The sequence below is a fragment of the Colwellia sp. Bg11-28 genome, from assembly GCF_002836245.1.
Taxonomy (GTDB): domain Bacteria; phylum Pseudomonadota; class Gammaproteobacteria; order Enterobacterales; family Alteromonadaceae; genus Colwellia; species Colwellia psychrerythraea_A.
In genome coordinates this window covers 230,687-344,472 of sequence record NZ_PJBA01000005.1, presented here as the reverse complement: position 1 = coordinate 344,472, position 113,786 = coordinate 230,687, and the positions used below count along the sequence as shown (strand labels likewise).

The 113,786-nt window shown below is 38.2% G+C and carries 94 protein-coding genes and 1 riboswitch (1 of these 95 cut by a window edge); of the genes, 37 read left to right on the top strand and 57 right to left on the bottom strand.

Going from position 1 to position 113,786, the window contains the following annotated elements; genetic code table 11:
• The first annotated feature begins 264 nt into the window (after positions 1 to 264).
• Complete coding sequence (locus tag CXF79_RS07000) at positions 265 to 747, top strand: RNA recognition motif domain-containing protein (protein ID WP_011041211.1); 483 nt, start codon at positions 265 to 267, stop codon at positions 745 to 747.
• Between the two features lie 412 nt (positions 748 to 1,159).
• Positions 1,160 to 2,254, top strand: a complete 1,095-nt coding sequence (trmA, locus tag CXF79_RS06995) for a tRNA (uridine(54)-C5)-methyltransferase TrmA (RefSeq protein ID WP_011041209.1) — start codon at positions 1,160 to 1,162, stop codon at positions 2,252 to 2,254.
• Position 2,255: 1 nt separating this feature from the next.
• Here the strand turns inward: trmA and fabR are convergent, their stop codons facing one another.
• The gene (fabR, locus tag CXF79_RS06990; protein WP_011041208.1) at positions 2,256 to 2,888 is read right to left on the bottom strand and encodes an HTH-type transcriptional repressor FabR; all 633 of its coding nucleotides are present in this window, start codon (positions 2,886 to 2,888) and stop codon (positions 2,256 to 2,258) included.
• Between the two features lie 127 nt (positions 2,889 to 3,015).
• On the opposite strand from fabR, the gene sthA reads away from it, so the two are divergent.
• Entirely contained in the window at positions 3,016 to 4,443 is a 1,428-nt protein-coding gene (gene sthA / locus CXF79_RS06985) for a Si-specific NAD(P)(+) transhydrogenase (RefSeq protein WP_269801450.1), read from the top strand.
• 84 nt (positions 4,444 to 4,527) lie between these two features.
• Entirely contained in the window at positions 4,528 to 5,022 is a 495-nt protein-coding gene (locus CXF79_RS06980) for a SixA phosphatase family protein (protein ID WP_011041206.1), read from the top strand.
• 428 nt (positions 5,023 to 5,450) lie between these two features.
• On the opposite strand, the gene CXF79_RS06970 is transcribed toward CXF79_RS06980, so the two are convergent.
• The 13 genes from CXF79_RS06970 to CXF79_RS06905 all read right to left on the bottom strand — a co-directional run bounded on the left by CXF79_RS06970 (position 5,451) and on the right by CXF79_RS06905 (position 20,418).
• Positions 5,451 to 5,855, bottom strand: a complete 405-nt coding sequence (locus CXF79_RS06970) for a hypothetical protein (protein ID WP_101154450.1) — start codon at positions 5,853 to 5,855, stop codon at positions 5,451 to 5,453.
• 130 nt (positions 5,856 to 5,985) lie between these two features.
• Entirely contained in the window at positions 5,986 to 7,227 is a 1,242-nt protein-coding gene (locus CXF79_RS06965) for a malic enzyme-like NAD(P)-binding protein (protein WP_101154449.1), read from the bottom strand.
• An 830-nt stretch (positions 7,228 to 8,057) separates the two neighbouring features.
• Entirely contained in the window at positions 8,058 to 9,353 is a 1,296-nt protein-coding gene (locus CXF79_RS06955; protein ID WP_011041203.1) for an adenylosuccinate synthase, read from the bottom strand.
• A 138-nt stretch (positions 9,354 to 9,491) separates the two neighbouring features.
• Complete coding sequence (locus CXF79_RS06950; protein WP_085961199.1) at positions 9,492 to 10,046, bottom strand: hypothetical protein; 555 nt, start codon at positions 10,044 to 10,046, stop codon at positions 9,492 to 9,494.
• A gap of 118 nt (positions 10,047 to 10,164) precedes the next feature.
• A complete protein-coding gene (gene hflC, locus CXF79_RS06945; RefSeq protein ID WP_011041201.1) occupies positions 10,165 to 11,052 on the bottom strand; it encodes a protease modulator HflC in 888 nt (295 codons plus the stop codon).
• 3 nt (positions 11,053 to 11,055) lie between these two features.
• Positions 11,056 to 12,204: an FtsH protease activity modulator HflK gene (hflK, locus tag CXF79_RS06940; RefSeq protein WP_101154447.1), complete on the bottom strand. Its 1,149-nt coding sequence runs from the start codon at positions 12,202 to 12,204 to the stop codon at positions 11,056 to 11,058.
• A gap of 63 nt (positions 12,205 to 12,267) precedes the next feature.
• On the bottom strand, positions 12,268 to 13,554 hold the full coding sequence (gene hflX / locus CXF79_RS06935; RefSeq protein ID WP_101154446.1) for a ribosome rescue GTPase HflX: 1,287 nt from the start codon (positions 13,552 to 13,554) through the stop codon (positions 12,268 to 12,270).
• Positions 13,555 to 13,606: 52 nt separating this feature from the next.
• Complete coding sequence (hfq, locus tag CXF79_RS06930; RefSeq protein WP_011041198.1) at positions 13,607 to 13,858, bottom strand: RNA chaperone Hfq; 252 nt, start codon at positions 13,856 to 13,858, stop codon at positions 13,607 to 13,609.
• Between the two features lie 167 nt (positions 13,859 to 14,025).
• Positions 14,026 to 14,925, bottom strand: coding sequence for a tRNA (adenosine(37)-N6)-dimethylallyltransferase MiaA (gene miaA, locus CXF79_RS06925; RefSeq protein ID WP_420794793.1), 900 nt, complete (start codon positions 14,923 to 14,925; stop codon positions 14,026 to 14,028).
• A gap of 77 nt (positions 14,926 to 15,002) precedes the next feature.
• Positions 15,003 to 16,961 carry a DNA mismatch repair endonuclease MutL gene (gene mutL / locus CXF79_RS06920; protein WP_101154445.1) on the bottom strand — a complete coding sequence of 653 codons (1,959 nt, stop codon included), beginning with the start codon at positions 16,959 to 16,961 and terminating at the stop codon, positions 15,003 to 15,005.
• Between the two features lie 6 nt (positions 16,962 to 16,967).
• Positions 16,968 to 18,299: an N-acetylmuramoyl-L-alanine amidase gene (locus CXF79_RS06915; RefSeq protein ID WP_101154444.1), complete on the bottom strand. Its 1,332-nt coding sequence runs from the start codon at positions 18,297 to 18,299 to the stop codon at positions 16,968 to 16,970.
• Between the two features lie 17 nt (positions 18,300 to 18,316).
• Positions 18,317 to 18,805 carry a tRNA (adenosine(37)-N6)-threonylcarbamoyltransferase complex ATPase subunit type 1 TsaE gene (gene tsaE / locus CXF79_RS06910; protein ID WP_011041194.1) on the bottom strand — a complete coding sequence of 163 codons (489 nt, stop codon included), beginning with the start codon at positions 18,803 to 18,805 and terminating at the stop codon, positions 18,317 to 18,319.
• A gap of 38 nt (positions 18,806 to 18,843) precedes the next feature.
• Positions 18,844 to 20,418: an NAD(P)H-hydrate dehydratase gene (locus CXF79_RS06905; protein ID WP_101154443.1), complete on the bottom strand. Its 1,575-nt coding sequence runs from the start codon at positions 20,416 to 20,418 to the stop codon at positions 18,844 to 18,846.
• Positions 20,419 to 20,740: 322 nt separating this feature from the next.
• Here CXF79_RS06905 and queG point away from each other — a divergent pair, with 322 nt between their 5' ends.
• Complete coding sequence (gene queG, locus CXF79_RS06900; protein WP_442871892.1) at positions 20,741 to 21,943, top strand: tRNA epoxyqueuosine(34) reductase QueG; 1,203 nt, start codon at positions 20,741 to 20,743, stop codon at positions 21,941 to 21,943.
• Between the two features lie 21 nt (positions 21,944 to 21,964).
• Here the strand turns inward: queG and CXF79_RS06895 are convergent, their stop codons facing one another.
• The 5 genes from CXF79_RS06895 to CXF79_RS06875 all read right to left on the bottom strand — a co-directional run bounded on the left by CXF79_RS06895 (position 21,965) and on the right by CXF79_RS06875 (position 26,681).
• Positions 21,965 to 22,486: a hypothetical protein gene (locus CXF79_RS06895; RefSeq protein WP_232769101.1), complete on the bottom strand. Its 522-nt coding sequence runs from the start codon at positions 22,484 to 22,486 to the stop codon at positions 21,965 to 21,967.
• 87 nt (positions 22,487 to 22,573) lie between these two features.
• Positions 22,574 to 22,786 (bottom strand): DUF1289 domain-containing protein, encoded by a 213-nt coding sequence (locus CXF79_RS06890; RefSeq protein WP_011041190.1) that lies wholly within the window; start codon positions 22,784 to 22,786, stop codon positions 22,574 to 22,576.
• A 49-nt stretch (positions 22,787 to 22,835) separates the two neighbouring features.
• Positions 22,836 to 25,745: a hypothetical protein gene (locus CXF79_RS06885; protein ID WP_101154442.1), complete on the bottom strand. Its 2,910-nt coding sequence runs from the start codon at positions 25,743 to 25,745 to the stop codon at positions 22,836 to 22,838.
• A gap of 145 nt (positions 25,746 to 25,890) precedes the next feature.
• Positions 25,891 to 26,370: a DUF523 domain-containing protein gene (locus tag CXF79_RS06880; protein WP_011041188.1), complete on the bottom strand. Its 480-nt coding sequence runs from the start codon at positions 26,368 to 26,370 to the stop codon at positions 25,891 to 25,893.
• Positions 26,370 to 26,681 (bottom strand): DUF3630 family protein, encoded by a 312-nt coding sequence (locus CXF79_RS06875; protein WP_232769100.1) that lies wholly within the window; start codon positions 26,679 to 26,681, stop codon positions 26,370 to 26,372. The genes CXF79_RS06880 and CXF79_RS06875 overlap by 1 nt, the downstream gene beginning before the upstream one ends.
• Before the next feature lie 202 nt (positions 26,682 to 26,883).
• Between CXF79_RS06875 and CXF79_RS06870 the strand changes: the two genes are divergently transcribed.
• Positions 26,884 to 27,186 carry a c-type cytochrome gene (locus tag CXF79_RS06870; protein WP_011041186.1) on the top strand — a complete coding sequence of 101 codons (303 nt, stop codon included), beginning with the start codon at positions 26,884 to 26,886 and terminating at the stop codon, positions 27,184 to 27,186.
• Between the two features lie 254 nt (positions 27,187 to 27,440).
• Here the strand turns inward: CXF79_RS06870 and CXF79_RS06865 are convergent, their stop codons facing one another.
• The 10 genes from CXF79_RS06865 to ubiK form a co-directional block, all read right to left on the bottom strand.
• On the bottom strand, positions 27,441 to 28,208 hold the full coding sequence (locus CXF79_RS06865; protein WP_101154440.1) for a PEP-CTERM sorting domain-containing protein: 768 nt from the start codon (positions 28,206 to 28,208) through the stop codon (positions 27,441 to 27,443).
• A gap of 186 nt (positions 28,209 to 28,394) precedes the next feature.
• Positions 28,395 to 31,193 carry an XrtA/PEP-CTERM system TPR-repeat protein PrsT gene (gene prsT, locus CXF79_RS06860; protein WP_101154439.1) on the bottom strand — a complete coding sequence of 933 codons (2,799 nt, stop codon included), beginning with the start codon at positions 31,191 to 31,193 and terminating at the stop codon, positions 28,395 to 28,397.
• Positions 31,194 to 31,334: 141 nt separating this feature from the next.
• Positions 31,335 to 34,079 carry an XrtA/PEP-CTERM system TPR-repeat protein PrsT gene (prsT, locus tag CXF79_RS06855; RefSeq protein WP_101154438.1) on the bottom strand — a complete coding sequence of 915 codons (2,745 nt, stop codon included), beginning with the start codon at positions 34,077 to 34,079 and terminating at the stop codon, positions 31,335 to 31,337.
• Between the two features lie 83 nt (positions 34,080 to 34,162).
• Positions 34,163 to 36,445 (bottom strand): non-hydrolyzing UDP-N-acetylglucosamine 2-epimerase, encoded by a 2,283-nt coding sequence (gene wecB, locus CXF79_RS06850; protein WP_101154437.1) that lies wholly within the window; start codon positions 36,443 to 36,445, stop codon positions 34,163 to 34,165.
• 116 nt (positions 36,446 to 36,561) lie between these two features.
• Complete coding sequence (locus CXF79_RS06845) at positions 36,562 to 37,410, bottom strand: hydrolase 1, exosortase A system-associated (protein ID WP_101154436.1); 849 nt, start codon at positions 37,408 to 37,410, stop codon at positions 36,562 to 36,564.
• The gene (locus CXF79_RS06840; RefSeq protein WP_101154435.1) at positions 37,410 to 38,249 is read right to left on the bottom strand and encodes a hydrolase 2, exosortase A system-associated; all 840 of its coding nucleotides are present in this window, start codon (positions 38,247 to 38,249) and stop codon (positions 37,410 to 37,412) included. The genes CXF79_RS06845 and CXF79_RS06840 overlap by 1 nt, the downstream gene beginning before the upstream one ends.
• Positions 38,250 to 38,261: 12 nt before the next feature.
• Positions 38,262 to 38,537 carry a phosphopantetheine-binding protein gene (locus CXF79_RS06835; RefSeq protein WP_101154434.1) on the bottom strand — a complete coding sequence of 92 codons (276 nt, stop codon included), beginning with the start codon at positions 38,535 to 38,537 and terminating at the stop codon, positions 38,262 to 38,264.
• Positions 38,538 to 38,540: 3 nt separating this feature from the next.
• On the bottom strand, positions 38,541 to 39,698 hold the full coding sequence (locus CXF79_RS06830; RefSeq protein WP_101154433.1) for a GNAT family N-acetyltransferase: 1,158 nt from the start codon (positions 39,696 to 39,698) through the stop codon (positions 38,541 to 38,543).
• A gap of 9 nt (positions 39,699 to 39,707) precedes the next feature.
• The gene (locus CXF79_RS06825; RefSeq protein WP_101154432.1) at positions 39,708 to 41,120 is read right to left on the bottom strand and encodes a phosphomannomutase CpsG; all 1,413 of its coding nucleotides are present in this window, start codon (positions 41,118 to 41,120) and stop codon (positions 39,708 to 39,710) included.
• 80 nt (positions 41,121 to 41,200) lie between these two features.
• Positions 41,201 to 41,452 (bottom strand): ubiquinone biosynthesis accessory factor UbiK, encoded by a 252-nt coding sequence (gene ubiK, locus CXF79_RS06820; protein WP_011041174.1) that lies wholly within the window; start codon positions 41,450 to 41,452, stop codon positions 41,201 to 41,203.
• Between the two features lie 113 nt (positions 41,453 to 41,565).
• Between ubiK and rep the strand changes: the two genes are divergently transcribed.
• Positions 41,566 to 43,599, top strand: a complete 2,034-nt coding sequence (rep, locus tag CXF79_RS06815; protein ID WP_011041173.1) for a DNA helicase Rep — start codon at positions 41,566 to 41,568, stop codon at positions 43,597 to 43,599.
• Between the two features lie 171 nt (positions 43,600 to 43,770).
• Positions 43,771 to 44,379: a hypothetical protein gene (locus CXF79_RS06810; protein WP_101154431.1), complete on the top strand. Its 609-nt coding sequence runs from the start codon at positions 43,771 to 43,773 to the stop codon at positions 44,377 to 44,379.
• A 268-nt stretch (positions 44,380 to 44,647) separates the two neighbouring features.
• Here CXF79_RS06810 and ubiB read toward each other — a convergent pair whose 3' ends face one another.
• The 3 genes from ubiB to ubiE form a co-directional block, all read right to left on the bottom strand.
• Positions 44,648 to 46,216 (bottom strand): ubiquinone biosynthesis regulatory protein kinase UbiB, encoded by a 1,569-nt coding sequence (gene ubiB, locus CXF79_RS06805; protein WP_101154430.1) that lies wholly within the window; start codon positions 46,214 to 46,216, stop codon positions 44,648 to 44,650.
• A 68-nt stretch (positions 46,217 to 46,284) separates the two neighbouring features.
• Positions 46,285 to 46,992 (bottom strand): ubiquinone biosynthesis accessory factor UbiJ, encoded by a 708-nt coding sequence (locus tag CXF79_RS06800; RefSeq protein ID WP_101154429.1) that lies wholly within the window; start codon positions 46,990 to 46,992, stop codon positions 46,285 to 46,287.
• A gap of 2 nt (positions 46,993 to 46,994) precedes the next feature.
• Positions 46,995 to 47,810, bottom strand: a complete 816-nt coding sequence (gene ubiE, locus CXF79_RS06795) for a bifunctional demethylmenaquinone methyltransferase/2-methoxy-6-polyprenyl-1,4-benzoquinol methylase UbiE (protein WP_101154428.1) — start codon at positions 47,808 to 47,810, stop codon at positions 46,995 to 46,997.
• A 520-nt stretch (positions 47,811 to 48,330) separates the two neighbouring features.
• On the opposite strand from ubiE, the gene CXF79_RS06790 reads away from it, so the two are divergent.
• From CXF79_RS06790 to CXF79_RS06765, 6 genes are all read left to right on the top strand, one after another.
• Positions 48,331 to 48,723 carry a DUF2750 domain-containing protein gene (locus tag CXF79_RS06790; protein WP_011041166.1) on the top strand — a complete coding sequence of 131 codons (393 nt, stop codon included), beginning with the start codon at positions 48,331 to 48,333 and terminating at the stop codon, positions 48,721 to 48,723.
• 182 nt (positions 48,724 to 48,905) lie between these two features.
• Complete coding sequence (locus CXF79_RS06785) at positions 48,906 to 49,583, top strand: flagellar brake domain-containing protein (RefSeq protein WP_101154427.1); 678 nt, start codon at positions 48,906 to 48,908, stop codon at positions 49,581 to 49,583.
• Positions 49,584 to 49,629: 46 nt separating this feature from the next.
• On the top strand, positions 49,630 to 50,088 hold the full coding sequence (locus tag CXF79_RS06780; RefSeq protein WP_101154426.1) for a GNAT family N-acetyltransferase: 459 nt from the start codon (positions 49,630 to 49,632) through the stop codon (positions 50,086 to 50,088).
• Between the two features lie 149 nt (positions 50,089 to 50,237).
• Positions 50,238 to 50,984: a TetR/AcrR family transcriptional regulator gene (locus CXF79_RS06775; RefSeq protein WP_101154425.1), complete on the top strand. Its 747-nt coding sequence runs from the start codon at positions 50,238 to 50,240 to the stop codon at positions 50,982 to 50,984.
• A gap of 104 nt (positions 50,985 to 51,088) precedes the next feature.
• Positions 51,089 to 52,225, top strand: a complete 1,137-nt coding sequence (locus tag CXF79_RS06770) for an efflux RND transporter periplasmic adaptor subunit (protein WP_101154424.1) — start codon at positions 51,089 to 51,091, stop codon at positions 52,223 to 52,225.
• A gap of 9 nt (positions 52,226 to 52,234) precedes the next feature.
• Positions 52,235 to 55,327, top strand: coding sequence for an efflux RND transporter permease subunit (locus CXF79_RS06765; RefSeq protein WP_101154423.1), 3,093 nt, complete (start codon positions 52,235 to 52,237; stop codon positions 55,325 to 55,327).
• 207 nt (positions 55,328 to 55,534) lie between these two features.
• Here the strand turns inward: CXF79_RS06765 and CXF79_RS06760 are convergent, their stop codons facing one another.
• Positions 55,535 to 56,635 (bottom strand): HDOD domain-containing protein, encoded by a 1,101-nt coding sequence (locus tag CXF79_RS06760; RefSeq protein ID WP_101154422.1) that lies wholly within the window; start codon positions 56,633 to 56,635, stop codon positions 55,535 to 55,537.
• A 362-nt stretch (positions 56,636 to 56,997) separates the two neighbouring features.
• Here CXF79_RS06760 and CXF79_RS06755 point away from each other — a divergent pair, with 362 nt between their 5' ends.
• Positions 56,998 to 57,753: an MBL fold metallo-hydrolase gene (locus CXF79_RS06755; RefSeq protein WP_101154421.1), complete on the top strand. Its 756-nt coding sequence runs from the start codon at positions 56,998 to 57,000 to the stop codon at positions 57,751 to 57,753.
• Between the two features lie 558 nt (positions 57,754 to 58,311).
• On the top strand, positions 58,312 to 60,117 hold the full coding sequence (locus tag CXF79_RS06750; RefSeq protein ID WP_101154420.1) for an ABC transporter ATP-binding protein/permease: 1,806 nt from the start codon (positions 58,312 to 58,314) through the stop codon (positions 60,115 to 60,117).
• 113 nt (positions 60,118 to 60,230) lie between these two features.
• Here CXF79_RS06750 and yihA read toward each other — a convergent pair whose 3' ends face one another.
• Positions 60,231 to 60,905, bottom strand: a complete 675-nt coding sequence (gene yihA / locus CXF79_RS06745) for a ribosome biogenesis GTP-binding protein YihA/YsxC (RefSeq protein WP_011041157.1) — start codon at positions 60,903 to 60,905, stop codon at positions 60,231 to 60,233.
• Between the two features lie 245 nt (positions 60,906 to 61,150).
• Between yihA and CXF79_RS23890 the strand changes: the two genes are divergently transcribed.
• From CXF79_RS23890 to CXF79_RS06680, 13 genes are all read left to right on the top strand, one after another.
• Positions 61,151 to 62,107: a c-type cytochrome gene (locus CXF79_RS23890; protein WP_011041156.1), complete on the top strand. Its 957-nt coding sequence runs from the start codon at positions 61,151 to 61,153 to the stop codon at positions 62,105 to 62,107.
• Between the two features lie 112 nt (positions 62,108 to 62,219).
• Positions 62,220 to 62,870: a paraquat-inducible protein A gene (locus tag CXF79_RS06735; RefSeq protein ID WP_101154419.1), complete on the top strand. Its 651-nt coding sequence runs from the start codon at positions 62,220 to 62,222 to the stop codon at positions 62,868 to 62,870.
• Positions 62,857 to 63,543, top strand: a complete 687-nt coding sequence (locus CXF79_RS06730; RefSeq protein WP_041736549.1) for a paraquat-inducible protein A — start codon at positions 62,857 to 62,859, stop codon at positions 63,541 to 63,543. The genes CXF79_RS06735 and CXF79_RS06730 overlap by 14 nt, the downstream gene beginning before the upstream one ends.
• A 2-nt stretch (positions 63,544 to 63,545) precedes the next feature.
• A complete protein-coding gene (locus CXF79_RS06725) occupies positions 63,546 to 66,653 on the top strand; it encodes an MlaD family protein (RefSeq protein WP_101154417.1) in 3,108 nt (1,035 codons plus the stop codon).
• 103 nt (positions 66,654 to 66,756) lie between these two features.
• On the top strand, positions 66,757 to 67,800 hold the full coding sequence (locus tag CXF79_RS06720) for an XdhC family protein (protein ID WP_101154416.1): 1,044 nt from the start codon (positions 66,757 to 66,759) through the stop codon (positions 67,798 to 67,800).
• Complete coding sequence (locus tag CXF79_RS06715; RefSeq protein ID WP_101154415.1) at positions 67,790 to 68,446, top strand: nucleotidyltransferase family protein; 657 nt, start codon at positions 67,790 to 67,792, stop codon at positions 68,444 to 68,446. Before CXF79_RS06720 ends, CXF79_RS06715 begins: the two co-directional genes overlap by 11 nt.
• Before the next feature lie 73 nt (positions 68,447 to 68,519).
• Positions 68,520 to 69,065 carry a (2Fe-2S)-binding protein gene (locus CXF79_RS06710; RefSeq protein ID WP_011041152.1) on the top strand — a complete coding sequence of 182 codons (546 nt, stop codon included), beginning with the start codon at positions 68,520 to 68,522 and terminating at the stop codon, positions 69,063 to 69,065.
• A gap of 2 nt (positions 69,066 to 69,067) precedes the next feature.
• Complete coding sequence (locus tag CXF79_RS06705) at positions 69,068 to 71,320, top strand: xanthine dehydrogenase family protein molybdopterin-binding subunit (RefSeq protein WP_101154414.1); 2,253 nt, start codon at positions 69,068 to 69,070, stop codon at positions 71,318 to 71,320.
• Between the two features lie 420 nt (positions 71,321 to 71,740).
• On the top strand, positions 71,741 to 72,718 hold the full coding sequence (locus CXF79_RS06700) for a methylenetetrahydrofolate reductase (protein ID WP_011041150.1): 978 nt from the start codon (positions 71,741 to 71,743) through the stop codon (positions 72,716 to 72,718).
• Between the two features lie 228 nt (positions 72,719 to 72,946).
• Positions 72,947 to 74,371: a sigma-54 interaction domain-containing protein gene (locus tag CXF79_RS06695; protein WP_011041148.1), complete on the top strand. Its 1,425-nt coding sequence runs from the start codon at positions 72,947 to 72,949 to the stop codon at positions 74,369 to 74,371.
• A 182-nt stretch (positions 74,372 to 74,553) separates the two neighbouring features.
• Positions 74,554 to 75,936, top strand: coding sequence for a cytochrome c oxidase accessory protein CcoG (ccoG, locus tag CXF79_RS06690; RefSeq protein ID WP_011041147.1), 1,383 nt, complete (start codon positions 74,554 to 74,556; stop codon positions 75,934 to 75,936).
• 124 nt (positions 75,937 to 76,060) lie between these two features.
• Positions 76,061 to 76,681 (top strand): cytochrome c oxidase subunit 3 family protein, encoded by a 621-nt coding sequence (locus CXF79_RS06685; RefSeq protein ID WP_011041146.1) that lies wholly within the window; start codon positions 76,061 to 76,063, stop codon positions 76,679 to 76,681.
• A gap of 9 nt (positions 76,682 to 76,690) precedes the next feature.
• Positions 76,691 to 76,987 carry a cytochrome C oxidase subunit IV family protein gene (locus CXF79_RS06680; RefSeq protein ID WP_101154413.1) on the top strand — a complete coding sequence of 99 codons (297 nt, stop codon included), beginning with the start codon at positions 76,691 to 76,693 and terminating at the stop codon, positions 76,985 to 76,987.
• A gap of 44 nt (positions 76,988 to 77,031) precedes the next feature.
• Here the strand turns inward: CXF79_RS06680 and CXF79_RS06675 are convergent, their stop codons facing one another.
• Positions 77,032 to 78,027 carry an AraC family transcriptional regulator gene (locus CXF79_RS06675; protein ID WP_101154412.1) on the bottom strand — a complete coding sequence of 332 codons (996 nt, stop codon included), beginning with the start codon at positions 78,025 to 78,027 and terminating at the stop codon, positions 77,032 to 77,034.
• 267 nt (positions 78,028 to 78,294) lie between these two features.
• Between CXF79_RS06675 and CXF79_RS06670 the strand changes: the two genes are divergently transcribed.
• The 3 genes from CXF79_RS06670 (at position 78,295) to CXF79_RS06660 (ending at position 82,766) form a co-directional block, all read left to right on the top strand.
• Positions 78,295 to 79,650: a metal-dependent hydrolase family protein gene (locus CXF79_RS06670; RefSeq protein ID WP_198560045.1), complete on the top strand. Its 1,356-nt coding sequence runs from the start codon at positions 78,295 to 78,297 to the stop codon at positions 79,648 to 79,650.
• A 109-nt stretch (positions 79,651 to 79,759) separates the two neighbouring features.
• A complete protein-coding gene (locus CXF79_RS06665) occupies positions 79,760 to 80,989 on the top strand; it encodes a carbohydrate porin (protein ID WP_101154411.1) in 1,230 nt (409 codons plus the stop codon).
• A 76-nt stretch (positions 80,990 to 81,065) separates the two neighbouring features.
• On the top strand, positions 81,066 to 82,766 hold the full coding sequence (locus tag CXF79_RS06660; protein ID WP_157825854.1) for an OprO/OprP family phosphate-selective porin: 1,701 nt from the start codon (positions 81,066 to 81,068) through the stop codon (positions 82,764 to 82,766).
• 58 nt (positions 82,767 to 82,824) lie between these two features.
• Here the strand turns inward: CXF79_RS06660 and CXF79_RS06655 are convergent, their stop codons facing one another.
• The 4 genes from CXF79_RS06655 to CXF79_RS06640 all read right to left on the bottom strand — a co-directional run bounded on the left by CXF79_RS06655 (position 82,825) and on the right by CXF79_RS06640 (position 85,951).
• Positions 82,825 to 83,583 (bottom strand): TSUP family transporter, encoded by a 759-nt coding sequence (locus CXF79_RS06655; RefSeq protein ID WP_101154409.1) that lies wholly within the window; start codon positions 83,581 to 83,583, stop codon positions 82,825 to 82,827.
• A gap of 87 nt (positions 83,584 to 83,670) precedes the next feature.
• Complete coding sequence (locus CXF79_RS06650; protein ID WP_101154408.1) at positions 83,671 to 84,000, bottom strand: DUF3325 domain-containing protein; 330 nt, start codon at positions 83,998 to 84,000, stop codon at positions 83,671 to 83,673.
• Positions 84,000 to 85,631: a PepSY-associated TM helix domain-containing protein gene (locus CXF79_RS06645; protein ID WP_101154407.1), complete on the bottom strand. Its 1,632-nt coding sequence runs from the start codon at positions 85,629 to 85,631 to the stop codon at positions 84,000 to 84,002. Before CXF79_RS06645 ends, CXF79_RS06650 begins: the two co-directional genes overlap by 1 nt.
• Positions 85,631 to 85,951 carry a DUF3649 domain-containing protein gene (locus tag CXF79_RS06640; RefSeq protein WP_198560044.1) on the bottom strand — a complete coding sequence of 107 codons (321 nt, stop codon included), beginning with the start codon at positions 85,949 to 85,951 and terminating at the stop codon, positions 85,631 to 85,633. The genes CXF79_RS06645 and CXF79_RS06640 overlap by 1 nt, the downstream gene beginning before the upstream one ends.
• 254 nt (positions 85,952 to 86,205) lie before the next feature.
• Here CXF79_RS06640 and CXF79_RS06630 point away from each other — a divergent pair, with 254 nt between their 5' ends.
• A complete protein-coding gene (locus CXF79_RS06630; RefSeq protein WP_101154405.1) occupies positions 86,206 to 86,886 on the top strand; it encodes a phosphoglycolate phosphatase in 681 nt (226 codons plus the stop codon).
• Between the two features lie 19 nt (positions 86,887 to 86,905).
• Here the strand turns inward: CXF79_RS06630 and CXF79_RS06625 are convergent, their stop codons facing one another.
• The 3 genes from CXF79_RS06625 to CXF79_RS06615 form a co-directional block, all read right to left on the bottom strand.
• Positions 86,906 to 88,393 (bottom strand): FAD-dependent oxidoreductase, encoded by a 1,488-nt coding sequence (locus CXF79_RS06625; RefSeq protein WP_101154404.1) that lies wholly within the window; start codon positions 88,391 to 88,393, stop codon positions 86,906 to 86,908.
• A 129-nt stretch (positions 88,394 to 88,522) separates the two neighbouring features.
• Complete coding sequence (locus tag CXF79_RS06620; RefSeq protein WP_101154403.1) at positions 88,523 to 88,738, bottom strand: cysteine-rich CWC family protein; 216 nt, start codon at positions 88,736 to 88,738, stop codon at positions 88,523 to 88,525.
• A 168-nt stretch (positions 88,739 to 88,906) separates the two neighbouring features.
• On the bottom strand, positions 88,907 to 89,704 hold the full coding sequence (locus CXF79_RS06615) for a PEP-CTERM sorting domain-containing protein (RefSeq protein WP_101154402.1): 798 nt from the start codon (positions 89,702 to 89,704) through the stop codon (positions 88,907 to 88,909).
• Positions 89,705 to 90,077: 373 nt separating this feature from the next.
• On the opposite strand from CXF79_RS06615, the gene prsT (CXF79_RS06610) reads away from it, so the two are divergent.
• Complete coding sequence (gene prsT, locus CXF79_RS06610) at positions 90,078 to 92,879, top strand: XrtA/PEP-CTERM system TPR-repeat protein PrsT (RefSeq protein ID WP_101154401.1); 2,802 nt, start codon at positions 90,078 to 90,080, stop codon at positions 92,877 to 92,879.
• Between the two features lie 167 nt (positions 92,880 to 93,046).
• A complete protein-coding gene (locus CXF79_RS06605) occupies positions 93,047 to 93,634 on the top strand; it encodes a peroxiredoxin family protein (RefSeq protein ID WP_101154400.1) in 588 nt (195 codons plus the stop codon).
• 67 nt (positions 93,635 to 93,701) lie between these two features.
• Here the strand turns inward: CXF79_RS06605 and CXF79_RS06600 are convergent, their stop codons facing one another.
• Positions 93,702 to 94,409, bottom strand: coding sequence for a lipoate--protein ligase family protein (locus tag CXF79_RS06600; RefSeq protein ID WP_011041131.1), 708 nt, complete (start codon positions 94,407 to 94,409; stop codon positions 93,702 to 93,704).
• Positions 94,410 to 94,780: 371 nt separating this feature from the next.
• Between CXF79_RS06600 and CXF79_RS06595 the strand changes: the two genes are divergently transcribed.
• On the top strand, positions 94,781 to 95,632 hold the full coding sequence (locus tag CXF79_RS06595) for a delta-class carbonic anhydrase (protein ID WP_011041130.1): 852 nt from the start codon (positions 94,781 to 94,783) through the stop codon (positions 95,630 to 95,632).
• Between the two features lie 112 nt (positions 95,633 to 95,744).
• Here the strand turns inward: CXF79_RS06595 and CXF79_RS06590 are convergent, their stop codons facing one another.
• The 6 genes from CXF79_RS06590 to thiC all read right to left on the bottom strand — a co-directional run bounded on the left by CXF79_RS06590 (position 95,745) and on the right by thiC (position 102,183).
• Positions 95,745 to 96,206, bottom strand: a complete 462-nt coding sequence (locus CXF79_RS06590; RefSeq protein ID WP_011041129.1) for a methyltransferase family protein — start codon at positions 96,204 to 96,206, stop codon at positions 95,745 to 95,747.
• Between the two features lie 67 nt (positions 96,207 to 96,273).
• A complete protein-coding gene (gene thiE, locus CXF79_RS06585) occupies positions 96,274 to 97,851 on the bottom strand; it encodes a thiamine phosphate synthase (RefSeq protein ID WP_232769099.1) in 1,578 nt (525 codons plus the stop codon).
• Positions 97,852 to 97,999: 148 nt separating this feature from the next.
• Positions 98,000 to 98,797: a thiazole synthase gene (locus CXF79_RS06580; RefSeq protein ID WP_101154398.1), complete on the bottom strand. Its 798-nt coding sequence runs from the start codon at positions 98,795 to 98,797 to the stop codon at positions 98,000 to 98,002.
• A complete protein-coding gene (gene thiS, locus CXF79_RS06575; protein WP_011041126.1) occupies positions 98,797 to 99,009 on the bottom strand; it encodes a sulfur carrier protein ThiS in 213 nt (70 codons plus the stop codon). The genes CXF79_RS06580 and thiS overlap by 1 nt, the downstream gene beginning before the upstream one ends.
• Positions 99,009 to 100,190 carry an FAD-dependent oxidoreductase gene (locus CXF79_RS06570; protein WP_101154397.1) on the bottom strand — a complete coding sequence of 394 codons (1,182 nt, stop codon included), beginning with the start codon at positions 100,188 to 100,190 and terminating at the stop codon, positions 99,009 to 99,011. The genes thiS and CXF79_RS06570 overlap by 1 nt, the downstream gene beginning before the upstream one ends.
• A 16-nt stretch (positions 100,191 to 100,206) precedes the next feature.
• The gene (gene thiC, locus CXF79_RS06565; RefSeq protein WP_011041124.1) at positions 100,207 to 102,183 is read right to left on the bottom strand and encodes a phosphomethylpyrimidine synthase ThiC; all 1,977 of its coding nucleotides are present in this window, start codon (positions 102,181 to 102,183) and stop codon (positions 100,207 to 100,209) included.
• A 139-nt stretch (positions 102,184 to 102,322) separates the two neighbouring features.
• Positions 102,323 to 102,420: riboswitch (TPP riboswitch) on the bottom strand.
• A gap of 169 nt (positions 102,421 to 102,589) precedes the next feature.
• On the opposite strand from thiC, the gene CXF79_RS06560 reads away from it, so the two are divergent.
• Positions 102,590 to 103,186 (top strand): HutD/Ves family protein, encoded by a 597-nt coding sequence (locus CXF79_RS06560; RefSeq protein ID WP_101154396.1) that lies wholly within the window; start codon positions 102,590 to 102,592, stop codon positions 103,184 to 103,186.
• Between the two features lie 53 nt (positions 103,187 to 103,239).
• On the opposite strand, the gene CXF79_RS06555 is transcribed toward CXF79_RS06560, so the two are convergent.
• The 8 genes from CXF79_RS06555 to CXF79_RS06520 all read right to left on the bottom strand — a co-directional run.
• On the bottom strand, positions 103,240 to 104,274 hold the full coding sequence (locus CXF79_RS06555) for a glucokinase (protein ID WP_232769098.1): 1,035 nt from the start codon (positions 104,272 to 104,274) through the stop codon (positions 103,240 to 103,242).
• A 149-nt stretch (positions 104,275 to 104,423) separates the two neighbouring features.
• Positions 104,424 to 105,860: a sugar porter family MFS transporter gene (locus tag CXF79_RS06550; protein ID WP_232769097.1), complete on the bottom strand. Its 1,437-nt coding sequence runs from the start codon at positions 105,858 to 105,860 to the stop codon at positions 104,424 to 104,426.
• A gap of 189 nt (positions 105,861 to 106,049) precedes the next feature.
• On the bottom strand, positions 106,050 to 107,087 hold the full coding sequence (locus tag CXF79_RS06545; protein WP_011041118.1) for a FecR family protein: 1,038 nt from the start codon (positions 107,085 to 107,087) through the stop codon (positions 106,050 to 106,052).
• The gene (locus tag CXF79_RS06540; RefSeq protein ID WP_011041117.1) at positions 107,087 to 107,656 is read right to left on the bottom strand and encodes an RNA polymerase sigma factor; all 570 of its coding nucleotides are present in this window, start codon (positions 107,654 to 107,656) and stop codon (positions 107,087 to 107,089) included. The genes CXF79_RS06545 and CXF79_RS06540 overlap by 1 nt, the downstream gene beginning before the upstream one ends.
• A 141-nt stretch (positions 107,657 to 107,797) precedes the next feature.
• Positions 107,798 to 108,508 carry a DUF6445 family protein gene (locus CXF79_RS06535; protein WP_101154466.1) on the bottom strand — a complete coding sequence of 237 codons (711 nt, stop codon included), beginning with the start codon at positions 108,506 to 108,508 and terminating at the stop codon, positions 107,798 to 107,800.
• A gap of 9 nt (positions 108,509 to 108,517) precedes the next feature.
• Positions 108,518 to 109,246, bottom strand: a complete 729-nt coding sequence (locus tag CXF79_RS06530; RefSeq protein WP_101154395.1) for a SapC family protein — start codon at positions 109,244 to 109,246, stop codon at positions 108,518 to 108,520.
• A gap of 65 nt (positions 109,247 to 109,311) precedes the next feature.
• Positions 109,312 to 110,925 carry a tryptophan halogenase family protein gene (locus CXF79_RS06525; RefSeq protein ID WP_011041113.1) on the bottom strand — a complete coding sequence of 538 codons (1,614 nt, stop codon included), beginning with the start codon at positions 110,923 to 110,925 and terminating at the stop codon, positions 109,312 to 109,314.
• 135 nt (positions 110,926 to 111,060) lie between these two features.
• Positions 111,061 to 113,786 carry the 3' portion of a TonB-dependent receptor gene (locus CXF79_RS06520; protein WP_101154465.1) on the bottom strand. It continues 106 nt past the right edge of the window, so the window shows 2,726 of its 2,832 coding nt (coding positions 107–2,832); its start codon lies beyond the right edge, outside the window — the gene reads right to left on this strand; the stop codon is at positions 111,061 to 111,063.

The following is a 113,786-nucleotide window of genomic DNA, read 5'->3' as shown; positions in this document are numbered from 1 at the left end:
GTAGAGAGTTTTCAGTTCTGGTCAACACCTTTCCCACTTAAAATTGCATTTAATGAATCGTTCGCTCAGTTAAAAGGCAACACGTACATTTAAGCAACTATTACAGGGGGAATTATTGAAAATTATTCTTTAATAACAGATTAATTGCATAAACTTTGCACTTGATAGTTGCACATTATAAAAAGCTGCGTAACATAGAATTGCTATTTGCTTATATTCAAGCAGTTAAATTAGTTTATTAAAATAATAATTAGGTATCTTTATATGAAGTCTCCAACGTTACAAACAGTCATCATTGCTGTTGCATTTGCCATCATCGCTTATATTGTCACTTTTGCCGTACCGGCTAGTTCTATACTTATTGCCAGTTTAGTATTTGTTAGTGCATTTCTCGCACCTTTACTCACTGGTAGTCCATCAACCAACACAGCTTCATCTACATCCAGTAATACTATAGCTTCGGATGAGGATGTTAGAACCCTTTATGTTGGTAACTTACCTTATAGAGCGAATGAAACCTCAGTACGAGAGCTTTTCTCAGAACATGGTTCTGTACATTCTGTACGTTTAATGAAAGATAAACATACAGGGAAACGTCGTGGTTTCGGTTTTGTTGAAATGGCTTCTGATGATTTAGACAAAGCAATATCTGCATTGAACGATACTGAGTTTCAGCAACGTACACTGAAAGTAAGAGAAGCAAAGGAACGCCCTGAGCGAACTGAAGATAACAATCAAGACGACTAACGCTACAACTTATATAATAAAAGGCCGCTATAATAGCGGCCTTTTTTATTACTCTAAATCTAAAGTTGAACGGTTATATTCTACCAAGTCGTTAACTTAGGCTTCTAATGATTCTTCTGCATTTTTCTACAATAGCTCAACCTGCTTTATTTAACGTAATCGAACTTAAGTTATTCTTGCTTATTCATATTCCTTTGGCATTAACTAATAAATTACTTGAGTGGATAAACCTTGTTACCTAGTGGTGTTTACCCTTATAACTGTTAATCAGCAACAATGGCTAATAGATAGGCAAACTAGTTAATATTGGCTTATTTATAAAATAGACTGATTAAGAGCTAGACAAAAGCTGAGTCGATAGTAAAATTCGCGCTGTTATTCTAATCTCTCTTTCTTTATACAAGGCACTTCCATGTTTAGTCACATTCATCCGGATAATTACGATGCGCAATTATCAAAAAAACAACAAGATATGGCTAAGTTATTTAGTGACTTCAACCTACCAGCTCCTGATTTATATCCATCGGTACCATTGAATTATCGTCAAAGAGCAGAATTTAGGGTTTGGCATGAAGGTGATGACCTTTATTACATCATGTTTGATAGTAAAACTAAGGAAAAATTTAGAGTAGATGACTTTCCTGTTGCTAGCGAGTTAATCAACAACGCGATGAAAGCTTTACTCGCCACAATTAAAGATCAACGTGAATTGCGGTTTAAGCTTTTTCAAGTCGATTTCTTATCGACACTAAGTGGTGAGTTATTAATTAGTATGCTGTACCACAAGCCTTTGGAAGATAATTGGCAAATAGAGGCAGAAAAGCTAAAAGCTCAGCTATCAACAATAGCCCCTGTGGATATTATTGGTCGCGCAAAGAAACAAAAAATTATAGTTGATAAAGATTATGTAATGGAGTCCTTGAACGTTGGAGGTAAGACCTATGTTTATCAACAAGTAGAAAATAGTTTCACGCAACCAAATGCGGGTGTTAATGAGCAAATGCTCTTATGGGCTCAGCAAGCAACACAAAATGCTGGAGGCGATCTCATTGAGCTTTACTGTGGCAATGGTAACTTTAGTATCGCCCTTGCTGAAAACTTTGAACGAGTACTTGGTACTGAGATATCGAAAACCTCTGTTCGTTCTGCACAAATTAATATTAGTGAAAATGGTATTGATAATATAGATATTGTACGTATGTCTAGTGAAGAATTTAGTCAAGCGATGAATGGTGAACGAAAGTTTAGACGTTTAGAAGACTTTGATTTAACCACTTATAACTACGATACCGTGTTAGTAGATCCGCCTCGTGCTGGATTAGATAGAGACAGTGTTGAATTGGTTAGACGTTTTAATAAAATTATTTATATCTCGTGTAATCCTGAAACTTTGAAAGATAATTTAGCGCTTCTAGTAGAAACACATCAAATTGATAAATTTGCCTTATTTGATCAGTTCCCTTACACCGACCATATTGAAACAGGTGTAATACTAACAAGAAAGTAAACTAACGAGATTTTCTTGAAATTTTACGACGATCACTTAGTTCAAGAGCACCACGGGCAATAAAGCGTAATTGCTGAATTGTTTGTTGAGCTAATTGATCACGTTCCGCTTTATCTTCTATATCAAGTGCATCCGAACCAGCACTAAAAACAATGGTTACCGCAGCATTAGCCTGCATATAGGCAACATCAGCTTCAAGCTGATTCGCTTTTTGAAGGTAATCACAAAGCTCCATTGTAAAATAACGAATTTCACGAATTACAGCAGCACGAAAAGCAGCGGAGGTGCCTGAACGTTCACGTAATAATAGTCTGAAAATATTACCATTACTTTCAATTAATTCCATAAAGGTCTGTACTGATATTTGAATAACAGATCCACCTTTAGCGATACGCTGCCTTGCTTGTCGCATCAGCTGCCTCAGTGTTAAACCTGCTTCATCCACTAAAGTTAAACCTAATTCATCCATATCAGAAAAATGGCGATAAAAAGATGTCGGGGCTAAACCCGCTTCTTTTGCAACTTCGCGTAAACTTAAGTTTGAGAAACTACGTTCCGCACTCAGTTGATTTAGAGCTGCATTAATAATTTGACGACGGGTCTTTTCTTTTTGTTGTGCTCTTACACCACTCATCTAACCGGCTCTTTATGAGATAAATTCAATATTATTATCATAATACTGAATTAGCTCAATATTGTCAGTTTTAGTTCTGATAAACTATTGCTATATTCTTATATTAAATAAATACGAGGGCTCACTTTTGGTTAAATCAAAGACAAGCAAAACGATGGAAAAAAGTTTTGATTATGACGTAATTATCATAGGTACAGGTCCAGGTGGTGAAGGCGCAGCAATGAACCTTGCTAAACGCCAGAAAAAAGTAGCCATCATTGAACGTTACCATCAAGTTGGTGGTGGTTGTACTCATTGGGGTACCATTCCATCAAAAGCATTACGTCAATCAGTAAGTCGTTTAATTGAATACAATTCAAACCCACTGTTTAATCAAAACGATCAAGTAAAACAACTTACCTTTCAAGATATCTTAAGCCATGCTTCTGCGGTAATTCAAAAACAAGTTAGCTTACGCAGTGGTTTTTACAACCGCAATCGCGTGGAACATATACAAGGCCAAGCTTCATTTATTGATGCACATACCATTAGCATTTCGCACCCAGATGGTTCAGTAGAAAAAATTTCAGCTAAACAAATTATGATTGCTACAGGATCACGACCTTATCGCCCTGATGATATCGACTTTGACCATGCTCGTGTTTATGATTCTGACAGTATTTTAAGTCTCAAGCATGCTCCGCAACATGTCATTATTTATGGTGCCGGTGTTATTGGTAGTGAATATGCTTCTATATTTAGAGGGCTAGGAGTAAAAGTCGATTTAATAAATACTCGTGAACGTTTACTGTCTTTTCTAGATACTGAAATGTCAGATTCACTCAGTTATCATTTATGGAACAGCGGCGTTGTCATCCGACATGGTGAGGAAATTGAACGTGTAGAATCCAGTGAAGATGCTGTAATAGTCCATTTGAAGTCGGGTAAAAAAATGCGCGCCGACTGTCTGCTCTTTGCCAATGGTCGTACAGGTAATACTGCCGACCTAAACCTCGCTGCTGCTGGTTTAAAAGCAGACGGTCGTGGTCAGCTAAAAGTAAATGATTGTTATCAAACTGAAGTAGACAATATTTTTGCAGTGGGAGACGTTATTGGTTATCCAAGTTTAGCAAGTGCAGCTTTTGACCAAGGCCGAATAGCCGCTTCTGCAATGGTTGATAGCAGTAGTAAAGCTAAGCTAATTGTTGATATTCCTACAGGTATATACACCATTCCTGAAATTAGCTCGGTTGGTAAAACTGAACAGGAGCTTACAGAAGCCAAAATACCGTATGAAGTTGGCCGTGCCCAGTTCAAACATCTTGCGAGAGCTCAAATATCTAATAACTTGGTTGGTTCTTTAAAGATTCTCTTTCACCGTGAGACTAAAGAGATTCTTGGCATCCATTGTTTCGGTGAAAATGCGGCTGAAATTATTCATATCGGTCAGGCTATCATGCAACAAACAAATGGTGGAAATACCATTGAGTACTTTGTTGAGACAACCTTCAATTACCCGACAATGGCAGAAGCATTTCGCGTTGCAGCCTTGAACGGTTTAAATCGTCTATTTTAAAAAATGACAAAGCCCTTTTTACTAGCGTGATAATTAAATATTTTTCACGCTAGTAATCTCCTCTTACTTGAAGAAAAGCACACTATGAAAAAATTCAGTTTAATGATTGCCGGTATATTATTGACTCAACCTTGCCTAGCAAGCGATAACTTTACTCTTTATCTTGTGAGACATGCTGAAAAGCAAGCTGATAGTAAAAATCCACCGTTAACACAATGTGGCGAAGAAAGAGCAAAACAGTTAGCAATGTTACTAAGTACAGCGAATATAAAATCTGTTTATAGTACGAATTATCAAAGAACCATGTCGACAGCAGCACCTTTATCCAGCAGACAAAACATTGCTATCAAGAATTATGACCCTAAACAACTTGAACAGTTTTCTTTGCATTTAAAAGATCACAAAGAAAATGCTCTAATTGTCGGACACAGCAATACTACCCCTCAACTGACTCAGTTGCTAAGCAATCAAAAAGTAGATGACTTAACGGAAAAAGAATACCAAATGCTCTATCAAGTTCAGTTTATTGAAGGGAGAAGCCAACTAACTCTATTAAACCAACCTTTATCTTGTCTATAACCTTATACCAATCCGCATAACCATCTGATCAATCTTGCTGGTTAAAACTGACGATAACTGCGTTTTTTTCAATCTTAATAGCCAGCTATTACTCAATAAAACGCCTTGTCCATACCAACTTTTATTACACAATTTTTGAGCATTTAATTTAGTGGAATGGGGTTATACCAATTCCATTAAATTTATTCCCACCTCAGAGCTATGCCAGAAGAGTTATTGCTTTTCTGACAAGCTCCCAAGGGCGAGTACCTAATAAAAAGTAAAGGTTTACATGCTGTGTTATTGATTTTGACAAGGACGCTGCATGGATGCAGCTTATTAGAGAATGCAGGAGCATATTCTCCTGAATAACCATTCTCTTCAATCAATACCTAGCCTTTAAGCCTTTTAATTCTCGCTGAGTGGGAACTAACTTAATGGACTTGGTATTAATACTCAGCTCCTTTATTTTTTCCAGTGCTTTGACCTAACTTAATCAATTCAACATCGATAATTCTAAAAGGTTGGCCCCACTGTTGAATGGTCATCATATCTTTAATGACTTCACCTTTCACTTTCAGTACGGTGCCTTGTAATTTATATTGCTTAGCTAGATTCATGGGTAACAGTTTATCTCCAGCTTCAGAAGTTAAACCATAAAAGCCGCCTTCAAAATCATAATAGTTTACGGTGACTTGTTGCCAAGCTTGTTCTTTTTTACCTGCCACTTGGCTTTCTCCTGTCTTGAGTGTCTCTTGTATTTGAATGTTCTCATTACTTGTTTCAGAACAGCCAGTTAAAGCCAATGTAAGCATAATACTGAGTAATAAAGTTGGTGTTAACGTTTTTCTCATAATAATTGTCCAATAAAAAAGGCCATGGTAATTTTCATACCATGACCTTTATTTTTATTGTTGTCAAAATAATCAAAGACTAATAGAGATTAAGTGAGAATTCACCATTCTAATTAGTTAGTCATGATCATTAAGCCATATAATTTTCTGGCATGTCTAACGCAGCAACACCAGAGTCTACTGCTGCTTGGGCAACTGCCCTTGCAACTGCGCCACACAAACGAGGGTCCATAGGCTTAGGAATTATATAGTCTTTACCAAAGCTAAGATCTTTCTCACAGCTTGCTTTAAGCACTTCTGCCGGTACTGGTTCTTTGGCAAGTGCTCTAATGGCATGAACCGCTGCTATCTTCATAGCATCATTAATAGTACGTGCACGCACATCTAAAGCGCCACGGAAAATAAACGGGAAACATAAAACATTATTAACTTGATTAGGATAATCAGAGCGGCCAGTAGCCATAATTAAGTCATCACGAGCAGCCAAAGCAAGCTCAGGTTTTATTTCAGGATCAGGATTCGAACAAGCAAAAACAATTGGTCTATTTGCCATAGCTTTTACTTGCTTTTGTGATAGAAGATCTGGACCTGAAACACCAACAAAAACATCAGCGCCTTCAATCACATCATCCAATGTTCTTTTGTCTGTATTGTTAGCGAATAATTTTTTATATTCATTAAGATCATCACGACGGGTATGAATCACACCTTTAGTATCAAGCATGTAAATTTTTTCTCGCTGTGCCCCACACTTAATCAACAATTCCATACAAGCTATTGCTGCAGCACCTGCACCTAGACAGACAATGTTAGCTTGTTTAATATCTTTACCCTGAATATCTAACGCATTCATCATACCAGCCGCAGTTACTATAGCAGTACCATGTTGATCATCATGAAATACTGGAATTTTACAGCGTTCTATTAGCGCTTTTTCGATGGCGAAACACTCGGGTGCTTTAATATCTTCAAGATTAATGCCACCAAAACTATCCGCTATGTTAGCAACAGTATTAACAAATTCTTCAACTGTTTTATGTTTTACTTCAATATCAAAAGAATCAATATTAGCGAAGCGTTTGAATAATAACGACTTGCCTTCCATAACCGGTTTTGAGGCCATAGGACCAATATTACCCAAGCCTAATACTGCAGTGCCATTAGTTATTACAGCGACAGTATTACCTTTTCCTGTATATTTATAAACATCGTCTGGATTGTTTGCTATCTCTCGACAAGGTTCAGCAACACCCGGACTATATGCGAGTGACAAGTCTTGGCTGGTTTCTGCTGCGGTAGTCAATGAAACACTGATTTTTCCTGGTGTCGGCAATGCATGGTAATCAAGTGCTTGCTGGCGTAGATCTGTCATGAGAATTCCTAATGCGTTATTAATAGTGTTAGTTTTGTTGTTATTGCAAGTATAGCCATGTTTTTTTTATTATTGTTATTAACACTAGCTTTTACTTACTTATATGGTATTTCATATAGATAGAGTAATTCAAGTCTGTTTTACTATATAACCTCCATCTAAGCTATAACCAATGTAACGCTAGCGATCGATAAAATCATATCAATTTGATAAATACTGGCTATTTATAACTAAGTAGTGTCGTATAAATATCACTTAGTAAAGTTCAAATAGGCTTAGACCCGTTTTAAGTACATTATCTAGCAACAAGTCTTATATATTGGACTATGATAATACAAGTGAATTAATCTAGACATTCGATCACTTAACATACCTATATCAGTCGGATTAATTAATTGACCAACTTAGCGCTACGCTAGCGGGCTTAGATCAAACGAATGATTAAGCATAGTTATTCTATATTTAATTCATTCTTTGATGTTAGCAGTTTGCTATTATGCTCCCAAAGGACGAGCTTAAAAGGCTTATTTACGACGTTATTGATATTAATCAGCACGGTACACGGATGTAACTTTCTAGAGAATGCAGACGGTACAGGAAGTACCCTATTAGATAACGCAGGAGCAATTATTCTGAAAAAGCCTCTCTTCAAACAATCCTTTGCTTCTAAGCCTTTTAATTATCGCTAAGTGACTAATAAATCAGTCCGATTGTCACTCATGATATTCTTAAAAAATTTTCCAAAAAAAAGCCCAACACTTGGTTGGACTTTATTATTAAGAAATCACTTTCCCTTTTCTTTATTAGATAAGGGAAACTAAAGTTATCCTTTAAAGAAAAGGGTTCACTTTAATAATCGTTTCAACACGATCAGGACCGGTAGAGATAATGTCTACTGGTATACCGGTAATTTCTTCAATTCGCTTGATATAAGCAAGGGCATTTTCAGGTAAAACATCAACTGATGTTGCACCAACAGTGCTTTCAGTCCAACCTGGCATCTCTTCATATACAGGCGTGATTTTATCATAACCTTCAGCTGCCGTAGGCGGTACAGTGATAATATCACCAGCTTCAGTTTTGTAACCTGTACAGATTTTTAATGTTTCTAATCCATCTAGTACATCAAGCTTAGTTAAACAGAAACCTGTTACACTATTTACTTGAATAGCACGATGCATTGCAACAGCATCAAACCAGCCACAACGACGCTCACGTCCTGTAGTTGCACCAAATTCATGACCTACAGTACCTAAGTGGTTACCAACTTCATCATCCAATTCCGTAGGGAAAGGACCTGAACCAACACGTGTAGTGTAAGCTTTGGTGATACCTAAAATGTAATCTAAGTGACGAGGACCAACACCACAACCTGTAGCAACACCACCAGCAGTAGTATTCGACGAGGTTACGTAAGGATAAGTTCCGTGGTCGATATCAAGTAAAGTACCTTGAGCACCTTCAAACATAATAGATTCGCCTGCTATGCGGGCTTGGTCTAAGATCTCTGAGATATCAGCGGTCATTTTTTTAATCGTATCAGCAACAGCTAGTGCATCAGCTAGTACTTCTTCATAATTCACTGGCTCAACTTTATAATAGTTAACCAATGAGAAGTTATGATATTCAACAATTTCTTTTAGTTTAGCCGCAAATGTCTCTGCACAGAATAAATCACCAACGCGTAAACCACGTCGTGCAACCTTATCTTCATATGCAGGGCCAATACCACGACCTGTAGTACCAATAGCTTTATTACCGCGAGCAACTTCACGCGCAACATCTAAAGCATTATGATAAGGAAGAATCAATGGACAAGCATCGCTGATAAGCAAACGTTCACGTACAGGTACGCCTTTTGCTTCTAGCATGGTGATTTCTGTCATTAATGCTTTAGGACATAGCACTACACCATTACCAATTAAACATTTTACATTATCACGTAAAACGCCTGATGGAATAAGATGTAATACGGTTTTTTCACCGTCAATTACTAAAGTATGACCAGCATTGTGGCCACCTTGATAACGAACTACGTATTTAGCTTTATCGGTTAGTAAGTCAACGATCTTACCTTTACCTTCGTCACCCCATTGAGTGCCGAGAACAACTACATTTTTGCCCATGTTTTTCTATTTCGTAAGAAAATTAGGCGAAGATTTTACCAAATAAATATTTATAGTCCAAGTTAAAAAAGCAGCTTTTTGAGCTAATCTTCTACCTGCGCTTAAAATAATCAATTAAGTTAACAACTTAGCTAAAAATTAATCGTAACCCCAAGGGGTAACTGGAGTGCTAATTGGCTTTGTTACATCGAAATCGACTCTAAACTCTCTACCTTGACGGATTAATCGATAAGTAAATTTTTCTGGGTATATATACATTTGCCATGTATTGCCGATTGACTGTGGAATGCCTTGGTCGACAAAAAGCTCTTTAGAGTACTGATCTGCCGGAAAAGATTGCATTTCAGCCCAACCGGCATCATTAGTATGTCCTCCATACATAGTTGATTTATCATTACTTCCATCTTTTTGACGATGATCATGCTTTAATGATAATCCTGAGCCAGTTTTAGTGATAATCCATGTACGTGATGCATCATCACCCACATGAAACGGTACTTGTAATTGATTGTCTGTACATTTTCGTACATGCATAATTAATTTTTTATTTGCAAAGCTCCCTCCTGCAGCATTATCCACGGTCACCTTACCTTCATAAGACTTACCGCAATGTTTCCTTATACTGTTAAAAAAATCATCTTGAGTCTGTATTGAAACTAATGGGGCTTCTGTTGCCAGTAATGATGCCGCCATCGGCAATGATACAATTACAGCAATTACATATTTTATTATTGTCATATTTTTACCTTCTTAAATTTAGGCATAAAAAAGCCAGCAATGATGCTGGCTAATATCTATATATCAATGATTATTATTTTTTAACGTCACTGCCGTCTTTCAAAAAACGGAAGAATTCGCTATCAGGTTTAACCACCATGATATCATTTTTACTATTAAAGCTTTTTTCATAAGCCTCAAGACTACGATAGAAACTATAGAAATCTGCATCTTTGCTGTAAGCATCTGCATAGACTTTTGCTGCTAGTGCATCACCTTCACCACGTACCGTAAAAGAGTTCTTTTGTGCTTCTGCTAACATTACTGTCACTTTAGCATCAATAGTAGCGCGAATAATCTCTGCTTGCTCTTGACCTTGTGATCTATGTTCTTTAGCAACAGCAGTTCGCTCAGCACGCATACGCTCATAAATAGACTGACTTATTTCTGTCGGTAGGTTAATCGCTTTAATACGGACATCAACAACTTCTATGCCAAGATCTTCACGGCTACTCGCAGCACTTTCTAGCGCTTTACTCATTATCGCGTCACGATCACCTGAAACGATTTCTTTAATGGTGCGGTTACCAAACTCTGTACGTAAGCCGTTATTCACTTTTTGCTTTAATAATGCACGAGCATTATCTACAGAGCCTGAAGTACGTAGGTAGTATGTAGAGAAATCAACAATGCGCCATTTCACAAATGAATCGACCATTAAATCTTTTTTCTCTGAAGTAACAAAACGATCTGCTGGTTCATCCAATGTTTGAATACGTGCATCTAACTTACGTACTGTCTCAATAAATGGAATTTTGAAATGTAAACCTGGTTCATACACCATCATTTCATCAGTAGCACTATCACGCTTAATTTTTGAGAATTGAAATACGATGCCACGTTGGCCTTCGTAAATAACAAAAACTGACGATACAGCTAAGATAAGAAGTAGTGATATTATAGCAATGAAAAAATTCTTCATTTCTTAGTTGCCCCCATTATTAAATCTATCAGAGCGACCTGATGATGAAGTAGGTGATGTATTTACATTAGTATCATTTACCGGCGCATAAGTAGTTTTACCACTACTATTGCTGGTATTTTGTTGCTGTATAATTTTATCTAAAGGTAAGTACATCATATTATTACCACCCTCAACATCAACCATGACTTTACTTACATTGCCATACACTTTTTCCATAGTAGCAATATATAAACGTTCACGTGTTACTTTTGGCGCAGCTTGATACTCAGGTAATATTTTCTCGAAGCGAGCGACTTCACCTTGTGCATCAAGTACTATTCGACTTTTATAAGCAATAGCTTCTTGTTCCATACGCTTAACACGACCACGGGCACGTGGTTCAATGCCTCGAGCATAAGCTTCAGCTTCACGTAAGAAACGAACTTCATCTTCTTGTGCTGAAATAGCATCATCGAAAGCATCTTTCACTTCGTTTGGTGGACGAGCGTCCTTAAAGTTAACATCAACAATAATTAAACCTAGGTTATAAGGTTCAATTATTTTATCTAACTCTTCCCAAACTGACTGACGAATAGACTCACGACCGCTGGTTAAAATGTCATCCATTTTAGCATGACCGACAACATAACGAAGTGCACTATCAAGCGATTGATTTAAGCTATCATCTGCATTGGTAACACTGAAAATATATTTACGCGCATCAACTACACGATACTGAATTTGCATTTCAACACGTACTACATTTTCATCTTTGGTTAACATAAAACCTGATGACGGCATATCACGCGTGCTTTGCATATCAACCGGAATAATACGATCAACAAAGGTCCATTTCCAGTTAATACCTGGCTCAACAGTACCTGCATATTCTCCAAATCTTAGTACAATGCCCTGTTCTGCTTCTTTAATGGTATAAAAACCGCTAAACGCATAAACCACAGATGCAACAATAAGAAGGATAGATATTCCGATACTGGAAAAACTTTTACCTGACCCAGATCCACCTTTGGTAGTTTTGCCACCAAAGATCCCGGTAACTTTTTTACCAAGATCATTAAGAAGTTCATCTAAATCCGGTGGCCCTTGATTCTTGCCACCTTTATTTTTCCAGGGGTCTTTATCATTATTCCCCGGTTCGTTCCAAGCCATATTGTTCTCCACTAAAATCGGCGAAAGTAAAATTATCGCCACTACAATTAAAATATATTTATATTAATGTTCAATATAATCGACTAACTCACTGTACTTAGTTGAAATTAATCTTTCCCACTCACGTGACGGCATATTAACCTCTAGGTGACAGTGACCTTGTTCATCATAAGTCTCGCTAGTAACGCAATTTAACTTGTATAACTCACCACGTAGTTTTCCTGCACTTGGCGGTATACTTAACTGGTGATTCACTACCTGTATATCTAGACGTTCAGCGAGTGCAGTAAATAACAGTTCAGTACCAATATTTGCCTGTGCAGATAACCAAACACGAATTGGCATGCCTTGATCATCTCTGTCTATTCGCGGTTCAATATCATCTAAATTATCAATTTTATTACAAATAATTAGCTGAGGCACATCGTTCGCCTCTATCTCTTTAAGCACAAATTCTACTTGTTCAATATTCTCACTGCGCCTATCATCTGAAATATCAACCACATGTAATAACAATTCGGCTTCACGGGTTTCTGTAAGCGTTGCTTTAAACGCAGCAACTAAATCATGCGGTAAGTGACGAATGAAACCAACAGTATCAGCCAAAATAACACGGCCTACACCGAATAAATCAATTTTTCTTAACGTTGGATCTAAGGTAGCAAACAACTGATCTGCTGCATATACATCAGATTGTGTTAATGTATTAAACAGCGTTGACTTACCTGCATTGGTATATCCAACTAAAGATAAAGTTGGTAACTCTGCCCGAGTTCTCGCTCTTCTTCCCTGCTGCCTTTGTACTTCAACTTTGCCTAAACGTTTACGAATATTAACCATACGTTCACGCAATAAACGTCTATCTGTTTCTAGCTGAGTTTCACCTGGCCCTCTAAGACCGATGCCACCTTTTTGTCTTTCTAAGTGAGTCCAACCTCGAATCAAGCGACTACTCATATGACGCAATTGTGCTAATTCAACTTGTAGCTTGCCTTCATGAGTTCTAGCGCGTTGCGCAAAGATATCAAGAATTAAGGTTGTGCGATCAACCACTCTACATTCACATAATGTTTCAATATTCTTTTCTTGAGACGGCGTTAGACTATGATTAAACAGAACTACATTTGCGCCAACTAAATGAACAGCATCACGAATTTCTTCGGCTTTACCTGAGCCAACAAAAAAACGGGGGTGAGGAGTATTTCGTTTACCAGTCACAACGGTTAACGCTTGTACACCAGCAGAAGACACTAACATTTTAAATTCGCTTAGGTCTTCTCTACTGCTTTCATCTGGAAAGTCTAAATGAACAAGTACGGCTTGTTCACCCGCTTGATAACGTTCAAACAATAGCGTTAAACCCTAGTACCATGATTAATCGTTCTCAAAAGAATAAAAAACTTTAAGCATCTGACGATTGATCGTCTGGGCCAGGTACTGGTGCTGTATTAACAGCGCGAGAAGGTACAACGGTAGATATAGCGTGCTTATATACCATCTGACTAACCGTATTCTTAAGGAGAATTACAAACTGATCGAACGATTCTACTTGTCCTTGTAACTTAATACCGTTAACTAAATATATTGCAACTGGAATGCGATCACGACGTAACGCATTTAAAAATGGGTCTTGCAAAGACTGCCCTTTTGCCATTATATGGTCCCTTTTATTATTATTAAACATTACTGATAAACTTAAAACTCAGTAATAAAGTATCTGAAAAACTTGCTATGAAAACAACATAACAAAATGTTATATAAAATAGCTAACAAATTAATTATACATCAATTTTCAACTATTGCTTTATATTTGCGCGCCCTTTAATGCTTTGCCTCAAGCAGTGATAAAACTTGTGCTAAATTGGTTTTATCATCCGTTGTGAGCCAGTGTAAATCAGGCCAATTTCTTAACCAAGTCAGCTGTCTTTTAGCTAACTGTCTGGTTGCACAAACGCCACGAAAAATCATTTCATCGTGGTCAAATTCACCCTCAAGGTGTTGCCACATTTGTCGGTAGCCCACACAACGAATAGAAGGTAAATCTTGGTGTAAATCATCTCGTGATTTTAATTTAATCACTTCCTGCTCGAATCCCAAATCTATCATTTGCTGATAGCGTAGTGCAATTCGTTCATGTAGCGTGCTGCGTTCCCTGGGAGTTATAGCTAATTGTAGAACATCGCCGGCGAGCTTAGCACCTTTTATTTGTGTCAATTGTGTCAAAGTGTTACTCGTCAACCTGTACACTTCTAACGCTCGTGTTATACGTTGTGGGTCATTCGGGTGTATTCGTTCAGCTGAAACAGGATCTATTTCAGCTAGCTGATCATGCATTGCTTGCCAGCCTTTTGATAAAGCCTCAGCTTCGATTGCTTGGCGTATTTCTGGATTTGCTGTCGGTAGAGGGGAAATCCCCTCAATCAAACTTTTGAAATACATCATAGTTCCGCCGACCAATAATGGAATTCGACCATTACTCCTGATCTCAGCAATCTCAACTAGTGCATCACGACAAAAGTCGGCAGCTGAATAACTTTCACTCGCATCACGTAAATCGATAAGTCGATGAGGATATTGCACCAATTCCGATTTTGTCGGTTTAGCTGTACCAATATCCATATCGCGATAAATAAGCGCAGAGTCAACACTCACTATATCGCAAGGTAATGCGTCTTTCAGTGCCATTGCCAAAGCGGTTTTACCCGATGCAGTTGGTCCCATTAAACAAATAACAGGTGGCTGGTTTGATTCTGTGATGCTTTGAACTGACACGAATACTTAACTCTTATTGAGAATTACTAAAATAACGTCTTAATATGTGATGTGAGGTCAAGAGGGATAGAATTCAAGAGTAATTGCTGACTAAGTTGTTCATGGAACAGTTTTTTCGTAAGTCTTAATAAAATATCAGCTTGTGTTTCATCATACTCAGCCAAAACCATTGCTAAACCAATGCTTTGATGTAAGTCAGTTTCACAAAGAGCCTCTCCTTCGGTAAGACTTCGTTTTTCGATCAACTCTTCGATAATTATTATTAGCGCATTACTTACATCTTGCTCACGTAATAACGCGGGAAATTGCCTGATTTGTATTTTATTTTTATGCTGTTGGATAAACACTATGCCCGCATTTGAGAGTATTTCTTGCTCTGCTAATACAAAACTAAGCTGTTGTTCAGAAAGACTTAAAATCACAGGTAATAACAACGGTTGACTGACCAAGCATTCAACAGGACAATCTGATTGCTCGGTTTTATTCTGCCAGCTTTGTTCAACCAGCTTACCGTAAGTACTTTTCGCTAACTTAAATAATGATAAAACTCTCACACCATTTTCTGTTTTATACAGTGCATATCCTGGCTGGTGTACACTTAAAAAAGCACTCTGGTCAGTAGAGTTTTGCAGGGTCGTAGTCTCATGCTTCTGTGCACTTGCTTGATCAGAGCCACTCGTATTTTGAACTTGAGCTGAACTCCCCTTATCAGGCGTCATTAATGCTTGATAGTTAGACGCTGCAATTTTAGAAATAGTATTAGTTTTGTGTTGTTGACCGTAGCCACTATAACTAGATGTTGATTGACTATTACTTGCATCATTTACATGCTGTAATGGTCTAATATAATCTGCACTTGGGTAATTTAGAGTAGGAGTATTGGATGAATGGCTTTCTTGTCTATCGTTTGCGCCTAACGAGGAATAAGACTGCTCTGGTACTAAGGCAAGATCACTATCAGCTGTAGTAAATAGTTCTTCACCTGCTAAGGCTGACGTCAACGCTTTATGACAAACAGAATAAATAAAGTCATGAACATAACGGCTTTGATGAAAGCGTACTTCATGTTTTGATGGATGGACATTTACATCCACTTCTCGATGATCAAGCTGTAAAAACAATACAAATGCAGGGTAAGTATCAGGTGGTAATAAATCCGCATATGCTTGGCGAATAGCATGATTAATTAACTTATCCCGCATCATTCTGCCATTAACATAACTATAACAAAGATCGTTTTGGCTGCGCGAGAAACTAGGTTTAGCTAACCAACCTGATAATGTCATATTATCATGCGGGCAATCTACTTCAACAGCATGTTCAATAAACTTTGGGCCACAGACCATAGCAACACGTTTAATACATTGTGCGTGAGTACTCGCCATCCGATATTGACGAACAGTATTACCGTTATGGGTTAGGCTAAAGCTAACTTCAAAGTGAGCAAGTGCAATCCGGCGCACTACTTCATCTATATGATTAAATTCGGTTTTTTCGGTACGTAAAAATTTCCGTCTAGCTGGAGTATTGAAAAACAAGTCCAGTACTTCAATACTAGTGCCGTCTGGGTGAGCTGCAGGTTTTATATTGACTGACATATCCCGCCCTTCAGCAACAGCTTGCCACGCAGTTGCTTGAGATTGCGGCTTAGACGTTAACGTTAATCGCGCAACTGAACTTATACTGGCTAACGCTTCACCACGAAAGCCTAAGCTACCAATAGCTTCTAAGTCATTTAGGCTTTTAATTTTACTGGTTGCATGACGACTTAGTGCCAACGTTAACTCTTCTTTAACTATGCCATGACCATTATCAGTAATTTTTATCTTTTTGATGCCTCCTTTATCAACATCAATATGTATAGATGTTGCCCCAGCATCTAAACTATTTTCAATCAGCTCTTTAATAACAGAGGCGGGGCGTTCAACCACTTCACCAGCAGCAATTTGGTTAGCCAAACGTGCAGGCAATATAGCAATAGTCATAGGAGTTTATCCAGTACGAGGAATTTTTAACGTTTGACCAATTCTTAATGAATTAGTTTTTAATTTATTGATAGATTTAAGTTTGCTCATAGATATATTATAACGTTTGGCTAGTACCGATAGTGATTCTCCACTGCGTACCTTGTGCTTTTTATACCCCACCGATGCAAAATAAGAACCGGTCAATGGGTGCGCTAAAAAGTGCTTTTTGATACCACCGTGGATTGCATTCGCTAAACGTTGCTGGTGTTTAGACCAAGTTAAATTTTTCTCTTCTTTGTGATTTGAGATAAAACCTGTTTCAACTAATATTGAAGGAATATCCGACGATTTAAGCACTGCAAAATTACCATTTTGCGGTGTTGACTTATGCATTTTGGTGATTTTTTTCAGCTCTTTTATAACATTATTAGCCACACCAAAACTTACCCCTAAAGAATGCTCTTTGCTCATATCTGCTAAAGCTAATGCTAAGTGGCTATCTGAAGTGTTTTTGATTACCCCACCGCCACCACCAAGTAATTCTGATTTTTTCTCTCTATTTACCAACCATCGTGATAACTCTGACTCAGCACGACTTTTCGTTACTACCCAAACTGAGGCACCACTAGGTCCTGGAGTATGAAAAGCATCCGCATGTATTGAAACTAAAAAATCGACATGCTTATCCCTAGCTAGGCTAGTGCGACGATTCAAATTAACATAATAATCGCCACTGCGGATCATCACCGCTTTCATGCCTTTTTCTTTGTTGATTACTTTTTGTAATTTTTTAGCTATCGCTAAGGTAACTCTTTTTTCATAGGTACCTTTACCACCGATTGAACCAGGATCTTCACCACCATGGCCAGCATCAATACCAATAATGATATCGCCAACACTCTTTTTTGGTTTAGAAACATTCTTTTTACTACGGTTTTTATCGTAAAGATCAATCACCAGTCGATGTCCGTATTGTCCCGCAGGTGCTAGCGGGAAAACGGTAAGCTGATAAGATTTAGTTAATTCTAATACCAAACGAGTTTTGCCTTTATTCACGCTTGAACGAAAAAGTTTTACTCGTGGATCGTTAACGGCAAGATTTTTTAAAGCTACGGTGTTTTTTGTATTGGTAAAATCAATTACCAATCGATTTGGTTTACTGAGAGTAAAAAATTTATAATCTGGTTTTTGCTTTACATCAAAAACAATACGAGTATTTTCCGGCGCGGGCCAGACACGAATGCCATCAATGCTATTTGCAGCATAGGTATTCACTGAAAGTAAACTTAATACAGCAACACATAGAAAACTAAGCGCACGTAGCCTTGCTATTGATAGGAGAATTCTCCGATACATCCAACTAACCCCAATTTTTATAACTTTATAATTTCTGCAAGCGCTGTGATCACTTGTTCGCCATGAACAGTTTCGGCTTGCAGCTTGATGACTCTTTGTTCATCTTGATAAGCTATATTAATGATTAAATCTGCTTTAGCCAATAGTCCTGTACCTTTTTCTGGCCATTCAATAAAGCAGCAACAGTCATTATTAAAATAATCTCGAATCCCCATATATTCTAATTCTTCAGCATCAGCAAGACGATATAAGTCAAAATGAAAGACTCGCCACTCCCCTAATTCATAAGGTTCAACTAAAGTATAAGTAGGGCTTTTTACATTACCTGTATGGCCCATACCCCGAACAAAACCTCGCGTAAGGGTCGTTTTTCCTGCGCCTAAATCACCGTTAAGATAAACTACTAATGCTTGCTGAACTGTGGCATTTTTAAGTACTTCAGCCAATCCTGAACCAATGGCAATGGTGGCAGCTTCATCAGCTAAAAAATATTCTAATTGCTTCATTTTACTTTTCTATGTTTATTGCGACTATTATTACAACGTTAATGATTTGGCACTTTTCCATTGAGCAATTGCTGCAATGGTATAAATAAATCACTTGCTAACAAGCCACGCTGACCATTCTTATTGGCTATAATATCAGCTGCAGCACCATGAATATATGCCGCTAGGCATGTTGAGTAAAAATTATTATCACTTTGCATCACTAAAGCACTAATAATCCCGCTTAATACATCACCCATACCACCTGATGCCATTCCCGAATTACCTGAATTATTGATAACAACGCGCTCACCATCTGAAATTAAAGTACCCGCCCCTTTAAGTAAGCAAATACCGCCATATTGTTTAGCGATAGCTCGTACTGCCGAAAAGCGATCTGCCTCAATGCTTGCCACATCACATTGTAATAAAGCCGCGGCTTCTTTGGGGTGTGGTGTTAATACCCAATGATTGCATTGTTGTTTGGTCTCACTTAATAGTATTAAAGCATCAGCATCAATGACCGTAGTTTTATTTTGTGTCTGGCTAGTTTTACTTATTAACTCAAATAGCTGTTTAGCTTGATCGCTTTGCCCTAACCCTGGACCTACTAGGTACGCTTTTGCTTTATATAGTTGGGTTGATGCCTCTAATAGAGCACTAGTTTCTGGCGCTAACATCAACTCAGGTCGACCATTCATGATGAACATTTGATTATTTTTATGACAACTCACGGCAACTAAACCTGCACCACATCGCAAAGCTGATTCACTGGCAAGACGAATTGCCCCTGGCATTGTAGCGCTTCCTCCTATAGTCAACAATAATCCACTATCCCCCTTATGGCTGCTAGGTAATCGCTTAGGTTGGTTCAAGGGCAATTTATATTGGGCATAGTGATTATTGGTTTGCACTTGTTTAGTGAAAGCATTATTCATAGCCAAAGGTGCCAAGAATAGCTCACCGACAAAATTAGCTGCCTGACCCGTTAACAAACCTTGCTTATAAACAATGAAGGTTAGCGTTATATCAGCAATAATGGCTTGTCCTTCAATGCTTTCCCCTTGTACTTCACCTGTTGTTGCACAAAGCCCAGAAGGTACGTCGATACTAATTACCTTGGCTTTTTGATGATTAATACTGGTGACAAACTCTTGCAGTCGCGGTGTTAGTTGACCGGTAAAACCAATGCCAAATAAGGCATCAACAATTACCTCTCCAGAAAAATCATTGATAATGGCTAAGCTCTCAGCATGTTTATTCACCGTATCCTCAACGATTAGTGATACTCCTGCGAAGATCATTGCTTGATAGGCCGATAAAGCATCACCTTTTAACTGACTCACATCACAAGTAAGTAAAACACTCACCTTTATCTTTGCTTGGTGCGCTAATTTAGCAACGACAAAACCATCACCACCATTATTTCCTTTACCACACAGTATTAATAAATGCTTCGCATTAGGCCAACTAAGCGATAATTGTGTAAAAACTGCAGCACCTGCGCTGTGCATAAGTTCATACATTGCTATACCTTGACTTCGCGCAACATTCGCTTCGTTTTTCAAGACCTGATTAGCAGTATACACAGACGTCACGGGTGGCTTTTGTGATAAACTTAGTGATAATTTCATGGTGATACCAATTTGACTAACTTTGTTCCTACCCAGAGCTTGTCAGCGGTTTGAGAACAAATTGAATTTTTTTACATTATAGTTATTCTATATGAAAGAAATTCAGTGCGGTTATCGAATCGCTGACAAACTCCCGAAGGGCGAGTTTAAAAGGTTTACATGCTACGTTATTGATTTGGATTAGGGAATAACCATTCTCTTCAATCAATGCCTTGCCTCTAAGCCTTTTAATTCTCGCTGAGTGGGAAGAAACTTAATCAAAATGGTATTAGCTTAACCTCAATCAATGGTTCAACAAACGAGCTGAAACTGGCTTTATTTTATGACAATGTCTCCTATTAACTATCAAGAATTAGCAGAAAAAATCAAGTGCTGGAGTAAAGAATTAGGTTTTTCTGATTTAGGCATCAGTAATATCGATCTATCCGCACATGAAAGTATGTTAGAGCGTTGGTTGGCTAATGGCTATCACGGCAATATGGATTATATGGCGCGCCATGGCTTAATGCGTGCTCGACCCGCCGAATTAGTGCCTGGTACCATTAGAGTTATTAGCGTACGTTTAGATTACCTGCCACATAATGCTAAATTTGCTAGTATTTTAAAAGATAAAAACAAAGCTTATATTAGCCGATATGCGCTAGGACGTGATTACCATAAATTAATGCGTAAACGCTTACAGCAATTAGGAAAAAAAATAGCAGAACACTGCAGCGACTTTAACTGTCGACCCTTCGTTGATTCAGCCCCAGTAATGGAAAGGCCACTGGCAGAAAAAGCTGGATTGGGCTGGGCTGGTAAACATACTTTATTAATCAACAAAGAAGCTGGCTCTTGGTTTTTCTTAGGTGAGCTCTTTGTTGATATTCCTTTGCCGGTTAGTCGAAATGAGTATAGTGAAAGTGCTATCAAAGCCATTGAAACACAAACAAAAACGAATGACTGTGGCACATGTGTAGCTTGCATTAAGATTTGTCCTACTAAAGCAATTGTTGAGCCATACACAGTTGATGCCAGACGTTGTATTTCTTATTTCACCATTGAATCACCTGACGCAATACCTATAGAGTTACGCCCCTTAATGGGGAATCGTATTTATGGCTGTGATGATTGCCAATTAATTTGTCCTTGGAACAAGTACGCGAAACTTAGTCTTGCCGATGACTTTCAAGCAAGAAATAACCTGGATGACATCAGCTTGCTAGAACTGTTCGCTTGGTCTGAAGAATATTTTCTCAATACTTTGCAAGGGTCTCCCATAAGACGTATTGGTTTCCAAAGTTGGCTACGAAATATTGCGGTAGCATTAGGTAATGCACCCTATAGTGATGTTATTGTAACTGCATTAACCGAAAAAAGACCTGAAGCAAGTGACCTCGTTGTTGAACATATTAACTGGGCACTTGTACAGCAAAGCGATAAAAAAATGCTCTCAGAGAAGGTAGCAGCAGAGCAAGCTAAAAACCATAGATTAACACTGCGCTTAATCCGTTCTGTTGAGAAAGGTCTTCCTAGAGATGCCTAACGCTATAAAAATATATACGAATTAATTAATTGTAATTTTATTAAGTATATCTATATCAGCTTTAGCTTCGTCTAACTCGTGCTGCAGACTCAACAACTTTTTAATCGCTTCATTTTTTTCAGCGCTTACTTTTTTCTCTCTCGCTTTACTATCCGCTAGTTGTTGTTGTGTTTTTGTGAGGGTCGCCATCACATTAGCAATGTCGGTATTTTGAGCAAATTTTTGGTCATCTCTCGCATTAACAAAATCATCATCCGCTAAATTTAACAGCTCTCTAGATTTGAAACTAAAATAATCGACTATCAAGCGCCCAACAATAATCAAGCAAGTTAAAAGAAAAACGACAAAGTATTGGTTTTTTTCAAGAGATGCCACAGAAGTGGTAACTTTCATTAAAAAACCTCCTTGAGCATCTATAAAATAACTAAATAGCTGATTATGCCAAACAACCCAAGTGAGAATATAAATGACAATAAAACTAGGAGCGGGGTTTTGCTGTTCGGTAAAAGAGAGTATTGATTTGAGTGTTTTCTTATTAATCACGAAAAGTCCTTTATTCGATTAGATGTTCAATTTCAAAAAATTTATATTAGGGTAAACGATAGAAGTAAAAGTGTCTATTACCCATTCTTAGCTATTTAATTTACTCTGCTCATCTTCTTGTCTTTGTTGGCACAACGTTGTGATTTTCTGCTTTTCTTCATCAGAATAGCTACGCCAAGAAGTGATTTCATCAATGTAACGAAAGCAACCTAGACACATGTCATCACTGTCTAAGCAGCAATTACGTACACACGGGCTGTCAGTTAGTTTTATTTGGTTATTGCTATTATGATTACTCAAGATAGTCCTTAGAAGTTTATGATAATAATACTTTTTCCATGCACTTAAATTAAGCGATAGTAACTGCATGTTGACTAATTTCATCAACTGCTTGTTTCGTTTTACTTAATAAAGTTATTTGTACCTTTTCATTGTTATCTACCCCTTGAGTAGTAAGCAATGTCTGCCAATGCTGGCAAAGCTGCAATAGGTGATCAGCAGCAAGTATTCTACCATTAACCAATAATGCCTTGATAATAGCATCAACTTTTTCAACATCGTTAACCGTAAACGCTTGGCTTAATTCCTCTACAAGCACAATATTTTCAGTTGTATATTCTTCAAGCATGAAAATAGCCAATTCAGCAGAACCCTGATGTTTCAAGTAACGTTCAAAGTTAAAACTATCCGCTTGATTTAAGGATGTTAATGCAAGTTCATCTTCAGCTATAGCGCCAATGTTATTACTACTGCTAGTAACTTGTGTCACTTGCTCTTCAGGAGTATAACTCCCACAACGTTGTTCTTTTATCCAAGGGGTCATTGCCGTAACGAGTTCACTTACGCTACTTTCAGCACTTAACTCCCCCAACACCCAGAGAGGATAATTTTCAGATTGAGCTTTAATATCTACCCGATTTTCTAAACTAAACACTCCACGTGTTATGGCGACTATAGCAGAGTGTTCCTCTCCCTCATCAATCGTAAATCTAGTGAAGAGCTGACATTCTATCTCTGTTATCAGTACCGCGAAACGACCACTTTGCCAATGTTGTTGTAACATTAATTCACAACTGACAAAGGTAATTTGTAATCCCATACCTTGCAGCAATTGCTGCAAACGCTGATACTTTTCAGGTACCGTTACTGCAAGTAATACCTCTATAGGCCTAACAAAATATTTAGCTGCTAATTTTACAACATCCTTTTCAATATCAGCTAAGTGATCCGGTAATGACAATACGGGATAATGAGACCCTTGTTGATTATCCGCAACAGCTATGGGTAAAGTGAAACTAAAGTTATAAGCTTGCTCGGTTAATTTAGCGCTAACATCATAGCCGTGCTGGTTTTTCAATAAAGTAAAGAAGTAGTCTCCAAGCTCACTTTGCTCGGTACTATCATCACTGAAAGCTTGCAACGCTTGTGGCAAACAGACTATGTCATCTTCATCTTGAATTTGGCCAGTAAAGCATATTTTTTGTTGACCATTATTTTTATCAACCAACTGTAAATTGAGCGATAACTGACTATTTTTTTGCTGAGAGAACAGCAACATGATAAAAATGCTAAACATTTCACTGAATAATGCTACATCTAGGTTTACCTTAGGGAGAATTTTTTCATCAATATTCACCGAAATTTTATTATTACAGAGAATTAACTCATTACGTGAGTTAAGCACAACAGCCTGAATGAGGGCTACAAGATTCACATCACTTAATGTCAACAAGGCATCACTACTTTGTAAATAGCGATAATAACTTGCTTGCCTTAATTGTCTGACTAAATCCAGGCCTTGATAGTGAGCATTATTCAAGTGATTATCTGCTTCGCCAGCATCATCTTTATTGCTAGCGCCTATCTTTGTCGCAATTGAGCTAACTCCTAATAAAACTAACTGCTTTATCGCAGCTAGATGAAGATCTTTACAGCGCTGCTGTTCAACTAAGAGCTCTGATGTGGATTTTTCTGACGAGTCAAACTTAATGATTCTCTCTTCCAACATTTGATTTTTATCAGTAAGCGCTAAGTACTCCACTTCATTGTGATTGTAGGAATTTATCTGTTGAATTTTTTTTATTAACTGTTCAGTTTCAGCACTATAGAAGGCGTGATTACGTAGCTGGGAGAAACTATCTTTCTCTTCAGCTGTCAATGAACTAGTTTCACTTCCTATGATACGAGTAATACAGTTGACACTAAATTGGCTAGCCACTTTTATTTTTCTTCGAATTAACAAAAGTAAACCTGAACTACTTACGAGTACAGCAGTAATAGCAGTAACTACCCATATCGGTAATAAACTAAACAATACAGCTTCTTTATTGATTCCTGCATAATCACTAATTGCCAATACAGAATCAACCTCTTGCTGGCTTCCTAACTGCTCATCAATAATCTTTTTCAATTGTTCCTGCTGGGCAAGAAGCTGTTGTTTATAATTTTCTATTAAGTGCAAGTTATCTTGCCACTTAGCCAATAAATCATCTTTTAATATGAGATCTTCAAAACGAATGAAGTCTCTGACAATGTCAGCCATTCCTTGATTTTCATCCTGTTGATTTGCCAATTGCTTGGCATAGTCAGTAACAAACATTTCATCCATTTTGTTACTTAACTGATCAAATGTTATTTGTGGCGTTTGTAAATTCAAGCGTTTAAGCATTACCACTATATTGGTGAGTTTATTTTCTACTTTAGAGAGCAGCACAGCTTGCTTTGAGTCTGTCTGTTGATTATTCAATTGAATGTTGATGGCATCAAGTAAAGTATCAAGTTGAATTAATGATTTAGATTTTACTAATTCATTATTTGTATGACTTGATTCAATACGTGTAAGTAGGTCCATAGCAAGATTATTACTAGAAAACCATTGTTGATAACTATTTTTATATTCAGATTTTAGTAATGATAGTTTTTTACTTTGTAGAGAAAGTGCTTGTTGAAGAGGGATCAAATCATTCGAATCGATATTTTTCAATATGCTATCAATAAGCTTATCAGCATTAATCAGGTAAGTTTGTTGTAGATATTGTGTTTGTAATGAAAAAAGCTGTTCAGTTATTGACGTTTGAGAGTGTTTGTACTCCTGTGCTAAAAAAAACACTATTGTGGATAATCCAACAACAATAACCAAAAAAATGACAATAAGATAAGCAGTAAAAAATTGATGAAAGTGCTTAACCTTACTTCCAGCTTTATAGGTCTGCGTACTCTGTAAATTATTCACGTTTGTAGTTGCTTCGTTTGTATTCATTACTCGTCAATATAGTTCAGTTCCCTTGCAGCACATTTTATACTATACCCGGTATCATTCAAAGTGCAGGACTCTGAAACATCCATCTTGATTGGTAATGAGTATATTTAGACTAGCAATTTTATTATGTATTTATTGAAAAAGACTACTTATCAATTTGTGCAGCCAATTCTTCAATAGAAGCTTCAGAAAATACTTTGATGCCATGTACTCGTAAAAGTTTGGTTGTTACTCCTTCCCCAATAATCTTTTTCTGACTAAATGTTCCGTCATAAATAGTATTACTACCACATGAGGGGCTTGATTCCTTTAATAGGGCTAATTGAATATTATGCTGCTGACATAAATGTAGTGCAATTTTAGCCCCTTTATCAAACTGTTCAGTGACATCAATAGATTCTATCGTGATGACTTGCTTTGTGTTCGGGTCTATTTCTGCAGGTGGTCTCGGAACAGGTAACCCTGAAATAACTTCAGGACATATAGAAATTAAGCGACCTTGTTTTTGCCATTGCTGCAATAGTTTGTTCACAAGTGGTTTCACCACTCCGTTATAACGAACGCGCTCACCTAAAAAGCATGAGCTGATTAAAATCTTATTAATGGGTTGCTCACTTATTTTCATTATTTTGTCATAGCCAAGTGAAGGGTTGCTAATTGCTCTGTACTTGGACTATCTTGCCCTTCGATCCAGCATGATTGACTATAGTAATCAAAGTTCAACACAAAATTATTATTATCCCAGCGAAAGCGAATATTTTCTCGATCAGCGCCAATAATCTTCTCTTGCATAGTAACTGGCATGATAGGTAAAAATAGCAGGTCAATTAATGTTGCGATATTTTCTTGGTACCAGTCGTTTTTAAATGTTACGTTCAAGTAGTCTACTTGATATGTTAACGATTCAAGACTTTGTGGAATTGTAACGGAGTTCATAATCACCAATGTTCATATCTTGTAAAATATAGTTAATTATACGACTAAAGTTTGATGTTAATCAGGGCTTTTGACAAAAAAATCCACGACAAGTTCCTCTAATTTTCATATACTCAAGAGAGAATTTTATCTTTGTAACTCAGCTATCATGCTTGCATTTGACCTTGGTTACAAATACCTTAGAACCAAAGAGAGTGAAACTATGAATAAACTTATGTTTGCTGTTGCAACAGCGACGGTTATGATGGCATCTCCTGTATTTGCTGGTGATGCAGCAGCTGGTAAAGCAAAATCAGTAATGTGTGCAGCTTGTCACGGTGCTGCTGGTGTTTCTGCTGTACCAACTTACCCTAACTTAGCGGGTCAAAAAGAAGCTTACCTTACAAAGCAACTTAACGACTTTAAATCAGGCAAACGTAACGACCCTACAATGAAAGGTATGGTTATGGCGCTTTCTCCTGCCGACATGGAAAACTTAGCGGCTTACTACGCTAACATGAAATAAGCTTTCGCTTTTTCAAGTCCTATAAAAAGCCCCAGTTTAACTTAGTTAAACTGGGGCTTTTTTGTATGTGGCTATTGATGCTCTAGTCTAGAGAACACAAAAGCATCTAACCTTTAGTTATTACTGACCCTTGGTCCAATATGACTTCACTTTCATATTCCTATATTGCAGGTATAAAAAAACCTCCTAACGGAGGTTTTTTTGTCTAAAACTTGATTAATAGTCAAACCAATAAAGTTTGCTATTTAGCAATACTAAGCTTTACGACGAGCTGCGCCAGCTAAGCCTAAAAGACCTAAGCCGAAGATAGCTAAACTAGTAGGTTCAGGGATAGTGTTACCATTAACAATAAAAGTACCTGTATCTTGACCAGCAGAGCGAGCAGAGCTATATGCTAAGTCACTACCAAACAATTCACTATCAGTATCAAAATTACTTGCAGCAGCGCCACCAATAACATCAAAGTATGCATTACTAAATGCTGCACCAGCAACAGTACCAAGTACATCTATAGTAGAACCTACACCGTCACCAGCTAATGGATTAATAACAGCGTCTAATTCTAACCAAAGTAAGTCATCAGATGCACTAGCATAGCTAGTTGGAAGACCGCCTAAGTTAGCAAAAATTGCAGCACTACCGCCAGTGAATACTGGTGCACCAAAACCTGTTAAGCTATCAAGTTTAAAATCTGTGAAAGTAAAGCTTAAAACATCACATGTAACACAGTATTCAGATGAATTTTGGCCATTAAATGTCTCTAAAAAGCCATAACCTTCTAATGTATCATCCAATTTTACTAAGCTAAAATCGCTTATTTTGTCACCTACAGCAATACCATCGCGTGCAGTACCAGCAACATAATATTGTTTAAAAACACCAGTAGAAATAAAATCACTAGTAAATCCATTATCAAAATCAGGATCCCAAGTAACACCACCAGAAGTAATTTGCGATGCATTAGCACCGAAGCTTGCAAGAGCGATTAGTGAAGCTGTAGCAAAAGTTTTTAATAAATTCATGAAATTTCCTTTTAGGCATTCAAAGTTTGTTATTTGAATTTATATAAGCATTTATTATGCCAAATAATTAAAATATATTTTTTATCATAAAAAACATATAGTAATGAATATTTCGATTCAAAGTATTAAACACAGAATATCAGAGTGTAAAATTTTTTGACAATGGCTATCTCTTTACTCGTTTAATCAATATTGAGCTACTTCTTGCTTTAATTTAGTTATTTTTATACTCAATTTACTATCATGGACATCCAAACTAGATAATATCATCTTGGCTTGCTTATACTGGTTAACAGCTATGTGCGCCTCAGCTAAACTCACTTTAGCGCTGACATCCATTGAGCCTTTATTTTCAAGATCAGAGAGGACCGATATAGCTTTTTCATAGTGCTTGTTCGCAACTAGAATCACGCCATAACTTTCCAGAATGTTCACATTATCAGGCGCTAAGGCAAATGCTTTTTCAATATTCAATTGAGCATTTTTTATATCATTACTCTGATATTGTTGCCATGCAAGATTATTTAATGCTGCGACATTATTCGGTTGCCCTTTGACAATTTTTAGGTAGGTGCTAATAATCTGAGCTGATTTATTATTATTCACATTATTCATAACATATAGCTGCGCAAGTAATATTCTCACTCGATTATCATTAACTACCTCATCAAGGAAATTTTCTAAAACAAGCTCAGCTTCATCCCCTTGCTTGGAAAACTGCAAAGCTCTTGCTAAGTTAATAGCGTTATTACTATTGGGTATTTGCTCATATAACTCACTATAGAGTTCTACTGCTTCAAGATATTCATTTTCTTTTATAGCGATCTTTGCCGTTGTAGCTGTAATAAGATAATTAGAGACACCTTTGTCTTTTAGCAGCTTGAGTTGTCGTTTAGTGGCTTGAACGTTATTGTTGGCTAATTCTAAATAGGCCAAAGTTGTCATCAAGTTATTATCATCAGGAAAGTATTCATTCGCTACTTTGGATAATGCTAAAGCTTGTGGATACTGCTGTAGCACCTCTAATGTGGCAATATTGCCTACGTTTAGAATATAGCTTCTAGGCGCCTCTTCTAGACCAAGCTCATAAGTAGATAATGCTTTTTTTAATTGACGGGTTTGCGTATAGCTACTAGCTAATACTGACCAGTAACGTGCCGATAAATTCTCTTCTGTTTTCATCGATTCTAACAACTCAATGGCCGCAGGTACCTGCTTACTTATACGCAGATTTTGTGCCAAACCAATAACTAAGTTTTTATGAATATTGTTATCACTAAGTTTACTTTCCTCATGTAACGCATTTAAAAATGAAATTGCGTCTGCTGAATTTCCTTGTCTCGTTTGCAGAATTGTATAGCGACGAATAGCATTATGATGATTAGGGCTTAGTTCAATGACCTCTTTAAAACCATCGATGGCTTTTGCCATTTGTTTATTAAAAGCAGCAACAATTGCTAAATTATAGATTGCACTAATACTTTTAGGCTCTATTGCCAAGGCATCTTGGAAAGACTTTTCAGCTTCATCTACTTTTTCTAGTTTCATGGCAATTAAGCCGCTTAATATATTACCTGATACTTGATGGTCTTCAGACTTCAGCCACTTATTTGCTATAGTTTTTGCCTTGGGTACCTCATTATTTCTAAGGTATTGGCGAGCCAATGCAAACTCTGTATCGTGTAAACTAGCATCAATGCTAAGAGCATGTTCTAGCGACTTAACACCTGACAAATCTCGTTGGCTTAATAAAAGTGCGCCTTGTCGAACTTGCAAATCGACATTGTTAGGTGAAACTTGGGCCGCTTTATTTAATAAGGATTGTGCACCGGAAAGGTCACCTGCTTTCAATAGCTCTAAACTGCTGATTTGTAATAAATCAGCATCACTATCGCTATTTTTTAATCTTTTTAGTTTATCTACAGATAAAGCTATATCATCGGTATGACCCAATTTTATTTTTATCGATAGCAAAATAGCATTAATAGGGTGAGTTGTTGGTAAAATATTCTCTAAAGAGATCAGGTAATCGTATGCCTGCTCTAACTCACCTAGTTGGAAAGAGCTAATACCTGCAATCATATGGGCAATGACAAAACTGTCATCGGCATTAACCGCTTGGCTTGCATATTCTTTGGCTTCTATATAATTACCAGCTTGGTATTCAATTTGAGATTTGTACTGTAAGGCAAGTGCTGAGCCTTTGAAAGTAGCGAGTAGCTCATCAGTGAGAGTATTCGCTCGTTCAAATTTTCCTGCCTTAATTAAACTATTAACTAAGAAAAAACGAATATTTTGATCAAGAGGATAACTATCTAAATAAAGAGAAAATGAATCACTTGCTTCTTCAAAACTTGCTAGAGCAAAATATAAGTACCCCTGTAGCAAAAAGGCTTCGGGAAATGCACTCTTCTCAGTCAACAAGTTATCTATAATTTGTATCCCTTGTGCAAAACCTCTATCTATATAATATAAATAAGCTTGAGAAAGTTTACTGTAGGGACTATTAGGCAAAATAGCGGTGGCTTGAGAAAAGTAATCTTGTGCTTTAGTTATTTGTCCATTAGCAAGAGATGACATACCCGCATAGCTTAAAATAATAAGATAGTCATTATCGTTAAGCTCTTCGCTTAATTCAACAAGTTGCTCAACTTCTTCAAATTTATTAAGGCGAGTTTTCACTTGTGCTAACAAAGTAGCTGCTTGTGCATAACTTGCTTGAAGATCTACCGCTCTGTCTAATTCTTTTTCAGCACTAACATAGTTACCTTGATTTAGGTAGGCTTTGCCTAAACCTAGACGTGCTTCAACGTTTTTAGGTGCCAATCGGACTGCATTCTTATAATCTATAACGGCATTAGCAAACTTGCCTTGTTGACTATATTGATATGCACTGCTAATTAATTGCTCTGCGTTTTGTTGTTCACTACAAGCACTGATACTAAATGCTAAGACAACGGCAGAGCTGATTAATAATTTATTCATGACAAATCCCTTGGTGAATTTAAGCTCATAACTTATTGTTATAAAATAGATTATGCAATCAAGAACACATATATAGAATGCTCTTAATCCAAATAAAAACGACTGCTCTTGCAGTCGTTTGTTAGAACAGTTTAGGTAATATTACAATTGAGTTAGTAGTTCTGATTTTTTCTTTTTCTGTTCATCCGTTGCCGTAGCAACTTTACCTAATAAATTTTTTGCTTCATTAATTCGATTATTTGCAATAAGTGCTTCAACATAATTTAATTGAATATCGACGTCCTTCCCTTTGGCTATTTCAGAAGCTTTACTTGCATATTTCAGGGCTGCTCTTTTATCACCAGAGCCTAACAAAACTTTACCGTAAGTATCAACAATATTGGCAATTTGCGGCGCCAATTCGAATGCCTTTTCAGCATGCTCTAGGGCTTTATCGATATTATCTTGCTCTAAATACAACCAAGCAAGGTTGTTATGGGCAACTACATTTTTCGGTTGTTTTTTAACAACGTCATCATAGACAGCAATAGCCTTATCACTATCATTTTCGAGGTATATTCCCGCGAGCATTGTTTCAATACGGTTATTATTTGCATCAATAGTCAGATAGTGCTCTAACACTTTTACTGCCTTGGCATTATCTTTATTCCCTAAATGAGCCCCTGCTAAATAAATAGCATTTTGAGTGCTCGGATAAGTCTGATAAAAAACGGTTAACTTAGGCAATGCTTGAACATAATCCTCTTCGAGGAGATATATGCGTCCGAGCAAGCCCTGCTTAAGTGCGTCGTTAATATTTTTATTCACTATAATTTTATAAAGACTTTTCGCAGGAGATATTTGCTTGTTGTTTAGCAATAACTGCATTTGAACTAACTGTAAAACCAAATTATCCTTATGGTTTTCAAGTCCGCGCTTAATCACCGTTAAAGCACGTTCATAATCTCTTTGGCTCGCATAGAAATCAGTTAACAACACAACAGCTTCAATATGATAAGGGTTCTCTTTCAACCATTTTTCTAACGTGGGTCGTATTTTTTCGAAATTCTTTTGTTGTTTGTAGGTAAGTAACAATAATTGCCAATAACGCTTAGGTAACTTTGCAGTATCGGCTATTGATACAAGTAAATTTTCGGCTTGCTTTAACTGCCCTAGACTAACCATCGCTTCAGACAATAATATAGCCTTACTAATATCTGTTTTATCAAGTTCATAAGCCGCGGTCAGTTTTGCTAGCGCCATTTCATTGCGATAAACACCAAAGTACTGTCTTAATACTTTATTATTTGTAGGCGCTATGGTTATTAAATAATCAGCACGTTGTTTACTTAAGGGAATATTCTTTTGTTTGCGTGCAATACGTAATTGTTCGGTCAGTGCAAAAAAATTGTCTTGCTCTAAACTTAAACTTTTCTTAAGTGCTTGTTCTGCTTTATCATACTTCCCTTCTTTTATTGCAATACTCGCTAGTAAATTAAAACTACTAGCTTTGTCCGGGTATTGGTTTTGCCATTTTTCAGCAATGGCATTGGCCTTAGCGATATCACCTCTTTGCAATGCGGAAAATGCTATTGCTAATTCTGCTTCAATAAGCTCAGGGTTGAGTTTTACTGCATCTTGTAAATTCTCTATACCTGAAGGATCGTTCATCATTAACTTTAAGATACCCTGGCGGGCATTATGTGCTGCATTCTTTGTGCTGTTTTGACCATTTTGAGCAAGTAATTTCTTAGCTTCTGTAGTCGCCCCTAGCTCTAATAGCTTATAACTTAAAGAAGATAAAAATTGAGAGTTAACCTCATCATTGCCATCGAAGTCGCCAATAGTGGCACTAATCTCATCGATTAATCCTAGCTCTAACTGAGTAACCGCTAGCATACGACGAGCTTGGTGATCACTAGGTAAATACTTAATGATCGAACTTAAGTGATGATAGCTTTGCTGCCAATTCTTAAGATAAAAAGCACTCGCTCCTGCCACTAATTTTAAATTAAATTGATTAAAGTCTGCCGATAATGCCGCCTCAGCATGCTCACTAGCTTTGTCAAAGTCTTTTGCCTGAAAGCGCACCATAGCTTTGATATAGTTAGCAAAAGGTTGGTTATTAACTTTAGCTAATATAGCATCTGCATGTTGTTCAGCTTCCTCATCATGGCCCGCTTTAAGTAATGCATTAGCTAATAATAATTCCACCATTGAAAATCGAGGTTGTAACTCCATATACTGCTTAAAGCTATCTACTGCCAGTTGATATTCTTCAGTGACCATAGCTACTTGCCCCTGCAACATCAGCGCATCAACTTGCTTAGCCTCTATAGTTAGAATTCTCGAGATAAGTGTTTTCACTTCATCATATTTATTTTCTGATAACTGAAGATACGCCGAGGCCAGCATACTATAAAGACTTTGTTGGGCAATTGACTGCGCTAATTCAACACTTTGCTTGGCTAAGTCTGGTTGTTCACTACGTAGCGCCGCTAGTGTTTGGTAGGCTAAATATTGACTTCTTTCTTCAGCAGCGAGTCCCTTAGCTGCAGTACTTAATGCGATTACATCACTATCACTGTCAGTTAAGATATAGGCTCGTGCTAGTAAGGGTAGAACTTTGTTATCCGGATATTTTAATGATTGCGCTCGTTCCAGCTCTTTAACCGCAGCAAGACCATCACCTAAACTTAAATAAATTTGACCTAACAAAAAACGTGCTTCAGCATTTTTAGTATCAGCTCGAATAGCATTTTTTAATTCAATAATACTTTCATTAACTTTGTTTTCATTTAGATAGCTTTTTGCATTTTCTAAATGAGATTCAACAGAGACTTGTTCACCACAAGCCGATATTGCCAGCGCGATACTTAAATAGAGAGAGGCTTTTACAAATTTCATGTCAAAATTCCTTTTGCGGTTATCATTATTATTAAGCTAACAAAAAATAAAACCCATTAACAGCAAAGCTAATGGGTTTTTTATTATGCTCGTGTATTAAGCAAGAGGCTTGAAACCTTCAAATTACTGTAGCATTCATGGTCTGTTACCAAAATAAGAACATCTGCCCAGTTATCAATCTCTGTAATCGTTTCTTGTTTTTCACAATGCCAATTTGGTACGAATGGGTCATGGTAATTAACGTCAACACCTGCTTTCTTAAAGTGATCAAGGATTGCATCTGCAGGAGACTCACGACAGTCATCTACATTGGCCTTATACGCCACGCCTAAGATGCCTACCTTTTTACCTGCTAAGTTATCCTTAGTATCACCTAGTAATGCTAATGCTTGTTCTGCCACTATACTTGGGCGTTTATCATTAATTTCACGTGCTAACCGAACAAACTCACCCGCTTTAGTATTTTCAACTAAGAACCAAGGGTCAATCGGAATACAGTGTCCACCAACACCAGGACCTGGTGTTAATACATTTACTCTTGGATGGCGATTTGCTAAACGAATAACTTCATAGACATCAACTTCAAGCTCTTCACATATTTGTGATAATTCATTGGCAAAAGCAATACCCACATCACGTGAAGTGTTTTCAACTAATTTGATACATTCTGCAGTAGTTAGATCGGTTAAGAAGACTTCACCTTTGACAAAACTTTGGTAAATTGTTTTAACTTTCTGCTGTGCTTCAATGCTCGTTGCACCGATAATCCTGTCGTTGTGAACAAGTTCATGTAAGGTTTGCCCAGGAATTGCACGCTCAGGACAATGAACAACATCAATCGTCAAACCAGCATCAGCGAACCGTTGTGCAACAGCAACACTTGTTTGTGGCGATATGGTCGATTCAACAATTACGGTTTGACCATTTTTGGCCACCTTAGCGATAGCATCAACTGCGCTAAAAACATAACTTCGGTCACAACTATTATTTTTGTGCGGTGTCGGCACGGCCACTAAATACGTTTCACTTGAAGGGATTTCAGTACTGGCAGTTAAAAAACCTTGTGAAACAACTTTAGTAATGAGTTCAGGTAAACCCGCTTCATCAAAAGGGCATTGTGCTTCATTAATTGCACTAACTTTATCGCTATTTAAATCAACACCGGTTACTTTATAACCCGCTTCAGCTAACAAACTCGCTATAGGTAAACCCATATAACCCATACCAATAACACTTAGCGTTTCATTTTTAGCAATAATTTCTTCTTCAAGGGTATTTGGCACCGAATTAGTGATGATATCTAAAATAGTTTCAGCAACGTGACCATCGCCAAAAGGGTTACTCCAACTAAAGCTAGCTGCATCACTAGCAAGCCATTTATCTGCTGCTGCTAACGCTTTAACTGCATCACGGCCAACTAATACATTCGCGCCTACTTCAATTGATTCAGGACGCTCAGTATTTTCACGTAAAGTAATACAAGGTACACCTAATAAACATGCTTCTTCTTGAATACCGCCAGAATCAGTTAAAATTAACTGCGCATGTTTTTGTAATTGAATAAAGTCTAAGTAACCAATAGGAGGAATAAGCTTTAAGTAACTTGGTAATTCTATTGAAAACTCTTTTAACTTAGATTGAGTTCTTGGATGAATAGGCCAAACAATAGTTTGGCTGTATTTTGCATGTAATTTATCAAATAATGCTAACAGTTCTAATAAGTTTGCTGGGATATCAACATTAGAAGCACGATGCGCGGTTACTAGGAAGAACTCTCCTGAAGTGACGTCCAGATCAGCCAAGATGGTACTGGTGCTAGCTGAGATATCTAAATGTTGAAACAAAGAATCTGAAACCGTATTACCAACAGTAAAAATTTTATCGCTATCGATACCTTCTTTCGCCAGAATAGCATGCTGATTTGGACCAACGGCAAATAGATATTCACTCATGTGATCGGTAAGAATACGGTTAGTTTCCTCTGGCATAGTGCGATCATAACTACGTAAGCCAGCTTCAATGTGACCTACCTTGATATCAAGTTTGGAGGCCGCCAATGCGCCAGCTAATACTGTATTGGTATCTCCTTGCACTAAAACCACATCAGGCTTTTCTTGCAACAAGATGGGCTCCATTTCAATTAAAATATTACCGGTTTGATTACTATGTAAACCTGAGCCAACACCCAAATTATAATCTGGTGCTGGTAACTCCAATTCTTTAAAGAAAATGCTATCCATCTCTTGAGAGTAATGCTGATTAGAATGGATGATAAAATAGGCAATACCGCGTTTTTTACATTCACGAATAACGGGTGCCATTTTGATTATTTCTGGGCGAGTGCCAACGATAATCCCTATTTTCATTTTGCTTCCTTATGTGTCTAAATTGATGCTGATAACTTTTTTATTGTGTAATTGTAAAGCATTTATGGATGCAAGTAACATAGCTTAAGTAAATTTATTAACTATTTGTTAACTCTTTACTTTACTAAAGCTTTACAGACTAATTTAATCAACTGACTTTGCTTATCTTGTTGAGAAAAAGTGTGGTCCGCCCGGCTAATTATTTGCTGATTTATAGTAGCTCGAGCCACTGCCTCACGCCAATGCTTATTGCTTTTAATTAATAACTTAAATTCATCTGCTGTCAAATCATTGCCGCTCAGCAATATATCACACGTACCAGAAAACTGATTAAGTCCTTGTAGCATTTGCGTTACAAAGTTGTCTTGCATGTCAATATCATTACTGTTTTGGCTTTGCTGGTGGAATTCTTGAATTTCAGTAAATGCGGATTGTGCTTTTACTTTTCCTGACAGCAATTTTTGCCAAAACGCTTTACTAAAGAACCGTTTCATATAATAAGAACGAAGGTAAGCTTTTGCCTGGGTTTGTCTTTGTCTCACCCAAGGGTTTACTAATAAGACTTGCTTTATTTTGACTTGCTGAGGCCTTTCATTGAGGTAAAGCAAAATGGCCGATGCGGCATCGCACAACCCCCATAAAGCCAACTCAGTAATATCACTATGGCGCTGTTCAAAAGTGTGAATGGCGGCCTCAATATCATCTTGAATTTCAGTAAAAGTGCTAACTGCCCCTTCACTATCACCTGCCCCGCTATAATCAAAGCGAAATACCACAATACCCTGCTTTGCTAAAGCTCGAGCCAAATGAACAAATAGTCTGTGGCTACCAACACGAGTTTGCGGGCCGCCAACAACAATGATTACGCCTTTATTAGTTTGTCCTTGATGAATTGGCTCAGGCAAATGCTCAATACCTACTAATTGTTTGCCATTACTGTTAAAAATAACACCTTGCTCATTCATCAGTTTGTCTCAGTTTTAGACAAAACTAAAATCGAAAACGCTAACTGAGAAAAGATTAGCTGTTCTTGGGCTAAAAAGGATTGTGCAATTTGTAATTCAGTTGCTTGCCAAAACTTTACATCATCGACTTGTTGTACAAGTAATTTATTATTTTTATTGGCCAATGCTTGTTGCTGCTTTATTCTGCTAGGGCTCAACTCTTCCGATTGAGCTTGCCATTCAAACCAATGAAAATCGATGTCAAAATCAGCTAACTTATTGATATTCTGTCCTGCCAACTCATCCAATAAATTAGCGTTCATTAGATAACCGGCAATTTCAACAGTTTCATCTTCGTCTGCTGCAGTATTTTTAGACTTGTTGCCCTGAGTATTATTATCTTTAGTAAGCCCTGCCGCGAGTGCTATGCGTTTGAACTGTTGCACGAAACGTTTACCATTAAAGTCAGGCTGTAAAAGTAATACGCCGTCAATCAAGCTTAGCATTTCATCTGATAAGAGTAATACTGCAGATAAAGGTAACGATAGATAAATAGCATGTGAAGACTGCGTTTTAATATCTCTAAGCTGGCATAAGATATCCTGCTGCCATAATGCCAAGCTGGCATCAATCAGTTCACCATGACTATCACCTGTACCATAGTGGTCAAAAACAATACTTTCGATACCTTGATGATAAGCATTAATGGCTGAACGGCTAATGTGATGACGGGTTTGATTAGCTTGTTCAAACAATGGCGCGATAAATAGCAAATGCGCAAGTATCTTTTCTGGCGTACGAATGATTCGAAAGAGAGGGCCTACAGTGCCTTGATAAAATTCAACTTCCGTTGATATCATAGTCAAAAAAGGTTAACTCTGTTCAAGGACTAATTCGGTTAAACTAGCAACCGAAGCAAAATTCTCTGCGCTGATATCATCATCATCAAGATCAATATCAAAAAACTCTTCTATCTCACCAATTAAGGTGACTAATGCCATTGAATCAAATTCAGCTATGGCGCCAAACAATTCCGTATCGGCATTCCAAAAGCTTTCATCATAATTGGGAATAATAGCGATAAGTAACTTAATTAGTTGTGCTGTGGTTTGTTCGAGAGTTTTCTCGGTAGCTTGTGCAGAAGTCATTATTTACTTACTTTTCCTTGTGAATAGATTAACTAAACGCGGTAGTACAAGATGGCGCATAATGGCTAACTTACCATAAATACTAGTGGGATTAAAAATCTGATAGCTTTGTCTGGTTCTTTTATCGGTTAACCAATCTTTTTTATAAGGCTCAGATCCCATACCAAATTCAATGCTATTAACATGATCTTTTCTAATAACATGTTCGGACAAAGCTAGAGATAAAATAGAACCGACAGAGTACTGTTGATACTTCGGGGTATATGCCAACTTAAAAATAGAAGCGGTTGTGTGTAATTGTCCACTATTACCCTGCGTTGCATTATCATCGTAAGTCGATTGCAAAAACCACAATTGCGCAGCCGCTGGTTCATCATCAACAAACAAAATCCCTAAACGTAACTTATTTTCAGCTAAAGCGGCAAGACACACTCTTTCGATAAAATTGAAGCTGTATTCATCACCTTTCCAACTATGTTGGTAAATCATTTTATAAGCGGTAAACGCATCGGAAAATGCGTTTATATCGGTAATGATTTCGGTGCGATATTGATGGGCTTTAGCCAGTTTCTTCTCGCGCCTTTTTATTGTGTTGCGCAATTGGCTAGGTCTTTGTTGATAATAGCTAGCGTAATCACTGATCCCGGTTTGATAAACATTATCTGTTTTAGAAAATATGCGCTGGTAAGGAAAGTATTCGACTAATGCTTGTGCAACAATCCCCTCTTCAAAAGCACCAAGTTGCATACTATGCCAGTGATGCTCTTGCGCTATATAGGAAAATAGTTGCTGTAATTGTTCTTTGGCTGGAGCAATTAAAAATAGTGGTTCCGCAACCGAAGAATAAAAACTAGTCAGTGAACTGATCTGCTGTTTAGATGACTTATTCTTATTATCAAGGCTATGAACCAAAGGCCAAGCGATGTTTAATACCGGCTCTTGCCCTTTCCTTGTGTGATACAAACAGTGAACGATTACTTGGCTGTTTTCAGGGAGCATAAACTCTTCTGTCGCAGCGAGCCAAGGCAGGGTTAATTCAAATAACCTCGCCTCAGGTAGGCTGTTTTCATACTGATGAACAAATTCAGTCAATGAAAGCGTGCCATAGCTTGGATTTAAGTCCGAAAATCGTTCGCTGTTAGCCATTAAACTCTCTGCCATAAAAAAAGACTACTCAGCCAATAACAAAGCCAATACTTGCTCTGTTTTTTCCTGCATTAATGCCACATCAGCTTTAGACTCAACATTTAAACGAACCACAGGCTCTGTATTACTGCTACGTAAGTTAAAGCGCCAGTTACCAAATTCCATACTAATACCATCAGTTTTATCAATCACTTGTGCTTGTTCTTGATAAAAAGCAAAAACACGTGCAATAGCTGCTTTAGGGTCAGCAATAGTATTATTAATTTCACCCGATGATGGGTAAGCTGCTATTCGCTGTTTAACTAAACTAGAAAGCGGCTGTTTACGCAAACAAACAAGTTCCGCAATTAATAACCAAGGGATCATACCGCTGTCGCAATAGAAGAAATCACGGAAATAATGATGGGCACTCATTTCACCGCCATAAATAGCATCTTCGCTACGCATACGTTCTTTGATAAAAGCGTGACCCGTTTTACTTTGAATGGCTTGACCACCTGCTTTTTCAGCAATATCAATGGTATTCCAAGTTAAACGTGGATCATGAATTATTTTGGCTTCGGCTTTACTGCCTTCAATTTTGTTTAAAAAATTATCAGCTAATAAACCAACAATATAATAACCTTCAATAAACTCACCGTTTTCATCGAACAAGAAACAACGATCAAAATCGCCATCCCAGGCTATGCCCATATCAGCGCCGTGTTCAATTACGGCATCACGCGTTGCTGCACGATTTTCTATCAGTAATGGGTTTGGAATACCGTTAGGGAAACTACCATCAGGCTGATGATGTACTTTAATAAATTCAACCGGAACATTCAACGCCTTAAAGGCACTTTCAATAGCATCCAGTGCAGGACCTGCTGTACCATTTCCAGCGTTTACTACCAGCTTCAACGGAGTGATATTTTTATCATCAATATAGGTTAATAAATGTTCTGTATAAGGTTGAGTAATATCTACTGTCGTTAAAGTGCCTACGGTTTCAACATCAATAAAATCGTTTTTTTCAGCAAGCGCTTGAATATCAAAAAGGCCAGTATCACCACTGATAGGTTTTGAATTTTCGCGTACCAGTTTCATGCCATTGTAATCAATCGGATTGTGACTTGCGGTAACGACAATGCCACCGTCGCATTGTAAGTGGCTGGTCGCGAAGTAAATATGTTCTGTACCCGCTAAACCTAAATCAATAACGTTAGTGCCACCTGCCATCAAACCTTCCGCCAAAGCATGCTTTAACTCTTCACTGGTTAAGCGAATATCACCACCTACTACTACGGATTTTGCTTTGGTATGTTGAGCAAAAGCGCGGCCTACCCGGTAGGCAACATCGGTATTTAATTGTTCGCCTAATTTTCCCCGGATATCATAAGCTTTGAAACAAGTAATTGCAGAAGGGCCCGACGTTAGGGCTACTTTAGAAGATGACATGAAATAATCTCGTCCTTGGCATTGTATGGATGATTGTAAATAACAGTATGGTTATAATTTAACAGGTCGTACTTGACTCATTAGCTTGAAGCTATTTTTTCTTCTAATTCGGCTAACTTAGCTTCAAGTTCAGATATTTTAGCGCGTGTTTTGATCAATACTTGCGTTTGCACATCAAACTCTTCGCGAGTTACCACATCAAGCTGTGATAATTTACTTTGTAAAACCGATTTCGCTTTATCTTCAAAATCATTCGCCATACTTTTTAAGCCTGGAGGGATAGATTCTGTGACTTGCTTGGCAATTTCTTCAATCTTTTTTGCATTCAACATAATAATTTCTCATCAATTTTCACTTGTTAGCATTGTAACTGTTTTGCACATGACTAAAAACAGGTAAAATCTACCACATGAAAATTTATTCGAATTAAATAACGATAAAACTAATGAAACTGAATCCCGGACAAAATGAAGCAGTAAAATTTGTGAGTGGTCCATGCCTTGTGTTGGCTGGCGCTGGCTCAGGTAAAACCGGGGTTATTTGTCAAAAAATCGCCTACCTCATTCAAAAGTGTGACTACAAAGCACGTAATATTGCCGCGGTAACCTTTACCAATAAAGCGGCACGTGAAATGAAAGAGCGTATTCAAAAAATGCTTGGTCGAGACCTAACTCGCGGTTTAACGGTTTCTACGTTTCACTCGTTAGGGCTTGATATTGTTCGTCGCGAAATAAAAATTCTGGGTTACAAGCCTGGCTTTACCTTATTTGATGATCAAGACAGCCTAGCATTACTCAAGGAATTAACCATTGATGAACTTGATGGCGATAAAGACTTGTTGAGCAAACTACAAAGCAAAATTTCAAATTGGAAAAATGACTTATTCTTACCTGATGATGCTCTAAAATCTGCAAGTGATGCTGACAGCAGTGAATATGCTGAATTTTATCAGCGCTATCATAAACATATGAAAGCATACAATGCATTGGATTTTGATGATTTGATTCTGATCCCGACACTGTTAATGAAAAACTATCCTGAAGTGCGTGAGCGTTGGCAGAACAAAATTCGTTATTTATTGGTGGATGAATATCAGGATACTAACGCTAGCCAATATGAATTAGTTAAGAATATTACTGGTGAGCGTGGTCGTTTAACCGTAGTAGGCGATGACGATCAGTCTATTTATTCATGGCGTGGTGCTAAACCAGAGAATTTAATACTGCTTGGTAAAGACTTTCCCGCGTTAAAATTAATTAAACTTGAGCAAAATTACCGTTCGAGTGGTCGTATCTTAAAATGCGCCAATGTTCTGATTGCCAATAACCCGCATGTGTATGACAAAGCATTATTTAGTGAACTTGCCTACGGTGTAGAACTTAGAGTAATACAAGCGAAAAATGAAGAAAATGAAATTGAGCGTGTTATAGGCGAACTCATTGGTCATCGCTTTATGAACCGCAGTCAATATAAAGATTACGCGGTACTTTATCGTGGTAATCACCAATCACGTTTACTTGAAAAAGCACTGATGCAAAACCGTATCCCTTATAAAATCAGTGGTGGTACTTCGTTTTTTTCCCGTCCAGAAATAAAAGATGTCATGGCCTATTTGCGGGTACTGGTTAACCCTGACGATGACAATGCTTTCTTACGTATTGTGAATGTGCCTAAACGTGAATTAGGCCCAGCGACGTTAGAGAAATTAGGCACCTACGCCAACATGCGCCAAATTAGTATGTTTGCTGCCAGTTTTGAACTTGGTTTAGAACAAACCTTAACCGGTCGCAGCTTAATGAAAATGCAAGCATTTACACAATGGGTTGTTGATATTGCTGATCAGGCCGAACGAGGTGATACTGCCGCAGTATTACGCTCCATGATCCGTCAAATTAATTACGAAGACTTCCTATACGATACCTCGATGAGTGCTAAAGCAGCTGAGATGCGTATGAAAAATGTCACCGAGCTCTTTAGCTGGGTTACACAAATGCTTGAAGGTAGTGATGACGAAGAGCCGATGACCTTACCGCAAATTGTTACTCGTTTAACCTTGCGCGATATGATGGAGCGAAATGAAGAAGAGGACAGTAACGATCAAGTTCAATTGATGACACTGCATGCTTCTAAAGGCCTCGAGTTTCCCTATGTATTCTTAATTGGTATGGAAGAAGGTTTATTACCCCATCAAACCAGTATTGATGAAGGCAGTGTTGAAGAAGAGCGTCGCCTTGCTTATGTTGGTATTACTCGCGCTCAGCGTGAATTAATTTTTACTTACGCTAGAGAGCGCAGGCAATTTGGTGAATTGTCTCGTACTGAAGCTAGTAGATTTTTACATGAATTACCCCAAGATGACTTAAATTGGGAATTGGGCGCCGCAAAGAAGAAAACCGTTGAGCACGTTGAGAAATCAAATCAACAAGGCATGGCAGGTTTACGTGCCCAACTCGCTAAAGCTAAAGAAGCGAAAAAATAAGTTTACGGCTTTAACTAGAAAGGTTTAACTTGAATGTTATTTCTTCAGATGAACAATATGTAAATATCAATGTAGGCTCAAGAAATTGTTCTGGTATTAATTTACTCTGCCGAATTAACTGTATGATGCAATCAACTCTAAATTTAATGTCTAATTAAGTGATGATAATAGATGAAAAAAATTAATAACATGGCTAATTTCAAAGGTGTTTTACTCACTATTATAATATTTTGGCAAGCGACTTTGTCTGCTAATACACTACCCGAGTCTTTAGCTGAGAATACCAATAATCAACCTATAGAAGTACCTATGTCTGATTCTGTTCTAGCCCTAAAAAAGGCATTAGTTATTCAATTAGAAATCGTTGAATTAACTGATAATAGTGGATTAACTTATGTAGGAGGGAAAGTAAACGCAGCCGATCTTGAGCTGTATTTATCACAAATGAAGAAAATACTAGGTGATGACTTTACCCGTTATCGACAACATCAAAGTGAGAGAGATCATCAGACTTTCCACATGACATTAATTAATCCATACGAATACAAATCGGTCACAAAAGAGATTGATATAGGGACAATTTTGTCTGTATCTTTAAGTGGCTTAGGGCGAGTAAGTATAAAAGATAAAACAACATATTTTGTTGTTGCTCAATCGCCACAGGCGACAAGTTACCGTCAACACTTAATGTTACCTGATAAAGACTTTCATATAACCTTAGGGTTTTATCCTAGCGATATTTATGGTGTTGATAAGGGAATAGCAACACTTATTAAATAACATACTCCAATGAAACTTTATGTTGTATGGCTAATATCAACCAAGGTCAAAGCAGTCATCCCTGTAGTCACTGAGCGGGGATCCATACGCTAAATATGATGCGGTGGTTTATTGGGAGTTAGGTGTAACAAAGAAGAAAACCGTAGAACACGTTGAGAAAGCCAACCAACATGCTATGTTTACTTGCTTATCTATCTTAAACTAAAGAGTAATCTATCTCTTTAGTTTAAAGAAGTCTGCCACTAGTAAGTAGTCACTAGCAGTAAATCTAATGACTTAACAGAATCGCCCCTGCAATAATAATTGCTGCAGCAACAATGCTATAGATAATTCGCTGATTATTTTTGCTCTGACTCGCCAACAGTGTTTGCATTATCTGCGTTTGTTGGTGTTGATTTTCACGGCTTGTTTTTAAGTAGTCGTAAATTAAGTCTGGCATCTCAGGTAATTTTTCATTCCAAAAAGGTAAGTTAGCTTTAATTTTACTTAAAACGGCTTTAACACCCATTTGCTCTTTCACCCAGTTTTCTAAAAATGGTTTTGCTGTTTGCCATAAATCCAGTTGTGGATATAGCTGACGACCCAAACCTTCAATATACAACAAGGTTTTTTGCAGTAGAACAAGCTGCGGTTGTACTTCCATATTAAAGCGACGTGCAGTATTGAATAAATTAACTAATACTTGTCCAAAAGATATTTCTGACAAGGGTTTGTTGAAAATAGGCTCGCAAACAGTACGAATGGCAAACTCAAATTCATCTACACTGGTATTGGCTGGCACCCAACCAGAATCAACATGTAGCTGGGCAACTTTACGATAATCACGATTAAAAAAGGCAACAAAATTTTCAGCTAAATAACGTTTATCTTCACGATTTAATGTACCAACAATACCGCAATCAATCGCAATCCAAGTAGGATCTTCTGGGTGAGTTGCATCAACAAAAACATTACCAGGGTGCATATCCGCATGAAAGAAGCTATCACGAAATACTTGCGTGAAAAAAACCTCTACACCACGCTCTGCCAGTAATTTCATATTCACGCCAAGCTGGTTAAGAGTCTCTATCTCACCCACACCAATGCCATAAATACGCTCCATAACCAAAACGTTTTCAAAACTATATTCACTATGAATTTCAGGCACGTAAAGCGCTTTATCGTATTCACTGCCTTGTTCAAAATTACGCTTTAATTGGATAGTATTTGCGGCTTCACGATTCAGATCTAATTCATCTAAAATCGTTTTTCGATATTCTTCTACCACTTCTTTTGGACGCAAACGCTTACCATCGGGTAACCAGCGCGCTACGACACCAGCAAACAATGACATCACTTTAATGTCGGCTAAAATGGTTTTACTGATATTAGGTCGCAACACCTTAATAACGATATTCTCATTTTTCTCAGCAGTCAGTAGTGTTGCAGTATGCACTTGCGCAATGGAGGCAGATGCTAGTGGGACAAGATCAAAGTCTTTAAAATGTTGCTCAAAAACATCTATGCCCATTGCATCAATGATTAGTTGTCTTGCTTGTTCTCCGTCAAACGGGGTTACTTTATCCTGAAGTAAGGCGAGTTCATCGGCTAATTCGGATGGTAATAAGTCACGGCGAGTTGACAGCATTTGGCCAAATTTAATAAAAACAGGCCCTAAAGATTCTATAGCTAAACGAAAACGCTGCTCTGGGGTTTTATCTTTATGCTTATTTCTCAACCAAAATAAGCTGTGTCTACCGACGTTAGCATACCAAGGCAACATATCCGCAGGTACCATTTCGTCTAAACCGAAATTCAAGAAAGTTTTGACTATTTGATAAAGACGTTGGCTACTCACGGCGGTTATTATTTCCTATATATTATTAGTGCTAGTAGAGCTATTAGTGGTATTAGTTAACTTAACTTTTACTGCTTGCCTATTATATCGGAGGCGAGTTTATCTATGCGCGCAGATAAGCTATCCACCTTACTCGCAACGTCTTTAGTTTGTTGATTAAAAGCATTTATTTGACTACTTGTCACCACTAAACGTTTTTCATGTACAAGGTACTCGCTAATATCCGCTTCAAGTTGTTTACCTGTAGCCGCAAGCGATTTGGTAATTTTATTACCAAACTGTAAAAGTTTATGAGTTGGCACATCACCAAGGTGTTTAGCAAGCTCTGTTTGCCAATCTATTTCAAGTGATTGTGCAATGTTGGCAAATTGTTGTGCTATTTTGATATCACCACTAACGTCTAACTCATCTTGTTTAATTAGGTCTGTCAGAGACTGATTAGCTTTTAATTTTTTAAGCGTACTAACGCTCGTTTTTATGCTGCAATCACTATATTCAGTCGTAGATCTGACAATAATCACAACTGGGCTAGCAGTATTATCAATAGTAAAACATAGCGGAAATGAGATTTCTGACAACTCAAGCGTTAACGTTTTGTGGGCTACCGCAGTAAAAGAGAGTGGTTTATTATTTAAACTTAACGCCTTATTAATGATCAATTCAAGCGTTGCCGTTGCCACTTGTGGTAATAATAAGCTGTCACTCAACTTGGTGCTAAATTGAGTACTTAGTTGATTACTTGATAAAGTAACAGCCTTGTTATTAGAAGGTTTCATGATTAAAACTTATAACCTTTGTGTAAGGCAACTACCCCACCAGTTAAGTTTTTAAAGCTCGTTTGTTCAAAACCAGCTTTTTCCATCATGTCTTTCAAGGTTTCTTGATCTGGGTGCATCCGAATTGACTCAGCTAAGTATTGATAACTTTCACCGTTTTTTGCTACCAGTTCGCCCATTTTAGGCAATATATTGAATGAATAGAAATCATAAGCTTTATTCAATAACTCATGTTCTGGTTTTGAAAATTCTAACACCAGTAAACGCCCACCAGGTTTTAGTACTGAATAAATTGAGCGCAAGGCTTTATCTTTATCCGTTACATTACGTAAGCCAAAAGCGATGGTGACAATATCAAAAGTATTTTCTTCAAAAGGTAAATATTCAGCATTTGCTTGTACATATTCTATATTTTGTACTAAACCTTTATCGCGTAATTTATCACGACCGACATTCAGCATTGAGCTGTTAATGTCAGCTAAAATAACTTTGCCTTCTCTTCCTACTAACTTTGAAAATTTAGCCGTTAAATCGCCCGTACCACCGGCTAGATCCAAGACCTTATTGCCAGGGCGTACACCACTTGCATCAATAGTAAAACGTTTCCACAAACGATGAATACCAAATGACATTAAATCATTCATCACATCGTATTGCTTAGCCACCGAGTGAAACACCCCCGCAACCATAGAAATTTTGTCGTCTTTTTCTATGGTTTTATAGCCAAAATGCGTCGTGCTTTCATTGTCTGCATCGACTGATGTTTGTGGGGTTGTAGATAAGTCGCTGGCTTGAGAGTTTTGATCTGTGGGGGACATGATATTTTCACTTAAAGCAATATTAAAACTATAATTGCCGATAGTTTACTGTATGCGTGCTAAATCACCAAATACACTGCTGACTTTTTATTGATCTAACTAAAACAAAGGTGTCATAAATCAGGAATAAATACTTAAAAGACATTTATTTAGCTTTGATTCGATGTAATAAAGCAACATATATGAAATAAAATTACAAATTTAACTTGCCAGTATAGAGCATCTACTCTATACTTCTCTTCGTTCCCTAATGCGGACGCTTGTTGTAATAATTGAATATTTTAGCTTTCCTCATAGCTAAGTCACCGATAGCCTTGCTATCGGTTTTTTTTTGCCTAAATTTCCCACCTACAATAAAAAACTGCTCACATCACACCAATTTCCATAGTTTAGATCTAATAGAAAACAAAAAAGTAATTAAGCTACGGATTTAACATGCGATCTGTAAACTCAATCAAGTTGTTTGCTCAGCACTAACACGGTAAAATATTGTTCATCTATACAAACTTTCTAGGTAACTATGTCAATCAGCAGCGAACAACTCAATACGATAGAAAAATACGATGAAGAAAAGCGCTTAAGCTACTTACTCCAACAAGTCGTTAGCAACAAAGAAATTTGGATATTAGCTGACGAGCATGGTTGTGTAATGCTAAATACCGAAGATGAAGATTGCGTGCCTGTTTGGCCAAACGAAGAATTCGCACAGCGCTGGGCAACTGATGAATGGCAAGAATGTAAAGCTGAAGCCATATCATTAGACAAATGGTACAGTCGCTGGAGTACTGGCTTAGTAGATGATGAACTAGCGTTGGTTACTTTTCCGAATCAAGATAATCAAGGCTTGGTATTATTTCCTGAAGAGTTTGAAGAAGCCTTATTAAAAGAAACCAAGAAACAAAATCGAAAATAAATAACTTTATAGTATATAACCTCCCCCTAAGTTATGCTCTTGGCCACATGAGCATAACTGCCAAGGCTTAGCATAATAAAGGTAATTAACTTATAACTTTAGCTTACAATCAGCCATTGTACCTTTAGCACACTTTGTTTATATTATATTCAATAATGAATAGCCGTGTATAAAAGGAAACAATGGCAGACATAAGCATTGAACAGAGTATGCAACTCTTTGAGCTTCAACCAGGTAAGAGCTTAGATCTACAAATTAACAACCCTGTTTCGCTGCGGCTAAAATTACCATTGATCGGGTATGAGCTAGGTAAGTATATTATATTAAAATATCCAAAATCGGCTAACACCTCCGAATATAAAGATGTATTAATCGAGGGCAATGTTCTTATCGTCCGCTACTTAATGGAAGGCAATAAAGGAGAATGCTTTGCCTTTCGTTCTTCCATTAAAAACATTACCCAATACCCTGAAAAATTTATTTTTATCGAATACCCAAATAAAATTGAGAATCGTCAGCTACGCCTACAGCAAAGAACAAGCATTCATCTGCCTGCAATAATCATGTTGGAAAGTACTGGCGATAATAAAAAGACTCAAATTAACGGTATTATTGGTGATATTTCTGCTAAAGGCTGTGGTTTCACTTTTAAGACTAAAAGTACCAGCACTAAGGTTAATAAGCGTGATATTTTTGTCTGCTTACAAAGTCCTATTGATGGTGAAGTACAAATACCGGCTCGAGTATGTAATAGTCGTAATGACAACGGCACTGTCAACGTTGGCATTCAATTTATCGACAATGAAAAGTTAGTTCCTAAATTACTTTCTGAGCTTTTCATCGAAAACACAATGAGTTGATAATACATCCCTCATTTTTATGAATTAACTCGCCCTAAAGGAAAAAATGGAAATTCGTATTGGTTCACTAACACATCCTGCAGTCATCGCATTGTTAGAGCAACATCATCAAGATATGTTATTACACTCTCCAGAAGAAAGTGTACATGCACTCGATTTATCTGCATTAGCGCAAGAGGACATCAGCTTTTGGTGTGTTTGGAAAGATGATGCATTAGCAGGTTGTGGTGCCTTAAAAGAGTTAGATAATGCCCATGGTGAAATTAAATCCATGCGAACCTCACCAGACTTTTTACGTCAAGGCGTGGCAAAATTGCTCGTGGAATATATTATCAGTCAAGCAACTAATCGTGGCTATCAAAAACTGAGTTTAGAAACAGGCACTGTGGCCGCCTTTTTACCCGCACAAAAACTCTACCAACAACTTGGTTTTCATGTTTGCCAGCCCTTTGGCAATTATCAAGAAGATCCCTTTAGTACCTTTATGTCAAAGAGCATCTGCTAACTAAGCTATGATGCTGAGTCCCATTCAAACAATCCCCCCTGAAAGCCCCTAATTAAGCTGCGCACTTTAATTTTGTACTTGAACTTAACAAAAAGTAAGTTAAAATAACATTTGAACGACATTCGAATAACATTTCCCATAGGTTTTACATGGCTCCAGCTCCACGATTTAGTGCAGAAGAACAAGAAAGATTAATTATATGCGCGGCGATTAAGGCAATAGAAGAGAGTAGTTTATTAGACTTCTCTATGTCAGCGATTGCCAAATTAGCGGGCCTGTCCATGGGATCGGTTTATAAGTTTGTGCAATGTAAAGAAGATGTACTTATTGCCTTAGCTACTCGTATGTATCAAGAGCGACAGTCCGTTTTCAAAAAAGTACTCGCATTACCCTTAACAACACCAGAGCGTATTATAGCGACAAGCTTGTTAGACTTTTCTAAAGTTCAAATGTATAACTTTGATAATCAACTCGAAAGTATTGTTAATACCGAGGCGATGATGAAACGATGCTCAGAGCGTTGGTTAACGCGAATGATCGCGTGCGGTGAACGATGCCAAACTATGTTTCAACAGTTTTTGCAAAATGCTGCTGATTCTGGTGAATTAACCTCCGGCAGCCGAGATATTGAAGAAATAAATTTAGGTACTTGGTCATTATCGGTTGGTTACTTTCAAACAGTGCGCTTACATCAATGTTGGCACAATGATCTTGATGAAAATATCGATGGAATCGATGATGAAGAGAATGAGAAAAACACCTTAGTGCTAGCCGCTGATAATGCACATATTCGCACTATGAAACGTCTAGTGAACACATACGATTGGCAACAAAAAATTTCAGATGATGATATTGAAAAAGTTTGTCTGCACTTAGCAGACGCAGCACTTAGATAATAAACATAAAGTCTGTATTTATTTACTACAACCAAGAAAATCACATCGAAGCAGCTGACAAACACAGAACTTAAGTATTTGAATAAAAAGATAAAGGAACAATCATGAACATAACTAAATGGCTTTTAGTGATTATCATATTAGCTGGCACCATTTTTGGCTTATATAGCTACAAAACATCACTACAACAAGCGGCAAATGAGCAAGCAGCGAGTATGCCTGAGATGGCAGCCACAGTCACCGCAGTGAAGGTAGCTAATATTAGCTACCAAAAACGTATTAAAGTCAGTGGTGAAGTACAAGCCTTCAAGTTTTTAATGCTCAATAATGAACTAGCAGGTGAAATTATCCGTTTAAATGCAGCCTCTGGTCAGGTTGTGAATAAAGGACAACTACTACTTGAGTTAGACCATCGTGACGAAGATGCTCGTTTAATGGCCGCTAAAGCGACATTGACATTAAATCAACAAACGTTAGATCGTAATATAAAGTTGCATAAAAACCGCGGAATCAGTGAAGAGCAAGTAGATCAGGCTCGCGCTGCTGTACAAATAGCGAAAGCAAATATATCCGTGATCGCCACAGCTATAGATAAAAAAACATTAACCGCACCATTTACTGCTAAAGTAGGCATTCATACCTTAGAAGTAGGACAATATTTAGATAAGAATAGTCAAGTACTTGAGCTTGTCGGGGTTAATGATTTCACTTGGATTGACTTTAATCTACCACAACTTTACCAAGAACTCGGCTTATCTTCGACGGTAAAAATTAGTCCTATCAGTCAAGATTCAGTGTTTGAAGCAAAAATTATAGCTATCGACCCACAGTTATCTCGCCTTTCACGTCACTTAAAATATCGCGCGCAACTGCCCTCTGCAACATTAGCATTAAAACCAAATACCTTGGTGTCGGTGATTGTGCCTATAGCGAATAAAGCAACGCTTGCTGTTGTACCTGATTTAGCGATAAAACGTGATGCATTAGGTAATTATGTCTTTGTTTTAGAAGCTGATGAAGCGGGTAGTTATCGCGCTAAACAAGTTGCCGTTGAATTGGGTGAACGACAAGGTGAGCAGGTTATGATCCTTGCTGGTGTCGAAGCAGGACAACTTATTGCTAATAAAGGCGCGTTCAAATTATTTCCAGGCATGAAAGTATACCTTGCTGATGCAAGCGCGACCGATGTAACCAAAGAAAAAACTCAAGCAGTAGTTTCTGATGCAAGCGCGCAAGATTAAGGGATTATGATGCAAGAAAGTAAACCATCTGTAATGGACATATTTGTAAGACGACCGGTCGTTGCGATTGTCTTATCTATCATTATTTGTATTGCCGGCATTTGGTCAGCAAGTAAAATTCCTGTACTGCAATTTCCCAAAATAGACAGTGCCTCACTAGTTATTGAAACCTATTATATTGGCGCTTCGGCTGACGTAGTAAAAGGCTTTATAACTGAACCCATTGAGCGTGCGGCCGCGACTGTGCCTGGCGTTGAATACGTAGATTCAACAAGTACCTCTGGCAGCTCTAAAGTAACCGCTTGGCTCAAGTTAAATGAGAATTCAACACTAGCACTAGCAGAATTAACAGCAAGATTAGGACAAATTCGTTTCGAATTACCACAAGGTGCCCAAGACCCTGTTGTGTCTGTCAGTCGTGCCGACAGACCCTTTGCTGTTTTTTACTTAAATGTGCAAGCCAATGGTAATGACTTATCACGTATTACTGACTATTTAACTCGCCAAGTAAACCCAGTTTTAAATGCCATTGAAGGCGTACAACGTGTAGGTATTGAGGGTGCGAGAACACCAGCAATGCGTGTATGGCTAAATGCTCAGGCACTACAGATATTTAACTTAAGCGCTAGTGATGTCTATCAAGCCTTAGCAACAAACAACACCATAGCCACTATGGGTTATGTAGAAAATAGTCGTCAGAAAATTGATATTGTTGCCAATACACAACTCAGCAGTGTTGAAGAGTTTCAACAACTTGTCATTAGTGAAGTTGATGGCGCTACTATTCATTTAAAAGATGTCGCAAAAATTGAGCTAGCCGCAGAAGATACCAGCGTTACCGCTAGGCTAAACGATAAAGATGCTGTTTATATTTCTATTTGGCCTTTACCTGGTGCTAACGAGATAGCCATTGGTGATAGGTTATATGAAAAAGTTGATGAGCTGAACAAAACGCTACCCCACGGCATTTCAATTGATTATGCCTATGACGGCACGCTATACATGCGCGATGCATTAAAAGAAATTTTTACCACTCTCGCCGAAACGGTTATTTTAGTTGGCTTAGTTGTTGTGCTACTTATGGGTTCATTTAGAAGCGCCATAGTGCCTTTAATTACCATTCCAATTTCTATTTTAGGCGCGATTGCCGCTATGGGCATAATGGGTTTTTCATTAAACCTATTAACCGTATTAGCGATAGTGTTATCCGTTGGTTTAGTGGTAGATGATGCCATTGTGGTGGTCGAAAACGTGGCACGTTTAATGCGCCAAGGTTTATCGAAATTTGATGCTGCGCTCATTAGCTCCCGCCAACTTCTTGTGCCTATTATTTCAATGACATTAACTCTGGCAGCGGTTTACGCACCTATTGGCTTTTTATCAGGGTTAACAGGCGTATTATTCAAAGAGTTTGCTTTTACGCTAGCCATTGCCGTCATCATTTCAGGTATCGTTGCGATTACGTTGTCACCCATCATGAGCGCTTATGTGTCCCCCAAAGGTGGTGAGGAAAGTTGGTTAACCACTAAAGTAAACCATCTTTTTGAAAGGTTACAACGAAGATATGGACAATTGTTAACCCATATATTTAAGTGGCAGGGGCAAGTATTTTTAATCGCGCTAGTCGTTTCCCTGCTCACCGTACCTTTCTACCTTTATTCAAAAAAAGAATTGGCGCCAATAGAAGATCAAGCCACCGTTATGTTTGTCATTCAATCACCTCCTGATGCGTCAATGGCATATAACGTTGCGCAAATGAACCCCGTTGTTGAAAGTTTACAAGAGATTGAAGGGGGTAAGAAAATTTGGCAAATAATTTTTGGTGGCGGTGGATTTGGCGGTTTAGAGTTAGTTAATGCTGATAAGCGTGACTATAGTGCACAATCACTGGTACCCCAAATTTATGGTAAATTATCGCAGATCCCAGGACTTAACATGTTTCCTATTTTGCCCTCTTCATTACCGAGTTCGGGTCAATTTGAAATAGAAATGATTGTTAAAGCAACTGCTCCGTATAGCGAAATGAAGCAATATGCGGATCAACTTGTTGGTGCTGCCTTTTCCAGTGGTAAATTCCTGTTTGCTGATACCGATTTGAAAATAGATTTACCGCAAGTAGAGTTACAATTAAATCGTGATAAAATAGCCGATTTAGGCATGAATGTCGGCGAAGTTAGTGAACAATTGGGTATTTTATTGTCGAGCAATTTTGTTAATCGTTTTGATGCTAATGGTAAAGCTTATCGAGTGATCCCTATTGTTAATGATGAGGTGCGGAGTAAAACAGAAGCAATTTTATCATTGGATATTAAATTGCCTACTGGTGAGTTATTACCCGTTTCAGCGGTCGCAGATTTACAATGGAAAACCGTACCTAGGCAGCTGGGCACTTTTGCTCAACAAGCGTCTTTTAGAATCTACGGCGGTGTTGCGCCAGGTTCAAATAAAGAAGCGGCGTTATCCGCTATTGAAGATGCAGCTAAAGAAATATTACCTTTAGGGTATTCAATTGATTATGCAGGAGAATCAAGACAATTACGCAAAGAGGGTAATACCTTAGTTATGGTATTGGGTATTTCTTTATTGATTGTATTTCTGGTATTAGCGATACAATTTAATAGCTTTAGAGACCCGTTAGTCGTATTACTTGGCTGTGTACCATTAGCTTTATCAGGTGCCCTACTCATCCCTTATATTGAATTAACCACTATTAATATTTACTCGCAAATAGGGTTAATCACCTTAATAGGTTTAATTGCTAAGAATGGCATATTGATCGTTGAATTTGCTAATCATGCACAAGAACTTGGCGCTAATAAACTCGCGGCAGTAACTGAAGCGGCAACCACACGTTTACGTCCTATTTTGATGACCACAGCAGCCACTATATTGGGACATTTCCCGTTAGTATTAGTGACAGGTGCTGGTGCTGAAGCGCGTAATAGTATTGGTATTATCTTAGTGGCAGGCATGTTCATCGGCACAATATTTACCTTATTTATTTTACCTAGTTTCTATTTATTACTCGCAGAAAAAAGAGATAAGCTTATGCTCGATGAGATACAAGTCTCTGACGAAGCCTTGCAGAAAGTACATAGTTAGCTCTTTTAAAAGCCATCCGCAATGAACATGCGGATGGTTATTTAATGCATATTGTCCGTTATGATTTCATCAGTCGTAAAGGACTTCACATTAACCACAAGATCATGAAAGTGGCTCCTTACAGTGACCTCTTATCACTTGTTAGCTTCTGTCTTTGCTGTTAAATACTATCCTTAAATTTTAATCAAATAATAGGAAGTAACTGTACTAGTTGTTAACTCTATCTACCAATAAGCGCTCAACATATTGTTTCGCTTCGTTACTGTAGAGTAATATTTCTACCGATTCTTTTATCTCGCCTTCGGTTTTATCATTGTGCTCAAGCATCATAATTAGCTCACTAATTATATTAGCCTCATAGACAAAACAAGCTATAGGCCGTTTACTAAAAACGCCAGCTAACATTGAGGCATTAGTCACTTTAACTTGTAATGCCAATGCATCTAAAATGGACTGAGGGAATTGCCAATGTTTAGCAATGTGATAGGTTAGTTTTTTTGATTTTTGTTGCATTAATTCTTTAAAAGCATATGAGTTAGGCTGACAATCTGGATGGATAAAAGAAAAAGCTTCCATCAATAATTGATAAATAATCATATCGCCTAAGTTGCAAATCAAGCCAATAAGATAACCTTGTGCTGCCTCTGCTTTATAGGGGGAAGCCTTTATTAATGCTTTAGCAATAACACCCGTGCCAAAACTGTGTTGCCAAATTTTATTACCATATTGTTTAAAGTAAATTTGTGCTTGAGGTGTCATTTTACTGACAAAGCCATTGATCACACCTTCCATAAGTCCATTACTGCCCAGTAACATAAAAGCGGATTTAAGATCAGAAACTTCTTTATTTGTGCGGTTGTAAAAAGAGGAGTTAGCTAACTCAATCACTTTAGCGGCAATTGAGGGCTCTTGCTGAATCAAATTAATCAACTCTTGAGTATCAAAGTTATTGTCACTTAGCTGATCCATTACCTTACTCAGTGAGGCAGGTAATACTGGCATTGCTTCTATTATAGTATTAGGTTTTCGTAACACGGCTTCAATTTTGTCAGCAACATAATGTGATAGCTCATCGCGTTGTGTTGTCGCTGGGGACGGCCCAAATAAAAAATCATAGAATTCTTGGCAATGTGTTTCTTCAACACTTGCCAGACGTAGTAGCTTTACAGGACTCGCTCTTTGAACCTTTTCCAACGCTTGTTGCTGCGTTTCTTCTTCAGTATTTTTATCTTTTTCATAATAAAAATAATTCGGTTTCTTATTATTTTGTATACTGGGAAACAATAATTTAAGCATAGCTTTGAACATATAGATTTATTCCTAGTAATTTTTTTGCTTTTTTGAGTTAAGACTAATCAATTTAGGGAAACTGAAGAGCTGGCGTTAAATAATAAAACCATAGAATGACTATGATTAAATGATTGTCTAAAGCTTGAGACCTTAGGGTTATGATGAACAACATTTTCAAATTTTTCTTTGATTCAAACAGCGTTTGGCTGTTTTGTTTAAATCGATTCAAAAGAAAATTCTACATATACTCATTGTGCCGTGACATAACCGTTGGTCATAGTCAGTATGTTTTTTAAGATAAGTAAATAGAGTGCAGGCTGATGGTTTTTCTTTTACAGTGTAAAGCGACAATTAAATTATGACCAAACTGTTTTATCATTATGAAATTACATCACATAGCTGGCCATATCCAAACAATTTTGCTCGCAGAGTATCCTGATAAGTTACTTTTGCTTGATGGGTGCTGTCGCTCAGATATTTTAATGCTCAAGCATTTTATTACCAAAACCTTACAACGCTCTTTCAATGATTTAACCTTAGTCGTGGTAACACACATGCACCCTGATCATGCAGGTGCCGCCGATAAGCTTCGAAAACTCACTGGCTGTAAAGTTGCTACCGCCAATGTCAGTGGTCAATGGTACTCAGGCATAGACGGTCGCCTCATGCACCTTACCGACATACTATTAGCTAAATGGGTAGCAAAACGCATGAAAAAACCACGCATGAACTTCTGGTACTCTAGTCAGTTAACCGCCGATTATAAGCTTAATGACAATGAGCAAATACCCGGTTTTTCTGAATGGGTTGCCCTAGCGACTCAAGGTCATACAGATAGGGACTTATCCTTACACCACCTACCCAGTAATAAAGTATATGTTGCTGATTTAATAGTTAAGGTAAAGAATAAATTCATCCCGCCCTTCCCTATTTTTTACCCTAATCGTTATCGAGCTTCGCTCCATAAAATCATCGAATTAAAACCACAGAGTATTATTCTTGCCCATGGCGGTGAAGTAACTCCAACAGAAGATGATTATCAACATTTATTATCATTAGCACCTAAAATACCGAAAACACATTGGCGCTCAGTTAAAGCCAGGTTATTCAAACCATTTAAAAACAGTCGTAGTTGAAACTGAAATCAAGTTAACTATGCGTATAAAAGTGATGGTTTTACTACTGACATTACTTAGTTTTGTAGACCTATATCGTAATTAGCCCCATTTTTTACAATCTACATGCGATTATTTTATGAACAAATCGCTCAATAATGATCTAAATCAAAGAAAAAGAGTAATTACTCTATAAATGGCTTTACTTGTGTAGAGTTGTTGCTCTATAATTACCTTGTTCTTAAGCGAACACTTATTGTAATAATTTTTTTGTAGCTTCCCCATAAGCTTTGCCGATGCAATTCACAACTACTTATTAGTTCTGAAAATACCATCGGCTTTTTTTTATCTGTAAAAACATCAATTCCCACACAGTCGTTATTACTTCCTCTTACAAACTTACTTCATATTTCAGTAAAACTTCCTAGTTCAACACCTATGGAAAGCGTAAACTACTGCTCATTAATTCATTCGCTAGTTACTAATATACTTAATAACGAGTAATGCCAATTGAAAGATTAGACCGTTTTAGACTGATCAAATAATTAGTTCAATTGGTATATTAAATTCTGAGATTTTATGTCTGACCAACCTGCTGCTAGTGATCTAGCAGAGAATGCTTCAATTGATACTCCTGAAAAGAAAAAGATCTCCATTCTTCTTGAGCTCATTCAGTTTATTCGCCCTTATAAAAGTCAGGTATTAGCCGCCTTTATTGCCCTTATTTTTACCGCAGGTGTGATGCTATCTGTTGGTCAAGGCGTGAGAATGCTCATTGATGAGGGCTTTGCTCAACAATCTATAGAGCAATTACAGCAAGCAGTACTATTTATATTGGCTATTACGGTGTTAATTGCTGGGGGGACATTTTTCCGTTTCTACTTGGTTTCTTGGTTAGGTGAACGAGTAAGCGCTGATATCCGCTTGGCCGTTTTTAATCATGTCATCACCTTACATCCCAGCTATTTCGAGACTAACGGCAGCGGCGATATTATGTCGCGCATTACCACCGATACTACCTTACTACAAAGCATTATTGGTTCTTCGTTTTCTATGGCCATCCGTAGTGTACTAATGCTATTAGGTGCTTTAGTTATGCTATTTGCTACCAATATCAAATTAACTTTTATTGTTTTGCTGTCGGTACCATTTATTTTAGTGCCGATATTGTTTTATGGCCGTAAGGTCAGAAAATTATCGCGTAAAAGCCAAGATTCAATGGCTGATGTTGGTAGCTATGCCGGTGAGGCAATTGAGCATATTAAAACAGTACAAAGTTATACCCACGAACAACATGAAAGACGCTCTTTTGGTAAGGAAGTTGAAAAGTCATTTAACATTGGTCGCAACCGTATAAAGCAACGTGCCACATTAATTGCCGGCGTTATTATTATTGTTTTTGGTGCAATTACTGGCATGTTATGGGTCGGCGGTAGTGATGTTATTCAAGGTAAGATGAGCGGTGGTGATTTAGGTGCTTTTGTCTTCTATGCCATTCTGGTCGCTTCTTCGTTAGCCACTATTTCAGAAGTATTAGGTGAGTTACAACGTGCTGCGGGTGCTACCGAAAGATTAATAGAGATATTACAGGTTGAAAGCCATATTCTTCCTCCTGTTGAAAATGCTATTTCAGCGAAAGAGCTCAACGCCCAAATTGTTTTTGAAGCAGTCAGTTTTAATTACCCTTCTCGACCCGATCAAGCCGCAACGCAAGCACTAAACTTAACCGCTCAACAAGGTAAAGTATTAGCGCTAGTGGGTCCGTCTGGCGCAGGGAAAACTACACTATTTGAATTATTACAGCGTTTTTATGACCCACAAGTTGGTCGTATTACCTTAGGTGGTACCGATATAAGACAGCTTGATCCAAAAGATCTTCGCCAACAAATGGCTTTAGTACCGCAACAGCCGGCATTATTTAGTAGTGACGTTTTTCATAATATTCGTTACGGCAAACCTGAGGCTAGTGATGAAGAAGTTATTTCAGCAGCTAAAAAAGCCCATGCTCATGAGTTTATTGTCAACTTACCTGAAGGTTATAACAGTTTTTTAGGTGAACGTGGTGTGCGCTTATCGGGCGGTCAACGCCAACGTATTGCTATTGCACGTGCAATATTAAAAGACCCACATATTTTGCTATTAGATGAGGCAACCAGTGCCCTTGATAGTGAAAGCGAACAGCACGTGCAACAAGCATTAGAAGAGTTAATGCGTGGTCGCACAACAATTATCATTGCGCACCGACTATCAACTATTCAACATGCTGATAAGATTGCAGTGTTAGAACAAGGTCGAATAATCGATATGGGCGATCACCAGTCATTATTGCAAAACTGCGAGTTGTATCAAAGATTGGTGGAATTACAGTTCAAAAAGCTTGGCTAGTTTTAATAGTTGCCTAGGGAGCAGGCACAAAAAAAGGAGAATAGCGTGTTGCTTTCTCCTTCTTGTAATAGTGTGATGTTCAAACTTAATGTTCATCTCACTTTATGACGATATTACTCTTCTTCAGTAAATTCATCTGAATCATCAAAATCATCTTCTTCAGGTAATTCATATTCTTGTGCTTCTTGTTCAAGCCACTGACAAATAATGGCATCAGCTTGTTCTTTGCCCGTATATTTGAGTGATGAAAAAGCCTGCACTTGAATATCAGCATTTAATGATGATAATGCTTTTTTCACCGCTAATACTTCAGAACTACGTTTACCTTGCGAGAGCTTGTCACACTTAGTTAATAAGGCTAAAACAGGTAAATCACTGTCTGCGGCCCACTGTATTAAATCCATGTCTAAGTCTTTTAAAGGATGACGAATATCCATCAATACCACTAATCCTTTCAGACACTGGCGTTTTTCTAAATATTCACCCAACGCTTTTTGCCACTTTTTCTTCATTGCCAATGGCACTTGAGCAAAACCATAACCGGGTAAATCGATAAGGCGTCGATTCTCTGCTACTTCAAATACGTTGATGAGCTGAGTTCGACCTGGAGTTTTACTAATGCGCGCCAAACCACGTTGATTGGTTAGCGTATTCAAAGCGCTTGATTTACCTGCATTAGAGCGCCCTGCAAAAGCAACTTCAATACCAGAATCAGCTGGTAAACGGCGGATATCTGGGGCGCTTATGGTAAAGGCGGCTTTAGTTAAATGTATCTTTGTAGAAGACAAGGGCTTCACTCGTTAAAAATTTTCGCCATTATAGCGTTTTTCTTTCGCTTTTATTATTAAAAAAATGCATAAAACTGTGAAATTATAGTTTTTTTTGCTCAATTATTGCTTATCCACTATTACACAAGACAAATATTCGTGTAAAATGCCGACACATCCATCATACTTTTTTATCATTTCTTAATTAGATAGCTAATATTTTTTTCAAATAGCTAGGTAATTAATGACAAGCAGAGAGCAACTCAATGAAAAAAATTATCTTTTCGCTATTTGTAGCTTTAAGTTCAGTAAGTGCTGTACAAGCCGCAGATGCTAACGCAGGCAAAGAAAAAGCAGGTGCTTGTAGCGCTTGTCACGGTCCTACAGGTGTTAGTGGAAGTCCTATGTTTCCTAACATTGCCGGTCAAAATGACGCTTATATCATCAAGCAATTAAAAGATTTTAAATCAGGCGCTCGTACCGATGCCATGATGGCACCGATGGCAGCTAACCTATCTGATGCAGATATGGCTGATTTAGCGGCTCACTTCTCAAGTTTACCTAGTGCAAACGAGCAAGCGGCAGCATCATCAAGTGCAGATACAAGCACAGGTGCAGCACCAGCAGCGGCTCCTGCAGCAGGGAACGTTGAAATCGTTTCTTCTACACCAGCAGCAGCAATTTACGCAGGTAATGTAGCCGCAGGTCAAAACAAATCAGCTGCGTGTGCAGCTTGTCACGGCGCTGACGGTAACAGCTTAGTACCTACGTACCCAAGTCTTGCTGGTCAAAGTGCTAACTATATTGCTAAGCAATTAGCTGATTTCAAATCAGGTAATCGTAACGATCCAATAATGGCCGGTATGGTTGCAGGTCTTTCTCAAGAAGACATGGATGACTTAGCTGCATACTTTGCAGTACAAAACACTAAAGCGGGTACTGGTGAGTCAAATTCAGCGGGCCATAAGTTATACTTAGGCGGCGATGCAGCTAAAGGCATTACAGCATGTATTGCTTGTCATGGCGTAACGGGTAAAGGTATGAAACAAGCTGGTTTCCCAAGCCTTACTGGTCAAAGTAAAGATTATTTGAAAAAGCAACTTGCTAGCTTCCGTGATGGAAGTCGTGGTAATGACAACAGTGGTATTATGCGTAATATCGCGATTAAATTGTCAGATGCTGATATTGAAGCGGTTTCTCAATACATCACGTCATTAAAATAATAATGGCTTGGTTGCTTCATTAACAAGTTTCTAAAAAAGCAGCGTTTATCGCTGCTTTTTTTTCATTATATTTTGACATAATCAAATAAGTGGATGGATAACTAGCAGCGAAATGAACAACAATACTAACACCTCATTATTAGTCGCTTGTCAGCAATGTGATGCGCTATATGACAAGCCACAATTGAAACAAGGGCAACTTGCCAAGTGCAATCGTTGTGGCAGCACCTTGATAGAACGAAAAGTCGATTCTATTGAGCGTAGCTTTAACTGGTCTCTTGCTGGCTTACTGTTAATGTTACCCGCTATTTTACTGCCTATTATGGGTGTAACCTTGGCAGGACAATTTCATCAAGCTTCTTTATTTGATTGTATTTTAGTGTTGATTGACCGCGGTTTTTTTATGATTGCCTGCTTGGTCTTTCTATTCGCTATTGCTGTACCCATTGTACGTTTAACCGGCGCACTTTATATTTCCTATAGTTTTAAATTCAACAAGTTAAAACCCTCCTTATTAAACTTCTTTCGTGCTTATCATCACCTTGATAACTGGGCGATGCTCAATGTCTTTATGCTGGGTATTGTCGTGTCTATGTATAAATTAATTGATGATACTGAGCTATCAGTTAACCTTGGCTTACTCGCTTTTATTCTTTGGTTAATTTGCTCTACTATGTCGGCTGTAGCCCTAGATCAAGACTATATTTGGGACAAGCTAGAAAAAGCTTTTACAAAAGATGAGGTACAAGATGAGAACAGCTAAGCAACTTGACCTCACTTTATGCCCTAAATGTCATAAGCTTAATCGTTTAAAAGCAGAGCCCCAGCAATGTAGCCGCTGTAATGGTCTATTTTATCAACGTAAGCGCAACAGTTTACAATACACCTTGGCGTGGAATTTGGCTGCCTTATTAGCCTTTATTCCTGCTAATCTTTATCCAATAATGATTGTTTATCAATTGGGTATTGGTGATGAGGCAACCATTTTGTCGGGTATCGGCGAGTTTATTGATCATGGTTTATACCCAATAGCTGTGATTATCTTTACTGCCAGTATCATAGTGCCTTTATTAAAGATTATCGGCTTATTTGTGTTAGTTTATAAAGTACATACTGGAATTCGTTTAAAGCCCGACAAACATAGCAAATTTTACCACGCGCTTGAGGTATTAGGGCCATGGTCAATGCTAGATGTATTCGTTGTAGCTTTAATGGTTACTGTGGTTGAACTTGGCTTTGTTACTTCCGTAGCAGCAGGTCCTGCTATCAATTATTTTACCATTACGGTAATTTTTACCATGTTTGCTGCTAATAGTTTTGATCCGCGTTTGTTATGGGATAAAAAAGCGGATAGTAAAACAGCAAGACAAACGCCATTATTATCAATAGATTCGCCAGACGATATACCAGGCACTTTACCAGAAAAAAAGGGATAGAAATGACCGATAAAAAAGACTTTGCTGCCTCTGAGCATAATAACAATGACAATATTCATGCAGAAGTTGTGCCTCGACAGGGCATATCTATTATTTGGTTTGTGCCTTTTATCGCCTTAATTTTCGGCTTATGGCTCACCGCAAAGGTAGTTTCTGAACAAGGGACTTTTATCACGATAGAATTTGATAATGGCTCAGGCATAATACCCAATAAAACAGAAATTCGTTATAAAGGTTTAGTGACTGGCTTAGTAAAAAAAGTGGTACCGTCAGCAGATTTACAACGCGTTATTGCCGAAGTAGAAATTTCTAAAAACTTTACCGACTACCTTACTGAAAACACGCGTTTTTGGTTAGTCAGTGCTGATATATCACTGCAAGGGGTTTCTGGGCTAGATACGCTGATTTCGGGTAGTTATATCACGATAATGCCGGATACAAATCAAGAAGCAGACAGCCAAGATCATTTCGTCGCGTTAACTGAAGCGCCGACCTTAGACATGTCGACTCCAGGCTTACACCTTACCCTGCATACCGATGTATTGGGCTCTATCAGTGAAAATTCACCCATTAGTTTCAAGCAAATTCCCATTGGACATGTTACGGGTTATCACTACAAAGAAAGCAGTAAAAAAATTGGCATTAATATTTACATTAAACCCGAATTCGCGCACTTAGTAAAAGAGAACTCCTTATTTTATAATACCAGCGGTGTACAAGTTACCGCGTCACTCACTGGTGGCGTAAAGGTTAATACCGAGTCGTTGGCCTCTATTATGGCTGGCGGAATATCCGTTGATAACTTAAGTTATCAAACAGAGTTAGCGCCCGCTAAAAATGGTCAAACTTTTCCCTTACATGCTGACTTTCAATCAGCTGAAATGGGCCATGAAGTTGAATTAACGTTAGAGTGGAATTCAGGCATAGATCATAATGCTGCCATTTTATTCCAAGGCCTAACCATAGGCGTTATTGAGTCATTCAGTAAAATAGACCCTGTAAGTCGAAAGATTACCGCAACGGCTAAAGTTAACCCTCGCGTAGTACCTTACTTAACGGATCAATCGCAGTTTTATATTGTTGCACCTCAAATTAGCTTGGCAGGTTTAACAAATGCTAAGACATTATTAACGGGAAACTACCTAAGCATCAGGCCCTCTTTAGCTGGTAACCCAAGTAACAAATTTAATGTATTTAGCAGTAAACCTCCGTATAAATACACAGAGCCGGGCTTGCACTTAATGTTAACAAGTAGCGATCGTAGTTCATTGCAAATTGGTAGTAATGTATATTACAAACAACAAGTGGTTGGTAATATACAAGCCATTGAAACCACTGCGCCAGAACGTCACTTAATTCATATCCATGTCCAACCAAAATTCAGCCATTATGTGAATCATAGCAGCCGTTTTTACAATAATTCTGGCGTTAAAATATCGGCCAATTTACTGGGAGTCGATATTCAAGCACAGTCATTACAGAGTATATTAACGGGTGGTATTGCTTTTACTAGCCAAAATAGTACACAAGAGTCACAAAAAAAGTTGGTCAAAAATGGTGATAGTTTCTCACTCTATGCCAATAACAAACTCGCCGAACAAAATATAAGCTTTACATTAAATTATATGGCTAGCGAGCACATAAGTTCTGATACTCGGCTTTTATATCGCGGCATAGAAATTGGCGCAATTCATCAAACTAAGATTCAAGGTAATAAACAACAACTACAGCTAGGGTTATTACCTGAGTATGAACATATATTAAAAGCCGACACACAATTCTATATAGTTAAACCAAACTTAAGTCTTTCTGGTGCTAGTGATACCGATGCTTTATTCGGTGGCACCTACATCACCTTTAATCTTGGTCAAGGTAAAGCTAAAAATCAGTTCACTTTGTTTAGCCAACCGCCAGTAAAATTAGCAAGTTCACCCGGCTTACAGCTTTCCTTATCCACCGATCACGCCAATGTGGCGACGCCTGGTAGTGCAATTAGCTATCGTGGAATAACTATTGGTCAAGTAGACAATGTCAGCCTAAATAAAATTGATGACGAGATTAAAGTCAACATAACAATTGATGAAGAACACCGAGGTTTATTAAAAAGTACCAGCCGTTTTTATAATGCTGGCGGTATGACTATTTCCGGTGGTTTAAGTGACTTTGTAGTAAAAACTGAATCAATTGATGCCATTTTACGCGGCGGAATAAGCTTTTATAACCCAGAAGTATTACTGCCAACTTCACTAATAACTAATACCCAAGTTGAAGAATTGTCAAACTTCACTTTATTTAAACATGAAGAGCATGCCAAAGATGCTGGACAAACAATTAGCATCCATTTTAATGATATTTATGGCTTAAAAGTAAATACAAAAGTTATATACCAAGAGCAAACCTTAGGCACAATTGAGCGCTTAATATTTACTGCAGACAAAGTTGGCGTAACCGCTTTAGTACTACTAAATGATTCAGGCAGCCAATTTGCTCGCCAAGGAACAAAATTTTGGAAAATTGAACCTCAAATTGGACTAGTAGGTTCGAAGAATGTTGCCGCCTTACTTGACGGTGCCTTTATTGGTTTGTTACCGTCACATAATGTAGAAGCTCAGCTGAAGAATGAATTTGAAGCTCTTGAGTTGGCCCCGACCGTTGAACAACTGAGTTATGGCTTAAATATCAAATTGACTACAGCTCGACTTGGCTCGGTTCGCGTGGGTAATCCTGTGTTATATCGCCAAATTAAAGTCGGTAAAGTCATTGGTATTGATTTATCTGCTACAGCCGATCAAGTAAATATTTTTATCAATATCGCCAAACGTTATGCGCCGCTTGTTAATGGGAATAGTCAGTTTTGGAATACCAGTGGTATTAATATAGAAGCCAGTATTTTCTCTGGTATTAATATTGATTCTGAATCGATAGAAACCCTAATTGCGGGTGGTATTGCCTTTGCAACACCTGACATTGATGAAAATAATGATAAAGAGCAAAATGATGAAACGAAGTCCCTACCTGGAAGTTTTATTTTGCATCAAGACGTCGATGAAGACTGGTTAGAATGGCAGCCAAAAATAGCAATTAACAATCAAACTACTTCAGCTGAGTAATTACGCTAATTAATTACTTACATTTTAATTAACCCCAAGACTTTAATTTGGCGACTTTCTCATTTATGTTATCTTAATCTTTATTTAAGTGTACAAATAATAAATGAGTAATCGCCTTGCCGCATTATTAGCTAGCTGGTTTCCCGAAAAAGACTCATGTCAATGGGTTCTTGCCAGCATCATTGAAACACAAAGATCTTCATATCGTAAATCTGGCGCTATGATGCTTATTAATAGCTTAGGTAAGAGCTATGGTTTATTAAGCGGTGGTTGTCTTGAAGCTGATTTAATGCGCCAAGCGCAAAAGTGTTGGCATCAAAACAGTAATATTACTGTTTGTTACGATATGCAAGATGACAGTGATATAGCCTGGCAGCTTGGCATAGGTTGTGGTGGTTTAGTGAAAGTATTACTACAGCCCATCAATCACGATAATAATTACCTCGATTTATTAACCTTAAAAAGTCAACTTGATAACCGTAATGCTTGTTTTTACCATATTGATACCCTCAATACACAAAATACCTCGATGAGTAATAATCAGGTGCTATCAAAATCCGTTAGCTCACTCGAACCTTTAATTACCATTAAACCATCCCCCGCTTTAGTTATCTTTGGTGGTGGCGTTGATGCACAACCGCTCGTTAAAATAGCACAGACCCTAGGTTGGTTTATTTGTTTAATCGATTGCAGAACGGCCTATGCAAGAGCTGCCTATTTTAAAGAAGCCGATATAGTCATCAATCAAGATTACACGAGCTTGGAGAAAAATTTAGTTTTACCCAAAGCCGATGCCATCGTAATAATGCACCATAATGTATCCCTCGATGCCCATGCCTTACAGTTAGTGAAAAACCAAGAGAATTTAGCTGCCGCGAGTTATATAGGGTTATTGGGGCCTCAACATCGAACAGAAAAAGTGTTGAAAAAAGCACAGTTAAATTCAACAGACTTACCTAATAAATTAGCCAACAAGCTCGCTAATCCCATTGGTTTTGACCTTGGCGGCGATCTACCTGAATCTATTGCCCTAGCTATATTATCGCAAGCACATGCTACCCTAGAACAAGCTTCCGGTAACTCTTTGGGTTACTTCCAAAGCCAGATAACCAACAATATTAAACAGGTAATTAGCCATGCAGGTTAATATTATTCTGCTAGCAGCAGGCAAAGGTCAGCGCTTTCAATCTTCATCTCCCAATAAAATAGGTTGTGCGACAATTAAACAGCTTGCTCGAATTAATGACAAACCGCTGATTGTTCATAGTATTGATAAACTACAACCATTACTTAAAAACGCATACGTTCATAATTTTTTTGTTACGCTTGGCGCCAATAAAAACGCAATTCAGACAGTATTACCTCAAGATATTTCGGTGATTGCAAGCCAGCATTGGGCAGAAGGAATGGGACATACCTTAGCGGAGTCAGTGCACTCAATTAAAGCAACGAGTAGCCATGTGCTCGTTGCTTTAGCAGATCAAGCTTTAATCACCACTGAGCATTACCAAGAGTTACTCAGTGCCAGCAAAGAGCTGCCTAACAAAATAATTGCCACTTTATGTGAGGGCCAATTGATGGCACCGGCTATTTTTCCGGAAAAATACTTTCCACTACTAGTAAAAATACAAGGTGATAAAGGTGCAGGTAAATTATTACTGCAACATGCAAAAAAGGCAGATGCTATCACCTGTGAAGACGCAAAAATCGATATTGATACCTTCTCTGATTTAGAGCGAGTAAGACAACATTTAGAATACGCTTTGCAAGATAATCAACAAAGCTCTCTATAAAGTTATATAACTTTTTATGGAACAATAATTTAAAAAATGAAACAACTTCACACTGTCAAACCCTGGAGCCAGTATGATCAAAATAACCTTAAACAATAAGCCCGTTGAACTTGATGTTGATCCGCAAATGCCACTGCTTTATGCCCTGCGTGATGAGCTAAAACTCACTGGCACTAAATTTGGCTGCGGTGCAGGACAATGTGGCGCTTGTACCGTTCATCTCAATGGCACCGCTATACGTTCTTGTATAACGCCGGTATCTGCTGTTGCTGAACAAGCAATTACCACCATTGAAGGCTTAGCTGATAGCACAGGAAGATTAGGTGAAAGTGCTGTGCAAGTTGCTTGGCGTGAATTTAAAGTACCACAATGTGGCTATTGCCAAAGTGGTCAAATGATGAGTGCAGCAGCATTATTAAAAGCAACGCCTCAACCAACCGATGAGCAAATAATTGAACACATGCAAGGTAATATTTGTCGATGTGGTACCTATCAACGCATTAAAGCCGCGATTAAATCAGCTGCAGCGCATTCACCCAACAGTGATTTATCTGCGAGTCACTCCCCCGTCAATAAAAACGGTGTAGAGATTTTTGATGCCAGCAAGCAAGGAGCATAACCATGAATGCTATTGAAAACGTAAGTCGTCGTGGTTTCCTAAAAGTTGCGGGGATCACAAGTGGTACCTTTGTTTTAGGCATGAATTTACCTCTGGCTACAGCGCAAGTGAAGTCTTCTACTGCAGCACCCAGTCATGAATTAAACTTCTTTGTGAGTATTGCCAGCGACTCTATGGTGACGCTAGTTTGTCATCGCAGTGAAATGGGACAAGGCATCCGCACCAGTGTGCCGCAAATTATCGCTGAAGAGTTAGAAGCCGATTGGCAAAAGGTAACTGTTGTTCAAGCTAAAGCTGATGCAAAATACGGCTCTCAGGGCACAGCAGGCTCCGCTTCAATTCGTAGTCATTTCACCAGTATTCGCCAAATAGGCGCTGTCGCCCGTGACATGTTGGAGCAAGCTGCGGCTAATATTTGGCAAGTACAACGCAACAGTGTCAAAGCAGAAAAACATTTTGTTGTTCATACCGCTACGGGTGAAAAAATTAGCTTTGGCGAACTTGCCAGTCACGCCGCTAAACTTACCCCACCTGATAGCAGTAAAGTAAAATTAAAAAACAGCGCTGATTTCTCTCTCATCGGTAAAGATGTCAAGCTGGTCGATTTAGATAATATTGTTGCCGGTAAAGCGCAATACGCGCAAGACATTCAACTACCTGACATGCTTATTGCAACTATCGTAAGACCGCCAGTAGTTGGTGGTAGTCTGGTATCCTTTGATGCCAGTGAGACATTAAAAATAAAAGGTGTAGTTGACGTTATTGCTTTAAAACCGCGTGGTATTCCTGTTACCACCAACCCATTATCAGGTGTTGCCGTGCTTGCCGATAATACGTGGGCAGCGATTGAAGGACGTAAGAAACTCAAAATCAAATGGCAACATGGTGACAAGGCGTCTCACAATAGCGCCAAGTTTATCAAACAGCTCGCAAAACAAGTAAACCAACAAGGTGAAATGGTTGCCAAAAAAGGAGATATTTATAACCATAAATATCTTGATGAAAATACCGTAGAAGCAACCTACACTGTCCCATATATACATCATGCACCAATGGAAACCCCTGCTGCAACCGCAATAGTGAAAGGTAAAAAGTGTACTATTTGGGCAGGAACACAAAACCCACAATGGGCTAAAAGCAACGTGGCGACAGAGTTAGGCTTAGGTAAGGATGAACACGATAATATAGAGCTAAATGTCACACTCATGGGTGGCGCTTTTGGACGTAAATCAAAAGCCGATTTTATTATTGAAGCGGTTGAATTAGCCAGAGCGAGTAAGCGACCTGTCAAAGTTATCTGGAGTCGCGAAGATGATATTCAACATGGATTCTACCATTCTATTTCAGCCAATTATTGTAAAGCCGAATTAACCGGTAATGGTAGTGCTGACTATTGGGTAAGTCGCAACGCTTACCCGCCGATTGGCTGGCTGTGGAACCCTGAAGCCAAAATGCCGAGTGATGATCAACTCGCCCTTGGATTTGGTGATATACCTTTCGCTTTAAATAATTTAAGTATTGAAAAACATGCAGTAGACTCTTTTGTCAGACCTGGTTGGGTGCGTTCAGTTGCCTGCATCAATAACGGCTTTGCTCTTGGTTCTTTTGTTGACGAATTAGCGGTAAAAGCAAAATTACCTACCAGACAAATGTGGCTCAATTTATTGGGTGATGACCGTCATGTAGACCCGAATAAAAACGGTTTTAAGTACTCTAATTATAATTTATCGCTAACGGATCACCCTGTTGATACTAAGCGTATGAAAGATCTCATCAATTTAATCAGTGATAAAGCTAACGTTGAGCAAGAATTACCTGAAAACCAAGGTTGGGGTATAAGCTTCTTACGCAGTTTTGGCTCTTTTGTTGCCGCCGCCACTAAAGTTGAAGTGGTTAACAATAAAGTTACCGTACTTGAAATGCATACTGCAGTAGATTGCGGCATTGTTGTTACTCCGGATAGAGTTAAAGCGCAAATGGAAGGCGCTATGGTATTTGGTCTATCAATTGCCTTAATGGGCGAAATAACAGTAGATGAAGGCAAAGTTCAACAAAGTAACTTTCATGATTACCCCGTAACACGTATGAACCAAGTGCCCGAAATGCATGTGCATATTGTTAAGTCTGATGCACCACCAGGAGGAATTGGCGAGCCAGGTGTACCACCTGTAGCACCAAGCATTACTAATGCGATTTACCATGCTAGCAAAACCAGAATACGTGATTTGCCAGTGAATAAAGTCTTTACTGTTTAAGATTCACCTTATTCACTGCATGTAGAACACTAGTTGAAACAGATAAGGTATTAATTAAAGGCAATGTAGGAGTATTGGCTCTGGCTATATGCTCCTACATTATCTAATAAATTGCAGATAATGCCCTTCAAAAAACTCAATTGATAAACTTAATAAAATAGATGGTCGATTATTTTTAATAATTGTCTTAATAAATAGTCAACTAAAAACCTCGCAAAATCCCCAGTAAAAGAGAATAATTACAAATACTTAACTGTAAAACACAATAAGAAAGTCGTGTATCTATTACATAAAAACTATACAATTTATCAGCAGAGTGAATAAAATTTCAACTTATAGCATACACAATGGTTGACAAAAGCAAGGTTTTGAATGAACATATAGCCATCTAAACGTCTAAAGAAAGTAAGAAGAAATATTTTGAGCACACAATCAGAGCTTCAAGCCAGATACAATGATATTTATCGAGGCGTCTACTTTATTGGTACCACACCACCTAAAAGTGATACTCCACTTGATAAAGTGAGCGAAATTGCAGAAAAGCTGCTTGATCGCGTCAGTGATATCGACTTTGATGGCCTGATTGTTTATGACATTCAAGATGAAAATTCGCGTATTAGCAAACCTAGACCTTTCCCGTTTAAATCAACTCATGATACCCGGCTTTATTCTTCTTTATTGAATAAAAAATCAACTCGCCCTGTCATTACCTATAAAAGCGTTGTTCAATCAAATAGCGATGATTTTAATGAGTGGGCAAACGAAGCGTGGCAAAAATATGGCGTAAAAGATGTAGTCTTGGTCGGCAGTCCATCAAAGGATAATAAAATATCTCTATCTTTGGCTGATGCTTATAAAACCTTAGTAGATAACCCACATGACTTCTTTATTGGTGGCGTAACTATTGCTGAGCGTCATGCAAGTAATAAAAATGAACATGAGCGCTTAATGGCAAAACACCAACAAGGCTGTAGTTTCTTTATTTCACAAGCGATATACAACCCACAAGCAACGATAGATTTACTAACTCGTTATGCTATTGAATGCCAAAAACAAGGTGTAAAACCACAACGTTTGATCTTAACATTCTCTCCCTGTGGCAGTGAAAAAACCTTAGAATTTATTGAGTGGTTAGGCGTTAATGTTCCTGAGGCGACCAGCTTACGTATACTTAACGCACAAAGCCCTTTGTATGAATCAATTCAATTTTGTGTCAATAGTTTGCAACAAATCTTAGATGCGATACTTCCCTATGATTTACCTTTAGGTTTAAATATTGAGAGCTTAACTAATCGTAAAGAAGAAATAGACGGTTCTATTTTGTTATACAAACTATTACGTTCAAAAATGGATAACTTTTTAGCTAAAAAAGAATTATCAGCTTTAAATAAACAGTAATAGCGACTAAAAGAACTCAACAAAATATTGAGTTCTTTGTACCATTTTTTTATCTATCTTCTCCCTGCTTCATTTGAAAAAATAAAAGCGCACTAATTATTCTTAAACACGCGCTTTTAATACCAGCACTTTATTGATCTCCCGCCAGATTTTTCCCCCTATACCTGATAAACTAACACAACGCCACGATATGTCGTGCATCTGATTTTTACCAAGAGAAAACAAGGTATGCCCGCAAATATAAAAGAATTTTTAGCTGACTCACAACTACTGCTCAATGCCGTCGGCGAAGGTGTCTATGGCTTTGATAAAGAAGGCAATGCTGTGTTTGTAAATCCAGCCTCGGAGCAAATGACAGGTTGGAAGTCTGAAGAGTTACTCGGTAAAAATATTCATAAATATCATCATCATACCTATGCCAATGGTGAAGTATATCCAAGTGAAGAGTGCAGTATTTATAATACCATGCGTGACGGTGTAGAGCGTAAAATTACCGATGAAGTATTTTGGCGCAAAGATGGTACAAGCTTTCCTGTAGAATATACCTCAACCCCCGTTTATAAAGACGGTGAACTCATCGGTGCGGTTGCTGTTTTCCGTGATGTTAGCCAACAAAGACTCGCCGATAGCAACTTACGAGCTGCTTTGAAAAAAGTACAAGACCTCACTGAAAAACTACAGGCGGAAAACAGCTATTTGCAAGAAGAAATAAATGAAAACTGGCATGGTTCGGGATTAGAAGGTAACAGCCCAAAGTTTCTTGCCATGTTACAGCAAATAAAACTGGTCGCTCAAACAGATAGCACCGTACTCATATTAGGTGAAAATGGTACAGGTAAAGAACTAGTCGCACGTAATTTGCATCAATTGAGTCAACGCCATAATACTCCCTTAGTAAAAGTAAACTGTGCTGCATTTTCGTCAAACTTGTTAGAGTCGGAGCTTTTCGGACACGAAAAAGGCGCATTTACGGGCGCAAGTGAAAAAAGGCGAGGCCGCTTTGAGCTCGCCGACAAAGGCACCTTATTTTTAGATGAAATTGGTGAGCTCTCCCCTGATGCGCAGAGTAAGTTATTACGTGTTTTACAGGAGCGTGAATTTGAGCGTGTTGGTGGTAGTAAAACTATCAAGGTTGATATTCGTATTATTGCCGCTACCAACCAAGATTTACTTGCCATGGTTGAGCAAGGTAAGTTCAGAATGGATTTATATTACCGCTTGAATGTATTCCCTATCGTTATGCCCGCGTTAAGAGAGCGAATAGAAGATATCCCCTTACTTTGTCACAGCATTTTAGCGCAACTTAATACTAAACTTAATAAAGATATCAAAAGCATAAGTAAACATAGTCTAAACAAATTGGCGAGTTATCATTGGCCAGGGAATATTAGAGAGTTACAAAACATTCTTGAGCGTGAGGTTATTCTATCCACTTCGACAACACTTCAAATTCAACAAAAATTTGATAAATCTCAGTCGGTTGTACGTACCTTTAACAAACCTTTGGCTGACATTGAAAAAGCTTACATCATTGAGGTATTAAATGACTGTCACTGGCGGATTGGTGGTAAAAATGGCGCAGCCAAAATACTAGGTTTACCCGATAGTACCTTACGTTCAAGGATGATAAAGCTTAAAATCAAGCGCGGTTAAACTTATACCCTTCCCAAATGAAGCACTCAAAAGACACGGTATATCGCGCCAACGCGATATACCGTGTCATCGAGACGTTCACATCCTTATTTTTTCAATAAAATACAACAACTTAAATACTAAGCATTCTGGCGTGATTATTGATATAGAGTAATTACTTAATTATGACCCTGTAGTAATTTATGAAGTTTGATATCAAAGAAGAGCACCTCATTATTAAGCCCTATAAATCTCAAACATCTGTGTATGTGAGAGAGCAAAAAGGCTTTTATCAAAAAATACGCCGTTATATTAACTGGCTACTTATGTTTGCTTTTATTGCCATGCCTTTTGTGCAATTTAACGATCAACAAGCCGTTTTACTGGATGTAGTGAAACAAGAGTTTAGAATTTTTAATCTGACTTTCTGGCCACAAGATTTTATTTTACTGGCTGGTATTCTTATGGTGGCGGCTTTTGCGCTATTTTTTATCACCACTTGGCTTGGACGAGTTTGGTGTGGTTATGTATGTCCACAAACCGTTTGGACACTTGCCTATGTTTGGGTCGAACACAGAATTGAGGGTACTCGCAACAAACGAATGGCTCTAGATAAAGCCCCATGGACCCTAAATAAAGCTTACAAAAAAACACTAAAACATATTATTTGGCAGTTAATGTCGATATTTACCGCAACAACCTTTATCTCGTATTTTGTTCCCGTGAGTGAACTATATAGCACTATGCTGACATTTGATTGGAGCGGTGCTGTGACTTTTTGGGTGGTGTTTTTTGCCCTAGCCACATACGGTAATGCGGGCTGGATGAGAGAACATGTTTGCATTCATTTATGTCCTTATTCGCGCTTTCAGTCGGCCATGTTTGACAAAAACACACTGCTGGTTGCCTATGATGCCGAGCGTGGTGAAAATAGAGCACCCCGTAAACGTAAAGATGATCCCAAAGCCCTTGGTCTAGGTGATTGTGTTGATTGTAATTTATGTGTCGATGTTTGCCCTGCAGGAATAGATATCCGTAACGGTATTCAATACGAGTGTATTAACTGTGGTTTATGTATAGATGCTTGTGACCAAACCATGGAAAAGTTTAACTACCCTAAAGGCTTGATTAAATATACCAGTGAACAACAACTTGCTGGTAAAGAAAGCAGTCGCTTTAATTTAAAACTCGTGTCTTACGCAGGTTTAACGCTGATGTTTACCTTGTTATTAGGTATTTGGATTGATAGCAGAATTCCGTTAGAAGCGAATATTATCCGCGATAGAACTGCCTTGTATCGCGTTAATTATGAAGGCGTGGTTGAAAACACCTATACCTTAAAGATTCTGAATAAAACACAACAACCCTTACATTTTGATATCAAGGTTGAGAACTTAAACGACATAGAAATAAAACTTCCCAAAAATGTGCGAATAGGCGCAGGTGTTATGGAAGAAATCCCCGTCACCTTAGCTATAGATGGTTACAAGCTTGAGAAGAAAATTACCAACTTTGATTTCATCATTCAAGCGGTTGAACAACCCAATATTTTAGTGCAGAAGAATACGGTGTTCTTTCGTAACTAATTCATAAAATTACAATAAAGCGGCTTAGACCAGTCGCTTTTTGTAAGCAACTATAAATTATTAACTTCACTCCTAAAGACAAGTTCTACATTAGTCAGTCACCTGTCTACGAGTAAGGAATTATATGACTATTACAGCAACAGGTTTTAATTTAAATGGCAGTGGCTCAGTCACTAAAGAACCCGAAACACTTAATAAAATACCCGGTAACCGGGCAATTTGGGTCGGTATATTTGCCGAAATGACTGAGTTTGCTCTGTTTTTTTTAGTGTACTTTATTGCCAAGGCGCACTATCCAGAACAATTTAACCAAGGGCCACAACAGTTAAACACGTTAGCCGGCACCTTAAATACTTTTGCCTTAATCAGTAGTAGCTATTTTGTTGCCAAAGCACTGGCGTCTATTCGTATGGATGACCCTGAGCAAAGTATAAAATGGCTTTGGCGAGCAGTGTCTTGTGGCTGTATTTACCTAGTGATTAAAGTTTGGGAATATCATTGGAATGTAGATCAAGGCATTGTAACCAATACCAGTAAATTCTACACAATGTATTACTACATGACCTTTAATCATTTACTACATGTTGGTTGGGCAAGCGGTAGTTTACTCTGGGCTATTCACCAGCTCAAAGTTGGTCGTTATACCAAGAAAAATCATATTGGTTTAACTGCCATTGCTTGTTATTGGCATATGGTCGATCTCGCTTGGGTGATTATTTTTCCACTGTTATATGTACTTCGATAAGGAATACTCATGATAAAGAACATCTTCACACTAAATGCATTAGATATCTCTTGGGTTTTATTGATGATAATTACTTCTGCTAATGCTTTAGTTGCCGAAACAGCTGAGCCGAGCTTAGCCATTACCGCCATTATATGTTGCTCTATTGCCTATAAAGGCAGACGAATTATGGATCACTTTATGGAGCTTAATCATGCTAATGAAACGATTCAGTTTTTTATGCGTAGCTACTTCCATGTGTTCCCTGTACTCATTTTTTTAAGTGATCTGTTTTCTGAGGAACTGGCCAGTTTAACGACAATTTAGCGACTACTTCATACTGTGATGTTGTCGCTATAAACAAGAGTGCGCTAATTTAATAACAGTTTATATTGAGTTGGGCTAAGTCCTGACCAGCGTTTAAAAGCACGAGTGAAATTAGCCGCATCTGAATACCCCAGAGCTAAAGCAACTTCAAGCACTGATAATTGTTCAGTGCTTAACATTACTTGCGACTGTTTAAAAAGAACTTGTTCACTTAATTCTCTATATGAACATCCCTCTTCTTTCAACAGTCGCTGCATATGTCTAATATTTAACCCAAGTGAGTTAGCAATTTGTTGCGCATTAAGCGGTTGATTTGCACATGATTGCATCAGTAACTCTTTAATTACATGGCTATTAACCGTTGAAATAGTCATTTGATGAGCCACTTCTTCCGCAACTCTATCTTTAGGCTTTATGACTGCACCATTAAGTAATAGTGATTTGGAAATACATATGCCAGTAAAGGCTTTATTAATGAGAATTTGGCTATTACTAAAGGAAGCCGTATTGTCAGCGCCTTTAAGCGTATGAGTTTGTAGATGTACCTTTGGTGGAGTCCAAGTAGCTGTAGTAAAACCACGCACTAGCTGAATCATTAAACTGATCACATGTTGCTCTATTGGCCAGTGACCTTTTTTAATACCTTGCGTGCCCAACCGACAAAACCATACGAAGGCTCCCTGCTCCATTAACCAAAAAGGCGGACAATTTGATTGTTGCCCCATGTCACTAATAAAAGTGGTTAATGCTTGGTACAAACTATCAGCTTGCATCACCTTAGCACCAAAAACACCAAAACTATCAAGGGATAACTGTTCAGTGACTTGAAAGCCTAAATCTTCAATTCCTTGACTATTTGAGGCATTTTCCAGCAATGACCAGAAGGGGGCTTCAGCAATCAAGTTGTCTTTATTTGAGAAATAATCAGCGTTCAGATTCACTTGATTTAACAAACGATCAAGAGGAGCCCCCACTTTATCCAAAAAGCTAATAAAGGGTTGTAAATGACTGGCTTTAACCACGGTAATGTCAGTTTTCAAACTTTACGTCCTGTATTATTTTGCCACTTCTAAAGAATGACTATCCAATAATTTAGCTTTCTTGTCGTCATATGACAAGAAAATTATCGTCAGTGAATTATGATGAAGTTAAGTGAAAACATTGAATATTATTAACTTTATTTTATTAATAAACGTATCAAACCAATGGCATATCTAACGTTTGTTACTATGATTATTATTCAATCATTACATTTAACATGCTGCATTCCATTGCAAACAGACCTCTAATTGATTAAAGGACAGATAATGAAATTGAAAAACACATTGATAAGTAAAGCCACTAGTCAGTTGGTAATTAGCGCTGTTGCAGCGTTCTCACTAACTTCAGCAGCCTTTGCTGCTGATCAAACATTGATTAAAAACGTTAAAATTTGGGACGGTACATCCTCGGGATTAAGTAAACAACAAGATGTATTAATTGAAGGTGAATTAATTAAATCGATTGGTAGCGGCCTAAAAGTCGCAGCTGACGTTGAAGTCATTGATGGTCAAGGTAAAACCATGATACCAGGTCTTATCGATATGCATTCACACCTATGTTTACAAGAAGGTATGTTAGTGGGTCGTGATAACTATGATCAAATGGCAATGGGTGCTCGAACAGCTCATTCTTTAACTCAATACCTTGACCAAGGTTTTACTACTGCACGTGATGTTGGCTGTAACGTATTAGGTGTAGCAAAAGCAATTAACAATGGCCTATTACCTGGGCCTCGTATTTTCCCTGCTGGCGGCTTTTTAAGTCAAACCGGAGGCCATGCTGATACGGGCAGATTTAATGACCAACCTGGTGCTATTGATGATTTAGAGCGTCATGGTTTTGGTTATATTGTTGATGGTAAAACAGAAGTACGACGTGCAGCTCGTCAAAATCTACGTGCTGGTGCAACGCATTTAAAATTAATGGCTGGTGGCGGTGTTGCCAGTGAATTTGATCCACTTCACAGCACACAATTTTCTGTTGAAGAATTTGAAGCCGCTGTAGAAGTTGCCAAAGATTACGGCACATATGTAACAGTACATGCATACCACGATCGCAGTGTAAACCGTGCCATTGATGCCGGTGTTCGAGTTATTGAACATAACTTTTTAGTATCAGAAAAAACCATTAAACGTATGAAAAAAGAAGGTATTGCCCTTTCTGCTCAGTCGGTAATGTCATTACAAGCATTTGGCGATCCAGACTCAATTACCTTCTTTAGCGCTGATCAAAAAATGAAAGCTAAAAAAGTAAACTCTGGTGCTACACAAATGTTTAAATGGGCTTTAAAACATGACTTATTAATTGTTACCGGTGGAGATATGTTTGGTCCTGCTTACAATACTAAGCAAGCTGAAAATATGACTTGGATGGGTAAAGTTGGCGCTAAACCACTACAAATCATGAAGATGGGTACATCTAATGCTGCTGAAGTTTTAACTTGGTCTGGTGGTATGAATCCATATAAATATGGTGCTTTAGGTGTTATCAAAAAAGGTGCTTATGCAGATTTAATTTTAATCGACGGTAACCCACTTAAAAACATTGAAGTATTGAACGAGTACAAAACTAAGTTCAAATTAATCATGAAAAATGGTCAAGTGCATAAAAACACGCTTTAACCTTGTAACCAATTAATATAAAAGGGTATTTACTGAGAAGTAAATACCCTTTTGTTACAAGTACTTTAGCGATAGAAGCAACACGCTTAGCAAAAAATGGAATCAATTTATGCTGACTAATAAAACTCTTCTTACTCTTGTCATTACTGGCTTATTAGCCACTGCATCAACTTACGCTACAGAAGATAATTCTACACAAGACCAATTAGTAAAAGGTCAGAGCGCTAACTTTGGTAGCCCAGATGCCGTTGATAACCAAATAGCTGAAGACAATAAAAAATCTAAACCTGACTTCAAAACTCAGCTAGAGCACAACAATATCAACATGGGAGTAGATTATTCTACCGTGTTTCTTGGGGCGAATAATGTATTAACTGGCTCAGACGATAACGCTGGCAGTAGCATGATTCGTTTTTATGGTAGCTGGAACCCTATTGGCGTTGGCACAAAAGAAGTGGGCGGTTTAGTTTGGAAGGTTGAACACCGCCATTCATATACAGATACCTCAGTGAAAGACTTTGAATTTGGCACCGGTGGGCTTGGGCTTGTTACTCCCCCTTTTAGTGACCAAGGTTTTCGAGTTACTAACCTGTATTACAAACAAAAATATATGAACGGAAGAGCATCTTTCGTCGCGGGGTTTTTAGATATAACTGACTTTGTCGACGTGTTTGCCATGGCCAGCCCATGGACAGGTTTCATGAACTTTGCCTTTAGTACTGGCACCACCACAATGGCCTTGCCTGGTGATGCTGCGTTAGGTGCTGCAGGCGGAATAATGTTGTCTGATGAGTATTATATGGTGGCTAGTTTTGTTGATATGAATTCAGATCCAACAAATATAATCGACGGATTAGAAACCTTTTTTAAAGAGAATAAATACTTCAAAAGTATTGAGCTAGGTTGGACCAAATCTCAAGGCGAGATATATGTCGATAACATCCACGCTACGCTTTGGCATGCCGACGAAAGTGTGGAGCAAGGGTCTAACAGAGGGTATGGCATTAATTTATCTGCTTCTCGTTTAATTGATGGTCAATGGTTACCCTTTGTTCGTGCTGGCTATTCTCAAGATGCTGGCACCTTAATGGAGAAATCAATCAGTGCGGGTTTTGGTTATTATGGCTTAGGTGGTGAAGAGAACAATCTCGGCGCTGCCATTAACTGGGGGCAAGTTAAAGGTAATGACGACCAATATACCACCGAGGTTTTCTACATTATGAAACCATTAGATTATCTAGAGGTAACAGCCGATTTACAATATATCGCCAATCCTGTATTAAATACCCTAGACAACAGTACACTTATCTATGGTTTAAGGCTTCGTTTAGCAATTTAGTCTAAAATAATATCAACACGATAAATAACTTGATAAAAATAGGGACATGATGAAGATAAAAAAGAATATATTCACCATGATCTGGACTACTCTATCAGTAGTCATCTTCACGTTAACTCAGTTGTCTATTTGCCGAGCCGAACAAGTTTCACAAGAACCAATAGCAAATGTCCCTGAAGTAGTTGAACAGAAAATAGTGATCCGCAATATCACTTTTGTCGATCCTGCAAAAAAAAAGAAGAGCACCACCGCTAACTTAGTTATCACTAATAAATTATTCGACCTTGTAACGCAAGATGACATTGACGTTGGCCATGGTGATATCATTTTTGATGCCCAAAATGGCTTTATTCTCGGCTCACTAGAGTCAGGTGAAATTGCCAATTTTCTAATTTTAGATGCTGACCCCCACGAAAATATTGAGGCCTTACTCGATACTAAAAAGCACGTACTGCTCGCCATTCATAACGGCGTAATTATTCGAAATAACCTCAGAGCCGAAAGTAATATTTCAGCGCTAGCAGAACAAAAAAGAATAAAACCCAAACGTACGGGTTGGCTATCTTATACTCCTCCGCCAATTGTATTACCCAGTAATTATAAAGATGCAGATTGGATAAAGTTTGATAATGATTATTTTTCTACCATCTTAATTGGGGCACTGGCTTTAGACAGGCAAAGTTGGGAATCACAAGATGAAGCTAGCTTAGCGCAAGTGGGAGATTTACAAGATTTTAATGGCGGTGAAATTCGTGCGCTACGTTTTGGGATCGCGGGGGCAATAAAATTTGATAAACCCTGGATTTATATGATCACTGGAGCAACCAATACCTTTGATAAGGGTTTTGACACCAACACTACAGATAATGTCAGTTTTATGGATTGGCGACTTGATATACCTACCTTTTATAACACTACCCTCAGTATCGGTAAGCAAAAAGAGCCTATTTCTATGGAAAGGCTCATGAGTATGACTTTTCTACCGATGCAGGAACGCGCCTTGGTTTCTGATGCATTACTGCCCTCACGTAACTTTGGTGCTGTATTAAGTGGCATAACACTTAATCAAAAGCTAACTTGGGCAGGCGGTGTGTTTAATAACTGGATAGAAGACGAAGGTTCACTTAGCGAAAACTCAACAGAACTAGTGGGGCGAACAACTTGGTTACCTTATCTATCAGAAGACGAAAATGAGTTAATCCATCTGGCTTTTGGTCTACGGTATAGCAATGCAAAGGAAGGGTTAAGATACGCCTCTGAACCTGAATTTAACAAATCAGCCACCTTTGTCGATACCGGAAACATTGATGCTGATAACAGTGTTACTTATAACCTTGAAGCCTCTTGGCGTAAAGGTCCTGTCTGGCTGATTGGTGAATATACTAAAAGTAAAGTTGCGGCTGATTATCTGCAAAATCCCGAGCTTTCTGGCTACCACGTTAGTGCCGTATTCTCAGTAACCGGTGAAATGCGTGAATACAATAAAAGGAGTGGCACCTTCTCCCCTTTACGCGTAGCACGTAGTGTTGAACAAGGAGGCTGGGGAGCATTAGAAGTCAGTACTCGTTGGTCGGTATTTGATGGCAGCGACGGTGGTTTAGCTGCTGGTGATACCTCGATATTATCTGTCGGTTTTGCTTGGTGGTTAACACCAAAGTTTAACGTCAATTTCAACTACCGTTGGATTGACTTAGACCGTTGTAGCTTTATCTCTGAAGCCTGTAATTTACAAGGTAGAAGTAGCGGTTTTAATACACGCTTAGCGTTATTCTTATAACAAGCATAAAAAGCCTGACATATTACAGAGTTTGTTTACGCTTAAAATATCAGAACAATTAAGTTGTTATGTATTTAGCCAACATGCCAAAGCACATGATAACGACTAAATATCTTAAATAATTTATCGGAATTTTAAAGAGACAATGAGAGCCTAACCACGCACCAATAAGTTGGCCAAACATCATGGTGATGCCAACCAGCCAAATGACCTGCCCGGCAAATAAAAACACGATCAACGAGGCAATATTGGTGGAAAAGTTCAGCGTTTTAGCTATCGCAGTTGCTTCGAGAAATTTCTGCCCTCGCAATGCACGGCCAGCTAAAGTAAAGAATGATCCTGTACCTGGTCCCAAAATTCCGTCATAACAACCGATCAAAGGCACGACAAAATTTCGATAACCTAATGTCGATACTTTCGCAGGTTTATTCTCAGCATCAACGGTGGGTGTGACCAAGAAATAAATACCAATAACACTAATCACCACAGGGATGATGAACGTCAATGCTGCGGTATTAACAAATTGAACGATGATAGTACCAATCGCGGATCCAATAAAAGCAGCAGGCATTAACTCTTTAACCTGATGCCACCTCACCCGCCTATTACGTAACATCATCACGCTAGCCGTTCCAGCTCCAACGCAAGATTGCAACTTATTGGTACCCAGCGCTACCAGTGGTGGTATACCACTCATCATCAGTGCAGGAAGCGTTAATAAACCGCCTCCGCCCGCTAAGGTATCCAGAAAACCCGCGATAATGGCAATGGTAAATAAAAATAATGCTATTTCAATAGTTAAACCAGCAAACTCCAAGGTACTTCCTCTACACTTCAATAATAACGATACAATCGAGAGCCGAAGACTGTAAGCAAGTACTTGGTAATAAGCAATACATCAATGTCAGAAATTAATGGGCGCAATACTTAAACTAGCCATGAAAGGCAAAGCGATAGCTAATCGAGGCACTATGTTCGCACGATAAGTTAATAATAACGTCAATAATAAAGTAGCTACGGTAAGTGCACCAAATAAAAGTGCGGGACCAATAGACCAGCCAAACAATACCACGCTTAAATAGGCGGTAAAAAGCAGCGCTAGCCAAGCTAAAGGCCTGAAAAGTAATATCGCAACCTTAGGTAGTGTTTTCGTTAATACTTGCTCGCGATGTTTGTTCATCCCAAGGCAAAAAAGCACCATAACTAAAAAGCTGAGGCTAGTTAATAAGAGCATTAGCCATTCTCCTTACTAATGCACTGTAACTGCAGTCGATTTTCATTATCTATTGCACTGTCTGGTCGAATTGCTTTTCTGCTCACTGCTTTTTCAGGCTGCAGTGTTTTGTATTTGTAGGCCGAAAAAGCAAAACAACAGCCAACGGTGAAGAATGTCAGGTCAAAGGCAGCAAGACCCCAATCCTGTTGTTGCAAACTATTTATTAGGTGTTTATCTGTGGTTAATGCATTTACCAACGGTAGCGCCATATAAACCAGTGCTGCAAGTTGTAGCTGCTCACGCCATGCTTTAGTAGCAGGACGAAACGCAGGATAAATTAATAATAGTGCCCAACTAATAAACATCACGTTAGCTTCCCAATCGACTCGTTCAACCATACCGATAGGTAATAACCTGTTAGCATAAAAATACATAGCGATAGCGATTGGTAAACCAACAATAGTACCAATATTGAGTTGCTCAACTAGTCGGTAACCAAAATCGGGGCCGTCCGGTTTTTTCAGTTGTTTCGGTTTACGTTTAGTGGTCCAAAGAATTAAACCTGAAGCAATCATTGCGGTGCCAATAAGACCGGTTAAAAAGTAAATCCAACGGGCTAGTGGTCCCGCAAATTGTCCCTCATGCAATGAGTAAAAACCATTATGAATCATACCGGCGGCAGTATACTCTCTCGGTGTTTGTTGAATGACTTCACCGGTAATTGCGTTAACCATTACTTGGTCATTAGGGTTATAAGTGATATCGGTTTCATGACGAATAAAAAGTACTTGGGCATTTATATCGTTTGCAGCAAACACTTCAACCGCGTTGAGTTCATCATTTTTCCACGTATTTTTTGCTTGTTGATATAACGATGCAATATCTTGCATTTCTGCAGGTTGATTCGCACTATCTGCATGACTAGTTCGAGGGTATATCTCTTTACGCATTTCCCGATATTCATCTTCATTGGTTTGCAGATTAGTACTAAGCGCCATGTAAGTAAAAAGGAAAAAAAGTAAACCACTGTAGGTGATCATGAAGTGAAAAGGCAAAGCAATAACACTTAATACATTGTGAATATCTAACCAGCCAATCAAACCTTTTTTTGCTCTAAAGGTAAAAAAATCGGTGAATATTTTCTTATGGATAACGACACCGGTGATAACGGCTAATAACATCAGCATGGCGCAGAAACCCACGATCCAATAGCTAATTTTAGTTGATAAGTAATGCAAACGATAATGCATTCTATAAAGCAGCCTACCACCACCTGTGGCTCGGCTCTCGACTTTTTCGCCTGTGGTTATATCTAACACTGTTGTCTTATACCGACCACGCTTCTTCCCCGCTTCTGGCGGATTACGCCAGCCCACTCGTAAATTTTGATTGCGAATAGTCGGTAAATTAATATCCCATTCATCAACGCCCTGAGCATTTTTTTGCAAGTACGTTTGGGCAATAGTAATTAATTGTTCAGTGCTAATATTATGTTCAATGAATGGTCGCTCTGGCTCCATCCAACGGGTAATTTCTTGGTAAAAATAACCAAGTGTTCCAGTTAAAAACATGAAAAATAAAATCCAGCCGACACTCAGGCCGACCCAAGTATGGAACCACTTCATCGACTGTCTAAAGTTATCTTTCATCAGCTATTCGCACCTGTAGACTGCATTAATAGCCAGGTCCCTATCGCAAAGAAAATATTAGCTTTTATTAAACCTATCCAAGCCTTAGTGGCACTTGATACCGAAAATACCCACATAGCAGCGCAGGCATACACAAGAAAGGAGAGTAATAAGCCAATATGAATAGCTTGATATTTTCCGGCACTATTTAATAGTAATTGACCAATAAAAAGAGAGCTAGATGTTGCTAAAGCGTAGCCGCCCAAGGTGGCCGCTACCGACCTAGAGAAAACTGCCCAACGCGGGCTAGAGCAATTGATATTATTTAAAAGGTAAGACACTGATATTCCATGCTTGCATCGAGCAAAGGTAATTTAAAAGAAAGAACTAAACCCGTAATCATTGGAGGTGCAGTGATAAGCCCTTTAATGATTACGGGTCAGAATACTGATATGATACCAGCAAACGAAATAAAAACCATTATCATTTACATGCGTTATCTAGATAAAATTAATAAACGAACTGATTTATTGCTGTATGTACTATGCTTCATGCTACATTGGCCTCAACATAGAATATTCAGCAAGAGAAAACAGTGAAACTGCAAGAAAAAGAAGTACTCTTATTCGATCTCGATGGCACCTTAGTAGACAGTGCCCCTGATCTTGCTTTAGCCGTAAATAGAACCCTTAAAGATTTAAACAAAGCGACCTTCGACCAAGACACAATTCACCATTGGGTGGGTAATGGTGCCAAAGTATTAATCGAACGAGCATTATCGGGTTCTGCAATCATTGATAAAGAATTAGATGAAACACTCACTAAAGATGCGCTAACCATTTTTCTAGCCCATTACCAGCAGTGCTTATGCATAGAATCAGTATTGTATGACGATGTGCAAGAAGGGTTGCTTTCATTAAAAGCGGCTGGCTTTCGTCTTGCGATTATTACCAATAAACCCGCTATTTTCATTCAACCGATATTAACGGGCTTAGGTATTGATAACCTGTTTGAGTTATTAATTGGTGGTGATACGTTAGCGGAGAAAAAACCACATCCAGCACCATTACATTATGCCATGAAGCAACTTAACGTTGTTACTGAGCAGTGTGTGATGATCGGAGATTCTAAAAACGATATCTTAGCTGCAAAAGCAGCCAACATAGATAGTGTTGGCTTAACTTACGGTTATAACTACGGTGAAGACATCAATCAATATGGCCCGCAGTGGTGCTTTGATACTTTCAATGAACTACTGATTTCGTTAAAGCGTTAAAAGCTAACCTAACGATTAGTTATAGATTTTTAGCTAACGCTATTGGATATTCTCGCTGCTTGGCTAACATTATTGCTCGTTCTGTTACTTCAATTTCGGAACATTGTTGGCTGATGGGGAAGTAATGTTCTGTTAAATAGCGGCCTAATTCTAACGCTGCTATTAATCCACAATCGACTAGGTTTTTTAATATTGCATCGCCTGCAGCTAACGCAGAGGATGCTTTAACTATTTCTGCACGCGCATAATGTTGACCATAAAATGAAACATCAGCTGCACGTAAATCAGCATCTTCGCCAGGAATTTGCTGAGCACCAAATAATGGCTTTGCTGCGACTTCTGCTGAGCTAAAAGCTGAAATAAACTGAGCAATATGTTCGATAGAGCCTAAGGTTCTATTATGCACCAACTGCTCAGGCCATTTTTTATCAATCTTTTCGATAAAGCGTTTTGCTAATTGCGGCTGCGCACTTTCTAAAGAACTCGCGACTAACCCTTGGTCAAACAAGGTAATGTCTTGCGTCATGCCATGTAGCTGAAAATAACCATCAGGGTAAGGGGTTAATTGCGCCATACCTTGTGGAGTACCTCGCTCGCCATAAAAAACAATCTCAGGCCATAGTCCTTGGCATTGAGGCCAATGAGCAACATAAGCCGCTTTGAATTCCACCATACGTTTACGTTTGGCGCTGACCATGTCATCAATTTCACCACTTTTAAAACCACACGCATTAATGACATAGTCAAAATGCTGGTGAATAATAGTTGGGCTTTGCTGGTGTTGAGGTAATGTTTGAGTGGATACTTGCCAACCTAAGCTATTTTCTTGCTGAACAATGGCAACAACTTGTTTATTTGTTTGAAGGTGGCAACTGGGTAAACCCTCAATCGCTAAACTCGCGATAGCGGCAAAGCGAAATGCTGACAAACCATACTCTTGCACTAGTAACACAGGAAATTTAAGACTATCTAAATCAACGTGTTGTGCAAAAGCGACTAACCAATCACTATCATTCTTAGCCGTTTTTGGTAAAGGTAAATCCAATAAAGCATCAAGCTCCGTCCGTGAATAAAACTTAAAATAGTTTTCCGGTTCACCGAGTACCTTGTTGCGACTATCTTGAGCCACAAGTTCACTGTATTTAGCACGTAACTTCTCTAAACGAGGTAATAAATCTTCAGGCTGACCATTATCCGTTTTAGGCAAAGCTATAACCGTTGGTCGAATGTTGACACTTTGTGGATAAACTTTAACTGTATCTATCGATTGCTTTAATAAGGTAAGACATTGCTCATCACAAATCTCGCGGTACAAGTTACCGCCAGCATGTAAATGACAAATAGGCGGACCATTAACTAAGCTCGGACCTTTTTCTATCAGCGTGGTATCTAAACCTAATTCAGCAAAACGCAACGCAATAGTTGAGCCTGCAACGCCACCACCAATAATGGCAATTTTTGCTTTGGAGCTGAGTAATGGCTGATAAGCCTTTGAGGTTTTATTCATAACGGTTTCGAGAAAATACATTCATAGGTAATATGTTATTTGGATGCGCACGATTTGCGTAGAGGTAGAGACTAAAAGATTTTACACTAATGTGCTTTTATTTTTACGCTTTAAAACATAGTCATTAAACTATTCTACATTAGCATTTAAATGTTGTTGACGCTGATAACGCCCAATACATGCATTACAGACACAACTGACACCTTTGAGGTGCGCTGGTATTTGTGCTAACAGCTCCTCGGGAACTGGAGTATTCATACACCAACAACCACTACCCGCTTTGACATCACAGCGATTATTTTGCTGGCATAAAGGACAAATGCTGTCATCATTTTTACTAGTCATATGCATTCAATAACGTTTATTGGGAAAAGCTATAAGTGATGGACATGTTAACAGCTTTACCTGCGTGGGTAGCATATGTTTTTCGAACATAAAAAAACGACCCGCAGGTCGTTTTATGTTTTGCTTTGTTAGTTAATTCTTTTAACTACAGAATAAATACAACGCGAACTAAGCAGAAAAGTCATTTGATTTGTTACTACGGCTTTTAGCCATAAAACCTAATGCTAATAGCATAAGTAACAATGTCGTTGGCTCAGGTACACTAGTAGGACGGTCAACATTTACTACACCATCAACCACATCATTTGCACATGACATTGCCCAACTAAACGCTAGTTGTGAAGCATTTTGAAAGGCATCAATACCATTAACGTTAAAGCTAAAGCTAATTTTATCTGTTTTGCCACTATATCTACCATAGTTATCTACAGACCAATTACTCTGTGTACCACTGCCTTTAGTGGTCCCTGCCATTACTTCACCTGAAGCTGTACTACTATACTTACCGTGATAGTCTTTAGAGGTTAATGTAGAGCCAATTTCAGTAAAAGTGCCTTGCTTATCCCAATGTTTATCCCAAGTTCCATTGCTATAATCTCTGCTATAATCTTTATTTCTATCTTTATCTGATAAAACAAAAGCATAGTCATATGGGTTACTTTCACCCTTAGTACCGATAAGCAGATCACCTAAAACAATATTACCATGGCCATATCTACCAGAGCCATTTTTGCCATTGTGACCAACAAAGTTAGTATAAATATCAACAGTAATTAAGCCACTGTCTGCCCATTGAACATCCATTTTATCAATTTCATATTTCCAACCCGTTCCATTGCTACCTAAAGCATCGTGATTTGAATCATTAATCGTTGTATTAACGAGAAAGTCCGCAGCGAATACATTAGCAGAAGAGAATAAAGCGGTTACTGCAAGGATTTTAAATACATTTTTAATTAAAGTCATAGTCTTATACGTTATCACTTTCAGGTTGAAGAAATAGGAAAGAGGATGAGGTACTTATTTTAACACTCATCGCCAACTGCCTAGCCTTAAAGCAATTATTATACCAACACTTAAAATTAACCATATAGCAACATATCAGCCCTGTTAAGTTGATAAAACCATAGAATAAAATATCCTGTTGTAAAAAATCCTGACATAGTAAACAGTACGTTTTATCTTATCTTTTCAGATAAATGTTTATCAACTAAGTGACTAACAGTGTTACTATTTTAGCGTTTCATTTATTACAAAATTTTACTGACAACCTTTATCTATTTTGTAAAATTAACGTGCTTTGTCGCCATATAGAAAATCATCATTAAATCGGTATCACATGAAAATTAAAAATAGCTTACGTGCATCCCTACTCTCATTCTTATTTATTTCCACTTCCACATTTGCTAACGAAAGTCTTGATGCCAATTATGAAGAAGCCTTAATTGCCTTCCAAAGTGAAGAGCTTTCTAGTGCCATTATTCATCTAAAAAATATTATTCAAGAAAACCCAACTCATATGCCGTCTCGGGTTTTAATGGCACAAATATTAATCACTCAAGGCAATGGCTCTGCCGCGCAAATTGAGCTAGATCGCGCCAGAGATGGTAACGTTGATAATGACCGACTGATTACGCTATACGGACAAGCTTACGTATTACAAGGTAAGTACGATGAGGCGATAGCCGTGGCAAAACTTGGCCAGCGTAATGAACAAATTGAAAGTGAGCTGTTGCTCATTAGAGGGCAGGCTTATATTGGCAAAAAACAGTATAACTTAGCTGATAAAGCCTTTATTTCTGTTCTTAGTTTAACACCAAAAAACCAGTTTGCTTTATTGGGTAGAGCTCAAATTGCTTTACAGGCCTCTGAAGTTAAGCAAGCATTAAGCTATATTGATTTATCCCTTACCAGTGTAAAACCCTTTATTAATGGTTGGGTCTTAAAGTCTAAAATATTACACCGTTTAGGCGATCGCCAAGGTGCATTACTTGCTATTGATGAAGCACTCAAGATTAACAATAAACACTTATCTGCTCGCTTGACGAAAGCTATGCTGCATATTGAACTACAAGAGTATCAACAAGCCGTTCCTCATGTGGATTATATACTTGACGAAATCCCCAATGAGCCGAGAGCGGGTTATTTAAAGGCGATAATCAATGCAAGTTTATCCAGTAATGACAGTGGGACTTCAGATAATAATAAGTTAACTGAAGTCATTGCGACTTTAGCTGCAGTTCCACCTGAAGTGATGCGAAATACACCCGATTATTATTTTTTAGCTGGATTAACTAATTTTCAATTTGGTAACTTAAATGATGCCCATCGCTACCTAAGTTATTACCTTAGTTATGTCGAATTTGATATTGATAGCGTACGCATGTTGGCCAGTATTGAAATAGAGCAAGGAGATTTAAATTCAGCAAGAAACTTACTGACTAAAACAAATATAGCACGTCCAGGAAACCCTGACATTCTAACACTGTTAGGCTTAACGTATTTACAGTTAGAAGACAGTACCAAAGCACAATTTTATTTTGAAAAAGTAGTTGATAGCTATCCCCACTCAACCATCAGTGTCAGTAACTTAGCACGCAGTAAAATGCAATCAGGTGACTATCAATCAGCCATTGAGGTTCTTTCTGCAGTTAAAGATAATGAACTTAATGGTACGCAAATTAAACTATTGCTTATTGATTCATACCAAAGCACCAAAAATTATACCTCCGCAATTGATATTGCTAAGGCATTGATAAAAGAATTTCCACAAAACAGCTTTTTTCAACAACGCATTGGTATGCTCTATGGTTTAAATAGACAAGTACCTGAAGCTAGAGCTGCATTTGAACAATCTCTGAAATTAAACGATGCCAATATCATTGCTATGGTGCATTTAGCGCGTATGGATAATATTGCTGGTGACTTTGATAAAGCACTCAGTTTTTTACAAGCTAAACTAGCTATATTTGATAAAAATATCTTATTGATGACTGAAATATCTGACAGCTATTTATTTAAAAATGATATTGATAATGCATTACTTTGGATACAAAAATCATATGCACAAGATCCGAATGACTTTTATGTGGTGTTAAAATTAAGTCGTATTTTAACTAAGCAAAATAAGTTAGATGAAGCAGTTGATTTAGTAGATGAATTTATTGGATCAAACCCCAAGCAACCACAAGCTTTACTCACGATGGCCACGCTCTACCAACAACAAAACAAGCATCAACAAGCGGTATTAGCATTAAGAGATTATGTTGAAAAATCGCGTAGAAAAGCGAATGCGCTTATCATTCTCGCTAAAGCACAGCTAAAAGCTAAGGATAATGCTGGCGCAATTAAGTCTTATAAAAAATCCATTATCGCTGATGATAAATACTTACCAGCTTATCTTGGGCTAGTGAACCTTACGATTAAAGATAAAAATGAAGGTTTTTCATTGAGCTTGATTTCTTCCATTGCCGATATTACCCAAAGTGATAGTTTGCCCCTGGTGCTCAAAGGGGATTTATACCTAGCTTTAGCCGACAATAAGCAGTCCATTAGGTTTTATCTACGCGCTCTGGAAAAGTCAGATCAAAAACAAGCAATTCTCGGTTTATACCGTAATTACAAACAACAAGGTAATCCAAGTAAAGCAATAAGCCCACTGAAAAAATGGCTAAAGAAATACCCTAATGACATGTTAGTGGCCATCGCACTTGCTGATAGTTACAAAGCTGATCTCCAAATGCAAAAGTCTGCTGACCAATACCAAACACTCATTAAAAAATATGGGCCCTTACCTATTTTATTAAATAATGCCGCCAGTGTTGAATTTACCTTAGGTAATGTTGATAAGGCTAAACAATATGCGCAACAAGCCTATGGTTATTTACCTGAAAACGTCGTTATTATTGATACACTTGCTTGGATTAAAAGTAGATTAGGTGAGCACAAACAAGCGATTGCACTGTTTCGTTTAGCACTGATCAAAGACTTTGATAATGCTGAAGTGAAGTACCATACTGCCGTCACATTATTTGCTCTTTCAAGAAAAGTAGAAGCTAAAAAGTATTTAATTGAAGCGATAGATAGTGAGCAAAGTTTCCCTGAGAAAAAGGCTGCTAATAGCCTTTTAAAAGAATGGTAATGTAAAACGCGGTCCTCCCTGGCCAGTAACACTTGCCAGTGGGATAGTGCTATTTAACTAAATTTAGTCGTTAAATAGCACTAATAAACAATAGCTTCATTTACAATGAAATTTTTATTTCATCAAGCGGTCTTTTAGGTCATAACCCACAAAGATCCGTAACCTAAATGAACCGTAAAATTTACTCCCGCATCAATAAAAAAATATCAATCTCAGTTTTTTCACTACTTTTGTTATTAACTAATAATGCCTTTGCCAACACAAGCATTAATGTAGGCCCAACACTCGGTGAACAAGCGCCCGAAATTTCGGTTGTGAATACCCAAGAGCAAGCGGTTAACATCAAAGAAATTAGTGGTGAGCAAGGTTTAATTATCTTATTTTTCCGCTCAGCTGATTGGTGTCCTTTTTGTAAAAAACACCTAATAGAATTGAATGAACATGCTGAACAATTTACCAAACTAGGTTATGGCTTAGCGGCTATTTCTTATGATAATACTGATATTTTAAAAACATTCGCTGATCAGAAAAATATCAGCTACCCATTATTATCAGACCAAAAAGTACAAACAATGTTGGCCTACGGTATTGTAAACAGTGAATACGCTGTAGACAGTGATCATTATGGTATCCCTTACCCAGGTGTAGTAATCATTGATAACAAAGGTAAAGTAATACATAAGCATTTTTTCAAAGGTTACAAAAAGCGCGTTAAATTTGCAGATCTTTATCAGCAACTAAAAAAGGGGTCTTAAGCATCAGTCACCCCGCTTTATTAATACCCATTTTATAAGTGATTGGTTATTTTTAAGAGTGACTATTTTATTGATAAAGACCACTATCAACAAAAGCTTGAGTCAATTGCTGATATAGCTTATCTATTGTCGGTTTCTGGTTAATATGCTCAAAAAGCGTAGTATGCACCTGCGCTTTTACCCGATCGGTTTTATCAGATAATTGGTAGCACAAATTAACTGGCTTTATGATCTCTTCAAGTAACACATCAATCAAAATAAAGGCTTGTGCCAACACTATTTTGCCGCCACCTTTTTTTAATATCACTCGCTGAGCAGTACCAACAATTTTTTTACCATTCAAGTTGATATTATAATCACCATCGCAATAAGAGAATTCTGTAGCATGTGCTTGGCTAATTAAATTAAATTGACCAAAGAAGCCATGTAAAACTGTGCATAAATTCTCATAGGCTTGGGTGATTGAATAGGGCGTATCATTTGACCAAAGATACAGGTGAGATAAGTTAATTATTCCGGGGCATTGTGGTACAGGTGCTCCGCCAGTTTTACGCGCCTGTAAAAGCCACTCATCGGCTAACAAACCCGCTTTAAGTTCATCTGACGCTAGCCACTTCTTACCTGCGGGTAATACCAGGGTCGCTTCTTTGGCCTGCCATAACATTAAGCATTGTTTGAGTTCTCCCGCTTGTATTTGAGCAATAAGCTGTGTTTCTTTTTCAAACACCTTAGCGACAGAAATTTTCTTGTAACTCAGTAGTTTATTACCGATCATATTGTCTTCTTATGCTGATATTCATCTTTGTTTTCACTATTTTAAGCTCAAGCAGAATAATTCAACAAGCTAATTATCAAATATAACTCACCCTGCAGGTTACAATTTTTAACATAGTAAACATGACGGTCAAGAGGTTGTCATCGCGTTTTACTGTAGCATAGGCAATGATCAACTTATGATGTAGCAATAAAAACAAAACATAAAATTACTCATATGTGCCATGACGTAAACTATAGTGATGCTAGTGTCACTTTAAACACGTTATGCCTCTGCGATACACTAAAAATGTAGAGTAGCTTTTTCAAATAATAATTCTTAACGCTATTTATCATAAGTGACTCGTTAATCAACAACCTTAAGGATACATAATGAAGACGAATATTATTGCACTGACTGTCGCTGCAGCATTAATTCCACTAACAGCTTTTGCTGGCAGTGAGCCTACCAACGTTTCAGATAACGTCATTAAAAAGCAACGCGCTATGCTAGAAAATAATACGGTTAGTAAAGGTTATGGACCGCAATCACCTCGTGATTTATCAATGAAACAAGGTGATAATCCACGTATTTTTGGTCTAGCACCCGAATCTACTAACATGAATTTATGTAATATCCATATGCATAAAAATGCTGAGCATAAAGGTGGCGAGTTTAGTAAATATGCTGGTAATGGCGATGGTACTGGTTATCAAACAGGTTTTGTTTATACGGGTAAATTAAGCAGTAAAGAAACCAAAAAAGTTAATAAAGATATTTGTCCTAACCCACACGGTGGTTTATTGCCTGGCGATACTATCGAAGTACACTATGTTCACTCTACCGCACAAGCAGCGCCTGGCAATACTTTAGGTGCTTGCTTAGGTGAATCCACTATCAACCCACAATTTCGTGTCGAGACACAAGTATTTGTTGTAGTGAATGATAAGAATGCTTTAGATTTTGGTGAGTTGACTACGCACAGTATTAAAAATGATAAACATCAAGCGCCTAATATTCCAAATAACACTGGCACCCCAATTCAATACGCAGGATCAACTACAGGCCCTAGTTACAATGAAAAAGGATCTCCATTTCAAGTAACTTGGAGCGTTCGTCCAAAAGTGGCGAAGGTGAATATCGAGTCCGTTGGTGAATGGTGTAAAGGTAATGCCTTTAAAGAAGATCACGCCCACGGAGTAAGAAACTTAGTCGTTAATCCAAGACTATTATCTGCAATGTAATACTTCATTGAATATAAATGATTGATAACGAAAAAGGGGAAATACAGTAGTGTATTTCCCCTTTTTTATACTGAATAAGTCATATTATTTTTTGAACTTCGGTTCACAGACATTACAACCAAGGACGAACCTGTGCTTTATACTGAGTAAATTCTTCTTTGAACAATACTGTTAGCGCCCTTTCTTCAGGAGCTATCTGAAAACGTTGAATATAAAGTATATACAATGGAATTAAAATGAGCCCCCACGCCGAGCCTAAGAAGCTTGCCCAAGCCAGTAGAAAAGCAACAAAACCAACATACATGGGATTACGAGTCACTTGATATATACCTGATGTTACTAAGGAGCTTGCCTTATTAGGTTTCAACGGGTTTACCGTGGTTTTAGCCCTTCTAAACGATATGATGCCTGCAAGATCAAAGAAAATACCAAGAGAAATAAAACCAATCACCAACACTGATTTGACTGTATTTGTTAGTAAGATAACTGGCGTTACTGTACTTAACCCCCACATCCCTAGCCCGATCAGTAAACCCACTAAAGGTGGTGGTATTTTATTTTCTAAAACTTTCATTATTATCCTTAACCTATTTCTATCAATGACATCATATACCCGTTCTACTCGAATATGCATGATTCAGCTAGAATTGTAAACGCGTGACTGCCTGCTCAGGTGAAATGCCATGTGAGCACTCAGCTTCTGTTATTGCAGTAACGACAGCAATACTTTCCACACCTGTAGCGATGACTTCTGCTGCACGTTCAAGATTAATACCGCCAATGGCAACCACAGGGATTTTATGCTTATTTTCAGGGCGTAAAGATAATACCTGTCTCAAATTATCAATGCCTTGAATTTGCCCAGTCATGTCTTTAGTTTTCGTTGGAAAAATTGCGCCAATTGCTAAGTATGACGGCTGTAAGCGCTGTGCTGATAAGAATTCATAACATCCATGAGTACTGATACCTAAACGTATCCCCGATTGTTGAATGGCCGTTAAGTCTGCATCTTGCAAGTCTTCTTGACCAATATGAACGCCATAAGCACCATGTTTAATCGCTAATTGCCAATAATCATTTATAAACAAACGAGTATCATATTTTTTAGCCAAAGCAATGGCGGTAATAATAACTTGCTCTAATTCACTTTCAGCCAAGTTTTTCACCCGTAATTGAATAATCTCTAAACCTAAAGATAATAAGCGCTTGAGCCAATATAATGAATCTATCACTGGATAAAGGCCTAGTTTTTTCTCTGCTAAATCTAACGAGTTAAAAGCTGGTAAATTTTGATATTGCTGACTGAGCCCATCAATAACTTGGGGAAAGCATTCAGCATTACGCGGCCAGCCTTGCTGTTCAAACGCACCATAATATTGATGACCGTGTAATTCGCTTACTTGCTTGCTAGTACTCAAGCCTTGGCTGATGAACGCCTTTGCTAAAGTAAACGCATCGCGTATCAAGTACCCCTGAGCGAGAAAGCTTGCTAATGCGCTGGCAAAACTACAGCCACCACCGTGGCTATAATGACTATCTATGCGCAGTGCACCTAACTGGTAACTAATCGCTGTTTGCGTTTTATCTTGATTGTCTTGTTTGCCATTCAGCTGATTTAATTGGTGAAGACAGAAATCAATCGAATACCTATCATCACTGTGAATATGCCCACCTTTAACAATAATACTGTTAATAGCAAAGTTTTGATGGATTTTATTCGCCAGCTTTTCAGCACTATTTTTATCAGGTAGCCCATCTAATTTCGCTAAGCTTTTTGCTTCCATTAAATTAGGCGTGATCACATCAACTTGCTGTAATAAAGGCGTTAGTTGCGCTAAGGTAAGAGTGCTAAAGCAGCCACCGACACTGGCTTGACCAACAGGATCATAAACACTAATAACAGTGGGAATAACTTTTTTAATTTGTTCAAGTAATTGAGCTAACCATTGAACTTGCTCAACGTTAGCCACTAAACCAATTTTGATGACCGATGGTGGTTTATCATCCATTAGTATCGCTGCTTGTTGCTGTAATATTTCAACAGGAATGGCATTAACCGACAGCAATTGTTGTGAATTTTGTACGGTATTAGCTGTAATAATATGACAAACTTCCACCCCCAAACCATGTCCCGTTTTAATATCGGCGGCAATACCCGCTCCACCAGAGCAATCACTGCCCGAAATAGTCCAGATTATTGGTTTTTTAGTTTCCATCATTACAGTGTCTTTTATTAAATATACATACAATTGAGTTACATTGCTTGCAGTTGTAGTGCTCAATTACAAGGAAATGGCACGGAGTTGACGCTAGTCAATGAGTACTATTGACGCCTTAATTGTGCACTACAGCAAAAAGCCATTTAACTCACGGTTGGTGCCAGAAAGGTGTGTCTAATGTTGGTGTGGATGGGTGCGCTGTTTGCCTTTGTTCCATTATACCCGCTACATACCCTTGTTCACCTGCTTGTAGTGCTTGGCCAAAGGCTTTTGCCATCAGCACTGGATTATCTGCTAATGCAACCGCACTATTTAACAAAACACCGTCATAACCCATTTCCATCGCCAAACAAGCATCCGAGGGTTTACCAATACCCGCATCTAAAATTAAGGTTGCATTAGGTAAGCGCAAACGTATTGTTTCTAAATTATAAGGATTCATTAGTCCCTTGCCCGTGCCAATTGGAGATGCCCACGGCATAATCACCTGACAACCTAAATCATAAAGGCGCTGACAAAGTACTAAATCATCGGTGCAGTAAGGCAAGACTTTAAAGCCGTCATTTATTAACTGCTCAGTGGCATGAAGTAGCTCAATAGGATCAGGTTGTAAGTTATAATCATCGCCAATCACTTCAAGTTTGATCCAATCAGTTTGAAAAATTTCTCGACTCATTTTTGCCAAGGTAACCGCTTCTTTTGCGGTTTTACAACCTGCGGTATTAGGCAGTAAGTGACCATTCACTTCGGTGACGACTTCTTGTAAGTAACGCCATATTTGTTGACCCGCTTTTTCTGCAGGATTTTGACGTTTCAGTGAGAGGGTTACTACTTGTGAGCCGCTAGCAAGTATGGCTTGTTTCATCACATGTGGAGATGGATAAAGCGCACTGCCAATAAGTAAACGACTATCAAGCTGCTGCCCATAGATGTTAAGTGCCACCATTAACCTCCTTGTATCGGCAATAGCACATCGAGGCTATCACCATTTTTTACTAGCGTGGTGTCATAATCTGCTTTACCAACAAAGTCACCATTTAGCGCCACCGCAAAAGTACTCTGTTGTGGTTCAATAAAATGTAACGTTAATGCTGAACTAACACTAATATGTACTTCATGGCTTAACGAGTAAGCTTTTCCGTTAATATGAATATTCATTAAATCACCTCTTCTTGTCGTTGCTCAGTGTGCAAATAATCACGGTAGGGCAACTCATTGTTGGTATTATTTATCAGGTTGTCGACCAGTGTTAATACTTGTTTAAGCACCACCGGCGCAATTAAAAATCCGTGCCTGAATAAACCGTTTACCTGTATCAAACTGCCCTTGTGAGTGATTTTAGGTTGATTATCACTAAAAGTTGGCCGACATTGACTAACGTGTTGACGAATATTGGCTTCAGCAAAGCCGGGATGCACACTATAAGCTGCACTCAATAATTCCATCGCTGAGCGCACTGTCATCGGTGCATCATCGTCACTCTCAATTTCAGTGGCACCCACCACATAAAAACCTTTTTGTTTTGGCGCAATATAAAGCTGATACCTAGGGTGCATTAATCGTATCGGTCTTGAAATATTCACCTCTGGGGCAAAAAGTTGGAATAATTCTCCTCTTACTGAGCGTAAGTCACTTAATGGTGCACAGGCACTATGGCTATTTTTACGACTCGCACCAGTACCTCGACAATCAATCACTAAATCAAATGATTGGCTACAATTGACTCCGTACTGTTGATAACTAACTTTGCTGTTAGAGTCAGTGTTTTCAATAGCAAATACCTGACACTCACTTAACCAGTTTAGTGAGTTAACCCCATTTATGCTCATGCCTTCTTTTTCAAGCTGTTTACGTAAGGCAATCAACAGACGACGATTACCAATCTGCCCTTCTTGTGGCAGGTACAAGCCGTGATTAAAACTTCGTCCTATTTCAGGCTCTAGCTCAAGCAATTGCGCACGATCTAGCGTATGTAGTTTATGTTCTGGATAATTATTATTAAGGTGTCTAACAAAGCGCTGATAATCACCTTTATCTTGCTCATGACTCACCATGATAGCGCCAGTTTGTTGAAAAAGAGTATATTCATCCAAACTGTCGAGCAAAGCTGGCCATAAACGTAACGACTCAAAACCCATACTAACAATATTAGGCTCACAATGAAGTGACTCTCCCAATGGCGTTAATAACCCTGCAGCAGCATAAGCAGCACTATTGTGGGCGAGCTTATTATCCTTATCGAATAAAGTAATGGTTACGCTTTCTGACTGTTTACCTCGCAGTAAAGACAGGGCGAGTAATCGCCCCATCAATCCTGCGCCAACAATGGCAATATTCATCGTTTATCTGCCGTAACTATTCAGCAAGTTGGTAGATTTCGCTACCGGTTGCTTTAAATTCAGCAGACTTTTCTTGCATCGCCCGTTCAATCGCTTCATCAGAAGTTAAGGTAATGGTTTCATCAAGCAGCTGAATTTTTATCGCATTTTTATCTAAATTAGCAGCGTACTCTCGTACTTCTTGTGAGATTTTCATTGAGCAAAATTTCGGTCCACACATAGAACAGAAATGCGCAACTTTACCTGACTCTTGTGGCAAGGTTTCATCATGGTAAGTGCGTGCTCGTTCTGGATCTAAACCAATATTGAATTGATCGTACCAACGGAACTCAAAGCGTGCTTTAGACATAGCATTATCACGAATTTGTGCACCTGGATGACCTTTAGCTAAATCGCCTGCATGTGCGGCAATTTTATAGGTCATCAAGCCTTCCTTTACGTCTTCTTTATTCGGTAAACCTAAATGCTCTTTCGGTGTTACATAACAAAGCATGGCACAACCGTACCAACCAATATTAGCCGCACCTATGCCAGAAGTAATATGATCATAACCTGGCGCAATATCGGTAGTTAATGGGCCAAGCGTATAGAAAGGCGCTTCGCCACAATGCTCAAGTTGCTCTTCCATATTTTCTTTAATCATATGAAGTGGCACGTGACCAGGGCCTTCAATGATGGTTTGCACATCATGCTTCCAGGCAATTTTAGTTAACTCACCTAACGTATGTAATTCAGCAAACTGTGCCTCATCGTTTGCATCTGCCACTGAACCCGGACGTAAACCATCACCTAATGAAAATGACACATCGTACTGCTTTAAAATTTCACAGATATCTTCAAAGTGTGTGTAAAGAAAATTTTCTTTATGATGCGCTAAACACCATTTCGCCATGATTGAACCACCGCGAGAAACAATACCGGTGACACGTTTTGCCGTCATAGGTACATAACGCAATAACACACCCGCATGAATGGTAAAGTAATCAACGCCCTGCTCTGCTTGTTCAATTAAAGTATCGCGGAATATTTCCCAGGTAAGATCTTCAGCTACACCATTTACTTTTTCAAGTGCTTGGTAAATAGGGACAGTACCAATAGGGACTGGTGAGTTACGCATGATCCATTCACGGGTTTCATGAATATTACGACCCGTCGATAAATCCATGACGGTATCTGCACCCCATTTAGTTGACCAAACGAGCTTTTCAACTTCTTCTTCAATAGAAGAGGTAACCGCTGAGTTCCCGATATTAGCATTCACTTTAATTAAAAAGTTACGACCAATGATCATTGGCTCACATTCTGGATGGTTGATGTTTACTGGAATAATAGCGCGACCACGAGCTACTTCGTCACGGACAAATTCAGGCGTGATTTGCTCTGGAATACTAGCACCAAAGGATTGACCTTTGTGTTGTAGCAGTAGCGTTGCATCTTTTACTTCTTCACGTTTTAAGTTTTCACGAATGGCAATATATTCCATCTCTGGGGTAATAATGCCTTGGCGAGCATAATGCATTTGCGTAACATTTTTACCTTTTTTAGCAATGCGCATTTTAGGTAAATGTTCAAAACGAATTTCATCAACACCTTCATCATCAAGACGTTGCTGTGCAAACTCAGAATGAGTTGAAGTAAAAGTCTCTACATCATCACGCGCATCAATCCAAGTTTCACGTAAACGAGGAATACCTTTGTGAACGTCTATTTCAACGTTTTCATCGGTATAAAAACCTGAAGTATCATAAACACATAATGGTTCATTTTTTTCATAGACTGGCTTGTCTTTACTACCGCTAACTAAGGTGTCAGATAAGGTAATTTCACGCATACCGACTTTGATATCGTGGATTTCACCTTGCACGTAGACTTTTTTAGAATTTGGAAAAGATTGGTCTGAGACATTTTTTAAAAATGCTTCTGCCGCTTCGCGCTTTTCACGTCGTGTTTGTGGTTTTTTCGCTGGATTAACAGCGTCGGTTGAGTTGTTCATGGTCGCACCTTGTTTTTGGTTTTTCTTGTTTTATTGATATAAAAGCAAGAAAAAAATAAAAATAGGCGGAGTTTTTTTAACTAATTTTTTAGTTAAAAAGAGGCAAAAAGAGTCTGGTTAACAGCTAAGCACAATGACTTAATTACTCTCTCTTGTTTCCTACGCAGATATTAATCTGATCAGGTTTTACGGATCCCGCTTTCGCGATCTCAGCCTTTGGCACTCCGACAAGTGTTGCGCTTACTAATCTTCATATAGAGTTTAGATAAACGCGGTTAGATTCTACCGTGAGCTCAACTCGCATAGCAAGCGCTAATGTAAATATCAAAATAAAGCCATACAAAAATAACCTTGCCTATGAAGATAAACTAAGTAATATGGCAAAAAAATTACGCTGAAGATCCTTATGCTTACTATTTTCTCTCCAGAAAACTATAAAACAATCCCATGGAAAAATGGTTTAGGCCATACCACTGAATTAGCTATTAGTGATGGTGGTACTTTGGATAACTTTGATTGGCGTCTCAGTATCGCCAGTGTGGTCAATGACGGTGATTTCTCTAATTTTTCAGGTTATCTGCGTAATTTGGTATTAATAAAAGGTAATGGTTTAACACTCGACCATCGAAATGGTGATGTTGATAAGCTAACTCAATTACTTGATATCGCTTGCTTTGATGGCGCAAGTATAACCCATGGCTCTTTAACTAATGGCGCTATTAAAGACTTTAATATTATGACTAATCAGCTGTCATTCTCACCAAAGGTTAACGGTTATATTGAGCAACAAACTGTCACTGTTAGATTATCAGCAGCCAGTATATTTTTTGCTTATAGCTTAACTGAAAAGATGCTTGTAACTACGCCTCAAGATAATAGCTGTAGTGTACCTGTTGACCATTTAATCAAACTTTCTGCAATGAATGAAAACCTACAAGACGACCAGCTAACTGTAAAAGTAACAGGTAAAAATATGATCATTGTACAACTTGAAGCTATGTAGTGATAATTTCAACGGCTTACGATTGTGCTATATAGCTTTACCCCGACATTAAATCACGCCATAACTTGATTTAAATACACTGAAGCACCTAATAAACCAGGTTGTTTCTCTGTGATTACATAAGTGGCGATTTCTTTATTCAAAGGTGACATGCGTCCTTTAGCTTCAAAACGTAGTCTAAAATCACTATTTCTAAGGTAATCAATAAAACGAGGGACAATACCTCCTGCAATATATACCCCGCCTTGAGTATTCATTGTTAAAGCGAGGTTACCTGCAAAACTTCCTAATACCTTACAAAATAAGTCCAATGCTTGTTGGCTGAGTGTGCAAGTCTCAATTAACGCTTGAGTGCTAATTTCTTGAGCCGTTAATTTAGTTGGTTGTTGAGGTGAGCTATCACCCTGCTCAATAATAAGTAATGCTTGATATATCTGCTCTAAACCGTAACCAGAAAGTAATTGCTCATAAGAAACACGTTTTTTAAAGCCTTGTATGTAGCGTAAAACTTGGATTTCTTTATCATCTATTGGCGCATAATCGACGTGCCCGCCTTCACCTCCTAAACAATACCATTTGTTAACAATCGGTATTAAATTAGCAACGCCTAAACCAGTGCCTGGTCCACAAACAGCAATAGCTTTATCTGATAGTGCGGTTCCGCCACCAATTTTAACTTTTTGTTCATCCGTTAACATCGGAATCGCCATGGCTATCGCAGTATAGTCATTGATAAGTACTAGTTTATTTAACTTCAGTGCTTTTTTGAGTTCTGTTTGGGAGAACTGCCAAGGTAAATTCGTCATGGAAATAATGTCAGTATCTACTGGGCATGCGATAGCTAAGCAAGCATTAATATTGCCTTGTGCTATTTTCTTTTCAGTTAAATAACATTGAATTACGTCAAGTAAACAAGAGAAATCTCGGCATTGGTAAGTTTCAATGTCGATAATAATGTTACTGCTGTCACTTACTCCAAGCCTGATGTTTGTGCCACCAATATCGGCAACAAGATTCAAAGGATTACTATTTATTGCATCATTACTTACAAGGTTATTATTTATTGGGTTAATACTAGAAGTGCTCATATTTACTTATCGCTATTCCAAATGGATATGACTAATTTCTCTACCTAAGCCACATACAGAGGCAACTTCCAGTGGCTTAGGTACGCATAGACAGCCGTTAATAATCACCATGATTTATAATGGTTTACAAATCATGGTGTAGTGACTTTTTACATTTCCTCTAAACGAATGCCGCGTGTTTCTTTTATATATTTGATTACAAAGAAAATACTTAGCAATGCTGATACTGTGTATAAGCCATAGGCGCCAGCCAAACCAAAGCTGCCCAACAATATCGGGAAAGTCATGGTAATGGCAAAATTTGCTAGCCATTGAGCACTTGCAGCGATAGCTAAAGCAGCACCACGGATACGATTATTAAACATCTCGCCTAATAAAACCCAAACGATAGGTCCCCAACTTAAGCCAAAAAACACCACAAATAAATTAGCCATGATTAAAGCCACTGTGCCTGTCATATCACTTAAAGCCAATTTACCTGCTTCATCTAAACCACCGGTACCAAAGATAAAGGTCAGAGCACCTAAGCTGATAAACATGCCAACACTACCGACCAGTAATAACGGTTTACGGCCAATTTTGTCCACTAAGGCGATAGCTATGAAAGTAGAAATGATATTGGTTGTACCTGCGATAAGGTTAATAAATAACGATTGTGATTCGTCAAAACCCGCAGCTTGCCAAAGCTCAGCTCCATAATAAAACACCACGTTAATACCGACAAATTGCTGGAATACCGACAGTCCGATACCGATCCAAATGATAGGATGAATTTTTTTCTTACCATCAATAAAAAGATCCCTGATGCTAGGTTTTTTATCGCCGTGCAGCGATTTTTTAACTTCTTCAATTTGTTCATTTTCAACGCCTGTTGCTATGCGTTTGAATATGGATCTTGCTTCTTCAATCTTACCTTGAGCGACTAAATAACGTGGTGATTCTGGAATAAATATTACACCAACTAAAAATAGCACAGCCGGTAATAACTCTACCCAAAACATCCAACGCCAGGCCGCGATATCTAACATCAGAATAGCTTCAGCACCACCAGACACAGAGGCAATAAGGAAATTACTTAAAAAAGCAGCAAACAAGCCAAGTACGATGGCTAATTGTTGCAAAGTAGCTAAACGGCCTCGTAAAGCAGCGGGTGCAACTTCAGCGATGTAAGCAGGGGCTAATACTGATGCAGCACCTATGCCTAACCCGCCAATCAATCGATAAAAAATAAATTCAGCAGACGAACTTGATATACCCGATCCAAAGGCGCTAATGGCAAAGATAATCGCAGTAATAATCATGATGGGTTTACGTCCAAACCGATCAGATATCGGTCCAGCCATCAAGGCACCAACAGCACAACCTAACAGTACCGAGGCGACATTAAAGCCACTAGCTACGTCGCTAGCGTTAAAAGCATTTCCTAACGCAGTTACTGTGCCGTTAATAACACCGGAATCAAAACCAAATAGAAACCCACCGATGGCAGCCACAGAGGAGATAAATAGTACGTATAAAAATGAAGTTTGAACTTCTTCAGTGTCGTGCAGTTTTTGAATTGAATTATCAGGCTCAGAGGAGGTCATTTATTTGTATCCTTTTATTATTATATTGTTTTAAGAAGAGCACTCAACTAAGACACTTTACAAATAAAATGGTGTTGCCTAAGCGGAATATCTCATAATTAAAAGTGCCAAATAAAATTGATTTCAGTGGTAAACTGAAACAGCATTCTACTTGGCAAAGGGAGTTTGTTTGGCTGAATTAAATAGTAATCAACTTTGTTTTCTTAATACCACTAATCCTTTATTAACTCGATCAGTTTTAATATTAAAGTTATGTTTGAGCACTGAGATTAATCCTTTAACGTCACCGGTTTTAAAGCGACCAGCTATTCTTATCTTTTTCAAATCTTCATCTGCAATTTCGAATGTCACAGAGGTATAACGACTAACTTCTTCCATTGCTTCAGCTAAGGTCTCACCATTAAAAACCAGATTACCTTGACGCCAAGATAGGCTTTTTTTGATCGCCTTGTTGTCAATAACTGAGACGCTATTAGCGACGGCCAATGAGGCAATCTCACCTTTAGAAACCGCTAGAGAACTTGATGGTATGACCAGAGCTGTTTCATTAACCTCCTGTTTTTCATTTAGTTGACCAATGATAACTCTACCTTCAGTAACAATAAGCTCTACCTCACTCGTCTTTACTTGCACGCTAAAAGCAGTACCCACGGCTTGAATTACTTTGTGATTAGCAACAACGCTTAACGGTCTAGATTTGTCATGGGCAACTTCAACATGGAGTTCACCACGTTGTAAGTCAAGTAAGCGATAATCATCGGTATATCGCACTAATAAAACACTGTCCGTATTGAGTAAAACTTTTGAGTTATCGGGCAAATAAATAGTACTGCTTTCACCTACTGCAGTTTCATAACGAACAAATTGTTGTTCTTCTTGCCATAAAGAATTCAAGGTAATGTCGGTAAAAAAAACAACAAATAACGCCAGTACAAGTGAGGCTGCTAATGCGAGTGGCCATTGGGCTGTTTTAGGTGCTGTTTTAAATTTAGAGTCTGTTTTATCCGACGTTGGAAAAAGATCAGCAAGACGGTCAAGAGAGTCCATTTTATCCCACATGCTGGCCATTTCTATGATCAACTTTTGGTGCTGTTCACTTTCTGACAACCACGCCTTGAATTCTGCCTGCTCAAGCTCAGTTAAGCTTCGATCCATTCTAGCAATCCAAATACTGGCTTGGTCAAACATAACCTCATCGTCATTATTAAGAGAATAAACGTTTGTCATCAGAGATCCCTTCTTACTTGATGTGTTTTTTTACTATTTTTCATTGTTTCCGTTCTTTCTTCTTTAGTTAACTGCATCATAAAATAGGTACAGCGTTTAACGCCGAGGCCAATATGTTTTTCAACTGTGCTTTCACTGATTGCCAGTTTTTTCGCGATTTCTTTTTGCGAGTAGCCATACACTTTTTTTAATACAAAAGCTTTACGGCACTGTATTGGTAATTGTCTTATTGCTTCACAGAATTGAGCAAACTCTTTATCCGTTGCCACTTGCTGATATATTGCATCATCTGCACTGACTAAGTGTTCAAATTCAGCCATATTATCGACAGTGTCTACGAGCCTAATATCTGCTCGTTTAAGGTGATCTATGGCTAAATTTTTTGCCGTTTTTAACAAAAAAGATCTAGGTTGCTTGATTGCTTCTTTGTTCTCAACTTGGCATATACGTACATATGTTTCTTGTACGATATCTTCCACTTCTCGCGGCGGCACAATGCGCGAGATCACTCTGCGCATTGTCTGCCTTACAGCCATAAAACTGATGTGTAATGTACTTTCTTTTATCATAATATTGTCTTTCACTTTTTAGGTTTAGCTAAGTGTGAATTTTATTTTTTATCTATTGCTTACCTTATAAGACGAATGACAAATAATTTTCCGCTAGTGTTTTACATAAAAAGTAAAAAAAAAGATAAAAGTGACAAAAAGTTATTCGAGTAAAATAAAACTACCGATAGTCAAACGCCCCTTTTTTGGTAGCGATGACAAACCTAAAGCTGCATTTACATTACCCGAGTGCAACAAATTACTTGGATAGATAATAGCCCTATTCATTCTAGCTTCTACTGAATATAGCTGTTCAAATAGTTTGTCGCTACCACTCATATAACGAGGTGTTTTATGTATTTGATTCGCTATAGCTTCTTTTTTTACTTGCTGTGCATAATGATATAATCGGTCTTGGGTAATCGTTTGATAACCGGTCTCTTTATGACGATAAAAAGACGTGCCACCATGGTCTTGATTACATAAGTAATGCACAACAGCAAATTGATTACTTTGTGGGGTATCAATATGAGGCAGCATTTGCATAGGACGTAATTGTTTTACCGGAGTATCTGCAAGCGCTAAGGCGGATAGAACAGTTTTGGCTGCACTCGTTTGTGGACAGTCGAAAAACGAGTGAAACAAGGGTAAATATTGACGACATACCTGCTCACCATATTCGCTTGGCATTAACTTACGTTTACCCGGATAAAAATTCTTTTCATCTGCCTGAAAGGACGAACCATCTCCCGCAAACTCAACTAAATCAGTCACTGAATTGGCAAAGTTATCAATAATCAGTAAAGGGATTTTCTCATCACCAATTATATGCTTTGATAAAATTGCTTGGTTATTTACGCTAAAATCAAACATAGGTAACAACTAACAGTCTAGTTGTTTATTTTTCAAATCAATCAAATGATGAATTTGACCAAGCGAGGTAATTAGGGTGTAAATTGCTTGCAGCAGTCCAGCTTTATGCAAACTTGCTATTTTCTCAGCTGATAAGGCGGCAAGTTTTTCTGTATCAATGGTATATAAACCATTCAAGGTGGTACTTTGCTGATTAGCAAAAGTGATTTCCATTTGCATCACTTGCAATAACTCCATGCTTTGTAATTGCTCAAGTAACTTTTTATTTGCTAACTCGCCTTCTAATAACTGCGCAAGACAATACTTGGCTTGTTGAAAATATTCAGTGTCCACACCATCTTCGCTAAATAATGCCTGACCGTCATTGGAAACTATTGCTGGGCTTTCACTATCAAAACAGACAACATAATCACCAGCAACTTTTTGTTCACTGTTTTGTTCGGGGTTACCGACAAAAAATGGCTGCCGTCTAATTTGTAAAGGCAGATATAAACCTTGCCACTGACCACCTCGCCAAAATAAGTTTTCACCCGACTCAAAACCTAACATTGCAGCAACCACAAACTGCCCAGTATCTGCATTTTTAGTAATAACTAAAGGATACTGTACCGCCATACTGGTAAACTCAGCCATAACTGCGGGCACTAAGTGTAACCCCGCACCATGTAATTCAGCCTTAGCCGCATCTACTTTTAAGTTAAGGTGATTTTTATTATCTATCGCAACTAATTGTGCCATTTATTATTACTCTTTAAGTGATGCTAAATTTTCAAACGCTTATATCAAGTGGATCAGACATGTAACTAAATTCGACTAAAACCATAGCTTTTAATTTTATCTAATAATTCTCGGTTACTGGGTAATGACGATAACGCTTTATCAATTAAGACTTTGTTTTGTTTGAACTGGCCATCCGCAAAATCACAGTCATCGAACGCGTATGGAGTATGACAATAATCACTTTTAAAACCCATACCATAAAGTACATATTGATAACTAGCCGCAGGGAATACTTCATTATTACTGGTAAAGTCATGATCGGCTGGGGAACGATATTTCCACTCTGTCATTAAGTCTTGTAAGCTTTGTGGAATGGTTGCTGATTCACGATTATCGGTCCAAAAAGGTTCAGTTCGCTCACTTAAAATATAATGTAATTTTAAGAAATCAATAATTCTATCCCAACGGTATAACGCCGTTTCATTAAAACGTTTAGCAACAACATCCATCACCTCTCGAGAGGCGGGTAATTGCTCACTTATCATTTGTGCTGCCAGCTCAACCATGACTAGAGCAGAGGCTTCAAGCGGCTCTAAAAAACCTGCAGACAAACCAACGGCGACACAATTGTTTTGCCAAAACTTCTCTCGGTGACCGCTGACAATAGGGATTTTACGCACATTAAGTGATGAGAATTTATCGCCAACATATTCAGCAAGCACAGCTCTAGCTTCTGCTTCTGTTGAGTGTTTACTAGAGTAAACATAACCAACGCCACGACGGTGTTGTAGGCCTATATCCCAAATCCAACCGGCTTTTTGTCCTGTAGAGATAGTATGTGAGGCGATAGGAGAATCTTTTGAATCATATGGGACTTGTACCGCGAGTGCAGTATCGATAAATAAAATATCATCACACTTTTTAAAAGGTACCTGGTAATGTTTTCCTAATAACAGTGATGAAAACCCCGTGCAATCAACAAAAAGTTCTCCGGCAATATCACCATGATTTTGTGTGCTAACTGAAAGGATATCACCCTTATCGATAGTCTCGTCGATAATGTCTTTATCAGCACGATTAACGTCGCAATTAACACCCGTTACGTCATCAACAATATGAGTAACTCCAAGCTTTTCTTGGCAATGCTTTTGCAAAAATACGGCAAACTTTGCTGAGTCTAGATGATAAGCATAATTTGCTACATCAGAAAATTCGGCATGACGAATGGTTTTAGGTGCTAGACCTTGCTCACAAATGGCTTCTTGGTAACAAACTTCATTTGAGAATGAGTTCACATGGCTATTTTTCTGCTTTGTTTGTGTTTGCTTCGCTAACCAATGTGCCGCTAAATCTGTTTTCCCAAACCCTTGAGGTAAAACTAAGGGATGATAATAAAAGTCATCTTCAGTACCGTCAAACCACTTAGCAAACTTAGCGCCTTGTTTGAAGCTGGCCTCACATTCACGAATAAAATCACTTTCACTAATACCTAATGCTCTCAGCGTACTGCGCATGGTTGGCCAAGTACCTTCGCCAACCCCTACCGCAGGAATATTAGCCGATTCAATAAGAATAACGTTTAAGCCCTGCTCGGTATTACTTTTGTGTTTAGCCGCTAAACGCCCAGCCGTTAACCAACCGGCAATGCCCCCACCAACAATGACCACTGTTTTTGTTAATTTATTCATGATGTGCAACCAAGTATTTTATTATGCAGAGAAGCGGGTTATACGCATAGGCAAACAAACTCAACTCTAAATTTGCTTGCTTATAAATACAGAGAAGAAGACTTCTTCCTGAGAAAGAAGCCTTTATATACTAGTCAATATATACTAGAAAGAGCCACGTACACCGAATGAAATACGACGTCCGCTATCAACAACCTCTAATATTTGATTAGAGAATCGACCACGATTGTGCGTATATTCTTCCGTTAAGTTAATGCCTTCAACAAAAACGGTAATTTGATCCGTGAGGTCATAACTCGCGCTTGCATCCCACTGAGAATAGGCTTCAACATAAGTTACCCCATCACCACCACCTTGCGTAAGGCTTTGCAAAAAGGTATCACGCCAGTTATAAGCAATACGACCTTGAAATGCACCACTTTCATAGAAAGCGATAAGGTTAGTTGAATCACTTAATCCTGTTAACGCAAAAACTTGCGTGATATCTGCATTATCTAATTCAGCATCACTATTAACAAGCGTGGCATTGGCGAGCAGGCCAAAACCAGAATCAAAGGTATGTTGTGCCGCTAGTTCCCAACCATCAACGACAGCTGACTCACCATTACTTGGCGCGGTATTGGTAAAGACTGCAACTTGGTCATCTGCATCTGGTGCACTGACATCACTTCCTGTAGAAGGGTCAGTTAACAAACTACTATCAGCGGTAACAAAGGTTTTAGGATTTTTACTACTGGTTATAAAGTTAGCAACATGTTTCCTGAAATAACCCGCTGAAACATAACTAGCATCCGCGTAATACCATTCAATTGACAAGTCTAAGTTATCAGAGCTAAAAGGTACTAATGCAGCATTACCACTGGAAGACTGTAAGTTACCCTGGCGCACAGTATCTAACGACGTTATTGGACGCAAGCTACTTAAAGTAGGTCGTGAAATACTTCTTGATGCGGCAACACGAGCAACGAGTTCATCTGTGATTTCTAATTTAGTACTAAAATTAGGTAAAATTTGAGCATAACTGCTACTTTCATCAAAGTCTGAAGCTGGGCCATAAACCGCTAGCATTTCAGTTGCATCAAGAATATCTAATCGCTGAACATTAGCTTGTGTTGCGCCTACAGTGACATCAGTGCTTTCGTAACGGAAGCCACCAGTAGTATAGAGAGGCATACCTGCTATCTCGCCTTCAAAATCCAGCTCTAGATAAAAAGCAGTCGTTTCTTCTTTAACTTCAAAAGAGTTATTAGTTTTTACAGCGTTAAAATCAACGCCTTCAACTGCACCTAAGAAATCGAATAATGCTTCACCATCAAATTTTAACCATTGTGAAGGTGTACGACCGCTGCCACTAACATCACTTAAAAAGTCACTTCCTGCATCAAATACTTCTTGAGGGAAGGCGCTAACATCAGGGAAGTCTTGGTAATTACAGTAGGTACAATGAATTCCGCTAGTGGTATTATCCCAAGAATTTACTGTTTTGGTTTCAGTAGAATACATAGCACCAAAACGGGCAGCAGAGAAACCAGTATCTCCATCCGATAACCAAAGACTATCCCATTTTACTTGAGTAACAACATCCTCAATTTCTTTACTGTCTCGAATCATTACATGGGCACGACTGTTGGCGGGATCTAAATAATCAGAAACCCCCGTAGGTGAGACATAATCAGGACTATTTGGATCTTGATTAACACCATCTCCTTCTTGCTGACCACTGTAAATTGAAGGGTCTGGGGTTGCAAAGTCAGAGTAATAAGGCAAAATATTACCATCAACATTCCATTGAACTCGGTTGGCATAACCTAATAACGCTAAGCTACCACCACGACCATTATTTGGTTCTCTTTTAGCTGTTGAGTTACTTAAATCAAACTTCATATTTAAGTTATCATTAACATCCCAATCAAAGTTCAAACCAATAGAAAGTGAATCAGTTAAACGATCCGCTTTTTTAGCGTGAAAGTCAGTTGCTAAACCTGTTTCTTGATACATTGAAGTGATAGTACCATTGGCATCAACAACAGCATTTTCAACATTATCAGAAGTAAACCAATGACCATAAGATGTTGTATCAGATTTGACATCAAAGTCTGAATATAATGCATCTGCGGTAATGACAAGGTTATCTGAAGGTGCATACTGCAAGACTAAGTTTGCATTGGTACGTTCACGTTTTTCTGTGGTAACCAATGAATCAAAGTTTTGCGGAATAAATATATTACCGGTATATACGTCACCGGACTCTGTTACAGGAGCGCCTTTGCCGAAAGAAGAATTTTCACGCCAACCAGCACTTTGAGCACGATTTAATTTCGTTTCACGCTCTAAATACGAGATTGCAAATAAAGCACCAAAGGTATCATCATTAAAGGTATCACTTATCAAAAGTGACGCTTGTGGGGAGGTCTCTTCACTATTACCATCATAAGTTGCTTTGACACTACCCGCTAATTTAAAACCATTAATAGCAAAAGGTTTCGCCGTTTCAATATTAACCGTGGCGCCAATACCACCTGACTGTACCGTCGCTGATGATGTTTTATGCACATCTAGGGTTTTTACCATTTCGGCAGCAAGCGTATCAAAACTAAAATCACGACCTGGATCTTCAGAGGCTTGTTGTCGACCATTAACAAGTACTGTATTGAATTGTGGACCAAAACCACGCACGGTGATTTTTTGACCTTCACCACCCGATCTATCTATCGAGACGCCAGTAATACGTTGTAATGATTCTGCAAGGTTAGTGTCCGGAAACTTGCCAATATCCTCAGCAGAAATAGAATCAACTACGCCACTAGCTTCACGTTTTGTGTCTAAAGCGCGACCAAGAGCGCCTCTAATGCCTGTAACGGTGATTTTTT

Coding starts and splice junctions, on each gene's coding strand:
- thiS (WP_011041126.1), bottom strand. CDS start 99,009: ATGAATATTCATATTAACGGAAAAGCTTACTCGTTAAGCCATGAAGTA.
- CXF79_RS06695 (WP_011041148.1), top strand. CDS start 72,947: ATGCCCGCAAATATAAAAGAATTTTTAGCTGACTCACAACTACTGCTC.
- CXF79_RS06545 (WP_011041118.1), bottom strand. CDS start 107,087: ATGACAAACGTTTATTCTCTTAATAATGACGATGAGGTTATGTTTGAC.
- CXF79_RS06970 (WP_101154450.1), bottom strand. CDS start 5,855: ATGAGAAAAACGTTAACACCAACTTTATTACTCAGTATTATGCTTACA.
- CXF79_RS06595 (WP_011041130.1), top strand. CDS start 94,781: ATGAAGACGAATATTATTGCACTGACTGTCGCTGCAGCATTAATTCCA.
- CXF79_RS06705 (WP_101154414.1), top strand. CDS start 69,068: ATGAATGCTATTGAAAACGTAAGTCGTCGTGGTTTCCTAAAAGTTGCG.
- CXF79_RS06665 (WP_101154411.1), top strand. CDS start 79,760: ATGCTGACTAATAAAACTCTTCTTACTCTTGTCATTACTGGCTTATTA.
- CXF79_RS06550 (WP_232769097.1), bottom strand. CDS start 105,860: ATGACCTCCTCTGAGCCTGATAATTCAATTCAAAAACTGCACGACACT.
- prsT (WP_101154438.1), bottom strand. CDS start 34,079: ATGAAATTTGTAAAAGCCTCTCTCTATTTAAGTATCGCGCTGGCAATA.
- rep (WP_011041173.1), top strand. CDS start 41,566: ATGAAACTGAATCCCGGACAAAATGAAGCAGTAAAATTTGTGAGTGGT.
- CXF79_RS06885 (WP_101154442.1), bottom strand. CDS start 25,745: ATGAATACAAACGAAGCAACTACAAACGTGAATAATTTACAGAGTACG.
- CXF79_RS06560 (WP_101154396.1), top strand. CDS start 102,590: ATGCTTACTATTTTCTCTCCAGAAAACTATAAAACAATCCCATGGAAA.
- CXF79_RS06950 (WP_085961199.1), bottom strand. CDS start 10,046: ATGGCGGCATCATTACTGGCAACAGAAGCCCCATTAGTTTCAATACAG.
- mutL (WP_101154445.1), bottom strand. CDS start 16,961: ATGACTATTGCTATATTGCCTGCACGTTTGGCTAACCAAATTGCTGCT.
- CXF79_RS06590 (WP_011041129.1), bottom strand. CDS start 96,206: ATGAAAGTTTTAGAAAATAAAATACCACCACCTTTAGTGGGTTTACTG.
- CXF79_RS06785 (WP_101154427.1), top strand. CDS start 48,906: ATGGCAGACATAAGCATTGAACAGAGTATGCAACTCTTTGAGCTTCAA.
- CXF79_RS06535 (WP_101154466.1), bottom strand. CDS start 108,508: ATGTTTGATTTTAGCGTAAATAACCAAGCAATTTTATCAAAGCATATA.
- CXF79_RS06680 (WP_101154413.1), top strand. CDS start 76,691: ATGATAAAGAACATCTTCACACTAAATGCATTAGATATCTCTTGGGTT.
- CXF79_RS06620 (WP_101154403.1), bottom strand. CDS start 88,738: ATGACTAGTAAAAATGATGACAGCATTTGTCCTTTATGCCAGCAAAAT.
- thiE (WP_232769099.1), bottom strand. CDS start 97,851: ATGATGGAAACTAAAAAACCAATAATCTGGACTATTTCGGGCAGTGAT.
- CXF79_RS06660 (WP_157825854.1), top strand. CDS start 81,066: ATGATCTGGACTACTCTATCAGTAGTCATCTTCACGTTAACTCAGTTG.
- CXF79_RS06875 (WP_232769100.1), bottom strand. CDS start 26,681: ATGAACTCCGTTACAATTCCACAAAGTCTTGAATCGTTAACATATCAA.
- CXF79_RS06540 (WP_011041117.1), bottom strand. CDS start 107,656: ATGATAAAAGAAAGTACATTACACATCAGTTTTATGGCTGTAAGGCAG.
- CXF79_RS06685 (WP_011041146.1), top strand. CDS start 76,061: ATGACTATTACAGCAACAGGTTTTAATTTAAATGGCAGTGGCTCAGTC.
- CXF79_RS06955 (WP_011041203.1), bottom strand. CDS start 9,353: ATGGGCAAAAATGTAGTTGTTCTCGGCACTCAATGGGGTGACGAAGGT.
- CXF79_RS06870 (WP_011041186.1), top strand. CDS start 26,884: ATGAATAAACTTATGTTTGCTGTTGCAACAGCGACGGTTATGATGGCA.
- CXF79_RS06670 (WP_198560045.1), top strand. CDS start 78,295: ATGAAATTGAAAAACACATTGATAAGTAAAGCCACTAGTCAGTTGGTA.
- wecB (WP_101154437.1), bottom strand. CDS start 36,445: ATGAAAATAGGGATTATCGTTGGCACTCGCCCAGAAATAATCAAAATG.
- queG (WP_442871892.1), top strand. CDS start 20,741: ATGACAATGTCTCCTATTAACTATCAAGAATTAGCAGAAAAAATCAAG.
- CXF79_RS06600 (WP_011041131.1), bottom strand. CDS start 94,409: ATGATCGGTAATAAACTACTGAGTTACAAGAAAATTTCTGTCGCTAAG.
- ccoG (WP_011041147.1), top strand. CDS start 74,554: ATGAAGTTTGATATCAAAGAAGAGCACCTCATTATTAAGCCCTATAAA.
- CXF79_RS06825 (WP_101154432.1), bottom strand. CDS start 41,120: ATGTCATCTTCTAAAGTAGCCCTAACGTCGGGCCCTTCTGCAATTACT.
- CXF79_RS06880 (WP_011041188.1), bottom strand. CDS start 26,370: ATGAAAATAAGTGAGCAACCCATTAATAAGATTTTAATCAGCTCATGC.
- CXF79_RS06645 (WP_101154407.1), bottom strand. CDS start 85,631: ATGAAAGATAACTTTAGACAGTCGATGAAGTGGTTCCATACTTGGGTC.
- CXF79_RS06810 (WP_101154431.1), top strand. CDS start 43,771: ATGAAAAAAATTAATAACATGGCTAATTTCAAAGGTGTTTTACTCACT.
- fabR (WP_011041208.1), bottom strand. CDS start 2,888: ATGAGTGGTGTAAGAGCACAACAAAAAGAAAAGACCCGTCGTCAAATT.
- miaA (WP_420794793.1), bottom strand. CDS start 14,925: ATGGGACCAACTGCATCGGGTAAAACCGCTTTGGCAATGGCACTGAAA.
- CXF79_RS23890 (WP_011041156.1), top strand. CDS start 61,151: ATGAAAAAAATTATCTTTTCGCTATTTGTAGCTTTAAGTTCAGTAAGT.
- prsT (WP_101154439.1), bottom strand. CDS start 31,193: ATGAATAAATTATTAATCAGCTCTGCCGTTGTCTTAGCATTTAGTATC.
- CXF79_RS06730 (WP_041736549.1), top strand. CDS start 62,857: ATGAGAACAGCTAAGCAACTTGACCTCACTTTATGCCCTAAATGTCAT.
- CXF79_RS06715 (WP_101154415.1), top strand. CDS start 67,790: ATGCAGGTTAATATTATTCTGCTAGCAGCAGGCAAAGGTCAGCGCTTT.
- hfq (WP_011041198.1), bottom strand. CDS start 13,858: ATGGCAAAAGGGCAGTCTTTGCAAGACCCATTTTTAAATGCGTTACGT.
- CXF79_RS06555 (WP_232769098.1), bottom strand. CDS start 104,274: ATGAGCACTTCTAGTATTAACCCAATAAATAATAACCTTGTAAGTAAT.
- CXF79_RS06750 (WP_101154420.1), top strand. CDS start 58,312: ATGTCTGACCAACCTGCTGCTAGTGATCTAGCAGAGAATGCTTCAATT.
- CXF79_RS06755 (WP_101154421.1), top strand. CDS start 56,998: ATGAAATTACATCACATAGCTGGCCATATCCAAACAATTTTGCTCGCA.
- hflK (WP_101154447.1), bottom strand. CDS start 12,204: ATGGCTTGGAACGAACCGGGGAATAATGATAAAGACCCCTGGAAAAAT.
- tsaE (WP_011041194.1), bottom strand. CDS start 18,805: ATGAAGCAATTAGAATATTTTTTAGCTGATGAAGCTGCCACCATTGCC.
- CXF79_RS06710 (WP_011041152.1), top strand. CDS start 68,520: ATGATCAAAATAACCTTAAACAATAAGCCCGTTGAACTTGATGTTGAT.
- CXF79_RS06965 (WP_101154449.1), bottom strand. CDS start 7,227: ATGACAGATCTACGCCAGCAAGCACTTGATTACCATGCATTGCCGACA.
- CXF79_RS06830 (WP_101154433.1), bottom strand. CDS start 39,698: ATGGCAGAGAGTTTAATGGCTAACAGCGAACGATTTTCGGACTTAAAT.
- CXF79_RS06790 (WP_011041166.1), top strand. CDS start 48,331: ATGTCAATCAGCAGCGAACAACTCAATACGATAGAAAAATACGATGAA.
- CXF79_RS06615 (WP_101154402.1), bottom strand. CDS start 89,704: ATGACTTTAATTAAAAATGTATTTAAAATCCTTGCAGTAACCGCTTTA.
- CXF79_RS06780 (WP_101154426.1), top strand. CDS start 49,630: ATGGAAATTCGTATTGGTTCACTAACACATCCTGCAGTCATCGCATTG.
- CXF79_RS06530 (WP_101154395.1), bottom strand. CDS start 109,246: ATGGCACAATTAGTTGCGATAGATAATAAAAATCACCTTAACTTAAAA.
- CXF79_RS06775 (WP_101154425.1), top strand. CDS start 50,238: ATGGCTCCAGCTCCACGATTTAGTGCAGAAGAACAAGAAAGATTAATT.
- CXF79_RS06735 (WP_101154419.1), top strand. CDS start 62,220: ATGAACAACAATACTAACACCTCATTATTAGTCGCTTGTCAGCAATGT.
- CXF79_RS06840 (WP_101154435.1), bottom strand. CDS start 38,249: ATGATATCAACGGAAGTTGAATTTTATCAAGGCACTGTAGGCCCTCTC.
- CXF79_RS06865 (WP_101154440.1), bottom strand. CDS start 28,208: ATGAATTTATTAAAAACTTTTGCTACAGCTTCACTAATCGCTCTTGCA.
- CXF79_RS06980 (WP_011041206.1), top strand. CDS start 4,528: ATGAAAAAATTCAGTTTAATGATTGCCGGTATATTATTGACTCAACCT.
- CXF79_RS06720 (WP_101154416.1), top strand. CDS start 66,757: ATGAGTAATCGCCTTGCCGCATTATTAGCTAGCTGGTTTCCCGAAAAA.
- CXF79_RS06765 (WP_101154423.1), top strand. CDS start 52,235: ATGCAAGAAAGTAAACCATCTGTAATGGACATATTTGTAAGACGACCG.
- CXF79_RS06580 (WP_101154398.1), bottom strand. CDS start 98,797: ATGGTGGCACTTAACATCTATGGGCAGCAGCTTGATAGTCGTTTACTT.
- CXF79_RS06845 (WP_101154436.1), bottom strand. CDS start 37,410: ATGAATGAGCAAGGTGTTATTTTTAACAGTAATGGCAAACAATTAGTA.
- CXF79_RS06770 (WP_101154424.1), top strand. CDS start 51,089: ATGAACATAACTAAATGGCTTTTAGTGATTATCATATTAGCTGGCACC.
- hflC (WP_011041201.1), bottom strand. CDS start 11,052: ATGAAGAATTTTTTCATTGCTATAATATCACTACTTCTTATCTTAGCT.
- ubiE (WP_101154428.1), bottom strand. CDS start 47,810: ATGTCCCCCACAGATCAAAACTCTCAAGCCAGCGACTTATCTACAACC.
- CXF79_RS06905 (WP_101154443.1), bottom strand. CDS start 20,418: ATGAAATTATCACTAAGTTTATCACAAAAGCCACCCGTGACGTCTGTG.
- CXF79_RS06605 (WP_101154400.1), top strand. CDS start 93,047: ATGAACCGTAAAATTTACTCCCGCATCAATAAAAAAATATCAATCTCA.
- CXF79_RS06800 (WP_101154429.1), bottom strand. CDS start 46,992: ATGAAACCTTCTAATAACAAGGCTGTTACTTTATCAAGTAATCAACTA.
- CXF79_RS06650 (WP_101154408.1), bottom strand. CDS start 84,000: ATGCTCTTATTAACTAGCCTCAGCTTTTTAGTTATGGTGCTTTTTTGC.
- CXF79_RS06725 (WP_101154417.1), top strand. CDS start 63,546: ATGACCGATAAAAAAGACTTTGCTGCCTCTGAGCATAATAACAATGAC.
- prsT (WP_101154401.1), top strand. CDS start 90,078: ATGAAAATTAAAAATAGCTTACGTGCATCCCTACTCTCATTCTTATTT.
- CXF79_RS06625 (WP_101154404.1), bottom strand. CDS start 88,393: ATGAATAAAACCTCAAAGGCTTATCAGCCATTACTCAGCTCCAAAGCA.
- CXF79_RS06835 (WP_101154434.1), bottom strand. CDS start 38,537: ATGACTTCTGCACAAGCTACCGAGAAAACTCTCGAACAAACCACAGCA.
- ubiK (WP_011041174.1), bottom strand. CDS start 41,452: ATGTTGAATGCAAAAAAGATTGAAGAAATTGCCAAGCAAGTCACAGAA.
- trmA (WP_011041209.1), top strand. CDS start 1,160: ATGTTTAGTCACATTCATCCGGATAATTACGATGCGCAATTATCAAAA.
- CXF79_RS06915 (WP_101154444.1), bottom strand. CDS start 18,299: ATGTATCGGAGAATTCTCCTATCAATAGCAAGGCTACGTGCGCTTAGT.
- CXF79_RS06570 (WP_101154397.1), bottom strand. CDS start 100,190: ATGAATATTGCCATTGTTGGCGCAGGATTGATGGGGCGATTACTCGCC.
- CXF79_RS06760 (WP_101154422.1), bottom strand. CDS start 56,635: ATGTTCAAAGCTATGCTTAAATTATTGTTTCCCAGTATACAAAATAAT.
- thiC (WP_011041124.1), bottom strand. CDS start 102,183: ATGAACAACTCAACCGACGCTGTTAATCCAGCGAAAAAACCACAAACA.
- CXF79_RS07000 (WP_011041211.1), top strand. CDS start 265: ATGAAGTCTCCAACGTTACAAACAGTCATCATTGCTGTTGCATTTGCC.